85 protein-coding genes and 4 pseudogenes (2 of these 89 running past the window's edge) are annotated in these 115,343 nt (G+C 70.1%); 51 read left to right on the top strand and 38 right to left on the bottom strand.

Going from position 1 to position 115,343, the window contains the following annotated elements:
• Positions 1 to 1,184, top strand: partial view of a choline dehydrogenase gene (betA, locus tag ACFYR3_RS21380; protein ID WP_355840598.1) — the 3' portion only. The gene continues 484 nt to the left of window position 1, outside the view; 1,184 of the gene's 1,668 nt are visible here — the last part of the coding sequence; the start codon falls outside the window, past its left edge; its stop codon occupies positions 1,182 to 1,184.
• A 3-nt stretch (positions 1,185 to 1,187) separates the two neighbouring features.
• Positions 1,188 to 2,024, top strand: coding sequence for a 5,10-methylenetetrahydrofolate reductase (locus tag ACFYR3_RS21375; RefSeq protein WP_355840597.1), 837 nt, complete (start codon positions 1,188 to 1,190; stop codon positions 2,022 to 2,024).
• A gap of 190 nt (positions 2,025 to 2,214) precedes the next feature.
• On the opposite strand, the gene purU is transcribed toward ACFYR3_RS21375, so the two are convergent.
• Positions 2,215 to 3,087, bottom strand: coding sequence for a formyltetrahydrofolate deformylase (purU, locus tag ACFYR3_RS21370; RefSeq protein WP_355840596.1), 873 nt, complete (start codon positions 3,085 to 3,087; stop codon positions 2,215 to 2,217).
• A gap of 219 nt (positions 3,088 to 3,306) precedes the next feature.
• Between purU and ACFYR3_RS21365 the strand changes: the two genes are divergently transcribed.
• The 12 genes and pseudogenes from ACFYR3_RS21365 to ACFYR3_RS21310 all read left to right on the top strand — a co-directional run bounded on the left by ACFYR3_RS21365 (position 3,307) and on the right by ACFYR3_RS21310 (position 19,283).
• Complete coding sequence (locus ACFYR3_RS21365; protein ID WP_101407794.1) at positions 3,307 to 4,776, top strand: aldehyde dehydrogenase family protein; 1,470 nt, start codon at positions 3,307 to 3,309, stop codon at positions 4,774 to 4,776.
• A 20-nt stretch (positions 4,777 to 4,796) separates the two neighbouring features.
• Positions 4,797 to 5,885 (top strand): glycine betaine/L-proline ABC transporter ATP-binding protein, encoded by a 1,089-nt coding sequence (locus tag ACFYR3_RS21360; protein ID WP_355840595.1) that lies wholly within the window; start codon positions 4,797 to 4,799, stop codon positions 5,883 to 5,885.
• Positions 5,885 to 7,888: an ABC transporter permease gene (locus ACFYR3_RS21355; protein WP_389284357.1), complete on the top strand. Its 2,004-nt coding sequence runs from the start codon at positions 5,885 to 5,887 to the stop codon at positions 7,886 to 7,888. The genes ACFYR3_RS21360 and ACFYR3_RS21355 overlap by 1 nt, the downstream gene beginning before the upstream one ends.
• 13 nt (positions 7,889 to 7,901) lie before the next feature.
• Entirely contained in the window at positions 7,902 to 8,864 is a 963-nt protein-coding gene (locus ACFYR3_RS21350; RefSeq protein ID WP_389284355.1) for an ABC transporter substrate-binding protein, read from the top strand.
• A gap of 249 nt (positions 8,865 to 9,113) precedes the next feature.
• Positions 9,114 to 11,552 (top strand): FAD-dependent oxidoreductase, encoded by a 2,439-nt coding sequence (locus tag ACFYR3_RS21345; protein WP_389284353.1) that lies wholly within the window; start codon positions 9,114 to 9,116, stop codon positions 11,550 to 11,552.
• Between the two features lie 145 nt (positions 11,553 to 11,697).
• Positions 11,698 to 11,880 (top strand): annotated as a pseudogene (locus ACFYR3_RS21340) (bifunctional methylenetetrahydrofolate dehydrogenase/methenyltetrahydrofolate cyclohydrolase); the annotation flags it as partial.
• Entirely contained in the window at positions 11,877 to 13,199 is a 1,323-nt protein-coding gene (gene glyA / locus ACFYR3_RS21335) for a serine hydroxymethyltransferase (protein ID WP_389284351.1), read from the top strand. The pseudogene ACFYR3_RS21340 and the gene glyA, both read left to right, overlap by 4 nt.
• A complete protein-coding gene (locus ACFYR3_RS21330) occupies positions 13,196 to 14,428 on the top strand; it encodes a sarcosine oxidase subunit beta family protein (protein ID WP_099918837.1) in 1,233 nt (410 codons plus the stop codon). The genes glyA and ACFYR3_RS21330 overlap by 4 nt, the downstream gene beginning before the upstream one ends.
• Before the next feature lie 12 nt (positions 14,429 to 14,440).
• On the top strand, positions 14,441 to 17,689 hold the full coding sequence (locus tag ACFYR3_RS21325) for a sarcosine oxidase subunit delta family protein (RefSeq protein ID WP_389284349.1): 3,249 nt from the start codon (positions 14,441 to 14,443) through the stop codon (positions 17,687 to 17,689).
• Entirely contained in the window at positions 17,682 to 18,284 is a 603-nt protein-coding gene (locus ACFYR3_RS21320; protein ID WP_389284347.1) for a sarcosine oxidase subunit gamma, read from the top strand. The genes ACFYR3_RS21325 and ACFYR3_RS21320 overlap by 8 nt, the downstream gene beginning before the upstream one ends.
• A gap of 415 nt (positions 18,285 to 18,699) precedes the next feature.
• A pseudogene (locus tag ACFYR3_RS21315) lies at positions 18,700 to 18,861 on the top strand (pirin family protein); the annotation flags it as partial.
• Between the two features lie 248 nt (positions 18,862 to 19,109).
• Positions 19,110 to 19,283 carry a substrate-binding domain-containing protein gene (locus ACFYR3_RS21310; RefSeq protein ID WP_389284345.1) on the top strand — a complete coding sequence of 58 codons (174 nt, stop codon included), beginning with the start codon at positions 19,110 to 19,112 and terminating at the stop codon, positions 19,281 to 19,283.
• 164 nt (positions 19,284 to 19,447) lie between these two features.
• Here the strand turns inward: ACFYR3_RS21310 and ACFYR3_RS21305 are convergent, their stop codons facing one another.
• Entirely contained in the window at positions 19,448 to 21,580 is a 2,133-nt protein-coding gene (locus tag ACFYR3_RS21305) for a glycoside hydrolase family 6 protein (protein ID WP_355840588.1), read from the bottom strand.
• Positions 21,581 to 22,330: 750 nt separating this feature from the next.
• Between ACFYR3_RS21305 and ACFYR3_RS21300 the strand changes: the two genes are divergently transcribed.
• Complete coding sequence (locus ACFYR3_RS21300; protein WP_389284343.1) at positions 22,331 to 24,148, top strand: cellulase family glycosylhydrolase; 1,818 nt, start codon at positions 22,331 to 22,333, stop codon at positions 24,146 to 24,148.
• Positions 24,149 to 24,625: 477 nt separating this feature from the next.
• On the opposite strand, the gene ACFYR3_RS21295 is transcribed toward ACFYR3_RS21300, so the two are convergent.
• The gene (locus tag ACFYR3_RS21295; protein WP_389284341.1) at positions 24,626 to 26,284 is read right to left on the bottom strand and encodes a ricin-type beta-trefoil lectin domain protein; all 1,659 of its coding nucleotides are present in this window, start codon (positions 26,282 to 26,284) and stop codon (positions 24,626 to 24,628) included.
• A 550-nt stretch (positions 26,285 to 26,834) separates the two neighbouring features.
• Here ACFYR3_RS21295 and ACFYR3_RS21290 point away from each other — a divergent pair.
• Both ACFYR3_RS21290 and ACFYR3_RS21285 read left to right on the top strand, forming a co-directional pair.
• Positions 26,835 to 27,005: pseudogene (locus ACFYR3_RS21290) on the top strand (IS5/IS1182 family transposase); the annotation flags it as partial.
• Positions 26,978 to 27,337, top strand: a complete 360-nt coding sequence (locus ACFYR3_RS21285) for a hypothetical protein (RefSeq protein WP_355840657.1) — start codon at positions 26,978 to 26,980, stop codon at positions 27,335 to 27,337. The pseudogene ACFYR3_RS21290 and the gene ACFYR3_RS21285, both read left to right, overlap by 28 nt.
• A gap of 20 nt (positions 27,338 to 27,357) precedes the next feature.
• Here ACFYR3_RS21285 and ACFYR3_RS21280 read toward each other — a convergent pair whose 3' ends face one another.
• The 4 genes from ACFYR3_RS21280 to ACFYR3_RS21265 form a co-directional block, all read right to left on the bottom strand.
• Complete coding sequence (locus ACFYR3_RS21280; RefSeq protein ID WP_356780682.1) at positions 27,358 to 28,647, bottom strand: MFS transporter; 1,290 nt, start codon at positions 28,645 to 28,647, stop codon at positions 27,358 to 27,360.
• Positions 28,648 to 28,903: 256 nt separating this feature from the next.
• Positions 28,904 to 29,341, bottom strand: a complete 438-nt coding sequence (locus ACFYR3_RS21275; RefSeq protein ID WP_355840584.1) for a hotdog domain-containing protein — start codon at positions 29,339 to 29,341, stop codon at positions 28,904 to 28,906.
• Positions 29,342 to 29,428: 87 nt separating this feature from the next.
• Positions 29,429 to 30,460: a methyltransferase gene (locus tag ACFYR3_RS21270; protein ID WP_389284338.1), complete on the bottom strand. Its 1,032-nt coding sequence runs from the start codon at positions 30,458 to 30,460 to the stop codon at positions 29,429 to 29,431.
• 47 nt (positions 30,461 to 30,507) lie between these two features.
• Positions 30,508 to 31,539 (bottom strand): methyltransferase, encoded by a 1,032-nt coding sequence (locus ACFYR3_RS21265; protein ID WP_389284336.1) that lies wholly within the window; start codon positions 31,537 to 31,539, stop codon positions 30,508 to 30,510.
• A 259-nt stretch (positions 31,540 to 31,798) separates the two neighbouring features.
• On the opposite strand from ACFYR3_RS21265, the gene ACFYR3_RS21260 reads away from it, so the two are divergent.
• Both ACFYR3_RS21260 and ACFYR3_RS21255 read left to right on the top strand, forming a co-directional pair.
• Positions 31,799 to 32,755 carry a proline iminopeptidase-family hydrolase gene (locus ACFYR3_RS21260; RefSeq protein WP_389284334.1) on the top strand — a complete coding sequence of 319 codons (957 nt, stop codon included), beginning with the start codon at positions 31,799 to 31,801 and terminating at the stop codon, positions 32,753 to 32,755.
• 5 nt (positions 32,756 to 32,760) lie between these two features.
• Complete coding sequence (locus ACFYR3_RS21255) at positions 32,761 to 33,648, top strand: TIGR03619 family F420-dependent LLM class oxidoreductase (RefSeq protein WP_389284332.1); 888 nt, start codon at positions 32,761 to 32,763, stop codon at positions 33,646 to 33,648.
• A gap of 27 nt (positions 33,649 to 33,675) precedes the next feature.
• On the opposite strand, the gene ACFYR3_RS21250 is transcribed toward ACFYR3_RS21255, so the two are convergent.
• The 5 genes from ACFYR3_RS21250 to ACFYR3_RS21230 form a co-directional block, all read right to left on the bottom strand.
• The gene (locus tag ACFYR3_RS21250; protein ID WP_389284330.1) at positions 33,676 to 35,262 is read right to left on the bottom strand and encodes a GMC family oxidoreductase; all 1,587 of its coding nucleotides are present in this window, start codon (positions 35,260 to 35,262) and stop codon (positions 33,676 to 33,678) included.
• Between the two features lie 57 nt (positions 35,263 to 35,319).
• Complete coding sequence (locus tag ACFYR3_RS21245; protein ID WP_355840578.1) at positions 35,320 to 36,543, bottom strand: beta-ketoacyl-[acyl-carrier-protein] synthase family protein; 1,224 nt, start codon at positions 36,541 to 36,543, stop codon at positions 35,320 to 35,322.
• Positions 36,540 to 36,788 (bottom strand): acyl carrier protein, encoded by a 249-nt coding sequence (locus tag ACFYR3_RS21240; RefSeq protein ID WP_389284328.1) that lies wholly within the window; start codon positions 36,786 to 36,788, stop codon positions 36,540 to 36,542. Before ACFYR3_RS21240 ends, ACFYR3_RS21245 begins: the two co-directional genes overlap by 4 nt.
• 71 nt (positions 36,789 to 36,859) lie before the next feature.
• Entirely contained in the window at positions 36,860 to 37,861 is a 1,002-nt protein-coding gene (locus ACFYR3_RS21235; protein ID WP_356780694.1) for a beta-ketoacyl-ACP synthase III, read from the bottom strand.
• A 49-nt stretch (positions 37,862 to 37,910) separates the two neighbouring features.
• Positions 37,911 to 38,678, bottom strand: coding sequence for a BTAD domain-containing putative transcriptional regulator (locus ACFYR3_RS21230; protein WP_389284368.1), 768 nt, complete (start codon positions 38,676 to 38,678; stop codon positions 37,911 to 37,913).
• A 417-nt stretch (positions 38,679 to 39,095) separates the two neighbouring features.
• On the opposite strand from ACFYR3_RS21230, the gene ACFYR3_RS21225 reads away from it, so the two are divergent.
• The 9 genes from ACFYR3_RS21225 (at position 39,096) to ACFYR3_RS21185 (ending at position 57,769) form a co-directional block, all read left to right on the top strand.
• Positions 39,096 to 39,908: a DUF5829 family protein gene (locus tag ACFYR3_RS21225; RefSeq protein WP_355840575.1), complete on the top strand. Its 813-nt coding sequence runs from the start codon at positions 39,096 to 39,098 to the stop codon at positions 39,906 to 39,908.
• Between the two features lie 76 nt (positions 39,909 to 39,984).
• Positions 39,985 to 45,105, top strand: coding sequence for an amino acid adenylation domain-containing protein (locus tag ACFYR3_RS21220; RefSeq protein WP_389284325.1), 5,121 nt, complete (start codon positions 39,985 to 39,987; stop codon positions 45,103 to 45,105).
• On the top strand, positions 45,102 to 49,550 hold the full coding sequence (locus tag ACFYR3_RS21215) for a MupA/Atu3671 family FMN-dependent luciferase-like monooxygenase (protein WP_355840573.1): 4,449 nt from the start codon (positions 45,102 to 45,104) through the stop codon (positions 49,548 to 49,550). The genes ACFYR3_RS21220 and ACFYR3_RS21215 overlap by 4 nt, the downstream gene beginning before the upstream one ends.
• Positions 49,547 to 53,794, top strand: coding sequence for a thioester reductase domain-containing protein (locus tag ACFYR3_RS21210; RefSeq protein WP_355840572.1), 4,248 nt, complete (start codon positions 49,547 to 49,549; stop codon positions 53,792 to 53,794). The genes ACFYR3_RS21215 and ACFYR3_RS21210 overlap by 4 nt, the downstream gene beginning before the upstream one ends.
• Before the next feature lie 5 nt (positions 53,795 to 53,799).
• A complete protein-coding gene (locus ACFYR3_RS21205; protein ID WP_355840571.1) occupies positions 53,800 to 55,035 on the top strand; it encodes an amidohydrolase family protein in 1,236 nt (411 codons plus the stop codon).
• 17 nt (positions 55,036 to 55,052) lie between these two features.
• Positions 55,053 to 55,259, top strand: a complete 207-nt coding sequence (locus tag ACFYR3_RS21200) for an MbtH family NRPS accessory protein (protein ID WP_355840570.1) — start codon at positions 55,053 to 55,055, stop codon at positions 55,257 to 55,259.
• A gap of 35 nt (positions 55,260 to 55,294) precedes the next feature.
• Positions 55,295 to 55,909 (top strand): NAD(P)H-dependent oxidoreductase, encoded by a 615-nt coding sequence (locus tag ACFYR3_RS21195; protein WP_355840569.1) that lies wholly within the window; start codon positions 55,295 to 55,297, stop codon positions 55,907 to 55,909.
• Complete coding sequence (locus tag ACFYR3_RS21190; protein WP_355840568.1) at positions 55,906 to 57,510, top strand: acyl-CoA carboxylase subunit beta; 1,605 nt, start codon at positions 55,906 to 55,908, stop codon at positions 57,508 to 57,510. The genes ACFYR3_RS21195 and ACFYR3_RS21190 overlap by 4 nt, the downstream gene beginning before the upstream one ends.
• 31 nt (positions 57,511 to 57,541) lie before the next feature.
• Positions 57,542 to 57,769 carry a hypothetical protein gene (locus ACFYR3_RS21185; RefSeq protein ID WP_355840567.1) on the top strand — a complete coding sequence of 76 codons (228 nt, stop codon included), beginning with the start codon at positions 57,542 to 57,544 and terminating at the stop codon, positions 57,767 to 57,769.
• Here ACFYR3_RS21185 and ACFYR3_RS21180 read toward each other — a convergent pair.
• On the bottom strand, positions 57,758 to 60,139 hold the full coding sequence (locus ACFYR3_RS21180) for a LuxR C-terminal-related transcriptional regulator (RefSeq protein WP_355840655.1): 2,382 nt from the start codon (positions 60,137 to 60,139) through the stop codon (positions 57,758 to 57,760). The two genes, ACFYR3_RS21185 and ACFYR3_RS21180, sit on opposite strands and share 12 nt — an antisense overlap.
• A gap of 57 nt (positions 60,140 to 60,196) precedes the next feature.
• Positions 60,197 to 60,760, bottom strand: a pseudogene (locus ACFYR3_RS21175) (AAA family ATPase); the annotation flags it as partial.
• A gap of 503 nt (positions 60,761 to 61,263) precedes the next feature.
• Here ACFYR3_RS21175 and ACFYR3_RS21170 point away from each other — a divergent pair.
• The 3 genes from ACFYR3_RS21170 to ACFYR3_RS21160 all read left to right on the top strand — a co-directional run bounded on the left by ACFYR3_RS21170 (position 61,264) and on the right by ACFYR3_RS21160 (position 64,640).
• Positions 61,264 to 62,346 (top strand): ferritin-like domain-containing protein, encoded by a 1,083-nt coding sequence (locus ACFYR3_RS21170; RefSeq protein ID WP_355840566.1) that lies wholly within the window; start codon positions 61,264 to 61,266, stop codon positions 62,344 to 62,346.
• Positions 62,347 to 62,418: 72 nt separating this feature from the next.
• The gene (locus ACFYR3_RS21165; protein ID WP_355840565.1) at positions 62,419 to 63,891 is read left to right on the top strand and encodes an MFS transporter; all 1,473 of its coding nucleotides are present in this window, start codon (positions 62,419 to 62,421) and stop codon (positions 63,889 to 63,891) included.
• Complete coding sequence (locus tag ACFYR3_RS21160) at positions 63,888 to 64,640, top strand: SDR family NAD(P)-dependent oxidoreductase (RefSeq protein WP_356780714.1); 753 nt, start codon at positions 63,888 to 63,890, stop codon at positions 64,638 to 64,640. Before ACFYR3_RS21165 ends, ACFYR3_RS21160 begins: the two co-directional genes overlap by 4 nt.
• 193 nt (positions 64,641 to 64,833) lie before the next feature.
• Here ACFYR3_RS21160 and ACFYR3_RS21155 read toward each other — a convergent pair whose 3' ends face one another.
• From ACFYR3_RS21155 to rhaI, 7 genes are all read right to left on the bottom strand, one after another.
• Entirely contained in the window at positions 64,834 to 65,637 is an 804-nt protein-coding gene (locus ACFYR3_RS21155; RefSeq protein WP_355840564.1) for a hypothetical protein, read from the bottom strand.
• A 418-nt stretch (positions 65,638 to 66,055) separates the two neighbouring features.
• On the bottom strand, positions 66,056 to 66,736 hold the full coding sequence (locus tag ACFYR3_RS21150; protein ID WP_355840563.1) for an LUD domain-containing protein: 681 nt from the start codon (positions 66,734 to 66,736) through the stop codon (positions 66,056 to 66,058).
• Positions 66,733 to 68,211, bottom strand: a complete 1,479-nt coding sequence (locus tag ACFYR3_RS21145; RefSeq protein WP_355840562.1) for a LutB/LldF family L-lactate oxidation iron-sulfur protein — start codon at positions 68,209 to 68,211, stop codon at positions 66,733 to 66,735. The genes ACFYR3_RS21150 and ACFYR3_RS21145 overlap by 4 nt, the downstream gene beginning before the upstream one ends.
• Positions 68,208 to 69,071, bottom strand: a complete 864-nt coding sequence (locus tag ACFYR3_RS21140; RefSeq protein WP_355840561.1) for a (Fe-S)-binding protein — start codon at positions 69,069 to 69,071, stop codon at positions 68,208 to 68,210. The genes ACFYR3_RS21145 and ACFYR3_RS21140 overlap by 4 nt, the downstream gene beginning before the upstream one ends.
• Before the next feature lie 176 nt (positions 69,072 to 69,247).
• Complete coding sequence (locus ACFYR3_RS21135; RefSeq protein ID WP_389284318.1) at positions 69,248 to 70,735, bottom strand: rhamnulokinase family protein; 1,488 nt, start codon at positions 70,733 to 70,735, stop codon at positions 69,248 to 69,250.
• Positions 70,736 to 70,740: 5 nt separating this feature from the next.
• Positions 70,741 to 72,780, bottom strand: a complete 2,040-nt coding sequence (locus ACFYR3_RS21130; RefSeq protein WP_389284316.1) for a bifunctional aldolase/short-chain dehydrogenase — start codon at positions 72,778 to 72,780, stop codon at positions 70,741 to 70,743.
• A gap of 300 nt (positions 72,781 to 73,080) precedes the next feature.
• A complete protein-coding gene (gene rhaI, locus ACFYR3_RS21125; RefSeq protein WP_355840558.1) occupies positions 73,081 to 74,241 on the bottom strand; it encodes an L-rhamnose isomerase in 1,161 nt (386 codons plus the stop codon).
• Between the two features lie 412 nt (positions 74,242 to 74,653).
• Between rhaI and ACFYR3_RS21120 the strand changes: the two genes are divergently transcribed.
• From ACFYR3_RS21120 to sigJ, 11 genes are all read left to right on the top strand, one after another.
• Complete coding sequence (locus ACFYR3_RS21120; RefSeq protein ID WP_355840557.1) at positions 74,654 to 76,171, top strand: sugar ABC transporter ATP-binding protein; 1,518 nt, start codon at positions 74,654 to 74,656, stop codon at positions 76,169 to 76,171.
• Between the two features lie 55 nt (positions 76,172 to 76,226).
• On the top strand, positions 76,227 to 77,267 hold the full coding sequence (locus ACFYR3_RS21115) for an ABC transporter permease (protein ID WP_355840556.1): 1,041 nt from the start codon (positions 76,227 to 76,229) through the stop codon (positions 77,265 to 77,267).
• Complete coding sequence (locus tag ACFYR3_RS21110; protein ID WP_355840555.1) at positions 77,260 to 78,249, top strand: ABC transporter permease; 990 nt, start codon at positions 77,260 to 77,262, stop codon at positions 78,247 to 78,249. The genes ACFYR3_RS21115 and ACFYR3_RS21110 overlap by 8 nt, the downstream gene beginning before the upstream one ends.
• A gap of 40 nt (positions 78,250 to 78,289) precedes the next feature.
• The gene (gene rhaS, locus ACFYR3_RS21105; protein WP_389284313.1) at positions 78,290 to 79,375 is read left to right on the top strand and encodes a rhamnose ABC transporter substrate-binding protein; all 1,086 of its coding nucleotides are present in this window, start codon (positions 78,290 to 78,292) and stop codon (positions 79,373 to 79,375) included.
• A gap of 89 nt (positions 79,376 to 79,464) precedes the next feature.
• On the top strand, positions 79,465 to 79,785 hold the full coding sequence (locus ACFYR3_RS21100; protein WP_355840553.1) for an L-rhamnose mutarotase: 321 nt from the start codon (positions 79,465 to 79,467) through the stop codon (positions 79,783 to 79,785).
• Between the two features lie 97 nt (positions 79,786 to 79,882).
• Positions 79,883 to 81,307, top strand: a complete 1,425-nt coding sequence (locus ACFYR3_RS21095; RefSeq protein WP_389284311.1) for a BNR repeat-containing protein — start codon at positions 79,883 to 79,885, stop codon at positions 81,305 to 81,307.
• A gap of 76 nt (positions 81,308 to 81,383) precedes the next feature.
• Positions 81,384 to 82,409, top strand: coding sequence for a LacI family DNA-binding transcriptional regulator (locus ACFYR3_RS21090; RefSeq protein WP_355840551.1), 1,026 nt, complete (start codon positions 81,384 to 81,386; stop codon positions 82,407 to 82,409).
• A gap of 135 nt (positions 82,410 to 82,544) precedes the next feature.
• On the top strand, positions 82,545 to 83,846 hold the full coding sequence (locus ACFYR3_RS21085) for an alpha/beta fold hydrolase (RefSeq protein WP_389284309.1): 1,302 nt from the start codon (positions 82,545 to 82,547) through the stop codon (positions 83,844 to 83,846).
• A gap of 141 nt (positions 83,847 to 83,987) precedes the next feature.
• Positions 83,988 to 84,269 (top strand): hypothetical protein, encoded by a 282-nt coding sequence (locus ACFYR3_RS21080; RefSeq protein WP_355840549.1) that lies wholly within the window; start codon positions 83,988 to 83,990, stop codon positions 84,267 to 84,269.
• 80 nt (positions 84,270 to 84,349) lie between these two features.
• Positions 84,350 to 85,183, top strand: coding sequence for an enoyl-CoA hydratase/isomerase family protein (locus tag ACFYR3_RS21075; protein ID WP_356780744.1), 834 nt, complete (start codon positions 84,350 to 84,352; stop codon positions 85,181 to 85,183).
• Positions 85,184 to 85,233: 50 nt separating this feature from the next.
• Complete coding sequence (gene sigJ, locus ACFYR3_RS21070) at positions 85,234 to 86,139, top strand: RNA polymerase sigma factor SigJ (RefSeq protein WP_389284307.1); 906 nt, start codon at positions 85,234 to 85,236, stop codon at positions 86,137 to 86,139.
• A gap of 3 nt (positions 86,140 to 86,142) precedes the next feature.
• Here sigJ and ACFYR3_RS21065 read toward each other — a convergent pair whose 3' ends face one another.
• Entirely contained in the window at positions 86,143 to 87,063 is a 921-nt protein-coding gene (locus tag ACFYR3_RS21065; RefSeq protein ID WP_389284305.1) for an SDR family oxidoreductase, read from the bottom strand.
• Positions 87,064 to 87,190: 127 nt separating this feature from the next.
• Here ACFYR3_RS21065 and ACFYR3_RS21060 point away from each other — a divergent pair, with 127 nt between their 5' ends.
• A complete protein-coding gene (locus ACFYR3_RS21060) occupies positions 87,191 to 88,036 on the top strand; it encodes a pentapeptide repeat-containing protein (protein WP_355840545.1) in 846 nt (281 codons plus the stop codon).
• 80 nt (positions 88,037 to 88,116) lie between these two features.
• Here ACFYR3_RS21060 and ACFYR3_RS21055 read toward each other — a convergent pair whose 3' ends face one another.
• The gene (locus ACFYR3_RS21055) at positions 88,117 to 89,598 is read right to left on the bottom strand and encodes a cytochrome P450 (RefSeq protein ID WP_389284303.1); all 1,482 of its coding nucleotides are present in this window, start codon (positions 89,596 to 89,598) and stop codon (positions 88,117 to 88,119) included.
• A gap of 108 nt (positions 89,599 to 89,706) precedes the next feature.
• Here ACFYR3_RS21055 and ACFYR3_RS21050 point away from each other — a divergent pair, with 108 nt between their 5' ends.
• Positions 89,707 to 90,315 carry a TetR/AcrR family transcriptional regulator gene (locus tag ACFYR3_RS21050; protein WP_355840543.1) on the top strand — a complete coding sequence of 203 codons (609 nt, stop codon included), beginning with the start codon at positions 89,707 to 89,709 and terminating at the stop codon, positions 90,313 to 90,315.
• Between the two features lie 160 nt (positions 90,316 to 90,475).
• A complete protein-coding gene (locus tag ACFYR3_RS21045) occupies positions 90,476 to 91,201 on the top strand; it encodes a DUF2470 domain-containing protein (protein ID WP_389284301.1) in 726 nt (241 codons plus the stop codon).
• On the opposite strand, the gene ACFYR3_RS21040 is transcribed toward ACFYR3_RS21045, so the two are convergent.
• The 3 genes from ACFYR3_RS21040 to ACFYR3_RS21030 form a co-directional block, all read right to left on the bottom strand.
• Positions 91,169 to 92,416: a lactonase family protein gene (locus ACFYR3_RS21040; protein ID WP_389284299.1), complete on the bottom strand. Its 1,248-nt coding sequence runs from the start codon at positions 92,414 to 92,416 to the stop codon at positions 91,169 to 91,171. The genes ACFYR3_RS21045 and ACFYR3_RS21040 overlap by 33 nt on opposite strands.
• 111 nt (positions 92,417 to 92,527) lie before the next feature.
• Positions 92,528 to 93,586: a hypothetical protein gene (locus ACFYR3_RS21035; RefSeq protein WP_389284297.1), complete on the bottom strand. Its 1,059-nt coding sequence runs from the start codon at positions 93,584 to 93,586 to the stop codon at positions 92,528 to 92,530.
• Between the two features lie 106 nt (positions 93,587 to 93,692).
• Positions 93,693 to 94,967: an aromatic acid exporter family protein gene (locus tag ACFYR3_RS21030; RefSeq protein ID WP_389284296.1), complete on the bottom strand. Its 1,275-nt coding sequence runs from the start codon at positions 94,965 to 94,967 to the stop codon at positions 93,693 to 93,695.
• Positions 94,968 to 95,086: 119 nt separating this feature from the next.
• Here ACFYR3_RS21030 and ACFYR3_RS21025 point away from each other — a divergent pair, with 119 nt between their 5' ends.
• Positions 95,087 to 95,692, top strand: coding sequence for a TIGR03086 family metal-binding protein (locus ACFYR3_RS21025; protein ID WP_355840538.1), 606 nt, complete (start codon positions 95,087 to 95,089; stop codon positions 95,690 to 95,692).
• A 300-nt stretch (positions 95,693 to 95,992) separates the two neighbouring features.
• Here the strand turns inward: ACFYR3_RS21025 and ACFYR3_RS21020 are convergent, their stop codons facing one another.
• The 6 genes from ACFYR3_RS21020 to ACFYR3_RS20995 all read right to left on the bottom strand — a co-directional run bounded on the left by ACFYR3_RS21020 (position 95,993) and on the right by ACFYR3_RS20995 (position 103,228).
• Positions 95,993 to 96,496, bottom strand: a complete 504-nt coding sequence (locus ACFYR3_RS21020; RefSeq protein WP_389284293.1) for an FBP domain-containing protein — start codon at positions 96,494 to 96,496, stop codon at positions 95,993 to 95,995.
• Positions 96,497 to 96,898: 402 nt separating this feature from the next.
• Complete coding sequence (locus tag ACFYR3_RS21015) at positions 96,899 to 98,350, bottom strand: amidase (RefSeq protein WP_389284291.1); 1,452 nt, start codon at positions 98,348 to 98,350, stop codon at positions 96,899 to 96,901.
• A 259-nt stretch (positions 98,351 to 98,609) separates the two neighbouring features.
• Positions 98,610 to 99,968, bottom strand: coding sequence for a GH1 family beta-glucosidase (locus ACFYR3_RS21010; protein ID WP_355840535.1), 1,359 nt, complete (start codon positions 99,966 to 99,968; stop codon positions 98,610 to 98,612).
• A gap of 35 nt (positions 99,969 to 100,003) precedes the next feature.
• Complete coding sequence (locus ACFYR3_RS21005) at positions 100,004 to 100,843, bottom strand: carbohydrate ABC transporter permease (RefSeq protein ID WP_355840654.1); 840 nt, start codon at positions 100,841 to 100,843, stop codon at positions 100,004 to 100,006.
• Between the two features lie 55 nt (positions 100,844 to 100,898).
• A complete protein-coding gene (locus ACFYR3_RS21000; RefSeq protein ID WP_355840534.1) occupies positions 100,899 to 101,900 on the bottom strand; it encodes a sugar ABC transporter permease in 1,002 nt (333 codons plus the stop codon).
• A 14-nt stretch (positions 101,901 to 101,914) separates the two neighbouring features.
• On the bottom strand, positions 101,915 to 103,228 hold the full coding sequence (locus ACFYR3_RS20995; protein ID WP_355840533.1) for a sugar ABC transporter substrate-binding protein: 1,314 nt from the start codon (positions 103,226 to 103,228) through the stop codon (positions 101,915 to 101,917).
• Positions 103,229 to 103,396: 168 nt separating this feature from the next.
• Between ACFYR3_RS20995 and ACFYR3_RS20990 the strand changes: the two genes are divergently transcribed.
• On the top strand, positions 103,397 to 104,719 hold the full coding sequence (locus ACFYR3_RS20990) for an ROK family protein (RefSeq protein ID WP_389284288.1): 1,323 nt from the start codon (positions 103,397 to 103,399) through the stop codon (positions 104,717 to 104,719).
• A gap of 187 nt (positions 104,720 to 104,906) precedes the next feature.
• Entirely contained in the window at positions 104,907 to 105,740 is an 834-nt protein-coding gene (locus ACFYR3_RS20985; protein WP_389284286.1) for an alpha/beta fold hydrolase, read from the top strand.
• Between the two features lie 75 nt (positions 105,741 to 105,815).
• Here the strand turns inward: ACFYR3_RS20985 and ACFYR3_RS20980 are convergent, their stop codons facing one another.
• Positions 105,816 to 106,775, bottom strand: a complete 960-nt coding sequence (locus ACFYR3_RS20980) for an SDR family NAD(P)-dependent oxidoreductase (RefSeq protein WP_389284284.1) — start codon at positions 106,773 to 106,775, stop codon at positions 105,816 to 105,818.
• 403 nt (positions 106,776 to 107,178) lie between these two features.
• Positions 107,179 to 108,198, bottom strand: a complete 1,020-nt coding sequence (locus ACFYR3_RS20975) for a PHP domain-containing protein (RefSeq protein WP_389284282.1) — start codon at positions 108,196 to 108,198, stop codon at positions 107,179 to 107,181.
• A 258-nt stretch (positions 108,199 to 108,456) separates the two neighbouring features.
• Between ACFYR3_RS20975 and ACFYR3_RS20970 the strand changes: the two genes are divergently transcribed.
• Positions 108,457 to 108,693 carry a hypothetical protein gene (locus ACFYR3_RS20970; protein WP_328552028.1) on the top strand — a complete coding sequence of 79 codons (237 nt, stop codon included), beginning with the start codon at positions 108,457 to 108,459 and terminating at the stop codon, positions 108,691 to 108,693.
• A gap of 175 nt (positions 108,694 to 108,868) precedes the next feature.
• Here the strand turns inward: ACFYR3_RS20970 and cydB are convergent, their stop codons facing one another.
• Together cydB and ACFYR3_RS20960 are read right to left on the bottom strand one after the other, a co-directional pair.
• Positions 108,869 to 109,909, bottom strand: a complete 1,041-nt coding sequence (gene cydB, locus ACFYR3_RS20965; RefSeq protein ID WP_389284280.1) for a cytochrome d ubiquinol oxidase subunit II — start codon at positions 109,907 to 109,909, stop codon at positions 108,869 to 108,871.
• 26 nt (positions 109,910 to 109,935) lie between these two features.
• On the bottom strand, positions 109,936 to 111,423 hold the full coding sequence (locus ACFYR3_RS20960; RefSeq protein ID WP_389284278.1) for a cytochrome ubiquinol oxidase subunit I: 1,488 nt from the start codon (positions 111,421 to 111,423) through the stop codon (positions 109,936 to 109,938).
• Positions 111,424 to 111,914: 491 nt separating this feature from the next.
• On the opposite strand from ACFYR3_RS20960, the gene ACFYR3_RS20955 reads away from it, so the two are divergent.
• The gene (locus tag ACFYR3_RS20955; RefSeq protein ID WP_389284276.1) at positions 111,915 to 113,636 is read left to right on the top strand and encodes an acyl-CoA dehydrogenase; all 1,722 of its coding nucleotides are present in this window, start codon (positions 111,915 to 111,917) and stop codon (positions 113,634 to 113,636) included.
• Positions 113,637 to 113,769: 133 nt separating this feature from the next.
• Here ACFYR3_RS20955 and ACFYR3_RS20950 read toward each other — a convergent pair whose 3' ends face one another.
• The gene (locus ACFYR3_RS20950) at positions 113,770 to 114,468 is read right to left on the bottom strand and encodes a hypothetical protein (protein ID WP_355840525.1); all 699 of its coding nucleotides are present in this window, start codon (positions 114,466 to 114,468) and stop codon (positions 113,770 to 113,772) included.
• 205 nt (positions 114,469 to 114,673) lie between these two features.
• On the opposite strand from ACFYR3_RS20950, the gene ACFYR3_RS20945 reads away from it, so the two are divergent.
• Entirely contained in the window at positions 114,674 to 115,198 is a 525-nt protein-coding gene (locus ACFYR3_RS20945; protein WP_355840524.1) for a potassium channel family protein, read from the top strand.
• 36 nt (positions 115,199 to 115,234) lie between these two features.
• On the opposite strand, the gene ACFYR3_RS20940 is transcribed toward ACFYR3_RS20945, so the two are convergent.
• Positions 115,235 to 115,343, bottom strand: partial view of a DUF2252 domain-containing protein gene (locus ACFYR3_RS20940; RefSeq protein WP_389284274.1) — the 3' end only. The gene runs 1,322 nt beyond the window's last position; 109 of the gene's 1,431 nt are visible here — the last part of the coding sequence; its start codon lies off the right edge, out of view — the gene reads right to left on this strand; its stop codon occupies positions 115,235 to 115,237.

The raw sequence follows: 115,343 nt of genomic DNA, 5'->3' as shown, positions 1-115,343 counted from the left end.
TCACCGCCTTCCTCAAGGCCGTCCAGGAGGCGGGTCACCCCCGCACCGACGATGTCAACGGCTATCAGCAGGAGGGCTTCGCCCCCTTCGACCGCAACGTCCACAGGGGACGCCGTCTGTCGGCCTCGAAGGCGTACCTCAAGCCCGCGAAGAAGCGGCCCAACCTCACCGTCACCACCCGCGCCCTGGTCACCCGTGTCCTCTTCGAGGGCAAGCGTGCTGTCGGTGTCGAGTACCGGCGGCGCGGCAAGGTCCAGCAGGTGCGAGCCCGCGAGGTCATCCTCTGCGGCGGCGCGATCAACTCCCCTCAGCTGCTGCAGCTCTCCGGCGTCGGCAACGCCGAGGAACTGAGCGCGCTCGGCATCGACGTCGTCCACGACCTCCCGGGCGTCGGCGAGAACATGCAGGACCACCTGGAGGTGTACATCCAGTACGCCTGCAAGCAGCCCGTCTCCATGCAGCCGTACATGGCGAAGTGGCGCGCCCCCTTCATCGGCCTGCAGTGGCTCTTCCGCAAGGGCCCCGCCTCGACCAACCACTTCGAGGCCGGCGGCTTCGCCCGCAGCAACGAGGACGTGGACTACCCCAACCTGATGTTCCACTTCCTGCCGATCGCGGTCCGCTACGACGGCTCCTCGCCCGCCGGCGGGCACGGCTACCAGGTGCACGTCGGTCCCATGTATTCCGACGCCATCGGCTCGGTGAAGATCAAGAGCAAGGACCCGAACGAGCACCCGGCGCTGCGCTTCAACTACCTGTCCACGGAACAGGACCGCCGCGAGTGGGTCGAGTCGATCCGCGTCGCCCGCAAGCTCCTCAACCAGCCCGCGCTGGCCCCGTACAACGACGGGGAGATCTCACCGGGCCCGTCCGTGGAGAGCGATGAGGAGATCCTCGCCTGGGTCGCGAAGGAGGGTGAGACCGCCCTGCACCCCTCGTGCACCTGCAAGATGGGCACCGACGAGATGTCCGTCGTCGACCCCACCAGCATGCGCGTGCACGGTGTGGAGGGACTGCGCGTCGTCGACGCGTCGGTGATGCCCTATGTCACCAACGGCAACATCTACGCGCCGGTGATGATGATCGCGGAGAAGGCGGCCGACCTCATCCTGGACAAGGACCCGTCGGCCCCTTCCAAGGCCGCGTACTACCGGTACCGCGACGCCCAGAAGCAGGCCGGTTAGACCTTGGACGGCGAACACTTCCGGGCGCTGCTGCACAGCGTCCGCTACGAGGTGCTGCCCGCGAAGGCGACCGAGGGCAAGGTCCTCGCCCATGTCCCGCGCGACGTCGTCGTCACCGTGACGGCGTCGCCGGTCAAGGGCCTGGAACCGACGCTCGACCTCGCCACCCGGCTCACGGCGCACGGCTATGGCGTCGTCCCGCACGTGCCCGCGCGGCTGCTGCGGGACGACGCGCACCTGAAGGATGTCGTCGACCGGCTCCGGGAGGCGGGCGTCGACGACGTCTTCGTCCCGGCCGGCGACGCCGATCCGCCGGCCGGGGCCTACGACGGGGCACTACCGGTGCTGCGCAGACTGAGCGAGCTGGGCAGCCCCTTCGCTCATGTCGGCATCACCGGTTACCCCGAGAGCCACCCGCTCATCCACGACGACCTCACCATCCAGGCGATGTGGGACAAGCGCGCGTACGCCACGTACATCGTGAGCAACCTCTGCTTCGACCCGCGCGTGCTGGGTGACTGGGTCGGCCGGATACGCCGCCGCGACATCACCCTGCCCGTCCACGTGGGCGTCGCGGGGCCGGTGCAGCGGGCGAAGCTGCTGTCCATGGCGGCGAAGATCGGGGTGGGGGAGTCGACGCGCTTTCTGACCAGGCACGCCTCGTGGTTCCTGCGCTTCGCGACACCCGGCGGTTACTCGCCGGAGCGGCTGCTCGCCCGTTCCGCGGGCGCGCTCTCTTCCCCCTCGGCGGGGGTCGCCGGCCTGCACCTCTTCACCTTCAACCAGATCGCCGAGACCGAGCGGTGGCGCTGCGCTGTGCTTGACCGGTTGGGAGGCTAGGCCACTGGTGCCCGGGGCGCAGCGGGCCTCGCCGGGGGCTGCGCCCCCAGACCTCCCTGTCGCCTCAACGCCTCGTCCTCAAACGCCGGACGGGCTGTTTGTGTCGGCCTGCGCCCCAAGAGCCGGCGTCCGAGGCCGTATACAGCGATGGGCGGGCCGGATTCCGGCCCGCCCATCGCTCGTGCTCGGCTCAGCGGAAGACAATCGTGCGGTTGCCGTGCACCATGACGCGGCTTTCGCTGTGCCACTTCACCGCGTGTGCGAGCACCTGCGCCTCCACATCCCGCCCGACCGTGACCAGCTCGTCCGGATCGAGGGAGTGGTCCACCCGGACCACGTCCTGATCGATGATCTGTCCCTCGTCCAGGTCCGGTGTCACATAGTGCGCCGTCGCGCCGACAAGCTTCACCCCGCGCGCGTACGCCTGCTGGTAGGGGCGCGCGCCCTTGAAGCTGGGGAGGAAGGAGTGGTGGATGTTGATGGCGCGGCCCTCCAGCTGTTTGCACAGGTCGTCGGAGAGGACCTGCATGTAGCGGGCCAGCACCACCAGGTCGATGTCCAGCTCGCGCACGAGTTCCAGCAGGCGCGCCTCGGCGTCGGCCTTGGTGTCCTTGGTCACCGGGATGTGGTGGAAGGGGACGCCGTAGGTCTCCGCCAGTCCCTCGAAGTCCCGGTGATTGGAGACGATCGCGGGGATCTCGATGTTGAGAGCGCCGGTGCGCTGCCGGAAGAGCAGATCGTTGAGGCAGTGTCCGAACTTGGACACCATGATGAGCGTCCGGGTCGGTGTCGAGGCGTCCCAGAGGGTCCAGGAAATCCGGTAGGCCTCGGCGACCGGACCGAATCGGTAACGCAGATTTTTCAAATCGGCGTTTGGATCGGAAACGTCGAAGTGGACCCTCATGAAGAAACGGTCCTGGAGTCGATCATCGAACTGCTGGCTCTCCAGGATGTTGCCGGAGTTCCTGACGAGAAAGCCGCTCACGGCGTGGACCAGTCCGGCGCTGTCCGGACACGAGAGGGTGAGGACGTACTCACGGCCAGGATGCGGTCTAGGGGACATGTGCAACCTCCGTCGGTGCGTATTGCACAACATGGTGAGCGATACGCAACATGGTTGGCCTTGGCGCGGCTTGTGGTCAAGAGCGGCCGCGCAACTGCCCGCATGGCGAAATCGTCATCTGCCAACCCCTTGACGTATGTCCGCACATTCGCCAGGGTGTTCCACCACAAGCAATACGGTGCACGATGCGCAACGGAATTCGCTCGAAGGGCTCCACACGTGGCAGACCTGTATGTGGACGGAGAATGGCGCGACGCGGTGGCCGGAGGTCACCGGGAAATCCGCTGTCCCGCTGACGGCACGCTCGCGGCGACCGTGTCCGAGGGGACGCGTCCCGACACCGAGGCCGCGATCGCCGCGGCCCGCCGGGCCTTCGACGAAGGACCCTGGCCGCGCACCCCCGAGCGGGAGCGCGGTGCGCTGCTGCTGCGCACCGCCGACCTCATCGAGCGCGACGCCAAGGAATTCGCCCGCGCCGAATCGCTGGACACCGGCAAGCGGCTGGTGGAGAGCGAGTACGACATCGCCGACGTCGTCTCCTGCTTCCGCTACTACGGCGGGATCGGGGGCACCGATGCCGGCCGGGTGATCGACACCGGCCGCGACGACGCCGTCAGCCGCGTCGTCTACGAACCGGTCGGCGTGTGCGGGCTCATCACCCCTTGGAACTACCCGCTGCTCCAGGCGTCGTGGAAGGTCGCGCCCGCCCTGCTCGCGGGCAACACGATCGTCCTCAAGCCCAGCGAGCTCACCCCCTCCACCTCGATCCTGCTGATGCGGGCCCTTGAGGAGGCCGGGCTCCCGGCCGGCGCCGCCAATCTCGTCCTGGGCACGGGCCCCGAGGTGGGCGCACCGCTCTCCGAGGAACCGGCTGTCGACATGGTCTCCTTCACGGGAGGCCTGGAGACCGGCAAGCGCATCATGGCCACCGCCGCCTCGACCGTGAAAAAGGTGGCGCTGGAGCTCGGCGGCAAGAACCCCAACGTCATCTTCGCCGACGCCGATTTCGAGACGGCCGTGGACTTCGCCCTCACGGCCGTCTTCCTGCACTCGGGCCAGGTCTGCTCGGCAGGCGCCCGTCTGATCGTCGAGGACTCCCTCCACGACGCCTTCGTCGACGAGGTCGTCCGCCGCGCCCGGCAGATCCGCCTCGGCGGACCGTTCGACCCCGAGGCCGAGACCGGGGCCCTGATCTCCGCGCATCACCGGGAGAAGGTCGAGGCGTATGTCGCGGCGGGCCTCGCCGAAGGCGCCGTACTGCGCTGCGGCGGCGAACGCCCCGGCGACCCCGCACTGGCGAACGGCCACTACTATCCGCCCACCGTGCTCGACGAGTGCCGGCAGGACATGCGTGTCGTGCACGAGGAGTCCTTCGGCCCCGTGCTCACCGTGGAGCGCTTCCACGGCGAGGACGACGCCGTACGCATCGCCAACGACACCGAGTACGGACTCGCCGGCGCCGTCTGGACGCAGGACGCCGGAAAGGCCCAGCGGGTCGCCCGGCGGCTGCGCCACGGCACGGTGTGGATCAACGACTACCACCCCTACGTGCCGCAAGCGGAATGGGGTGGCTTCGGGCACTCGGGCGTGGGCCGGGAGCTGGGACCGACCGGCCTGGACGAGTACCGAGAGCCCAAGCACATCTGGCAGAACATCCAACCCCGGCCGCAGCACTGGTTCCGCGGCTGAACGCCGAAAAGAGGTCGATCGTGACCCCAGCACAGACCGAGGTGCCGCAGCGGCGCGGCACGCCACAGGACTCGGCCCCCGCCCCGGTCATATCCGTGCGCAAGCTGTGGAAGGTGTTCGGGCCGAAGGCAGACCAGGTACCGGACTCCGAGGAGCTGTGCGGGCTCACCCGCCGCGAGCTGATGGACCGCACCGGATGCACCGCCGCCGTGCGCGACGTGAACTTCGAGGTCTCGCCCGGCGAGGTCTTCGTCGTCATGGGTCTGTCCGGCTCCGGCAAGTCCACCCTGGTGCGATGTCTGACCCGGCTGATCGAACCCACCGCCGGGGAGATCGTCTTCGAGGGCGAGGACATCCGCGACGCGGACGACAAGCGTCTGCGTGAACTGCGGCGCCGCAAGTTCTCCATGGTCTTCCAGCACTTCGGGCTGCTGCCCCACCGCCGGGTCGTCGACAACGTGTCCTTCGGTCTGGAGATCCGCGGCATGAGCAAGGCCGAGCGCACCAAGCGGGCGCTGGAGGTCGTCGAACTGGTCGGCCTCTCCGGCTACGAGAACTCCTACCCCGACCAGCTCTCCGGCGGTATGCAGCAGCGCGTGGGTCTCGCCCGGGCGCTGGCCGGTGATCCGGACGTGCTGCTCTTCGACGAACCGTTCTCGGCGCTCGACCCGCTGATCCGCCGTGACATGCAGAACGAGGTCATCCGTCTGCACCACGAGGTCGGCAAGACGATGGTGTTCATCACCCACGACCTCTCCGAGGCGCTCAAGCTGGGCGACCGCATCCTCATCATGCGTGACGGCAAGATGGTCCAGTGCGGTACCGGCGACGAGTTGGTGGGCGCCCCGGCCGACGACTACGTACGCGAGTTCGTCAAGGACGTGCCGCGCGGCGACGTACTGACTCTGCGGTGGATCATGCGTCCGGTGGTGGACGGCGACGCCCTGGACGGTCCCGAGCTGGGGCCGGACGTCGTGGTGCGGGAAGCCACCCGGGCCGTACTGGCGGCGGACAAGCCGGTCAAGGTCGTGGAGAACGGCAAGCTGCTCGGCATCGTCGGTGACGAGGAGATCCTCGCGGTGGTCGCCGGGCAGGAAGGCGACATGTGATGACCGTCGCCATAGAGAAACCGGAGAAAACCGAGCAGGTGGCGGAGGCCGCTCCGGCGGTCGCGGGCGTGCGCAAGGTCAGCCGCTCGATGATGGTGGCCGCGATCCTGGTCGTCTGGCTGGTGCTCTTCGCCGTGCTGCGCGGAAAGCAGACCCTGACGCTGGCGGCGGCAGACCTCACCGGTCTGCACCACTGGTTCAACGACCTCAGCGATTCGGTCGGCGCCAACCGCAACTCCAACCCGCTCTTCCTCTATTTCTTCAACGAGATCCGCCTGGTCATCGACAACCTGGTGACCTTCGTCCAGGACCTGATCTCGCAGTCGAGCGGCGACCGCCCGGTGCCGCAGATCGGCTGGCTCGGTGTCGTCGGCATCACGGGCTTCGTCTCCTGGGCCGTGGGCAACTGGCGGGTCGCGCTCCTGGCCATGGCCGGCTTCACCTTCTTCGGGCTGCAGGGCCTGTGGCAGCAGAGCATGGACACCCTGGCGCTCACCCTCTCCGCGGTTCTCGTGGCGCTGGTGTTCGCGATTCCGCTGGGTGTGTGGGCGGGGCTGTCCGACCGGTTCAACCGGATCATCACGCCCTTCCTGGACTTCATGCAGACGATGCCGACCTTCGTCTACCTGGCCCCACTGACCCTGATCTTCCTCATCGGCCCGGCCTCCGCCGTGATCGCCACGGTGATCTACGCGGCCCCGCCGGCGATCCGTATCACCGCGCACGGCATCCGTTCCGTACCGGAGACCACCGTCGAGGCGGCCGACTCGCTGGGCTCGACCCGGTGGCAGTCGCTGCTGAAGGTGCTGCTGCCGATGTCCAAGCGGACCGTGGTGATGGGCGTGAACCAGACCATCATGGCCGCCCTGGCCATGGTGACCATCGCGGCCCTGATCGACGCACCCGGCCTCGGCAAGACCGTCGTCCAGGCCCTGCAGTCGCTCGACGTCGGTACGGCCTTCAATGCGGGCCTGGCCATCGTGATCATGGCCATCGTCCTCGACCGGGTCACGACCGCGTCGAGCACACGTGCGGAGCAGGCCCGGAACTCGGGCGGCCGCTTCCTCAAGTGGCGCCGGCCGCTGCTCGCGGCGGGCGGGGTGGTCGTGCTGGTGCTGGTGTACCTGTCGCACACATACCTGTGGGCGGCGCAGTTCCCCGGCCAGGGCAGCACCGGCAGCCATATCGCGAGCGCGGCGGACAGCGTGACGACGTGGGCGCAGGACAACCTGTCGGGCATCACGAACGGATTCCGCGACGCCATCACCAACGGACTGCTGAACCCCTTCCAGTCGCTGCTCACCGACTCCCCGTGGTGGCTCGTGGGCGCGGCGCTGATCGGGATCGGCGTGGTGCTCGGCGGCTGGTGGGCCGGGGTCACGACCGCTGTGTGCGTGGGCCTCCTTGTCGGCACGGGCGTGTGGTCGGACAGCATGACGACGCTGGCGTCGACGCTCGTGGCGACCGTGCTGGTGATGGTGTTCGGCATCGCCTTCGGAGTGTGGATGGGGCGCAGCATGCTGGTGGACCGGCTGCTGCGGCCCACCCTGGACGCGGCGCAGGTCATGCCGCCGTTCGTCTATCTGGTGCCGTTCCTCGCGCTGTTCGGCGCGACGCGCTTCACCGCGATCGTCGCCGCCGTCGTCTATGCCGCGCCGGTCGCCATCAAGATCACCGCCGACGGAGTGCGGGCCGTGCCCGAGACCACCGTCGAGGCGGCCACCGCTGCCGGGTGCAACACCTGGCAGATCATCACCAAAGTTCAACTGCCGATGGCACGCAGCGCCCTGACTCTCGCGACCAACCAGGGCCTGATCTATGTGCTGTCGATGGTTGTTGTGGGCGGCCTGGTGGGAGCCGGCGCCCTCGGCTACGACGTCGTGGCCGGATTCTCGCAGGGAGAGCTGTACGGCAAGGGGCTGGCGGCGGGGCTCGCCATCGTACTGCTCGGAGTCATGTTCGACCGGATCACTCAGGCAGCGGCGCGCCGTACCAGCGCTTAAGGAGCACGACACCATGGCAAGACACTGGCGAACCGGCGCGGCCGGCCTGGCCGTCCTCGGTCTCACTCTCACCGCGTGCGGCGGAGCGAAGGTCGGCGACAACGCCTCCTCCGACTCCAAGAGCTCGGGCAAGTGCGGCACCTTCAACCTCGCGGTCAACCCGTGGGTGGGCTACGAGGCGGACGCGGCGGTCGTCGCGTACGTCGCGCAGCACGACCTCGGCTGTACGGTCAACAAGAAGGACCTGAAGGAGCAGATCGCCTGGCAGGGCTTCGGCACGGGCGAGGTCGACGCGGTCCTGGAGAACTGGGGCCACGACGACCTGAAGAAGAAGTACATCTCCGGGCAGAAGACCGCCGTCGAGGCGGGCCAGACCGGCAACAAAGGCATCATCGGCTGGTACGTGCCGCCGTGGCTGGCCAAGGCGCACCCGGACATCACCGACTGGAAGAACCTCAACAAGTACGCGTCCAAGTTCAAGACCTCGGAGTCGGGCGGCAAGGGCCAGCTCCTGGACGGCGACCCGTCGTACGTCACCAACGACGCGGCGCTGGTGACGAACCTGAAGCTGGACTACAAGGTGGTGTACGCGGGCAGCGAGACCGCGCTCATCCAGGCCTTCCGGACCGCCGAGAAGAACAAGCAGTGGGTGATCGGCTACTTCTACGAGCCGCAGTGGTTCCTGTCCGAGGTGCCGCTGGTCAAGGTGAACCTGCCGAAGTACACGACGGGCTGCGACGCCGTCGCGGCCAAGGTCGCCTGTGACTATCCCGTGTACGACCTGGACAAGATCGTCAGCGCCAAGTTCTCCACGTCGGGCAGCCCCGCCTACAACCTGGTGAAGAACTTCAACTGGACGAACGACGACCAGAACACCGTGGCCAAGTACATAGCCCAGAACAAGATGTCCGACGACGCCGCGGCGAAGAAGTGGGTCGACGCCAACCGCGACAAGGTCGACGCCTGGATCAAGTAGGGCGCGACGCGGCTCCGTCTCCGGCACCCCTCCGGAGCTGGACCGTCGACGCACGAGCGACCCGGAAACCCCCCGGACGGGCCCGGCAGGCTGCGCTGGCAGCCTGCCGGGCCTCGTCGCGTTTCGGGCTGTTTTCCGACGTCACGGACCCCTTGACACCCACTCCTCGTGACAGGCACATTGAGTTGCGCAACCTGAAGCATGTTGCGCAGACAGCAACTTGATTGCTTTCAAGTCGGAGGTGCGGCGATGGCGGGACCCCGAGTGGTCATCATCGGAGCGGGCGTCGTGGGAGCGGCGCTGGCCGACGAGATTTCCGCGCGAGGCTGGACCGAAGTGACCGTGGTCGACCAGGGCCCGCTCCCTGCCACCGGGGGATCGTCGTCGCACGCCCCGGGCCTGGTCTTCCAGACGAACTCCTCCAAGACCATGACCGAGTTGGCCCGCTACACGGTCGAGAAGTTCTGTTCCCTCGACGTCGACGGCCGGCCCTGCTTCCTGCAGGTCGGCGGCCTCGAAGTGGCGACCACCCCCGAGCGCGTCGCGGAGCTGCACCGCCGCCACGGCTGGATCTCCGCCTGGGGCATCGAGGCCCGGCTGCTGAGCCCCGAAGAGTGCGTCGAGCAGCACCCGCTCGTGAACCCGGACAAGGTCCTCGGCGGCCTCCTGGTACCGACCGACGGCCTCGCGAAGGCCGTCCTCGCCGTCGAGGCGCAGATCCGCCGGGCCACCGAGCGCGGTGTGCGCTTCCTCGCCCGCCACGAAGTCCTCGACGTGCGGCAGAGCGAGGGCCGCGTCATCGGCGTCCTCACCGACCAGGGCGAGATCCCCGCCGACATCGTCGTGTGCTGCGCCGGCATCTGGGGCCCGAAGATCGCCCGTATGGTCGGCATGAACCTCCCGCTCACCCCCCTCGGCCACCAACTGGCCTGGACCGGGCCGGTACCGGCGCTGGCGGGCCAGACCGAGGAGGCGGTGCGCCCGATCCTGCGCCACCAGGACGCCGATCTCTACTACCGCGACCGCTTCGACACCCTGGGCATCGGCTACTACGGCCACCGTCCGATGCCGGTCTCCGTCGACGACATCCTGTCCGTGGACGAGGCCGACGAGATGCCGTCGGTCCTGAAGTTCACCGAGGACGACTTCGAGGACGCCTGGACCGAGACCCAGTCCCTGCTCCCCGCGACGCGGGAGGCCAAGGTCGAGGAGGGCATCAACGGCCTGTTCTCCTTCACCACCGACGGCCAGCCGCTCCTCGGTGAATCCCCGGACGTCAAGGGCTTCTGGGTCGCCGAGGCCGTCTGGGTCACCCACTCCGCCGGCGTCGGCCGGGCCATGGCCGAATGGCTGGTCGACGGCTACTGCTCGTCCTTCGACCTGCACGAGTGCGACGTCAACCGCTTCGAGCCGCACCAGCTCGCCCCGGAGTACGTCCTGGCCCGCGACTGCCAGAACTTCGTCGAGGTCTACGACATCCTGCACCCCCTCCAGCCGTCGGGGGACCCGCGCCCGATCCGCACGAGCCCCTTCTACGTCCGCCAGCAGGAACTGGGCGCCTTCTTCCTGGAGGCGAACGGCTGGGAGCGCCCCCAGTGGTACGAGGCCAACGCGGGCCTGGTCGAGGGCCGTTCCATCCCCACGCCCAACGACTGGGCCGCGCGCTACTGGTCGCCCATCGTCGGCGCCGAGGCACAGGCCACCCGTGAGACCGTCGCGATGTACGACATGACGGCCCTCAAGCGCCTGGAGGTCAGCGGCCCCGGTGCCGCCGACTTCCTGGAGCGCCTGTGCACCGGCAAGGTCGCCAAGTCGGTCGGCTCGGTGACGTACACCCTGCTCCTCGACCACGACGGCGGCATCCGCAGCGACATCACCGTCGCCCGCCTGGCCCGCGACCTCTTCCAGGTGGGCGCCAACGGCAACCTGGACCTCGACTGGTTCACCCGCCACCTCCCCGCCGACGGCACGGTCCAGGTCCGTGACATCACCCCGGGCACCTGCTGCATCGGCCTGTGGGGACCGCTCGCCCGCAGGGTCCTTGGGCCCCTCACCGACGCGGACTTCTCGAACGACGGCCTGAAGTACTTCCGCGCCAAGCGCGCCTACATCGGCTCGGTGCCCGTCACCGCCATGCGGTTGTCGTACGTCGGTGAGCTCGGCTGGGAGCTCTACACCACCGCCGACCAGGGTCAGAAACTCTGGGACACCCTGTGGCAGGCGGCCGAGCCGCTCGGCGGCGTCATCGCCGGCCGCGGCGCCTTCAACAGCCTGCGCCTGGAGAAGGGCTACCGCTCCTTCGGCACCGACATGACCTACGAACACGACCCCTACGAGGCCGGGGTCGGCTTCGCCGTCAAGCTCGACAAGGACGACTTCATCGGCAAGGCCGCGCTGGAGCGGCGCAAGGCCGACGTGCGGCGCAAGCTCACCTGCCTCACCATCGACGACCCGGGGGCCGTCGTCCTGGGCAAGGAGCCGGTGTACGACGGCGACCGCACCGTCGGCCATGTCACCAGCGCCGCCTACGGCTACACGATCGGCAAGGGCATCGCCTACGCGTGGCTCCCGGCGGAACTCGCCATCCCCGGCAACACCGTGCACATCGGCTACTTCGACCAGCGCGTCGAGGCGGTCGTCGCCGAGGAACCCCTGTTCGACCCGACCATGTCCCGCCTCCGTGGCTAGCACGACATCGTCGGCTTCGAGGGAAGGAGTACCGCCAGTGACCGCACAGCTGCTCGACGGCAAGGCGACCGCCGTCGCGATCCGCCGCGAACTCGCCGAACGCGTGACCAAGTCGACGGCCACCGACGGTCGCCCGCCCGGGCTCGGCACGGTCCTGGACGTCGGCATCACCCGCACCGACCACGGGCTGGTCGGCGATGTGCACCCGGACGCCGCCCAGGTCGCCGGATGGCTCGCGCCGATGCCCGGGGGCGTAGGACCCATGACGCGGGCGATGCTGCTCGCCAATGTCGTCGAGGCCGCCGAGAGGAACGCGAACGCCGTATGAACGCGCTGAACACCCCCCTGGCGGAACTGGACCCCGAGGTCCACGCCGCACTCCGCGCCGAGCTGCACCGCCAGCAGTCGACCCTCGAAATGATCGCCTCCGAGAACTTCGCGCCCTCCGCCGTGCTGGAGGCCCAGGGCTCGGTCCTCACCAACAAGTACGCCGAGGGCTATCCCGGCCGCCGCTACTACGGCGGCTGCGAACACGTCGACGTCACCGAGCGCCTCGCCATCGAGCGGATCAAGTCCCTCTTCGGTGCCGGGTTCGCCAACGTCCAGCCGCACTCGGGCGCACAGGCGAACACCGCCGTCTTCTTCGCCCTGCTGCAGCCCGGCGACACCATCCTCGGCCTCGATCTCGCGCACGGCGGGCACCTCACGCACGGCATGCGCATCAACTACAGCGGCAAGATGCTCAACGTCGTGCCGTACCACGTCGCCGAGGCGGACAACCTCGTCGACATGGACGAGGTGGAACGCCTCGCCAAGGAACACCGCCCCAAGATGATCATCGCGGGCTGGTCGGCGTACCCGCGGCAGCTGGACTTCGCGGCCTTCCGGCGGATCGCCGACGAGGTGGGCGCCCTCCTCATGGTCGACATGGCGCACTTCGCCGGTCTCGTCGCCGCCGGGCTGCACCCCAACCCCGTACCGCACGCCCACGTCACCACCACGACGACGCACAAGACGCTCGGCGGTCCCCGCGGCGGCGTCATCCTCACCAATGAGGCCGACCTCGCGAAGAAGATCAACTCGGCGGTGTTCCCCGGTATGCAGGGCGGCCCTCTGGAGCACGTCATCGCCGCGAAGGCGGTGTCCTTCAAGGTCGCCGCGTCACCCGAGTTCGCCGAGCGCCAGGCCCGTACGCTCGCCGGCTCCCGCATCCTCGCCGAACGCCTCACCCGGGCCGACGCGGCGGCCGCCGGGGTGAAGGTCCTCACCGGCGGCACGGACGTCCACCTCGTCCTGGTCGACCTGCGGGACTCCCAGCTCGACGGCAGGCAGGCCGAAGACCTGCTCCACGAGATCGGCATCACCGTCAACCGCAACGCCGTGCCCTTCGACCCGCGCCCGCCCATGGTCACCTCGGGACTGCGTATCGGCACCCCGGCGCTGGCCACCCGAGGCTTCACGGACGACGACTTCGAAGAGGTCTCCGATGTGATCGCCCTGGCCCTCCAGCCCGAGCCCGACATCGCCGCCCTGCGCGCCCGCAGCGAGGCGCTGGCCGCCAAGCACCCGCTCTACCCGCACCTTTCAGAAGCAGAAGCAGAAGCAGAAGCAGAAGCAGAAGCAGAAGCAGCCGGAGAAGTCCGATGAGCCCCCGCACCCCCGGCGCCGAGCTCCCCGAGCACCCCGACTGGCTGTGGCGCACGCCGGAGCCCAAGCGGTCGTACGACGTGGTGATCGTCGGCGGCGGCGGACACGGCCTCGCCACCGCCCACTATCTGGCGAAGAACCACGGCATCACCAACGTCGCCGTGCTGGAGAAGGGCTGGCTGGCGGGCGGCAACATGGCCCGCAACACCACGATCATCCGTTCCAACTACCTGTGGGACGAGAGCGCCGGGATCTACGAGCACGCGCTCAAGCTGTGGGAGGGACTGGAGGAGGAGCTCGACTACCCGATCCTCTTCTCCCAGCGCGGTGTGCTCAACCTCGCCCACAGCCTCCAGGACGTCCGCGACAGCGTGCGCCGCGTCGAGGCGAACCGGCTCAACGGCGTGGATGCCGAATGGCTCGACGAGCGGCAGGTCAAGGACGTCTGCCCGATCGTCAACATCTCGCCCGACGTGCGCTATCCGGTCATGGGCGGCACCTACCAGCCGCGCGCCGGCATCGCCAAACACGACCACGTCGCCTGGGGCCTGGCCCGCTCCGCCGATGCGGCCGGCATCGACATCATCCAGAATTGCGAGGTCACGGGCCTCGACATCGTCGGCGGCCGGGTCGTAGGAGTGCAGACGACGCTCGGCCCGATCGCGGCGGGGAAGGTGGCGCTCTGCTCGGCCGGCCACACCTCGGTGCTCGCCGCCATGGCCGGCATCGAACTGCCGCTGCAGAGCCACCCGTTGCAGGCGCTCGTCTCCGAGCTCCTCGAACCGGTGCACCCGACGGTCGTCATGTCCAACGCGGTCCATGTGTACGTCAGCCAGGCCCACAAGGGCGAGCTGGTGATGGGCGCGGGCATCGACTCGTACAACTCCTACACCCAGCGCGGCGCCTTCCACATCATCGAAGAGCAGATGTCCGCCGCGCTGGAACTCTTCCCGGTCTTCGCCCGCGCCCATGTGCTGCGCACCTGGGGCGGCATCGTCGACGTCAGCCCAGACGCCTCACCCATCGTCGGACTCACCCCGGTCGACAACCTCTACCTGAACTGCGGCTGGGGCACCGGCGGATTCAAGGCCACCCCTGGCGTCGGCTGGGTCTACGCCCACACCATCGCCCACGACACCCCTCACCACCTCAACGCCCCCTTCTCGCTCGACCGTTTCACCACCGGCGCGCTCGTCGACGAGCACGGCGCGGCCGCGGTGGCCCACTAGGGAGCCGAACCCATGCTGCTCATCCCATGCCCCTGGTGCGGGCCCCGTGACGAGGCCGAGTTCCACTACGGCGGCCAGGCGCACGTGCCCTATCCCGAGGACTCCGCCGCCCTGACCGACGAGGAGTGGGCGCGCTACCTCTTCTTCCGCGACAACCCCAAGGGCCCGTTCGCCGAACGCTGGAGCCACGCGGCCGGATGCCGCCGCTGGTTCAACGCGGTGCGCGACACGGCGACGAACGAGATTCTCTCCGTGTACCGCTCGGGCGAGCCGAGGCCGGACAATTCCACCCGGCCTGGGTCGTGGGCAGGCGTTCTGCAGGGCGGATCAGGTGGGCACAACCCACCCACGGACCCGCAGTCGTCGACGGACCCCGCGGGGTCCGGGGCGGCAGCCCCAGTCTCGGGAAGGGGCGGGCTCGGGGAAGAAACCACTCCCGTCGCCACCCAACCGTTCCGGCTGCCCACCGGCGGCCGAGTCCACCGCGGTGAGCGCCTGCGCTTCACCTTCGACGGTACGGAGTACGAGGGCTTCCGCGGCGACACCCTCGCCTCCGCCCTCCTCGCCAACGGCGTCATCGAGGCCGGCACGAGCATCAAGTTCGGCCGCCCGCGCGGCATCTTCTCGGCCGGTGTCGAGGAGCCCAACGCCGTCATCCAGATCGAGGCACCCTTCCCCGAGCCGATGCTGCCCGCGACGACCGTCGAACTGTACGACGGTCTGGTGGCGAGCAGCCTGCCCGGTCAGGGACGCCTCGCCACCGAACCGGACCCCGCCCGCTACGACGCCGTCCACGCGCACTGCGACCTGCTCGTGGTCGGCGCCGGACCGGCCGGACTCGCCGCCGCGGCAGCCGCCGCGCGCAGCGGAGCGCGCGTCATCCTCGCCGACGACCGGCCGGAGCTGGGCGGCAGTCTGCCGGGGTCGGGCGAACTCCTCGACTGGGCGGAAGAGATCGGCGCGCTCCTCGAAGCCGCGCCCGAGGTACGCGTGCTGCGTCGCACCACGGTCTTCGGCCACTACGACGACAACCACCTCCTCGCCGTCGAGCGCCGCACCAGTCACCTCGGCGCCGAGGCCCCGGAGCATGTCTCCCGCGAGCGTGTCTGGCGCATCCGCGCCCGTCGCGTCGTGCTCGCCACCGGCGCCCACGAGCGTTCGCTGGCCTTCGCGGACAACGACCGCCCCGGTGTGATGCTGGCCGCCTCGGCCCGCGCCTACGTCAACCGTCACGGCGTCCTTCCCGGCCGCCACGCCGTCGTCTTCACCACCAACGACAGCGCCTACGCCGCCGCGCTGGATCTCGCGGCGGCGGGCGTGGACGTCGCGGCGATCGTCGACACCCGGCCCGAGCCGGGGGAGTGGGCGCGCCGTGCCCGGGAGTCCGGGATCGAGGTGCTGAGCGGACACGCCGTGGTCGGCACCGAAGGCGACCCGCGGCTCACCGCCGTGACGGCCGCTCCGTACGGGGAGTCGGCAGGGACCCGGGAGTTCGCCGCCGACCTGCTGCTGGTCTCCGGCGGCTGGAACCCCGTAGCGCACCTGTTCAGCCAGGCGGGCGGAAAGCTGCGCTACGACGACACGCTCGGCTCCTTCGTCCCCGGCACCTGCCGCCAGGCCGTCGAGGTCGCGGGCAGCGCGAACGGCGTCCTCGACCTGGCCCGGGCCCTCGCTCAGGGAGCGGCCGCCGGTGCCCGCGCGATCGAGGCCGAGGGCTACGCCTCCGAGGCGCCCCGCCTCCCCGAGGTGGCCGCCGAACCGCACTCGCCCGCCATGCAGGTCTTCCTCGTCCCCGGCCCCGCCGGCGCACCCCGTTTCGTCGACCTCCAGCGCGATGTCACCGTCGACGACCTGACCCGCGCGACCGGCGCCGGCCTGCGCTCGGTCGAGCACACCAAGCGCTACACCACGGCCGGCACCGCCAACGACCAGGGCAAGACCTCCGGGGTCCTGGCCGGCGGCGTCGTCGCCGAACTGCTCGGCGTGAACGTCTCGGCCCTCGGTACGACGACGTTCCGCCCGCCCTACACGCCGGTCTCCTTCGCCACGCTCGCGGGCCGCGACCGCGGCGCACTGCACGACCCGATCCGTACGACCGCTCTGCATGACTGGCACGTCATGCACGGCGCCCTGTTCGAGAACGTCGGCCAGTGGAAGCGGCCCTGGTACTACCCGCAGGACGGCGAGGACATGGAGACCGCCGTGCTGCGCGAGTGCGCCGCCGCCCGCGACGGCGTCGCCTTCATGGACGCCTCCACCCTCGGCAAGATCGACGTACAGGGCCCGGACGCCGCCGTCTTCCTGGACCGGCTCTACACCAACATGATGAGCACCCTGAAGGTCGGCATGATCCGCTACGGCGTCATGTGCCACCTGGACGGCATGATCTTCGACGACGGCACCGTCATCCGCCTCGCCCAGGACCGCTTCCTGGTCACCACGACGACGGGCAACGCGGCCGCCGTACTGGACTGGATGGAGGAATGGCTGCAGACCGAATGGCCCGGGCTGCGCGTCCACTGCACCTCCGTCACGGAACAGTGGGCCACCGTCGCCCTGGTCGGCCCCCGTTCCCGCGAGGTGCTGGGGACGCTCGCGCCGACGCTGGCGGTGGACAACGAGAGCTTCCCGTTCATGGCGTGGCGGGACACGACCGTCGCGGGCGTCGAGGCCCGGGTGTGCCGGATCAGCTTCTCCGGCGAACTGGCCTATGAGATCAATGTGTCACCGTGGGAGGCGCTCGCCCTGTGGGAGGCGCTGTACGAGGCCGGTGCCCCGTTCGGCATCACCCCGTACGGCACCGAGACCATGCACGTCCTGCGCGCGGAGAAGGGCTACCCGATCATCGGCCAGGACACCGACGGCACCGTCACTCCGCACGACCTCGGCATGAGCTGGGCGGTGTCGAAGAAGAAGCCCGAATTCATCGGCAAGCGCTCCTACGCCCGCGCCGACGCTGTCCGACCCGACCGCAAGCACCTGGTCGGCCTGCTCCCGGAGGATCCGGGCGCCTTCCTCCCCGAAGGCACGCAGCTGGTTGCTGACAGCGTGCTGCCCGCCCCGCCCGTCCCGATGCTCGGCCACGTCACCTCCAGTTACCGCAGCGCGGCGCTCGGCCGGACCTTCGCCCTCGCCCTGGTCAAGGGCGGCCGGGACCGCATCGGCGAGCGGCTCTACGCCGTCGCGCGCGACCGGCTGGTTCCGGTGACCGTCGCAAGCCCCGTCCTCTACGACCCCGAGGGAGCCCGCCGTGATGGCTGACACCGCCCCTACCATCTCGCGCCGCAGTCCCCTGTCGCATGCCGCCGACCGCCTGGCCGCCGCGACGCGCACCTCCGGGGGCGCGGTCCGGCTGGCCGAACTCCCCTTCCTGGCCCAGGTCAACGTCCGGCTCGACGCCAAGGGAGCGGCAGCGGACGCCGTCGGGCTCGCGCTGGGCCTCCAGCTGCCCCTCGAACCCAACATCGTCGTACGTACCGGCGAGCTGACCGCTGTGTGGCTGGGCCCCGACGAATGGCTGGTGGTGGGTCCGACCGGCGGTCAGCGGGATCTGGAGAGCCGGATCAGGGCGGCGAGCGGCGACGAGCCCGTGGCTGTCACCGACGTCTCCGCCCAGCGCACCACCCTCCTCATCACGGGTCCACGCGCCCGTGACCTGCTGGCACATGGCTGCCCCCTGGATCTGCACCCGCGTATCTTCGGGGCCGGGTGCTGCGCCCAGACCACCCTGGCCCGCACACAGATCGTGCTGGTCGCCAGGGACGAACCCAAGGCCGGGTTCTGGGTACTGGTCCGTTCGTCCTTTGCCGACTACCTGACGGACTGGCTGCTGGACGCGGCGGCGGAATACGTCTGAACGAGCTCAACAGGGCGTGATATCCACAGGAGATGGGAGGCGTCCGCGACCGACAGGCCGATGTTGTCAGGATCCGTCGCTGTGCCCGCTGTTGCTGATCGGCTGGGCCGTCCCCCGGCACACCGGCGGCGCCGGGGGACAGGCTTGGCCACACCGAGGGTGACTGCATAAAGTGCAATCAGCCGAACCCGGTACCTGGGCCGGCGACGATGAGCTCCTTGAGTGTGCCCGGGCGGAAGATGCCCGGGCGCTTGCAGACCCATCGGGGGCCGACCTCTGCGGAGACGCTCCGCCCCCGCCCGCGCATCGGCGCCGCACGATCCCGCTCCCTGGTTCGCCCTCTTGCGTGCAGGAAGCGCGCCTGACACCGGCACGTGTCGGGTCGTACTGGGGAGGTTTGATATCCCCCGAGGGTTGGTGGAACTTCATCGGCCGCACCCAGGAGGACATCGAACGGGCCCGCCAGGACTGGGCCAAGAGCGCACGCTTCGGTGAGGTGAAGGGATACGACGGCGCTCCGCTGCCCGCACCGGAGTTGCCCCCGCCGCCGCTGAAGCCGCGCGGAAGAGTGCACTGACCTGGGGTTCCAGCTCTGGTGCACGCCTCTCGCGGGACACGGCCGTCCCCGCTCGGCACCCGGCGTTCCCGAGGGGCGATCGCTTCTCGGGAACGCATCGACGGAGAAAACGGGTGAGCGGCAGTCGGCGGGTTCTTCGCCTTCGCGGCGGCGGTGAGGCGTGACAAGCCGTGTGCCCGGATAGCCACCGTCGGCGATCGACGAGGCCGAGGGACCGGACGCCCGCGGCGCCGCGCGGTTCGCCGCCAGTGACCTCCAGGTGTTCGGCGTACGCGGCACTGCGCGAAACGGGGCTGCGCGTCTGGCACGACATGGGCGTCGTCGGCTTCGCCGACGTTCCGATCGCCCGGTGGAGCGATCCCACCCTCACCACGGTGCGCCAGCCCCTTCAGGCCAGGCCGCCCGAACGCTGCCACGTCTGATCGACGGGGAGGACGTCGACCTGCCGCGCGCCGAACTCGCCACGCGGCTGGCCGTCCGCGGCAGTACCGCCGCACCGCGCCAGGACGGATGAGCGGCGGCGTCCTGCACGGACGGCGTGAGGGCCGGAGCGTCACCGCCCCGGCCCCCTGTCCGTTCCGCCCGCCTACGGCTCGGTGCCCCAGACGAGGGTGCCCGACACATACACGGTCACCTTCGCCGCGTCCGCGTAGGAGGTGTTGGCGCCCCGGCTGTAGTCGTTCGACTCGTCGAAGTTCGACCAGTCCGACTTGGCCATGCGCAACTGGAGATCACCGCTGTCGGCGCCGGCGGCCAGCGAACCGGAAGCGAAGCCCACCTCCAGGTAGTGGTCTGCGCCCGCGCGGCTCGGGGAAACGGCGCTCACCGAGGTCTTCACAGTGGAGCAGCCGAGCTGCGCCCAGTCGCAGAAGGTCTGGTAGCCGGCGGAGGAGGACTCCCCGGTGAACCAGTAGCGGATGGTCACCTTGGACAGGTCGACGGCGCCGGAACCGCCATTGACGAGCTTGAGGCCGGGCCTGATCCCGTTGTCACCGCTGGAGGAGTCGTTGTTCTTGTACTGCGCCTTCAGGCCCGAGGTGCCTCCGCCTCCGCCCGATGCCTTGGTGGTGGCGGACACCGCCGTGGACGAGGCCGAGACGTTGCCGGCCGCGTCCTTGGCCTTGACGGTGTACGTGTAGGTGGTGGAGGCGGCGAGCCCGCTGTCGGTGTAGGACGTGGCGGTGGCGCTGCCGACCTTGGTGCCGTCGCGGTAGACGTCGTATCCGGTGACCGCGGTGTTGTCCGTGGACGCGCTCCAGCTCAGGGTGGCGCCGTTGCTCGTCGTGGAGCTGACCGCGAGACCGCCGGGAACGGTGGGGGCCTGCGTGTCACTGCCGCCGCCACCCGATCCGCTCAGGGTCGGGTTGGCGTTGGCGAGCAGTTGACGGAACTGGGCGGAGAACCAGTGCCCGGCGAGCGGGGAGTTGGGCAGTGCTCCGGTGAGGTTGTTCCCGTTACGCCCGTTCCCGGTGTACGTGGGGTCGCACATCCGGTCGAAGCCCTTGCCCTCGTCGTTGTCGACGGCCTGGCTGGCCCCGTCGGACTCGCCCGGCGGCTTGGCCCACACGTAGGCGTCGATTCCGGTGTCGGGTGCGGTCGCCGGGCGCTCGCCGAGACCTGCCCCGCTCTGGTTGCACCAGTTTCCGGCGTGGATGCGCCGGTCGATGCGACCGCCGTCCACGTAGGCGTCGACGCTGGTCGTCGGGCCGGGACCGGTCGGCCGGGCCGAACCGCCCCAGCCGTTGCGCGAGGTGTCGATGAGCATGCCGATACCGGCGTCGAAGCCCTGCGCGACGAGCGCGGTGCGCAGGCCCTGTGCGTACGAGCTCTCGTCGTCGTACTGGTTCCAGTCGATCCACTTCGACTGGCGCACCGTCTGGCCGTTCACCGTGTCCGTCACCTTCACGTACGGCTCTTTGGTGGCGGAGTAGTTCGCGGTGTTCACGATGAAGCCCGTCACATCGTTCACGGTGGCGCCGTTGGTGGTGGCGGCCTTCTTGAACTCCTGGGCCGACGGCGTGAGGTTGCTGTCCCAGCCGAGCCAGCCGTGGTGGCCGGCGTCGATGTAGTTGTAGGCGTTGGGCAGAGCGCCGAGCTTGTGGAGGGCGTATCCGACGCCCTTCTCGTAATTGCCGTTCGCCTTCATGGTGGCGCACTGGGTCGTGGAGCCGGCGGTGCCGCCCGCGTTGGTCACGAGGTTGGGCAGCGAGTCGGGCTCGATGAGGTTGACTATCCGCAGGCTCGCGTAGGCCGGGTCGGCGAGGATCGCCGCGATCGGGTCGATGTAACTGCTCTGGTAGGTGGCCAGGTCGTCGGGACCGAGTTCGCCGTTGGAGGCGAGGGCCGCGCAGTCCCGCCCCGGCAGGTCGTAGATGACCAACTGGACGAGGTTGGCGCCCTGCGCCTTGGCCGCGTCGAGGTGCGCCTTCAGACCACGGGCGTCGGCGGTGCCCTGGATAGCGGCCATCCGGTCCAGCCAGACGAAGGTGGGCTGGTCGGAGACGGCCGAACCGCCCGGCTCCGCCGCGGCCTTGGCCGACCAGTCGGGATTCACGTAGGCCTTCGCGCCGACGTAGGGATTGTCGAGTTTGGCGGCCGCGGTCGCGGTGGTCGGAAGGGCGGCGACGGACAGGGCTCCGAGGAGGGCACCGACGGCCAGAGCGGCGGTCCGCTTCGGTCCGCTTCGGCGCACGGTGGAGTCGGGTCTACGGGAAGGCATCGGCCATCTCCTGGGGAGAGCAGGCGGGTACGGTCGGCGTGCGGGATCGCCGGCGGCCACCCGGTGTGCCGCGGCTCGGGCACACCGGACGGAACTCCGCCGGGCGGGCGTTGCGTTCAGGCATGACGAAGGTGCGACCGCGTGCGTCGCGCAAGCTGGAGCCGGAGGGCCGCCGAACATGAGCGCGCCGCGGCGTCGTCCGGACGTGGGCCCGGCATCTTGCCGGTGCGCGTGGACGGTGCCCGGTCACTGATGTGACGGCGGGGACATGGGGCTGAGGTGGGAGCGCTCCCAAGGTGCGGCGTTCGACCTGTGGATGTCAACACCCGTGCGAAAGATGGGTTGCCGACACCTCATCACTCATTGCGCTCGTGGCGTGCGCACTCGCGGGCTGTGCGGGTACATGCCGGGTCGCGGCGGGCGCGAAGGCGTAGGAGGCGCGGAAAGCGTCCCACGGAGAATCCGGAAGGCGGGGGTACGCCCGCCTGGCCGCAGTGGCGCGGGTGTGGTCCGGACGGGACGTTCCCGCGGTCGACGGCTCCGCGGAGGGACACGATCACCGCGTGAGGTATTGACGCGAACACGCTTAGTGGCTTCCATGTGCGCAGTCCGGCTTCGACGAGCCGGCCGTCGGGAGCGGGACACTCCTGCCGGTCCGCGGGAGCCGTCATGCCGGACGCCCATCCGCCTGCCCGCCCGGAGATGCGCGCCCAAGAATGGGAGCGCTCCCACCCGGAGAGGACCCCCACCATGCGTCACCCACCCTCATTCCGCGTCAGGCGCACCCTGGTCGCGCTCCTCACCGCGACCCTCGCGGCTCTCGTCCCGTTCACGCCGGCGGTGCCCGCACAGGCGGCCGCCGCCCCCTCGTCCCCGTCGCCTGCGGCAGCCGCGTCCGGCGCCGGATACTGGCACACCGAGGGCCGCCGGATCCTCGACGCGCAGAACCAGCCGGTGCGCATGGCAGGCGTCAACTGGTTCGGGTTCGAGACGTCCAACTACGTTGCGCACGGCCTCTGGTCGCGCGACTACAAGTCGATGGTCGACCAGATGAAGACCCTGGGCTACAACACCATCCGCCTGCCCTACAGCGACGACATCTTCAAGGGCACCCAGCCCAACGGCATCACCTACGCCAACGGTCTGAACTCCGACCTGCAAGGTCTCAACTCGCTCCAGGTGATGGACAAGATCGTCGGCTACGCGGGCTCGATCGGCCTCAAGGTCGTACTCGACCGTCATCGGCCCGACTCCTCGGCCCAGTCGGCGCTCTGGTACACCTCCGCCGTCCCCGAGGCGACCTGGATCGCCGACCTCAAGGCCATGGCGGCGCGCTACCAGGGCAACACCGCCGTGATCGGGATCGACCTGCACAACGAGCCGCACGACCCCGCCTGCTGGGGATGCGGCGACACGAGCACCGACTGGCGGCTCGCGGCGGAACGGGCCGGCAACGCGGTCCTGTCCGTCAACCCCAGCCTGCTGATCTTCGTCGAGGGCGTCCAGACGGTGAACGGTCAGAGCACCTGGTGGGGCGGCAATCTGGCCGGGGTCGCCACCGCGCCGGTGCGGCTGAGTGTCGCCAACCGCCTTGTCTACTCGGCCCACGACTACGCCACCAGCGTCGCCCAGCAACCGTGGTTCAGCGACCCGTCGTTCCCGGCGAACATGCCGGCCGTCTGGGACAAGAACTGGGGCTACATCTTCAAACAGAACATCGCCCCCGTCTGGCTCGGCGAGTTCGGCACCACCCTGCAGTCGACCATCGACCAGAAGTGGCTCGCGGCGCTCGTCGACTACCTGCGCCCCACGAACACATACGGGGCCGACAGCTTCAACTGGACCTTCTGGTCGTGGAATCCGAACTCCGGCGACACGGGAGGCATCCTCAAGGACGACTGGCAGACCGTGGACACCGTGAAGGACGGCTACCTGGCGGCCATCAAGGCCCCGGGCTTCACCGGAGGCGGGGGAGGCGGAGATGCGACCGCACCCTCGGTACCGGCCGGACTGGCCGTGACCGGTACCACCGCGTCGAGTGTGTCCCTGTCGTGGAAGGCCTCCACCGACGACACCGGGGTGACCGGCTACGACGTCTACCGTGGCACCGCCAAGGCCGGTGAGGCCACCGGCACGTCCTTCACCGACACGGGCCTCACCGCAGGGACCCGCTACGACTACACCGTGCGGGCTCGCGACGCGGCCGGCAACACCTCCGCGGCGTCCGCGTCGGTCACCGCCACGACCGCCGGCACCGGGGGCGGCTCCAGCGGATGCAGCGCCACCTACAAGGTGAGCAGCGACTGGGGCAGTGGCTTCAACGCCGACATCACGGTCACCAACACGGGCTCCTCGACGACCAAGTCGTGGCAGGTCACCTGGGAGTGGCCGGGCGGCCAGACCATCTCCGCGATGTGGAACGCCTCCTACAGCCAGGTGGGCAGGACGGTGACCGCGAACAACGCCGACCACAACGGCGCCATCGCGGTCGGCGCCTCGACCGGCTTCGGGTTCGGTGCGACGCCGGGTGGCGCCGGTACGCCGGTCCTGAGCTGCCGGGCCGGCTAGCGGGACTGCCGGGCCTGCCTCGGCCGGACCGCAGCACGCCGCACGGTGCGGCGGACGCCCATGGTGAGCCTCTCCGTGCGGCGGCGCGCGGCCGAAGCGGGACACGACGTCCACCCCGCCTTCGGGACGGACAGCACCGTCCTGCATCCGCCGCACGGAGAGGGAACCGAGCCCTCCGTACCACCGAGTGATCCGTCGGAAAATGTGGTGGGGTCAACCCCCGACGGGCTGTCGACTCTTGTCCTGCGCCAGTGCTTGCTCACCCGCGATACATCGAAGAGCCTCACCGGCTGAGGTGCTGCCCTTCGATGTACCCGGCCTCGGTTCACGCGAGGTCTGGAGCCACTCGTGTGCGGGACACCGGCGATCCGCTCACGCCGGGGATTGCTGTGTGGCAGAACAAGCAAGCTGCGAAGCGGACCTGTCCGGGACGGGCAAAGAGGAGGCTTCGGCCGGGGGCCGTGAGCCTCCTCCCTCTCATGCCAGGGCGAACTTCTGGGCGCCGGAGCTGTTGCAGTCCCAGATCTGGAGGCGTGTGCCGTTCGCGGTGGCGCCCGACGGTGAGTCGATGCACCGGCCGGTGGCCGGGTTGGACATCGAGCCATCGGCGTTGGCGACCCAGTTCTGGTAGGCACCGCCGTTGCAGCCGGCCAACTGGAGCGGTGTGCCGGCCGCGTTGACACCGCCTGCGATGTCCAGGCATTTGCCCAGCGTGCGCAGGGTCTGGCCGCTCCACGTCCACTTCTGGTCGAGCGAGGTCGCCTGCTGGCAGTCCCACAACTGGACCGCGGTGCCGTCACCACCGGTGTCGTCACCCGCCACGTCCACGCACTTGCCGCCCGGTCCGTAGATCGGGGTACCGATGGCGAAGTTCTGGGCGCCGGAGCTGTTGCAGTCCCAGATCTGGAGGCGTGTGCCGTTCGCGGTGGCGCCCGACGGCGAGTCGATGCACCGGCCACTGGTCGGATTCCGTAGCGTGCCGTCGGTCTGCCGCACCCATGACTGGTAGCCGCCGCTGTTGCACGTGGCGAGCTGCAACTTCGTACCCGCGGCGCTGTTGCCGCCGGTGATGTCCAGGCATTTGCCGAGAGTCTGCAGGGTCTGGCCGCTCCAGGTCCAGTGCTGGTCCTTGGCCGACTGCTGGCAGTCCCACAGCTGCACTGCGGTGCCGTCGCCGCCGGTGTCGTCACCCGCCACATCGACACACTTGCCGCCGGGTCCGGTGATCGTCTGGCCGGTCGATGAACCGCCGCCGCCACCCCCGGAGCCAGGCCCCTTGTTGTAGACGGCCACCGAGTCGACGACCAGTTTGCCGCCGGAGACCGTCGACGCGTTCGGGCCCCCACCGAAGGCGTCCGGGAAGCCGCCGCCGATAGCCAGGTCGTAGATGATGAAGAAGGGATGGTCGACCGCGTCGGACCAGGTCGTCGCGTCCACCTGGTTGGCGTTGACGGTGAAGAAGTTGTTCCCGTCGAGGTAGAACCTGATCTGCTCCGGCGACACCGAGCGGTCGATCTCCGCCGCGTAGTCGTGGAAGCCGGTCTGGCAGCCGGCACAGGCGCGTTCGCCCGAGCCGATGCCGGTCGACTCGTTGCACGGCCCGCCCGGGTTCACGCCGCAGTGCAGGGTGCTGAAATCGGAGCTGCGGCCGTTGATGTCCTCCATGATGTCGATCTCGCCGGACTTCGGCCAGGTCACACCGTCGCGCAGCGGCGCGCCGAGCATCCAGAACGCCGGCCAGTAGCCCGCGCCGTTCGCGGTGGTGACGTTGGGCTGCTGGAGGACGGACTCGATACGTACGACTCCGCCGGCCGGGGCGCCGAAGGCCGCCGACTGGGTCTCCACGCGCCCGGAGGTCCATCCGCCCCGCGGGTCGGAACCGGAGTGCAGCGCCTGGAGCACCAGATGCCCCTGGCCGTCGTAAGAGACGTTCGAGGTGCTGTTGGTCATGGTCTCGATCTCACCGGTGCCGAAATTGCTGCCCGGCCCGGTGTCGTACTTCCACAGGCTCTGGTCGATGCCGGTGCCGGACGCGCCGTTGAAGTCGTCGCTCCAAGTGAGCGTGAAGCCCGACGGCGTCGGGGGCACTGCCGCTTCGGCGTTCAGCGTCCCGGTGACGGTGGCCGCCACCGTCATGACGGCGACGGGAATCAGAGTCAGCGCTCTCTTCCATCCGCGGCGCCGTGGTCTCGCAGAGGATAATTGCATCGGTCTGACCTCCGAAGAAAAGGCGTGATCGTGCTTGTCCGCCACGCCGCCCCGGTGATCTCCACCAACAGTGAGCAGCGCAAGCGCACTTGCGGATCCGGATGACGACGAACAGGGCGAGGACCGGCAGGCACCTGGGCTGCCTTGGACAGGCAGGCCCACAGCGGGCGGCCGGGCTTCCGTCCCTGGACCAGCGGACGCACTATCAACGCAGGTGACGGCTGGCGGGTGTTGAGCCGTGTGGAGTTCTGTGCGGGGCGACGCTATTGGACCGGACCAATGCAGTCAAGGCTGAGCAACGGACCTCGTTCTGGAGGGACGGATCTCCGTGGCTCTGTCATCAGAGGGCGGTTTCATGCGTTCTTGAGTGGTTCTGTGATCGCCTGATGGTGTGGGGCTCAACAGTTGGGCGCCGTGTCGGCAGGATTCGATGTCTCCGTCGACCTCGTGCCGGATGACCTGCGGAAACACGTGGCCCGCCCGACTGTTGCCTCCTCGTTCGCCCAGGAGGCATCGGCGTCCCGCACGGTTGCCTGCGGACGACCGGGCCGCACTGCGAGGCATCGTGTACGTGCTGTGCGAGAGCTTGAGCCGGCGAGACGTGCCCGCGGAACAGGTCGGTTGCAGCGGCGTGACGGCCTGGCGGCGACCGCTCCCGCCGCGTCCGCCACCGCTCCCACGCCGGCCGGTGACACCTCCGCCGGTGCGGTGATCCCGATCAACCGGGCGGGCAGGACGGCGGGTGTCACGTCGCACGACATCGCCTGGCCGGTTGCCACCCGCGACAGCAAGGAGACGTGGACGCTCGGCCCGCTCCAGACGTGGCGCACCCGCACCACGGCCCAGTCGGCGTCCGGTCCGGTCATCGCGCGGCAGGGTTCGCCGACCCGGGAAACCGGAGCAGTCGACCCCGAGTGGTCGGGACCGACTTTCCGCCGTCCCGCTAAGACGATCTCCCACCGATCACGGGAGTGGGCGTGACGAGGGAAGTCCGCTGCCGGTCAGGGCACGCTTCGGATGCGTTGTACCAGGACAGCGCCGAGGAGGGTGAGGACCGAGGCGAACGCGAAGAGCGCCCGGTAACCTCCGAGGTGCGTGACCAGTACGGCGGCGATGGCCGGTGCCAGCACGTGCGGAAGGGAGTTCGCGATGTTGATGACGCCCAGATCCCTTCCGCGGTCGCCCGCAGTGGGCAGCACTTGGGTGATCAGGGCCTGGTCCACCGAGACGTAGACGCCGTAACCGATGCCCATCAGGCTCGCGGCCATGAGTGCGGCCGGCCACGTCGGCCAGATCGCCAGCAGGCCCGAACCGAGCGCGATCACCACGCCGGACGCCGTGACCAGCGACTTGCGCCGACCGAGCCGGTCGGACACCACACCGCCGATGAACGCGGTGAGCACGATGCCGACGGAGTAGAGGGCGACGAGAGTCAGCAGCCCCTGTTCGGCCTTGTGCCCGGGAAACCGTTGTTCGTAGCGCACTTCGTCGCGCAGGAAGTAGAGCAGGTACAGCGTTCCCGTGGCGTTGCCGAGCTGGACGAGCAGTCGCGTCAGCCACGCGAGGGCGAAGTCCCGGTGGCGGCGAGGGCTGATCCAGAACCCGGCCAGGAACCGTGACCAGTTCACGGCGGGCACCGCGGAGCGCGGCAGCCGCGCGTCCTTGACCGAGGACACGAACGGCACGGCGAACAGGACCACGACGGCGGCGACCAAGGGGTAACCGCCGTGCGGTCCGCTCACGACGACGGTCGCCAGGACCGTACCGAGCACGACGGCCAGGGGCTGAGTGGCGCCCACCCACGCGCTCACGACGGCGCGCTGCGCGACGGGGACGTGGTCGGGCACCTCGGAGGCCAGGCCTGCCAGCATCGCGCTGAGTGAGAGCTGAACCAGACACCAGCCGAGTGCGACGCCTGTCACCGTGGTCTGTGGGGCCAGGATCAACAGACCCAGCGCGGCGCCCAGCGCGCCGCCGACCAGCCAGGGCCTTCGGCGGCCGAAACGGGAGGTGGTGCGGTCCGACAGGGCGCCCGCGAGCGGGGTGGCGACCAGCGCTGTCACGGCGCCGAGCCCGGTGACCAGGCCGAGTGCCGACGCCTTGTTGTGCGGGTCGATCGTCTCCAGTTGTTGGGCGAGCAACACCTGCACAGGGGTGTACAACGCGGTCCACATGCCCAGACTGACGAGCGCGATGCCGCCCACGAACCTTCGTCCGACCCGCGTGACCGGTTCTGCGAGCGTGTCCGGCACGGACGTCGTGGCGGTGGCGGACCCGGTTTCAGGGGTCATCGTGGCCCTTCGGTCTGGGTGGGGTGTGCCCGGTCTCAGGAGCCGGTACGGCCGATCACCACCCGGCCGGGCGTCCCGGGCCGGTGAACTCGGCCAGTGTGGTCCGGACGGCTGACCGGACTCTGACATGGCGTTGACACCGGCCCGCTGACACGTCGTGGACAGCATTGCGGCCCCGGGCAGGCAAGCCCGGGGCCGCGATGTGACATCTCCGCCGCTGTTCAGCCCCTCGCACCGAGGCGCCTGGCCGCCGATCTCAGAGCAGGGCCTTCGCGACGTCGTGGAACTCGGGGCTCCAGGACGTGGGGCGCAGCGTCTTGGGGTCGAGCCGGATGTGCACCCGCCGCCCTTCGGCATGCACCACGGCGCCGTCCGCGGACAGGACACGGAATCCGTACACCGCGCTGGTGTCGGAGAGTTTGTCTATCCAGAGGTGGACGCCGATCTCGCCCGTACCACGAATGGGTGCCCGATAGCTGATCGAGAACTCCGCCACAGCCAGGAATACGTCAGGGTGGGTGTACTTCCCGTCCGTGTACGCGAATCCCTTGCGTGCCCAGAATGTGGTCAGCGCACGTTCCACGAGGACCATGTAGCGGGAGTTGTGCACGAAGCCCATCGAATCGAGTTCGTCGAAGTGCGTGTAGCCGGGTTCGACGATGCCGCGCTCCGCAGTTGTCTCACCTTGAGTCATGCCTGCCTCCGAGGGGTGCTGAAACGAACCGACTCCGGACGGTAACAGTGGAGATCGTCCCCGTCGGGAGAATCAGCCACTGCCACGTCAGACCGGAGCGACCTCCACGATGGACAGGGCTCCCGGCGTGGAGATGACCCCGAGCGACTTGAGTTCCGCGGCGGCGAGCAGTTCCTCGAGTTCCTGCTCGGTGCGTTCCCGTCCTTCGAACACCGTCAGCATGACGATGTCGGAGAGAGTCACGGACGGCGGGACGTCCGTGTGCGGGCGCACCGGGTCGACGATCAGGAGGCGCGACCGCTCGGTCATGGCGCTGCGTACGGTGCGCAGAATGCGCAGGCTGTCGGTGTCGCTCTTGTCGTGGATGATGCGCTTGAGGACATAGAAGTCCGCGCCGGACGGCACGAGCTCGTAGAAGTCCCCCGCGGTGGTCTCCCAACGTCCCTCGATCGCGGGCTCGTCCAACTTGTGCCGCTGGAGGACGGATTCACGTTCGAAGAGGACACCGTGCAGGCCGGGGTTGTGGACGAGCACGGTACGCAGGAAACCGCCGAGACCGCCGGCCAGATCGACGACGGTTCCCGTCGGCGGGAAGTCGTAGGCCGCGACGATGCTGTTCTGCTCCGTCATGGACATGGTGTCCATGGCGTCGCTGAACAGCTGTTCGCGCTCCCCGTCGCCCTGGATGTAGTCGAAGAGGGGGGCGCCGAAGATGTCGTTGAAGGCGGTGTTGCCGTCGCGGACGGTGTCTTCGAGGCGTCCGGCCGACAGCCAGTACATCTCGTCCGTGAACAGCAGGGCTGTGGAGCGGACGGAGTAGGGGACGTCGGTGCGCAGGACGTGTGCGGCGGGGGTGAGGTGGAAGGTGGCGTGCTGGTCTTCCTCGAAGATGCCGCGGGTGGCGAGGAAGCGCATGATGCGGTGGAGGAACGGGGCGTGTGTGCCGGTGAGTTCGGCGAGTTCTTGGCTGGTTTTGGGTCCGTCGGCGAGGAGGCCGGCGATGTCGTGGCGCAGAGCCACGCGCAGTGCGGCGGGGTAGAGATAGCCGAGCGAGTCGCCGAGGACCTGCCTGACTGCCGCTGCGATCTCCGTGGCCTGGGTCGGTTGCGCATCGCTCAAGGTTCGGCTCCCGGTGTCCTGTTCACGAGCGGTTGGCTTCGTGCGGCTCAGGCCGTCACGGCTTCGATGATGGACACCGTGCCCGGCGTCGGTATGACCCGGACCAGTCGAAGACCGGCGGCGGTGAGGAGTTCCTTGAACTCCGGCTCGGTGCGCTCCTTGCCGTCGAAGATGGTCATCATCGCCACGTCGTACAGCTTGGCCGCGTGCGGCTCGTTGCCGGGCGGCACCACGGCGTCGATGACCAGGAGGCGTGCCTCGTCGGACATGGCCTTTCGGACGGCCTGGAGAATCCGCAGGCTGTCGTCGTCGCTCCAGTCGTGCAGAACGCGCTTGAGGACGTAGATGTCGCCGCCGGTGGGCGCGACGTCGAAGAAGTTCCCCTCGGTCGTCTCCCAACGGCCCTCGATCGCCTCGTCGTCGAGCTGATGCTGCTGGAGCACCGCGTCCTGCTCGTACAACACACCATGCAGGCCGGGGTTGTTGGCGAGCACCGTGCGGAGGAAGCCGCCCGGGCCGCCGCCGACGTCGACGATCTTCCCGGACTCGGGGAAGTCGTAGCTCTCCGCGATGCCGCCCTGCTCGATGGTCGACAGATCGGCGATGCCGGTGTGGAAGGTCCGGGCGCTCTCCTCGTTCTGGTCGAGATAGTCGAAGAGGGGGGCGCCGAAGATGTCGTTGAAGGCGGTGTTGCCGTCGCGGACGGTGTCTTCGAGGCGTCCGGTCGACTTCCAGTACATCTCGTCCGTCAGCAGCAGGGCTGTGGAGCGGACGGAGTAGGGGACGTCGGTGCGCAGGACGTGTGCGGCGGGGGTGAGGTGGAAGGTGGCGTGCTGGTCTTCCTCGAAGATGCCGCGGGTGGCGAGGAAGCGCATGATGCGGTGGAGGAACGGGGCGTGTGTGCCGGTGAGTTCGGCGAGTTCTTCGCTGGTTTTGGGTCCGTCGGCGAGGAGGCCGGCGATGTCGTGGCGCAGAGCCACGCGCAGTGCGGCGGGGTAGAGATAGCCGAGCGAGTCGCCGAGGACCTGCCTGACTGCCGCTGCGATCTCCGTGGCCTGGGGCGGTTGCGCATCGCTCAAGGGTCTGCCTCCTACTGCATCGAACTGTGGTCGCGTGACCTGGCGCGCGAGGGCTGCCTGCCCATCGGTCACGGATCAGCCTGGCGTCACCCACTGACCGGCGCCTGACGGGACGCTGACCCGGGTCGGGCTTGCGCCGGTTTCGGTCGCGCGGTCAGCGAGCTGTCAGGAGGCGGTCAGCCGCCGCGGCGACGATGCGCCCTGTGTGCCCTCTCGCCGATGGTGCGGGGCCGGAGTATCCGAGGACGTGGAGGCGGCTTTGACGGCACTGGACGGCGTGACCGCGACCGAGGGCGTGATGGAGTGGCGGGGGCACAGGACGTGGTACCGCGTGGTCGGCCCGCCCGGCCGCGGCTCCGGCCGGCCAGCGCTGGTGATCTGCCACGGCGGCCCCGGACTCACCCACGACTACCTCACCTCGGTCACCGAGCTGGTGAGCACCGGATGGACCTGTGTGCTGTACGACCAACTCGGCAGCGGGCGCTCGGAGCACCACGGGGAGGTCACCGCCGAGTTCTGGACGCCCGAGTTGTTCCTGGACGAACTCCGGCTGCTCGTGGATCACTTGGGCGTCGCTGACGACTTTCACGTGCTGGGACACTCCTGGGGCGGGATGCTGGCGCTCGAACTGGCCGTCCGGCGGCCGGCGGGGCTGAGGTCGATCGTCGTCGCCGACGGATTCGCGTCCTCGCTGACCTATCGCGAGGAGGTCGCCCGGCTGCTGAGTGAACTGCCCCTGGACGTACGGGAGCCGATCGAGCGCCACGAGGCGGCGGGAACCACCGGCTCGCCGGAGTATCAGGCGGCGGTACGGGACTTCTACGGACGTCATGTGTGCCGCGCCCGCCCCGTGCCGGACGAACTCCGGCGCACCCTGCGGCATTTGGGAGCGAACTCCACGGTGTACGAAGCCATGATGGGGCCCAGCGAATTCACCATGACCGGAACCCTGCGGAACTGGGACATCCGCGACCGGCTCGACCGGGTGCGGGTCCCGGTGCTGCTGGTGTCGGGGCGGTACGACGAAGTGACGCCCCGCGCCGTCGAGGAGATCCAGAGCGGTGTGCCCCGATCCGAGTGGGTCCTCTTCGAGGAGTCGAGCCACATGCCGCATCTCGAGGAACCCGCTCGTTTCCGCACCGTGGTCGAGACGTTCCTCGCACGACAGAGCGATCCGACGGTCGACAGCCGCGATCATCGGGCATGGCTAGCATGACCGTCATGGCAACCATTGCTCCGACCGTCGGCCTGTTCGGGATGAACATGAACGCCGCGGCGGATCCGACGGTCTCGGCCCGCATCGCCCGGCGGGCCGAACGGCTCGGCTACGAATCGCTGTGGGTGGCCGACCATGTCGTCCTGCCCCGTCCCCGGCCCGAGGAGTCCCCGCTGGAGCCGGACACCCCGCTGCTCGATCCCGTGGTGGCCCTGACGCACCTCGCGTCCCACACGGAGCGGATCCGGCTCGGCACCGGCTGCGTCATCCTTCCCCAGCGCAACCCGGTGGTGCTGGCCAAGCAGTTGGCCAGCCTGGACGTGGTCAGCGGAGGCCGCCTGATCTTCGGGGCCGGGGTGGGCTATCTGGAGCCCGAGATGAGCGCGGTGGGCGTCCCCATGGTCGGCCGGGGCGCACGGGCGGACGAATACCTCCAGGCCATCAGTGAGCTCTGGTACGCGGACAAGCCCGAATTCCACGGCTCGTACGCCGACTTCGGGGGCGTCGACGCCCGCCCGCGGCCCCTGCAACGCCGAGTGCCGCTGGTGATCGGCGGGCACAGCGCCGCGGCGCACCGGCGCGCGGTCGCCCACGGCGACGAATGGTTCGGCTATCTCGTCGGCCTGCGCTCCGCGGCGGAACAGGTGCGCACGCTCAAGGAGCTCTCCGAGCGCGCCGGACGACAGGACAGACCGCTCAAGATCTCCGTGGCCCCGGCCCGTCCCCTGGACGCCGCCACCGTGAGGGCCTACGCGGACGCGGGGGTCGACCGACTCGTCGCGGTACCGCCCATGGACCTGACGGTGCCGGAACTCGAAGAGTTCGTGGAGAGGAACGCGCCCGGTGAACTCGGGGCGGCCCCGGCCCGGGAGACCTCCGAAGATCTCGTGTGAGGGCTGTCCGGCGCCGGGACCGGTGATTCAGGAGAGACCTCGAGCGGCCCGGGTGGCCCAGGCCGTGCCGTGGTCGGACGCGATGAACCGGGACACCTGCTCACCGACCAGCAGCGCCGGGGCGTGGGTGTTGCCCGTGGTGATCGCCGGGAAGACGGACGCGTCGGCGACCCGCAGTCCGTCGATGCCGTACACCCGCAGCCGCGGATCGACGACCGCCTCGGCGTCCACGCCCATCTTGCAGGTGCCCGACGGATGGTGATACGTCGTCACCGTTCGCCTCAGATAGGCGCGCAGTTCCGGGTCACCGGCCGCCTCGCCCACGGCGGGGCCCGGGTACAGCTCGCGGGCCCCCCACTCCTCACGCAGGACCGAGGAGCGTCCGATGTCCCTGCACAACGCCGCGGCGGCCACCAGGGAGTCCAGGTCCGCTCCCGTACGCAGCGTGCCGGGGTCGATGAGCAGCTCGTCCTCCGGCCGTGCCCCGGTCAGCCGGATCGACCCGCGGGCAGTCGGCCGGACGATTCCGGCCTGCAGGGTGAAGCCGCTCGGTGGCCCTGCCATCCCCGGCTGGTACATGGGGACCGGGAAGTGCAGGGGCTGGAGGTCCGGCACCGGCAGTCCCGGCCGACTGCGCCAGAAGAGATGTGTCTGTGCGGGGCCGAGGCCGGGCGAGGGTCGGCCCACGGGGCGCTCCGTGCCGAAGATGACGGGCGCCAGGACGTGGTCGTGCAAGTTCTCTCCGACGCCCGGGAGATGGGCGACAGCGTCGATTCCCAGGGAACGCAGAGCGGCGGTGGGGCCGATGCCGGAAAGCATCAGGAGCCGGGGCGACTCGATCGCTCCCGCGCTGATCACCACCTCCGCACCGGCGGTGGCCTGTTCGACGACCCCCTCCCGCAGCCACTCCACGCCGGTGCACCGGCTGCCCTCGACGAGTACGCGGCGCACCCGGGCCCCGGTGACCACGGTCAGGCCGGGCAGATGGGCGACCGGGTCGAGATAGGCCGCGGCCGCGCTGCACCGGCGGCCGTCGGCGATGGTGAAATGAATCTTGGAAATCCCCTCGGGGCTGCCCGAGTTGTAGTCCGGCTGGCAGGGGATGCCGGTCTCCCGCGCCGCCTGGATCAGCGCGTCGTGGATCGGGTCGGCCTGGTACTTGGTGAGCACCGGCAAGGGGCCGCCCGAGCCGTGCAGTTCGTCCGCCCCCGTGTCGTAGTCCTCGATGGTCCGAAAGACGGGTAGCACGTCCCGCCAGGACCAGCCGTCGTTGCCGAGATAGGCCCAGTGGTCGTAGTCGAGCGCAGCGCCCCGGGCGTAGATCAGAGCGTTGAGCGCGCTGGATCCGCCCAGCACCCGACCGCGTGGCCAGTGCAGCCTGCGGCCGGCCGCGTGCTCCTGCGGAGTGGTGAGGTACGCCCAGTCGTGTTCGCCGAACCACAGTTCACCGAAGCGCAGCGGGTCGTCGATGGCGGGGTCGGTGGCCTGGCCGCCGGCTTCCAGAAGCAGGACGTTCGCGCCCTGGTCCACCAGGCGTCGCGCCACCACGCAACCGGCGGAACCGGCGCCCACGACGATGATGTCGAAGGGACCGTTGCTGAGCGATTCGGCCACAGGCCGACCTCCGTTGACGTGGCGTCGGGCAGGGGTGAGGGGATGTACGAGGGGTTGCTACGCCGAGGTGAGGACCAGCACCGCGTTCTGACCACCGAAGCCGAACGAGTTGCTCACGGCCACGTCGATGCGCTGGACACGTGGGCTCTTCGTGACGACGTCCAGCTCGATCTCCGGGTCCAGGTTCTCCAGGTTCGCCGTCGGCGGCACGGTCTGGTTCTCCAGGGTGAGTACGGTCAGCGCCGCCTCGATCGCGCCCGCCGCGCCGAGGGAATGACCGACCGCGCCCTTCGCGGACGTCACGGTCGCACGCGTGCCCAGCAGTTGGTGCAGGACCTTGGACTCGGCCGCGTCGTTCAGCGGCGTCGAGGTGCCGTGCGCGTTGACGTGGTCGACGTCGCCCGGCGACACGTCGGCCGAGGCCAGCGCGGTCTGAAGGGCCCGTCGGGCTCCGGCGCCCGACGGATCCGGGGCCGTCATGTGGTGGGCGTCGGCGGAGGCCCCGTACCCCGCGACCCTGGCGCGGACGCGCGCTCCGCGGGCCCGCGCGTCGGCCTCCCGCTCCAGGACGAGTACGCCGCTTCCCTCGCCGATGACGAAGCCGTCCCGATCCACGTCGAACGGGCGGGACGCGGTGGCCGGTTCGTCCAGCCGCCGGGACAGAGCGCCCATCCGCGCGAAGCCGGTGACGATCAGCGGACTCACCCCGGCTTCGCTGCCGCCCGCGATCACCACGTCGCACTGATCGTCGTGGAGCAGCTGGGTCGCGACTCCGATCGCGGTCGCGCCGGAGGCGCAGGCCGTGGCGGTGACGAAATTGGGCCCGCGGGCACCGAACTCCATCGCGAGATGACCCGCGACCATGTTCGGCACCAGCAGGGGGATCAGCAGCGCGGAGACCGAGTCCGGCCCTTCGGAGAGCAGGATCCGGTGCTGCTGCTCCCAGGTCGAGACGCCACCGAGTCCGCAGCCCACGACGACGCCGACGCGCGCGCCGTCCCACGTCCGGGGGTCGAGCCCGGAGTCGGCGACGGCCTCACGCGCGGCGACGAGGGCCAGCTGGACGAACCTGTCGTGCATGAGGTTGCTGCGCCGCCCGACGAGCTTGGTCGCGCTGAACTCCGGGACGGTGCAGGAGATGTCGACCGGAAGGCCCTGGAGGGTGGGATCGTGTCTGGCCGTCGGCCGGCCCTCGCACACGCCTTGCCAGCTCGCCTCGGCGCCGATGCCCGCGGCGGTGACCAGACCGAGCCCTGTGACGGCGACGGAGCGAGCGCTCATGACGTGGTCGCCGCCGCCTGCTCCTCGATCACCTCGGCCGCCCGCCCGATGGTGTCGCGGGGCGACGCGGCGTCGTCGCTGACCTTCACGCCCAGTTCCTTCTCCACCACCAGCAGCAGTTCCACGAGGAACAGCGAGTCCATCTCCAGGTCCTCGAAGGTCACGTCGGGCTTGATCTCCGAGCGCTCGACCTCGAAACGGTTGACCAGGATGTCGACGATCTTGTCGTACATGGCTGTCATCATGCATTCCCTTCGTCCGGTGGTGCTGTCCTGTGGTGGTGCGCACGGGCCGCAGGCGGCGCCGCGCCGAGTGGTCACGCCGGGCGGTCGCCCGGCCACGTCAGTACGGACGAGCCCCAGGTGAGGCCCCCGCCGAAGGCGGTGAGCAGGATCCGGTCACCCGGGCGCAGCAAGCCGGTGGTGTGCGCGTGGTGGAGGGCCAGCGGGATGGACGCGGCCGCGGTGTTGCCGACCTCGGCGATATGGCTGACGGCGCGCTGCCGCGGGATGTCGAGTTCGTCGGCGAGCCGGACGAGGATCCTCGCGTTGGCCTGGTGGGCGACCAGCCAGTCGACGTCGGTGGTGCGCCAGCCCGCCCGGTCGAGCGCCGTGGTCGAGGACTTGGCCATGCGTTGTACCGCGTGCCGGAAGACCTCCTTGCCGGCCATCGTGAAGTACCGGTCCGCGGCCTCGGCGGGCAGCCCGGACAGGCGCTGCTCCGAACCGTCGGCGCGTACCGTGATGAGATCGCGGCCCGCTCCGTCGCTGCCGAGGTCGAACGGTCCGATGGCGCCCGGTTCGCCGGGCTCTCCCGCGCGCAGGACGACCGCGCCCGCGCCGTCACCGAAGATCGCCGAAGTCGTCCGGTCCGTCGGGTCGAGAATGCTGGAGAACGTGTCCGCCCCGATGACCAGGGCGCGGGTGGACACGCCGGACGCGATCAGCCCGGCGGCGGTGGCGAGACCGTAGACGAATCCCGTGCACACGGCGGAGATGTCGAACGCGGCCACGCCCGACAGCCCGAGCCGTGTCGCCACCGTGGGAGCGGTCGCCGGACAGATCCGGTCGGGCGTGGACGTCGCCACGAGGACGGTGTCCACATGGGGGTCTCCCGAGTGCTCGAGAGCCCGCTCGCCGGCCCCGACCGCCAGGTCGGAGGTGGCCGTTCCGGGCGCGGCGAAGTACCGCCGGCCGATGCCGGTCCGGGAGCGTATCCACTCGTCGGAGACACCTGAGACGGCGGCGATCTCCTCGTTGGACACCGCGCGGGGCGGCAGGCAGCCGCCGATGCCGGCGAGTATCGCGGCAGGGGTCACCGGATGCCGCCCGTGGGTATGCCGGGCAGGCCCGGCACGCTCACCCCGTTCACGCGATCCGGCCCATGGACGAGGACCCGGTGATCCCGCTCAGCGTGAGGGCGGGGTCCTGGGCCAGGATCTCGGCGTAGCGCTGTTGCAGGAGCAGGCCCGGCTGTACACCCAGGTCGTCGTCCAACCGGCGACGGGTGCGGTGGTACAGGGTCAGTGCCTCGCCCTGTCGTCCCGAGCGGTACAGAGCGATCATCAGCTGGGCACAGAGGTGTTCGTGCAGGGGGTGCTGGGATACGAGGGAGCGCAGGTCGGCGGCGGCCTGGCGGACGTCGCCGATGGCCAGTCTGGCGCTGACGAGGTCTTCCCACATGGTCAGCCGACGCTCGTCGAACATCGCGGCCGCCGCCTTGCACCGCAGGCCGTCACCGGCGTCCAGCAGGGCCGGTCCACGCCACAACCGCAGCCCCGACTCCAGGAGTTCGATCGCCCGGTAGGGGTCGTGGCGCAAGGAGGTCGAGCCCCGCGCCGCGAGGCCGAGGAAACGGTTGCCGTCCACGGACTCGCGAGGGATGTCCAGTACATAGCCGTTGTACACGGTGCGCAGCACGGTTCCGGCCGCGCGGCCCCGAGAAGGGCTCTCAAGGATCTTCCGCAAGCGTGCGGCGTGCGCCTGGAGCGCGTTGTGCACATTGCCCAGAGGCTGGCCGGACCACAGCTCGTCGGCGAGTTCGACATGGGAGATCGGCTGACCGGGTTCCAGCGCCAGGGTCGCGAACATGGCACGTACCTTGTTCGAGCGGATTTCACGTTCATGACCGCCCACCGTGACGGAGACGGTGCCAAGAATTTCGATGTGCACGACACTCCTAAGTCAATTCGACTCGGTCCGGCGTCCTGTCGGCGGCATCGCCATGGCGTCCGATTGTCGGCTACCGCGATCTCGTGTAGATCAAATTGCTCGGACGCCAATCGTTGTCGTGCGACGGACGGAGTGTCAAGGGAGATATCGCCGGTACAGGGGGTACCCCAGGGGCTCTCCAAGGGTGCCCAGGGAATCCCCTGGTGCCTTACCAGGGGCGGCTGATGCAAGACTCCTGGCGCCGGAGTCCGCCGAGGACAACCGCGTTAATTGCATGCGTGTCGACTGTTCGTCAGACCATCAATTCGAACGGGATCGGAGCATACGGTGACCAGTGGATCCGCAGCGAATGGGGGACCGGTTCCTTGCCTCGACCACGTCATGGTGCTGCTCGACGGCGCAGCGCATCGTGACGTGTCGTCGAGTGGATTCCTGGCGCGGGACTTCGGAAGGATCAAGCGCAAGGAGGCGGAGAGCTCCGTCGCCGGGCAGTACTCCACTCTGGGAGTGGCCGGCGAGAACACCTTGATCGAGTTGTTCGGCAGCGACATGCCCGGCGCGTCGCCGCTCACGGGCGGCCTGGTGTTCTCGTTCGAGGAGCCGGGATCCGCCGAGCGTGCCCGTGCCCTGCTGGATGCCTCGGGCGAGGTCAAGTACCACCACGATCTGGTGCGCCGCTCGGTGGAGGGCACGGACGAGCAGCAGCCCTGGTACCACCTGATCAGCGTCGACCTGGGTGAGGGCAGCCCGCTGCTGCTCTTCCTCAACGAGGTGACGCCCGAGTACTTCCACTCCCTCGGTGCCCGCCCCGCGCCGGACGGGAAGCTGCCCCGGAAGAACTATCTGGACGCGGCGCTCGGCGCCGTGGCGGGCGGGAACAGGCTGATGAGGGACGTCACCGGGGTGACGCTCTCGGTCGCCGCGGAGCGCGGCCGACGCCTCGCCGACGCACTCGCGGTCTTCGGTTACGTAGACGCCGAAACCACTTCCGGAGTACGTGAACTACGCGGTCCGGGCCTCACCGTCCGACTGGAGACCGGCGAAGGTCTGGAACACGTAAAGGAAATCGAGATCGGCCTGGACCCCGAGGCGTACGACCCCTCGATGCCCGGGGAATTCCGATTCGGCGAGACCTCGCGCCTGGTCATCGAATCGGCGGAGACCGCGCGGTGGAGCTTCACCCGGCCACATTGAGTGATCTCGTGCGGGACGGGCCAGGAAGGTCAATTCGGTCATGGCAGGTCGAGTGCAATAGGGGAGCCCGAGAAAAATGCCTGAGACGACTCCACTGTTCAATGAGATATTCGACCGGAATGTCGCGGCGACACCGGAAGCGACAGCGGTCGAGTTCGGTGATCAGCGGCTGTCGTACCGTGAATTGGACGACAGATCGGCCCGGCTGGCCGCGGAGCTCATCCGCAGGGGTGCCGGCCGGGACACCGTGGTCGGGGTCGCGGCGAGTCCCTCGCTCCATCTGCCGTCGGCGGTGCTCGGCATCCTGCGCGCCGGTGCGGCCTGGCTCCCGCTCGACCCCGCCTACCCGGCCGACCGGCTCCGCTACATGATCGCCGACTCCGGGATCCGCCTGCTCGTCGCCGATGCCGACACCGCGCGCGATCCGGCGTACGACGGTCTGGAGACCATCAGCCCGGACGTGGGTCCCGCCGCGCCGAAGACGCCCGCCGCCGGGCAGCCGTGGCCGCGTCCGACACCGGACCAACTCGCCTACGTGATCTACACCTCGGGGTCCACCGGTCGTCCCAAAGGTGTCGCACTCACCCATCGGGGACTGGCCGGTCTGGCCCGCGCGCAGGTCGACACCTTCGGCGTCGGACCGGACGACCGGGTGCTGCAGTTCGCGCCGACCAGTTTCGACGCCTCGGTCTTCGAAATGGCGATGGCACTGTACGCGTCCGCCACCCTGGTGCTGGCGCCGCGCGAGGACATCGCGCCCGGCCCCGGCCTCGCGGACTTCCTGTGCGACCGCCGCATCACCCATCTCACCCTGCCGCCCTCGGTGCTGGCCACGCTGCCCGAGACCACGCTGGACGATCTGGCGGTGCTGGTGTGCGCCGGCGAGGCGCTGCCGGAACACCTCGTCGAACAGTGGCTGCCCGGACGCCGCATGTTCAACGCGTACGGGCCCACGGAGACCACCGTATGGGCCACGGTCGCCGAACTGACCCCCGGCGGCGGCAAGCCCTCCATCGGCACGGCCATCCGAGGAGCCCGCACCCTGGTCGTCGACGCGTCGCTGCGACCGGTGCCCCCGGGCACGGCCGGCGAGTTGCTCATCGGCGGGCCGGGCGTGGCGCGTGGATACCTCGGTCGGCCGGGCCTGACGGCGGAACGGTTCGTCCCCGACCCCGGCCCGGCCGAGCCCGGGGCCCGGCTGTACCGCACCGGTGACCGCGTGGTCGAGCGGGAGGACGGCTCGCTGGAGTTCCTCGGCCGCCTGGACCATCAGGTCAAGATCCGGGGCTTCCGCATCGAACCGGACGAGATCGCCCGGCGACTGGCCGAGCACGCACGGGTCACCGACGCCGTGGTGATCGCGCGTGACGACGGCGCGGGACCGCGGCTCGTCGCCTACGCGACGGGCGCCGACCTGGACGCCGCGGAGCTGCGGGCCCATCTCGCCGAGCGGCTCCCGGAACACATGCTGCCGGCCGTCGTCGTGCCCCTGGAGCGGATGCCCCTGACACCGAGCGGCAAGATCGACCGGGACCGGCTTCCCGCGCCTCCCAGCGGATCCCGCACACCCTCCGACCGTACGGAGCCCCGAACCCCCACCGAACGGGCGCTCGCCGCCATGCTGGCCGACCTGCTGTCCCTCGACTCGGTCGGCGCCGACGACGACTTCTTCGCCCTCGGAGGCCACTCACTGCTCGCGGGGCGACTGGCCGCCCGCGTGCGCTCGGAGCTCGGCCGCGAGCTTCCCCTGCGCCGCCTGTTCGAGGCACGCACCGTGGCGAGGATGGCCCTCCTGATCGACTCGGCCGCCACCGGGCCGACCGTGCCACCGATCCGGGCCGGCGCACGCGGGGACGGTGACACTCCGGTGCCGCTGTCCTTCCCCCAGGAACGCATCTGGTTCCTGGAGAAGCTCGCGCCGGGCAACCTCGCGTACAACGCGCAGGCCACGATCCGGCTGCGCGGCCCGCTCGACGTCGACGCGCTGCACGCCACGCTCGTCGAAATCGTGCGCCGCCACGAGGTGTTCCGTACCTCGTTCCGGGAGGTCGACGGCCGGCCCGTGCAATGCCCGCAGCCGACGGTGCCGGTCCCGCTGCCGCTGCACGACCTGACGGGGCTGCACGATGCCGAGGGGGCGGAACGCGCCGCCGACATCGTCCGGGAGACCGTGCAGGCACCCTTCGACCTCACCACACCGCCGCTGGTCCGCTGGGCGCTGATCCGGCACGGCGAGGCCGACCACACGCTCGTGCACGTCGAACACCATCTGGTGCACGACGGCTGGTCGTACGCGCTCTTCCTGCGTGAACTGCAGGAGATCTACCCGAGTCTGGCGCGGAACGAGCCGTCGCCGCTGCCCGAGCCGCCCATCGGCTACTCCGACTTCGCGCTGTGGCAGCGGGAGTGGCTGCGCGGTGACGCCCTGGAGGCGTATCTCGCGCACTGGACCAGGGAACTCGACGGCATACCGGCCGCGTTGGAGCTGCCCACGGACCGTCCACGACCCGTCGTGCAGAGCTTCGAGGGCTCCTCGGTGCGCGTCGACCTGCCCGGGGAACTGTGCCGCAAGCTGCGCTCCTACAGCCGCTCCCGTGGCACCACCCTCTATTCCACGATGCTCGCCGGGTTCTCGGCGGTGATGTCGCGCTACAGCCGTCAGCACGACGTGGTCGTCGGCAGCGGGGTCGCCAACCGGCGGCTGACCGAGATCGAACAGATGATGGGCATGGTCGTCAACACGGTGCCGCTGCGCGTCGATCTGTCCGGTCAGCCGGGTTTCGACGCGCTGGTCCAGCGGGTCCACCACACCGTCGGACGGGCCCACGAATGGCAGGACATGCCGCTGGACCGGCTCGTCGACGCGCTGGCGCTGCCCCGCGACCCCGCCCGCAACCCCTTGTTCCAGGTCATGTTCAGCTTCCACGACTCGCAGATCCCGGACCTCGACTTCATGGGCGTCCGCGGCTCCGTGCTGGAGCTGCACAACGACACCGCGAAGACCGACATCAACGTGGTGGTCATCCCCCGCGCCGAGCAGCGCGCCGGCCACGGAGTCGGGGACGACGACGCGGCCATCACCCTGATCTGGGAGTACGCCTCCGGCCTCTTCGACCCCGAGACCATGCGCCGGATGGTCCAGTACTACACGACCTTCCTCGACGCGGCACTCGACGCCCCCGAACTCTCCTACGAGCGGCTCCCCCTGCTCACCGACGACGAGTCCACCGGCGTTCTCCAGGGATCGCGGGGAGCGACGACACCGTTCCCCCACGACCGCACCGTCCCCGAACTCTTCGCCGAGCGGGCGGCCACCCGGCCGGACGCGACGGCGCTCGTCGACGGCGCGAAGTCCCACACCTACGCGGAGGTGGAGGAACGGGCCAACCGCCTCGCCCACCTGTTGCGGGCCCGGGGCGTCGGCAGGGACGTGCCCGTGGGCGTACTGCTCGAACGCGGCGACGAGATGGTGATCGCGCTGCTGGCGGTCCTCAAGGCCGGCGGGGGATACGTACCCCTGGACCCCGGCTATCCGGCGGAGCGGCTCACCGCGATGCTCGACGACGTCGCCGCGCCGCTCGTGGTGACACGCGCGGACCTGAAGGGGCGGGTGACCCCGGGGGCGGCCCGGACGCTGGTCCTGGACGAGGTGGCCGGGGAACTGGCCGCCGCCCCGGCGCACGCGCCGACCCCGCAGGCCGCACCCGACAGCCTGGCGTACGTCCTGTTCACCTCCGGCTCCACCGGCAGGCCCAAGGGCGTGATGGTCGAACACCGCTCGGTCCTCAGGCTGGTGTGCGGGACCGACTACGTCTCCTTCGGTCCGGACGAGCGATTCGCGCAGGTCGCCGACGCCTCCTTCGACGCGCTCACCTTCGAGTTGTGGGGCGCGCTGCTGCACGGCGGCGCGCTGTGCGTGATCGACGCGGACCAGCTGCTCACTCCCGGCGGCCTGGCGAGGGCGCTGAGCGAGCACCGCATCACCAGCATGTTCCTCACCTCGGCCCTGTTCACGGAGGTGATGACCCAGAACCCGGCGGCTTTCGGAGGGCTCACCCATCTGCTGGTCGGCGGCGATGTGCTGAATGCGAGCCGGATACGGCAACTGCTGGACGCTCCCGCGGCCGACCGCCCGCGCAGGCTGCTCAACGGCTACGGACCCACCGAGACCACGACGTTCGCGCTGTGCCACCTGATCGAGGAACTGCCGGACGACACGCCCTCGGTACCCATCGGCAGGCCCATCGCCAACACCACCGCCTATGTGCTCGACCCCTACCTGCGGCCCGTACCGGTCGGCGTGCCCGGCGAGCTGTACATCGGCGGACCGGGCGTGGCCCGCGGCTACGCGAACCGCCCCCGGCTGACCGCCGAGCGGTTCCTGCCCGATCCCTTCGCCGGTGACGGAACGCGGATGTACCGCACGGGTGATGTGACGCGCTACCGCCGGAACGGAACGGTGGAATTCCTCGGCAGGGCGGACAACCAGGTCAAGATCCGCGGCTACCGGATCGAGCCGGGAGAGGTCGAGACGGCGCTCGGCGCCCACCCCGGGGTCGGCCAGGCCGCCGTCGTCGTCGAGGAGGCCCCGTCCGGCCGGCGACTGGTCGCCCATGTGGCGCCCGCGCCGGGCCGGTCCGCGCCCTCCCCGGCAGAGCTGCGGGACTTCCTGGCCCGGACGTTGCCCCCGTATCTGCTGCCCGCGGCGTACGCCGAGGTGGCGTCGATGCCCCTCACCCCCAGCGGCAAGGTCGACCGGGCCGCGCTGCCGGCGCTCGACGACAGCCGACTGCCGCTCGACGGCCATGTACCCGCGCGCACCGCGACCGAACGGACACTGGCCGGGCTCCTCGCGGAGATGCTCGGCGTCCCCCGAGTCGGGGTGGCGGACGACTTCTTCATGCTCGGCGGGAACTCCCTGCTGGCGATGCGCCTGATGAGCCGGGTCAACGAACTGTTCGTCGTGGATGTGCCGTTGCGCGACTTCCTCGGCGCCCCGACCGTGGAGCGCCTCGCCTCCGCGGTGGACGCCGCGCTCACGTCCGCGGCCGGCGACCGCACTCCGCGCGCCGTCGGCACCGTCGACGGAGCCGATGCCGATGCCGACCAGGATCTGCTCGACCGGATCGACGAACTCTCCGACGACGAGGTGAACGCACTCTTGCGTGACATGGCTGAGAACGAGGTCGAACGATGACGGACGGCACTCTCCCCGGCGGCTCGGCCGACGACCGGCGGGCCCGGCTCGCCGAGCGGCTCAAGCGACGTATCTCGGAGCGCCATCACCCCCTCTCCTACCCCCAGCAGCGCCTGTGGTTCCTCGACCAGCTCGACCCGGGCAGCGCGGTCTACGTCGTCCCCCTCATCTACCGGATCAGCGGCCCGCTGGACGTCGCGGCCATGGAGCACGCGCTCGGCCGGATCGTCCGCCGACATCACGTGCTGCGCACGGTCTACCGGTCGGTGGACGGCATGCCGCGCCAGTTCGTCCGGCCGGCGGAGCCGGTGACCATCCCGGTCCGCGATCTGTCCGCCCGGCCCGACCCGGCGGTCGAGGCGGAGCGGGAGTGCCGGACGGAGGCAGGCCGGCCGTTCGATCTGGCCTCGGACCTGCCCGTACGGCCCCTGCTGCTGCGGCTCGCGCCAGACGAGCACTGGTTCTGCCTGAGCCTGCACCACATCGCCTGCGACGGCTGGTCGCTCGGCGTCCTCGGCCGCGAACTGTCCGAACTGTACGGGGCGTTCACGGCAGGTCGGCAGCCGGAGCTCGCACCCGTACAGGTGCAGTACACGGCCTTCGCCGAGGAGCAGATGGCCCGGCTCGCGGGGGAGCCGCTGGAAGAGATGCTGGGGTACTGGCGGGAGCGGCTCGCCGGCACCCCGGCCCTCGCGACGCTGCCCGCGGATCGTCCGAGGCCTCCCACACAGAGCCACCTGGGCGCCCATCTGGACTTCGCCATCGGTCCCGAAGTCACCCAGAAAGTAGGCGAGTTGGCCCGGGCCGACGGCGCCACGCCGTTCGCGGTGCTGCTGGCCGCGTTCGCCGCGGTGGTGCACTCCCGGACCGGCGGCGACGAGGTGATCGTCGGATCACCCGTGGCGGGACGGACCAGGACCGCCCTGCAGCCGCTCATCGGCTTCTTCACCAACACCGTGGTCCAGCGCGTCGACGTCTCCGGCGAGCCGACCTTCAGGCAGCTCGTGGCTCGCTCGCGGGACGAGAGCCGGGCCGCGGTCGCGCATCAGGAACTGCCCTTCGAGAAGCTGGTCGAGGAGCTCCAGCCCAGCCGCGACCCGGCCCACAACCCGCTCTTCCAGCTCATGTTCAGCTACCACGAGGGTGACGAGGACGGCCTGGTCCTGCCGGGGTGCGAGGTACGGCTGGTGCCGGGCGACACCGAGACCGCGAAGTTCGACCTCACCCTGAGCCTGACCCGGGTCGGCGACCGGCTCTCCGCCCGCCTCGAATACGGCACCGACCTCTTCGAGGAGGACACGGCCCGCTCGATCGGAGACCAGTTCGGCGCCGTCCTCGCCGCTGCCGCGGCCGACCCGGACACCCGGCTGCGGCACCTGCCCGTGCTGTCCCCCGACGAGACCAGCCACGTCCTCATGGACTGGAACCCGCCCGCAGAGCCCGTGCCCGACGTCCTGGTGCACGAACTGATCGCCCAGCAGGCCGCCCGCACGCCCGACGCCCCGGCGCTGCTGGGCGCCGACCAGCAGCCGTCCGAGGCGATCACCTACCGCGAACTGGACCGGCGCGCCGAGGCGCTGGCCGCCCGGCTGCGCGCGTACGGACTCGCCCCGGACGTGCCCGTCGGTGTCTATCTCGACCGTTCCCCCGACATGGTCGTCACCCTGCTGGCCGTCCTCAAGGCCGGCGGCGCCTACCTTCCGCTCGACCCCGACTATCCGGCGGACCGGATCGCGTTCATGGTCGAGGACTCGAGCACGCCGGTGATCGTGACGCGAGCGTCCCTGGCCCGTCGTGTCGCGGGGTTGCCCGCGTCAGCACTGCTGCTCGACACGCCCGAGGCGGACGAGGCACCCGCCCGGCCCGGCCGGGCCGCCACCGTCCTGCCGCGGCATCTCGCGTACGTGATCTACACCTCGGGGTCGACCGGCAGGCCCAAGGGCGTGATGCTCTCGCACCGCAACGTCCAGACGTTCTTCGGCGGCATGGACAAGGTGCTCGGCGGGGACCCACCCGGCACCTGGCTCGCCGTCACCAGCATGTCCTTCGACATCTCGGTGCTGGAGCTGCTGTGGACACTGGCTCACGGGTACCGGGTGGTCATCCGCGGCGACGAACCCCGCGCCGCCGGCGCCGACGCCGGGTCGGACAGCGCGGCCGTCACGTCCGCCGTGCGGGCCCGCCCGGTGGACCTGAGCCTGTTCTACTTCGGCGGCGACCGGGGAGGCGACCCGGGCGACGCGTACCGGCTGCTGCTCGAGGGCGCCCGGTTCGCCGACCGGAACGGGTTCTCGGCGGTGTGGACGCCGGAGCGGCACTTCCACGAGTTCGGCGGTCTGTACCCGAATCCGTCGGTCACCGCGTCCGCGATCGCGGCTGTCACCGAGCGCGTGGCCGTACGGGCGGGCAGCGTCGTCCTGCCGCTGCACGATCCGCTCCGGGTGGCCGAGGAGTGGTCCGTCGTGGACAACATCTCCCACGGGCGGGTCGGCGTCTCGATCGCCTCCGGCTGGCAGCCGGACGACTTCGTGCTGGCGCCCGACGCCTACGCCGACCGCAAGAAGGCCATGATGAGCGGTCTCGACGAGTTGCGTCGGCTGTGGCGGGGCGAGACCGTACGCCGCCGCAACGGGGCCGACACCGAGACGGACGTACGGGTCTTCCCGGCGCCCGTGCAGGACGAACTGCCGGTGTGGGTCACCAGCGCGCGCAGTCCGGAGACCTTCCAGCTCGCCGGAGAGAGCGGCGCGGGCCTGCTGACCCATCTCCTCGGGCACAGCGTCGAGCAGCTCGCGGAAAAGATCCAGCTCTACCGGGAGGCCTGGCGCACGGCCGGGCACCCGGGCGACGGCCAGGTGACGGTCATGCTCCACACCTTCGTCGGGACCGACACCGAAGAGGTGCGGGAGACGGTGCGCGAGCCGCTGGGCGCGTACATCAAGTCCTCCTTCGACCTGCTGACCGGGCTCGGCCAGGCGATGGGCCGGGAAATCGATCTGCGCACGCTGCCCGAGGACGAGCTCGACCACCTCGTCGCGCAGGCCTTCGACCGGTTCTTCGAGACGTCGGGCCTGCTCGGCACGCCGGAGCACTGCGCCGACGTGATCGACCGGCTCAAGTCGATCGGGGTCGACGAGGTCGCCTGCCTCATCGACTTCGGCGTCGAGCACGAGACGGTGCTGGCCTCCCTGGAACACCTCGCGACGACCCGCGAGCTGAGCGAGGCCCGGCGGCGCGCCGCGGAGGCCGACGAGCCCATCGCGGCGCAGCTCGTACGGCACCAGGTCAGCCATCTTCAGTGCACGCCTTCGGTCGCGGGGCTGCTGGCCGAGGACGAGGCGGCCGCCGCCCTCGCCGGGCTGGACCGGCTGCTGGTCGGCGGCGAGGCGCTGCCCGCCCCGCTCGCCGAGCGGCTGGCGACACTGCTTCCCGGCAGGGCCCACAACATGTACGGCCCCACCGAGGCGACGGTCTGGGCGACGACGGCGTCAGTCGGCGTTCCCGGGCCGGCGAAGCCGGTCACGATCGGGCGGCCACTGGCCAACGTACGGGCGTATGTCGTCGACGCCCATCTGCGGCCCACGGCCGCGAACGTACCCGGGGAACTGCTCCTCGGCGGCCCCGGTGTCGCGCGCGGCTATCTCGGGCGGCCCGCGCTCACCGCGGAACGCTTCGTCCCGGACCCCTTCTCCGCGGATCCCGGGGCCCGGCTCTACCGCACCGGCGACCTGGTGCGCCGGCGTGCCGACGGTGACCTGGAGTTCCTCGGCCGTCTGGACCATCAGGTCAAGGTCCTCGGCCACCGCATCGAACTTGGCGAGATCGAGAACACCCTGGGCGCGCATCCGGATGTGCGCGCCGTCGTCGTCACGGTGCGCGGGGACGGCGGGCACAGCCGCCTCGTCGCCTACTGCGTGCCTGTTCCGCACGGACCGGACGCACCGACGCCCGCCGCCGTGCGCGCGTTCGGCGCGAAGTCGCTGCCGGACTACATGGTTCCCGCGGACATCGTCTTCCTCGACGCCCTGCCGATGACGGCCAACGGCAAGGTGGACCGCACGAGGCTGCCCACCCTGGAGAACCGGCCGGCCGTCGTCTACCGGCCGCCGGGCAACGACAAGGAGCGCCGGGTGGCCGAAGCGCTGGCCGGGGTGCTGCTCGCGGACCGGATCGGCATGGACGACAACTTCTTCGAGGCGGGCGGAAACTCGCTGCTCGCCGTGCAGGCCAGGGCACGGTTGCAACCCGTGCTCGGCGATCGGCTCTCCCTCGTGGACATCTTCCGGTACCCCACGGTGCGGGCTCTGGTCGCGGCGTTCGACCCGACCGGTGCGGCGGCCGCGGCGGGCCGCGACGGACTGGACCAGGCGCGCAGGGCGGCGGGCAGGCGGGCCGACGCGCTCGTCCGGCAGGCGAGGCGACGAGCGGAACGGAGCGGGGCGTGACGGGCGGCGAGGAGTTCGAGGGCGTCGAACCGGTGGCCATCGTCGGCCTGGCCTGCCGGGTACCGGGGGCCAGGACGGTCGAGGACTTCTGGCGCAACATGCGCGACGGGGTCGAGTCGATCACGTGGTTCGGCCAGGAGGAACTGGCGGCCGCGGGCATCGACAAGGAGACGCTGGCCGATCCCGACTACGTCCCCGCGTCCGGTCATCTGGCGGGCGCGGACCACTTCGACGCCTCCTTCTTCGGATTCACCGCGGGCGAGGCCGAGACGATGGACCCCCAGCAGCGCGTCTTCTGCGAGACCGCCTGGGAGGCCATGGAGGACTTCGGCCACGACCCGGCACGCTTCGACGGCACCGTCGGCGTGTTCGGGGGCTCGTTCATGAACAAGTACATGGCCCAGAACCTGAACACCAACCCGCGCTTCCTGCGCTCGCCGATGGCTCCGGCGGCGCGGATGTTCAACGACAAGGACTTCCTCGCCACCCGGGTCGCCCATCTGCTCGACCTGACCGGTCCGGCCTACACGGTGCAGACGGCCTGCTCGACCTCGCTGGCCGCCACCCACCTGGCCTGCCAGTCGCTGCTCGGTTACGAGTGCGATGTCGCGCTGGCCGGCGGCGTGACGGTCAATGTGCCGCTGAAGGCCGGCTATCCGGTCGCGGACAGCGGACTCTTCAGCGGCGACGGCCGATGCCGCCCCTTCGACGCGCAAGCCTCGGGCACGGTGCCGGGCAACGGCGCCGTGGTGCTCGTGCTGCGCAGGCTGTCCGAGGCGCTGGCCGACCGTGACCATGTGTACGCCGTGATCCGGGGTTCCGCGGTCAACAACGACGGCTCGATGAAGGCGGGATTCGCCGCCCCCAGCGTCGACGGCCAGGCCCGGGTGATCGCCTCGGCGCTGGCCGTGGCCGACGTCGATCCGTCCACCATCGGCTATCTGGAGGCGCACGGCACCGCCACCCAAGTGGGCGACCCGATCGAGGTCACCGCGCTGACGCAGGCCTTCCAACTGTCCGACGACGCCGTGGGCCGATGCGCGCTGGGCTCGGTCAAGGCCAACATCGGGCACCTGGACGCGGCGGCCGGCGCCGCCGGACTCATGCGGGCCGCCCTCGCCGTCCATCACGCGCAGATCCCACCCACCGCGAACTTCACCCGCCTCAATCCCGAACTACGGCTGGAGCAAACACCGTTCTACGTGCCGGACGGCGCCCGCGACTGGCGGCCGGCGAGCGGACCGCGGCGGGCCGGGGTGAGCTCCTTCGGGGTGGGCGGCACCAACGCGCATGTCGTCATCGAACAGGCACCGGCCGCCGCTGCCGAGCGCTCGTCGGCCCAGCCGCGGGAATGGCAGCTGCTGCCCGTCTCCGGACGGGACCGCGCCACGGTGGACGCCGTGACCGAGCGGCTGGCCGCCCGCCTCGAGCGCACGGATCCGTCCCAGACCCTGGCGGACGTGGCGTTCACGCTCCAGGACGGCCGACGGAGCTTCGGCGTGCGCAGGTTCACGGTCTGTACGGACACCACCGACGCGGTGCGCGCGCTGCGGGGCGAGGAACCGGAACGGCTGATCACCAAAGCCGCGCCGGACGGAGGGCACGAGGCGGTCTTCGCCTTTCCCGGCGGCGGCATGCAGCACCCGAACATGGGCCTGGACATCTACCGCTCGGAGAACGTGTTCCGTACCGAGGTGGACCAGTGCGCCGAACTGCTGGCGCCGAGGCTCGGGTTCGACCTGCGCAGGCTTCTCTTCCCGGCCGCCTTCACCCCGCTGAGCGGCAAGGAACTCGCCGGTGGCGCCGCCACCATGGGGCGTGGCCAGGGGGCCGGCGTGGTGTCGGCGCTGTTCACCATCGAGTACGCGCTGGCGCGTCAGCTGATGGCCTGGGGCATCCGCCCCGCGGCGATGATCGGCCACAGCCTCGGCGAGTACGTCGCCGCCTGCCTCGCCGGGGTGTTCACCCTCCAGGGCGCGCTCGACATCACCCTCGCCCGCGGCGAGCTGTTCGAGCGGATGCCGCCGGGCCGGATGCTCGTCGTACGGCTGCCCGAGGAGGAGCTGCTGCCCCTGCTGTCCGACCGGGTGTCGGTCTCGGCGGTCAACGCACCCGATCTGACGGTGGTCTCGGGACCCGACGAGGACATCGCGGCGCTGCTCAGCGACCTCCGCGCGCGGGACCTCGACTGCCGCAAGGTGAGCGTGCCGGTGGCCAGCCACTCGTGGATGGTCGACCCCTACCTCGAGGACTTCACCCGCGAGGTGGAGCAACTCGCGCTGTCCAAGCCGGAGATACCCTTCGTCTCCGGCGTCACCGGCACCTGGATCACTCCGGTGGAGGCCACGTCAGCCGCGTTCTGGGCGCGGCACCTGCGTCGGCCGGTGCGGTTCGCCGACGGGCTCCGCAGCGTTCTCGACCGGTCCGGCCGCCTGCTGCTGGAGGTCGGACCGGGCAGGGCGCTGACGTCGCTGGCCACCGCCCAGCGGATGGCGCCCGCCCCGGTCGCGGTCTCCACGATGGGGCTGCCGCGCGACCCGACGCCCGATCTGGCCCACCTGGTCACCGCCGTCGGCCGGCTGTGGCAGCAGGGGGTTCCCGTCGACTGGAACGCCTTCCACGGCGAGGCCGCCCCGCGCCGGGTGAGCCTGCCCGCCTATCCGTTCAAGGCCGAGCGGCACTGGGTCGAGGCGGGGCGGCCCCGGCCGCACACCGAGCCCGAGCCGGAGCCGGACTTCGAGGACACGGCACCGCAGGCGGACGAGCACGACGCCGACGGGCGGGTCGCTCCGCGTACCGGGACGGAACGCCAAGTCGCCGACATCTGGTGCAGCTTGCTGGGTGTCGACGGGATCGGAGTCGACGACGACTTCTTCGATCTGGGTGCGCACTCGCTGATGGTGACGCAGGCGACCCGCCACCTGCGGCGCATGGGCGTCACCGGCCTCGCCGCCCGGGACGTGCTGGGGGCGCCGACGGTGGCGACGCTGGCCGCCGTGGTCGACCGGGCGCTGGGCCGCACGGACGCCCCGGCCGCGCCCACGGGCCCGGTCCTGGAGGACGAGGTGCTGCTGGACGAGGACATCAGGGCGGGCGATCTGCCCGCTCCGCACGACGGCCCGCCGGAGGTCGTGCTGCTCACCGGCGCCACCGGGTTCGTCGGCGCCTTCCTCTGCGCCGAACTGCTGGAACGCACCGAGGCCACGGTCCTTTGCCTGGTACGGGCCGCGGACGAGGCGGAGGGACTCGAGCGGCTCCGCTCCACGCTGGACTCGTACGGCTTGCCGGCACCCGGGAACCGGCTGCGCGCGGTGACCGGCGACCTGGCCAAGCCGCTGCTCGGCCTGACGCCGGACGGCTTCGACCGGCTGGCCGAGCAGGTCGACGCCATCTACCACTGCGGAGCATGGGTCAACTTCGTTCGCCCCTACCGTGCCCTGAAGTCGGCCAATGTGCTCGGCACCCAGGAGATTCTGCGACTGGCCTCCCGGTCGCGCCTCAAACCCGTGCATCACATCTCCACCCTGGCGGTCCTCGCCGGTGCGATGAACGGCGAGCGGGACATCCTTCGCGAGGACGACCCGCTGCCCGATCCGGTCGGCCACGACACCGCGTACAGCCAGAGCAAATGGGTGGCCGAAGGCCTGGTCGGGCTCGCCCGGGAGCGGGGGATCCCGGTGTCGGTCTACCGCGCGGGCGGGGTGCTGTGCGACAGCCGCAACGGCGCCGCCAACACCGAGGACTACGTCACCAAGGTGATCCAGGGGTGCGTCCAACTGGGGCTCGCACCGCTGCGCGCGTACGAACTGTCCGTCGGCACGGTCGACCACCTGGCGCGGCAGGTCGTCGGACTCTCCCGGCGGCCGGAATCCCGCAATCGGACCTTCCACACCATCGACCCGCGGCCGCTCCGGTGGAACCACATCTTCGAGAGGATCAGGGAGTTCGGGTATCCCGTGCGCAGCGTGCCCTTCGACGAGTGGCGTGCGGCGCTCGTGGAGCAGGTGGACCGGGAGGGCGAGGACAACGCCCTGGCACCGCTGATGGCCATGCTCGGCGAGGTGGCCGACCGGCGGACTCCCGCCATCGACTGCGGCAACGTCCTGCGGACGATGGACCCCGACCAGGCACCCGCACCGGCGCTGGACTCCCTCTTCTTCCAGCGGATGCTCGGGTTCTTCGTACGCAAGCGACTGCTGCCCGCGCCCGAACGCGGCGCGACCACCACCAGGACGGAGAAGTGACGGGAATGCCTCAACTGCTGACCGGTGCCACGGTCATCGACGGACTGGGCGGCGACCCGGTGCACCGTGGTTCGGTGCTGATCGACGGGGAACGGATCGCCGCCACGGACGTACGGGAACCGGCGCGCGATGCCGACCTGGTCGATCTCAGCGGACTGACCCTGCTGCCCGGCCTCATCGACGCGCATGTCCACCTCGGGCACTCCAGCGAGATGCGGGCCGTTCTCAACATGGAACTGTCCGTCGCCGAGCGGGCGGCGGACATCTTCCGCACCCTGCGCCAGACCGTGGAAGCGGGGTTCACCGCCGTCCGTGACTGTGGCGGGATCGATCACGGAGTGCTGCGCACGGTGGGCCGCGGGCTCGTGCCCGGGCCCAGGATCTGGGCGTCCGCTTCGCCCCTGGTGCAGTGCGGTGGACACGGGCACCTCGGTTCGCCGTTCCTGCCACCGGACGAGACCTTCCACTTCCGGGTGCGCGGGCTGACCGCCGCGGGCCGCATCTCCGACGGCTGCGACGAGGTGCGCAAGGCCGCTCGTGAGTGTTTCAGGCAGGGCGCGAGCTTCCTCAAGATGGCGGTCACCGGCGGGGTGGTGTCCATCGCCGACTCGCTGGACGACACCCAGTTCACGATCGAGGAGATCGCCACAGCGGTGAGTGAGGCGCGGGCCCGACACACCTACGTCACCGTCCACGCGCACAATGTCGCGGGCATCCACAACGCGGTCAAGGCGGGCGTGGAATGCGTCGAGCACGGGACCGGGATCGACGAGGAGACCGCCGCGATGATGGCGGCCGGCAACGTCAGCCTCGTGCCGACCCTGTCCATCGCCCAGGTCCTCACGGAGAACTTCGAACAGCACGGACTGCCGCCGCAGATCCGCGAACGCGTCGGCGACACGATGCAGGGCATGACCGACGGCCTGCTGGCCGCCCGGGAGGCGGGCGTCCCCGTCGGCTCCGGCTCCGATCTCATCGGACCGAACCAGAACCGGCGGGGCCTGGAGATCGCCCTCAAGGCCAAGATCATCGGTGCGCGGGAGGCGATCATGTCGGCCACCTCGGTGAACGCCTCCATCATGCGCGTCGCGGACCGGATCGGCTCGATCGAGCCGGGCAAGTACGCCGATCTCGTCGCGGTGGACTTCGATCCGCTCACCGAGCCGGAACTCTTCGACAACCCCGACCGCGTCGTCCTCGTGATGAAGGGCGGCAGCATCGTCAAGGACACCCGCAAGTAGCGGGGGAGAGGCAATCAATGGCGGATCACGGCAGCACCCCGCAAGCAGCCGACGGCTACGCGGTGGTGCTCAACGAGGAAGAGCAGTACTCGATCTGGGACGTGTCGCTGCCGATACCGGGCGGCTGGCACGCCGAGGGGTTCTCGGGCGGCAAGGAGGACTGCCTCGCCCACATCGAAGAGGTGTGGACGGATATGCGCCCGCGCAGCGTACGTGCCGGCTGAACGGTCGGCCGCGGCCGGGAAGGGAGACGATCGACTTGGCCACCTGGTCGAGTGAGTTGAAACCGTTGGTCGTCGGGATCGGCGGCACGGGACGACCCGGATCGACGACGGACAGGGCGCTGGCGACGGCCCTGCGGGGCGCCACCGAGGCCGGCGCCCGAACGCGTCTCTTCGACGCCAGCTCTCTCGGCGTGCTGCCGCTCTTCCAGCCGCACCGGACGGAGCGCAGCGAGCCCACCCTCGAACTGCTGGACGCCCTCGCCCGCGCGGACGGCGTGCTGCTGGCCAGCCCCAGCTATCACGGCGGCGTCTCGGGGCTGATCAAGAACGCGCTGGACTATCTGGAGGACCTCAGCGACGCACCCCGGCCCTATCTGGACGGACGGGCGGTCGGCTGCGTGGTCACCGCCGCCGGGTGGCAGTCCGCCGGGACCACCCTGTGCGCACTGCGGTCCATCGTGCACGCGCTCCGCGGCTGGCCGACCCCGTTGGGAGTCGCGCTGAACACGACCGAGCATCCGCTGACCTCAACCGACATCGAGACCGGCCGCCGATTCGAGGCACAGCTGCTGACGGTCGGCCGTCAGGTGACCGAATTCGCCATGGTGTTCGGTGGATCGAGCGAGACCGTGGCAGGGGCGACCAGATGACCTCACAGTCCGATCCCACACCTCAGGCGGCACCTGCCGCGGGGCACACCACGGCGGAGCGCATAGCGAGGTTCAGACAACGCCAGCAGCTGGCCCGCGAGCCGGGATCTGCGCGGGCGGCGCGACGACAGCACGTACTGGGCAAGCTCACCGCGCGCGAGCGCATCGAACTGCTCCTGGACGACGGCTCCTTCATGGAGACCGACCCGATGGCCCGCCATCGCTCGACCAACTTCGGCATCGACAGCCGACGCCCGATGGGCGACGGCGTGATCACCGGCCTGGGAACCGTCGACGGACGTCAGATATGCGTGTACGCCCAGGACGCGACCTCCTTCAACGGCAGCGTCGGCGAGGTGTTCGGGGAGAAGGTGGGCAAACTCCTCGACATCGCCATGCAGATCGGCTGCCCGGTGATCGGCATGTGCGACTCCAGCGGCGCGCGGCTCCAGGAAGGTGTGCTCGCGCTCTCCGCGTACGGCAAGGTGGCCAGAAGGGTGGTCACCGCGTCGGGAATGATCCCGCAGATCTCGGTCATCATGGGCGTGTGCGCCGGCGGCGCGGTCTACACACCGGCCGCGACGGACTTCATCGTCATGGTCAAGCGGACCTCGCACATGTTCGTGACCGGCCCCGACGTGATCCGCTCGGTGACCGGAGAGACGGTGGGCCTGGAGGAGCTCGGCGGGGCGAGCGTCCACGCGCGGCGGACCGGCAACGCGCACTACATGGCGGCCGACGAGGAGGACGCCCTCGCCTACGTCAAGGACCTGTTGTCGTATCTTCCGAGCAACAACCTGGACGAGCCGCTGAGTTACCCCACCCGTGTCGATCCGGCGGGCACCGCCGGGGACCTCGAACTGGACTCGGTGATCCCGGACGCCACCGAGCAGCCCTACGACATGCACCGGGTGATCGAACGGCTCGTGGACGACGGGGACCTGCTCGAAGTGCACCCTGAGTTCGCCCCGAACATTCTCTGCGGGTTCGCCAGGATGGAAGGGCACACCATCGGTGTGGTGGCCAACCAGCCCATGCACCTGGCCGGCTCACTGAACATCGACGCCGCGGAGAAGGCCGCCAGGTTCGTCCGGTTCTGCGACGCGTTCGGCATTCCGATCCTGACCCTGGTCGATGTTCCCGGCTTCCTGCCCGGCACGGTCCAGGAGTACGGGGGGATCATCCGCCGTGGCGCCAAACTCGGGTTCGCCTACATCGAGTCCACGGTGCCCAAGATCACCGTCATCACCCGCAGGGCGTACGGCGGAGGGTACGCGGTGATGGGCTCGAAGGAGCTGGGCGCGGACATCTGCTTCGCCTGGCCCACCGCGGAGATCGGCGTGATGGGCGCACGCGGCGGGGTCGACCTGCTGTTCCACCGCGATCTCGCCGAGGCCGATGACCCCGTGACGCTGGAGCGGTCCCTCAGCGAACAGTACGAGGAGACGCTGACCAGTCCGTATGTCGCGGCCGAACACGGCTGCGTCGACGACATCATCGCGCCGTCCGAGACACGTCTTTCCGTGATCCGCGCGCTGCGTGCCCTGCGGAAGAAGCGGGTCGCGCCGTTGCCGAAGAAGCACAGCAACATTCCACTGTGACGGTACCGACACGACAGGAGTCACTGATCACATGGCGCACGTACGTGAGGGGCTGAACGCACAGCTGCGGGCGCTCATCGGGATCTCCGCCGGGATTCCGCTCGGTCCCGGCATGGGGGTGCCCGGCGGGCAGGACAGCCCGGCCGCGAGTGCGGACGAGCTGCCCTGCCCGCGGTGCGGCCTGCCGGCCGAACATCTCGGGCAGGACGGACCGGCAAGCGGGTCCGTCCCTTCGAACCCCGTCATGTCACTGGTCTGAGGCGGCGTCGGGCAGGGTTTCCGGGTCGTCGCGGGCCACCGCCGCGGCGACCGCCGCCCTGTTCGACACACCGAGTTTGGCGAACACGTTGGACAGATGCATCTCCACTGTCTTCTCCGCGATGTGCAGCCTCTTGGCGATCAACCGGTTGGTCAGCCCGCTGCTCACGAGCGCGGCGATCTGCTGCTCCCGGCCGGTCAGGGCGATCACACAGCTCTCCGGATCGGTGCTCCTGGCGTGTGGAGCACGCGCCGCCAACCTGCGGCGCTCGACGCGCGCCTGTCGCGCCAGGACGGTGGCTCCCAGTTGCTCGCAGGCCAGCTGGGTTGCCTTCAACTCCTTTGCCGCGTCGTCGAATCGGCCCTCGTGCCACAGGGCGAGGCCCACGACCAGGCGAGCGCGCAGCGCGTCGATGACCCGGCCCGCCTCCTCCAGTCCCCCCGCGGCATGCTGCGCGGGAGTCAGGGCCGCTTCCGGTTTCTGACGCAGGAGCACCTGTGCCTGGGCCAGCGTCGCCAGGGCCATACGGCCGGGCTGGCCGAGGAGTTCCGCCGCGTGCACGGCCCGCTGCGCCCACTCCTCCGCCTGCCCCGGCCGGCCCGCGGTGAGTTCTGCCCGGACCAGCAACTCGTACCAGGCGACCCGAGAACCGGCGTCGGCGGTCGGGAGGTCCGGTCCGCCGGCGTCGGTGACCAGCGCCAGGCACCCCTCGTGGTCGCCGTTGAGCAACCTGGCCTCACCCAGGATCCGCAGGGCGAGCGCTTCCTTCCAGCCGCTGGCCGAGTGCCGGGGCTGCAGTGTGGCGGCGAAGGAGTTCTGCAGCGCGCTGTCGAGATGACCGAGAGCGATGTCCACGTATCCCCGCACCGCGTACGCGTTGACGAGTTCTTCCGGACTGTCCGTGCGCTCGGCGAGGTAGACCGCGTGCTCGACGGCGACGTGTGCCTCGCTGAGCTTGCCCCGGTCGCGCAGTACGAACGCCTTGCCGGCCAGCAGATGCGGCAGGAACAACCGGTATCCGCTGCGAATGGCGAAACCGACCCCTTTCTCGAAGTGCCGGAGTGCTTCGTCCCAGCGTTCCAGCAGCACCTCGCTCCAGCCGATCCACATCACCGCGTCCAGGCTCTGCGCGAGCTCGCTGTCCAGCATCCCGTCCAGGATCGTGGTCGCCTGTCGGAGCAGCTCGTAAGCGAGTTCCGTGCGCCCGTTGGCGGTGTTCGCCATCGCCATCAGGCCGAGGCACGATGCCTGCAAGGGGCGGTGCCCGTGCCGCTCGACCACGGTCAGCGCCTCCTGCGCCCACTGGTAACAGCCCAGTGGATCGCCGCTGTGCAGCTGTCCGGCGGCTATCTCGAACTTCAGTGACGCGCGGACCAGGGCGTCCTCGCTGCCGAGAGCGCCGAGCTCCAGGCGCAGCATGGCATCGGTCTCCTCGCGGCCCCCGAGCAGCCGTTGCACCATCGCGACGAAGGCCACGGCTTCGGCGTGCTGGGCGACCGGATCCCTGGGCAGGATGCTCAGTGCCTCATGCATCAGGTCGCGACACTCCCGCAGTTGGCCCGTCGCCCCTCGGGCCTCCGCGAGCAGGATCATCATCCTGGCCCGTTGGGCCTCGAAACGGGGCTGCTGCGGGAGGGCGCGCAGAGCGGTGGTGAGCCAGGCCGATGCCTTGCCGGGATCGGTGAAGGCCACGGCGCGAGCCGCTTCGTCGAGTATGTCGACGGCGGCGAGATCGCCGTGTCTGATCCACTGCTCCACATGCGGGGCGCGCTCGAAGGGCGAGGCGCCCCGTGTACACAGGGCTTCGTCGGCGCGGAGGTGCATGTCCACACGCCAACTCAGTTCGCTGTGGTTGTAGATGGCCCGGTGGACCACCGGGTGACGGAAGGCGAAATACTGGCCGCGCACCACCGGGTGGACCAGGTCCCGCCGGATCAACTCGCCGATGGTGCCCAGTACTTCGGTTTCGTTCCGGCCCAGCATCTGCGTGAGCAGCCCGGCTTCGAACTCGTGGCCGATGATTGCGGCGGCATCCGCGACTTCCCTCATCTCGGGCCGCAGGGAGGCCAGCTCCTCGGTGTACCGGGCGTAGTTGCCGAAGCGCGGCGTCTGGTGGAGCCGGGACAGATCGTCGCGTGTGGTGAAGACCGGCTGTTCGGAAATGAGCGCCTTCAGATATCCCGGGTTCCCCTCGCTCTCCCGGTACAGGTGCCGTCGGTTGAATGCCGTGGCCTCACCGGCCAGCATTTCTTCCGCTTCCTCTTCCGGAAGCGGTTCCAGGTGTATATGGTCGACGACCATCTGCTCGGACCGGCCGCGCAGGGCCGCCTGCAACCGCGGGGTCGCCTGTCGATTCCGATAGGCGAGCACGAACAGCACCGGAGCCTGTGGTGGTCTGCGCAGCAGGCTTGCCAGGAGTTCGACTGAAGCCGGATCGGTGACATGGCAATCGTCAAGGACGAGAACCAGCCTGGGCGCTGCCAGCTGTTCCAGAAAACCACGGACGGAGCGGAAGCCGGTCTGCGCCGTGGACTTCACGGCATCGGTCAAACCTTCTCGGTCGAAGCCCATGGTCAGCCGGAGGGTTGCGATCAACTCCTCGCGCTGCCAGGGCGGCAGCCTCTCCACCGCAGCGCGCACGAGATCGTGCTGGTCGTTGAACGCGTCCGAAAACAGACTGAATGGCGCTTCGTCATCGCGTCCATCCACTCTGCCGGTGAATACATGGGAGTTTCCGGAGCGAGCGATACCGGCGAACCTTCCCAATACCGCTGTCTTGCCAACGCCCGGATCTCCGGTTATTTTGACAAGCCGGGCGACCGGTTGCCGTGGCCCTGTTTGACAGAGGGCACTGCTCAGCGTATCCAAGACATCTTGGCGGCCGAAAAGCGTCTCTGTCTGTGTGGACGCGGGCGCAGAGTCTGCGATACCCCACGCCTCGGAATCGGGTGAAATAGTGGACTGACGTGGATTGCGGTCGGTACGTGCCATCGTCCCCCCGTCATGCCGAAAGGTGCACATCCATGTCGGCGTGGACCGCACCCCCGTGATTCGTACACTCCGCTTGGCACGTTAGCAGCACGGACGGGTGGTCGAACAGGCGTCTCCGTGGCGACGGATTGCCGATCACTCCTGAAACCTCTAGGTCGTACGCCGTCCTTGGTGTCCCTTTTACGGGGCCCGAGCTGTGGATGTTGACCGGAACTCATCGAATGAGTGACTGATTCGCGGAGGCTTGCGGTAGATCAACTATGGGTGTCTTGTTCGGGTCGTGGCGCGCCGGCGGTGGAGCGCCACGACCCGGAGGGCGGCCGCCCCCGGGCGCAGGGGATTTTGGCTGACCGGGACGCGGGGAGGCCGTTCGACCCTGCCCCCTGCCCAGGGTTATCCCCAGTGCCTAGGGAGCCCCGAAGCGGCCAGACTTGGCGCGTACTTCCTCTGTCCCGTGCACCTGCTGTGTCCGAGTGCGGGGCCGTCGCTGTTTGGAGGAACGCGTGAGCACGCGAATCTATGCACTCCCGGTCGACCAGACGCGGTGGCAGGTCCCCGGTGGTGGGACGACGGTATTCGACTGGGAATACGACGAAGGCCGCGACCGTCTGCTGAGCCTGTACGAGAAAGGCAAGCAGAAGCAGTGGGACGCGGCCGAGCGTCTCGACTGGTCGATCGACATCGACCTCGACAACCCGATGGGTGTGCCGGAACAGACAATCGCCATCTACGGGTCCCGGGTGTGGAGCAAGCTCAGCCAGAAGGAAAAGGGCGTCATACGCCATCACCTCGCCTCCTGGCAGTTCTCGCAGTTCCTGCACGGCGAGCAGGGCGCGCTGATCTGTTCCTCCAAAATCGTGCACACGGTGCCCGACCTCGACTCAAAGTTCTACGCGGCGACCCAGGTGATGGACGAGGCCAGGCACGTCGAGGTCTACTCGCGCTACCTCAGAGAGAAATTGGGGCTTGCCTACCCGATCAATTCCAGCCTCAAGTCCATCCTCGACGACGTCATATCCGACGCGCGTTGGGACATGACGTACCTGGGTATGCAGGTGCTCATCGAGGGTTTGGCGCTGGCCGCGTTCGGACTGATCCGGGACAATGCCACGGAGCCGTTGGCCCAGGCGCTCAACACCTATGTGATGCAGGACGAGGCCCGGCATGTCGCATTCGGTCGGCTCGCGCTGCGTGACTACTACCCCGAACTCACCCAGGCGGAACGGGACGAGCGCGAGGAGTTCTGCATCGAGGCGTGCTACCTGATGCAGGAGCGGTTCGTCGGGGAAGAAGTCTGGCGCAATCTCGACATCGACTCGGATGAATGCATTGAATTCATGCGCAACTCCGAGCATTTTCGCGCCTTCCGTAGCCATCTCTTCTCCCGGATCGTGCCGACGCTCAAGGACATCGGAATCTTCGGACCGAAGATGCGGCACGCGTTCTCCGAGATGGGAATCATCGGCTACGAGCATCACGACGTCGAGTCCTTGATGGAGCAGGACGAGAAGATCGCGGGCGATCTCGACCGCAGCCGAATCGAGCAGGTCGAGAAGGTGATCAAAAGGGGCGGCGACGAGGCCTGACGCCGCACCTCCCTCATACCCCCGGGCCGGATCCAGCCCTTCCACATCCAGCTTCCTCAGGAGCATTGAGCAGTGACGACTTCCGAACCGGCGCGCAAGAGTCCGGGCTCCCTCGCGGTGACGCTGACGGCGTCCGGGGGAACCTTTCTCGCGATGCTCGACTCAACGGTCACCAACTTGGCAGTGCCGGATCTCTCCAAGGACTTCGCCACCGCCTCGTTACCCGACCTCTCCTGGGTCATCAGCGCGTACGCGGTGTTCTTCGCGGCACTCCTGGTGCCGGCCGGGCGGCTGTCGGACGTACTGGGCCGCAGACGACTGTTCCTGCTCGGCATCGGGATCTTCACCGGGGCCTCGCTGTTGTGCGGTCTGGCGCCCAGTCTTCCGGTCCTGATCGCGACCCGCGCCCTGCAGGGGGCCGGCGCCGCCGCGATGATCCCGGCGTCGCTGGCCATCCTGCTCCTCGACGGGCCGACGGACCAACGGGTGAAGTCGATCGGTGTGTGGAGCGCGGCCTCCGCGTTCGCCGCGGCGGTCGGCCCCAGCGTCGGCGGGGTGCTGGTCGATCTGTTCGGCTGGCGCTCGGTGTTCTACGTCAACCTTCCCTTCGGCGTGCTGCTGATCTTCGCGGCCGTACGGCTGCTGCCCCGTGCGGTCGGCTCGGAGGAGAGGCGGATTCCGGACCCGCTGGGCACCCTCATGGTCGCTCTCGCGGTCGGTGTGATGACCCTGGGAGTCACGGAGGGCGGCACCTGGGGCTGGTGGGACGGCAGGACTCTGGCCTGTCTGGTGGGCGGGGCCGCCCTCGCGGTCGGCGCCGTGCTGCGCTCCAGGAAACATCCGGTGCCTGCCATCGAGACCTCTCTGCTGGGCAATCGCCCCTTCGCCGTCACGAACGTGGTGTCGCTTCTCTACGGCATGGCGCAATACCCGTGGCTGTTGGTCAGCGTGCTCTACCTGACCGGCTCCTGGCACTACTCCGAACTCAAGGCGGGCTTCGCCATGACACCGGGCGCGGTCGCGGCCTCCGTCGCCGCGCTGGCGATGAGCCGGCTCGCTCCGCGACTGGGAGGACCCCGAGTCGTCACGCTGTCCGGGCTGCTGATCTTCGAGGCGTGCGGCCTCTGGCTCGTCTTCGGGCTCACCGGCACCCCCTCGTTCCTGACCTTCTGGCTGCCGGCTGGATGCCTGGCCGGCATCGCCATGGGAGCGGTCACGATGGGGACCTCGGCCGCGGCGGCGCTGAGCGCCCCGCCCACCCGGTTCGCCGCGGCAAGCGGCATGAACACCACCGCGCGGCAATTCGGCGGCGCGCTCGGCATCGCCGCGCTGGCGGTGATCATGCAGCAGCGCACCGAGGACGGCGGCGGCGCGAGCCTCGACCCGTACACGGGCGTCTTCGTCTTCTCCACCGTCGCCGTTGGCGTGGCCCTGGTCATCAGTCTGTTCTGGCTGCGTCTCACCCCGCCGCCGCAGACGGCGGCCGGCGCCGCCGCCAAGGGCGGGACGGCGTCGGCTGCCTCCGAGGAACGGAGCCGTGGATGACGGAGCCCGGGCAGTACGAACCACGGCGCACCGCCCTGGTGACCGGTGCCAACAGAGGGCTCGGCAAGGAGATCAGCCGACAGCTCGCGGCGCTGGGGACGAGCGTGCTGCTCACCGCCCGGGACGAGGAGTCGGGCAGGGCCGCCGCAGCCGAACTCGAGGCCGAGGGTGGTGCCGTCCGGTTCGCACGGCTGGATGTGACCGAGGAGAAATCGATCCGTTCGGTCGCCGAGCTCGTCGACGCGTCCTTCGGCGGTCTCGACATCCTCGTCAACAACGCGGGAGTGAGCGGATTGGTCCGGGGGGAACGCCCGCCTCTGGATCGGATACGCGTCGACACGTTGAGGAGCACCCTCGAGACGAACTTCGTGGGAGCGTTCGCGCTCACCCAGGCCTTGCTGCCCGCACTGCGCACGGCGGGGGGCCGGGTGGTGAACGTGACCAGCGCGCTGGCCACCTTCGCACGGGCCGCGGGTGGCGGTCCGGTGGGACGGGCGGACCTCATTCCCTACTGCGCGTCCAAGGTGGCCCTGAACATGACCTCGGTGCTCCTCGCCGACCAGTTGAGGGATTCGGGCGTCACCGTCTGCGCGGTCTCTCCCGGATACGTCGCGACCGACATGAACAACTTCGCGGGTACGAGAACGGTTCGTGAGGGTGCGCGGACCGTGGTGCGCTTCGCCACCGCGGCCCCCGATCAACTGCCCGACCGTGCCTTCATCACGGAGGAGGGCGTCGCGCACTGGTGAGCGGCGACCCCGATGGCCTTCTCCTGATCCGCGAACCCCGAGCACCCGGTGACGCGGCGGAGCCCGGTCGCATCTCGCGATGGTTCTGCGCGAGGTGCGACCGGGCTCGGGTGGCGGTGGGGGAGCGGGACGGCACCGCGCCCCTCGGTTCGCCTCGAACCGAGGGGCGCGGCACGAGCCCCGTGTGTCTGATTCAGACGGCCGTCCCGGCCGAGTCGTTCTGGATGTCGCGCCGGGACAGGGCCAGGTAGGCGACGAAGCCGACGATGGCGACCGTCCAGGAAGCGGTGACCGGGCCGAGGCCGAGTGCGAGACCGCCGCGCGCGTGGCTGAGAGCCATCCAGTCGGCGACCGACGCGCCGAGCGGGCGCGTGATGACGTATGCGGTCCAGAAGGCGGCGACCGCGTTCAGGGAACCCCAACGGTGGGCGACGGCCGGGACCGCGATGGCGACGGCGTACAGGACGGCCGAGCCCAGGTAGCCGAGGCCGATGGTGGCGGAGAGGTCTCCGGCCGCGGTGCCGAGCGCGAAGGTCGCGAGCACGGTGGCCCAGTAGAAGACCTCGCGGCGGCGGGTGCGGATGCTGTGGATGGAGAGCGTGCGCTCACTGGCGTACCAGACGGCGAACACGGCGCCGAGCACGATCATGAAGAGCGGCGTGGAGATCGCGTACGGCACACCGAGACCGACATGGAGCACATCCGCGGCCATCGTGCCGAACACGCTGACCATGACGATCGCGGTCCAGTAGATCCAGGCCACATAACGGCGTACGGCGAACTGGAGCGCCAGCGAGGCCACGAGCGCCAGCCCGCCGAGCCCGACGGCGGGGATGGGCCCGAGCCAATGGGCCAGGAAGTCGGAGGCAGTCTCGCCCATTCCGGTGGTCAGCACCTTGATCACCCAGAAGTACAACGTGACTTCCGGGACCTTGCTCGCCAGGACGGCGACAGGCGGGGCGCTTCGAGAGTGACGGGTGAGGTGCTCGGTGCTCATGACCCGCACAATGACACGCCCCACCGGCCCTGCCACAGAGGTCTTTGCCATCGCTTGGGAGCTTCTGGAGCAGGACTTGCCGGGGGCCGCGACGAGCCTGAACACAACCTGAACGGCCCGGCTGAATGCCTGGTCGGCGCCATGATCCCGGTGATACGAAGGGAGGTCGCGCGCGGCTCGCCCGTGCCGGGTCGGCGGGCGCGACCCGGGTCGGCCCGCAGGTCCTGAGAGTGTTCCCCGAACGCGCCGAGAGTGTCCCCGGACGTGCCGAGAGTGTCCCCCGGAACCGATCCTGGCAACCCTTGGGCGCCGCATCGTGTGCGTGCCGGGCCGCCGGCACGGCCGGCCGACGCGACTTCACGTGGATCTGCGGCGCGTATCCGAGCACCGTCGCCGGATCCCACGCCAACCGCGCCCGTCACTCTCCGCTCACCAGCACCACCTCCAGGGTGCGCGGACCATGCACCCCCTCGACGCGGTCCAGCTCGATGTCGCTGGTGGCCGAGGGGCCGGAGATCCAGGTCAGCGGACGCGCCGGATCGAGGCGTTCCATGACCTGCGGTACGGAGGCCACCACCTGGCCGGGCACCCGGACGACACAGATGTGGTGGTCCGGGATCAGGGTGATCCGGCGACGGCCCTGGTCCGGGCTGCCGTCGAGGACGATCGTGCCGGTCTCGGCGACGGCGACCGCGCACGCGGTGACCACACTGTCGACCGCGTCCAGTTCGTGCGGAGTTCCCGCCGCCAGGTCCGCGACGCGCGTCACCTCGCTCTTCGCCAGCCAGGCCTTGTCCAGACCCGCCGGTACGACGACCGACCTCGCGCCCCGGTCCGCGAGCAGCCCGGCGATCGTCGCCGCCAGGTCGCCGACCGCGCAGCGGTGCACCACGGCCCGGTAGTCCGCCAGGTTCTCCGCGAGCAGATCCACCGTCTCCGCGACACTGCGCGCACCGTGCTCGCGCAGATAGCTCCGGTCGACGGCCTGCTCGTACTGAGGGTCCCTCCCCGGCCGTTCAGGCACTGGGGGAGTGTCGTCCTGCGGCACGTCCGTGAGGGCCCTCCTCACCCGGCCGAGGATCAGATCCCTGCTGCTCACTTCGTCGTGTCCTTTCCGCCCCGCGTACGCTGCCACCACTCGCGGAACGACTTCGCCGGAACCGTGGGCAGTTCACGGGTCGCACTCCACGCCCGGCCGGGACCCGGCAGGGTCCGCGGGTGGAACCGGCGGGTCCGGGACGCGAGCCGCTGCCCGGCGCCCAGCGCGCCGGGGTGACTGAACGCCCATCGCGCGGCGCGCATCGCCGCCCGCTCGGCGGCGTGCCCCTTGGCCGGCTTCAGCACGACCGTGTTGCCGTCCCGCGTCGCCCGGCCGCCCTGCGCGATCCGTTCCCGCAGATGGACGAGGACCTCCGGGATGTCGATGGCGACCGGGCAGACCTCGTAACAGGCGCCGCACAACGAGGAGGCGAAGGGCAGCGAGGCGTCGATCTCGCTGGCCGTGCCCCGCAGTTGCGGGCTGAGGATCGCGCCGATCGGGCCCGGGTAGACCGAGCCGTAGGCGTGGCCGCCCGCCCGCTCGTACACCGGGCAGACGTTGAGACACGCCGAGCAGCGGATGCAGCGCAGCGCCTGGCGGCCGACCTCGTCGGCCAGCGTGTCGGTGCGGCCGTTGTCGAGCAGGACCAGATGGAAGTTCTGGGGGCCGTCCCCGTCCGTGGTGCCCGTCCAGGTCGAGGTGTACGGGTTCATTCGCTCGGCGGTCGAGGAGCGGGGGAGCGTCTGGAGGAACACTTCCAGGTCCCGCCAGCTCGGCACGATCTTCTCGATGCCGACCACCGAGATCAGGGTCTCGGGGAGCGTCAGGCACATCCGGCCGTTGCCCTCGGACTCGACGACCACGAGGGTGCCGGTCTCGGCGACCATGAAATTGGCGCCCGAGATGCCGACCTTGGCGCGCAGGAACTTCTCGCGCAGATGCAGGCGCGCCGCCTCGGCCAGCTCGGCGGGCGTGTCGGTGAGTCCCTCGGGCGCCGGGCGGCCCCACGCGCCCATCTCGCGGACGAAGATGTCACGGATCTCGCCGCGGTTGCGGTGGATCGCCGGGACGAGGATGTGTGACGGCCGGTCCTTGCCCAACTGCACGATGAGTTCGGCGAGATCGGTCTCGTACGCGTGGATGCCCGCGGCCTCCAGGGCCTCGTTGAGCCCGATCTCCTGGGTGGCCATCGACTTGACCTTGACGACCTCGCTCTCGCCGGTCATCTTGACCAGGGCCGTGACGATCCGGTTGGCCTCCTCGGCATCGGCGGCCCAGTGCACGACGCCACCGGCCGCGGTCACCGACTCCTCCAACCGCACGAGATAGCGGTCGAGATGACGGAGCGTGTGGTCCTTGATCCGCTTGCCCGCCTCGCGCAGCTCCGCCCAGTCGGAGACCTCGGCGACGGCCTTGGCCCGCTTGGCGCGGATGGTGTGGGTGGCGTGCCGCAGATTGCCGCGCAGGGTGGGGTTGTTCACGGCCTCCTGCGCGGCCTTCGGGAAGGCCGGCATACCGACGAACGTTCCGCTCATGCGTTCGGCTCCTTGTCCGTGCCCGCTCCCGATCCCGCTTCCGTGCCCGTTGAAAAGTCCGCTTCCGTGCCGGCTTCCGTACTCGCTTCCGTACTCGCTTTCGTACCCGCCTCCGTACCCGCCTCCGTGCTCGCCAGGATCTCCGCGATGTGCACCGGCCGCATGTTCGTCCTGAGGCGGCCCATCGTGCCGCCGATGTGCATCAGACAGGAGTTGTCCGCGGCGCACAGCACCTCGGCGCCCGTCGACTCGGCGTTGCGCACCTTGTCGGCGCCCATCGCCGCCGAGACATCGGGGTTCTTGACGGCGAAGGTGCCGCCGAAGCCGCAGCACTCGTCGGCGCCGGGCAGCTCGCGCAGCTCAAGTCCCGCGACCGCCTGGAGCAGTCGGCGCGGCCGGTCGCCCAGTCCCAGACTGCGCAGGCCGTGACAGGTGGGGTGATAGGTCACCGTGTGCGGGTAGTACGCCCCGACGTCCGTCACACCGAGGACGTCGACGAGGAACTCGGTGAGCTCGTACGTCTTCGGCACGACCGGCGCCAGTGTCCGGGCCAGGGTGTCGCCGCGCCCCTCCGCGCGGGCCCGTTCGCCCATCCGCGGATACAGCTCGCGCACCATCGCGCCGCACGATCCGGACGGCGTCACGATCGCCTCGTACTCCCCGAAGACATCGGAGAAATGCCGGGCGAGCGGCTCGGCCTCATGGCGGTACCCGGTGTTGTAGTGCGCCTGGCCGCAACAGGTCTGCCCCATCGGGAAATCGACGTCGACACCCAGCCTGGTCAGCAGTTTCACCACGGCACGGCCGGTGTCCGGATACAGCGTGTCGTTGACACAGGTCAGGAACAGGGCGACACGCATCGCGGCTCCTTGGTCTCGGTCATCGGATGGGTGCAGGGTACGGGGCGGGCACGCGACGAGGGAGGCAGCGCGCGCCCGCCGTCTCGGCGCGATTTCGCGCTGCGCCGCGCAGTGGCCACGTCACGGTGTGCGCTCCACTGTGTGCGTTTCATGTTGTGCGCCCCACGGTGCGGGTTTCACGATGTACCCAGCCTCGCCTCGGCCGCGCGCCACGCCGCCGGGTCGCCCCGCGGCTCGTAGCGGCGGAGCGGCTGGGTGCGCGCCACCAGCGCGCGCATCTCGGCGCGGTCGCCCACCAGCCCGTGCGCCCGCGCCTGGACGAGGACATTGCCGAGCGCGGCCGCCTCCGCCGGGCCCGCCACGACCGACAGACCGCAGGCGTCGGCGGTGAGCCGGCACAGCAGCTCGTTGCGGGTGCCGCCGCCGACGATGTGCACGACGTCGACCGGATGGCCGGCCAGGGACTGCGCCTGCTCGATCGCCCGGCGGTGCGCGAGCGCGAGGGAGTCGAGGATGCAACGGGTGATCTCGGCGCGGGACTCGGGCACCGGCTGTCCCGAGGCCCGGCAGGCCTCCGCGATCCGCGACGGCATCCGGCCCGGCGCGAGGAACGCCGCGTCGCCCGCGTCCACGACGGAACGCAGCGGCGCCACCCCGGCGGCGGCGGTGAGGAGCTCCCCCAGATCGGGGTGGCCCCATTCGCGTACGCATTCCTGGAGCAGCCACAGGCCCATGATGTTGCGCAGATAGCGGACCGTGCCGTCCAGGCCCAGCTCGTTGGTGAAGTTGGCGGCCCGGCTCGCCTCGGTGAGGACGGGAGCGTCCAGTTCCAGGCCCGCAAGCGACCAGGTGCCGGTGCAGATGTACGCGAACCGCTCCCCGGTCGCGGGGACGGCGGCCACCGCCGAGGCGGTGTCGTGCGAACCGACCGTCGTCACCGGCACCGGGCCGGTCGTCCCGGTCTCCTCCAGCACCCGCGGCAACAGTGTCCCGGCCGGGTCGCCGGGACGGCGCAGCGGTGCGAACAGCCCGAGATCGATGCCCAGTCGCTCCGCGACACCGTACGACCAGTCGCGGGTCCGCGGGTCGATCAACTGGGTGGTGGAGGCGTTGGTGAGCTCGGTGCCCGCCTCGCCCGTGAGCCAGTACGCCAGCAGATCCGGGATGAGCAACAGGCGCTTCGCTGAGGCGAGTTGGGCGGAGGAGCGAGCGGCCGCCAGCTGGTAGAGGGTGTTGAAGGGTGCGTACTGCAGCCCCGTCGCCGCGTACAGTTCGGCGGCGGGCACGCTCGCCCACACCTTCTCCGCGACGCCCTCGGTGCGGGCGTCGCGGTAGTGCACCGGGTTGCCGAGCAGCGCTCCGTCCGCGTCCAACAGGGCGTAGTCCACCGCCCAGCTGTCGATGCCGACGGAGTCGACCTGCCCGGCCGCGCGCAGTCCGTCGAGGACCCCCGCGTACAGCGCGAGGATGTCCCAGCGCAGCCCCTCGGGGACCCGGACCGGCCGGTTCGGGAAGCGGTGCGTCTCGGTCAGGCCGAGCGTGTCGCGCCCGACGCGGCCGACCATGACACGCCCGCTGGACGCGCCGAGGTCGACCGCCGCGTAGGTGTGCGAGCGGGTGGGCCGGGCGTGGGTGTGCGGGGCAACGGTGTGCGGGGCGCTCATGGACGTCATCGCAGGAACGCGGCGGCGACGCCGGCGTCGACCGGGACGTGCAGCCCCGTGGTGTGCGTCAGGTCCCCGCCCGTCAGGGCGAACACGGCGTTCGCGACATGCTCCGGGAGCACCTCCCGCTTGAGGATGGTCCGCTGCGCGTAGAACTCGCCGAGCTTCTCCTCCTCGATGCCGTACGTCGCCGCCCGCTGCGCGCCCCAGCCGCCCGCGAAGATGCCCGAGCCGCGTACGACTCCGTCCGGGTTGACGCCGTTGACCCGGATGCCGTGCGCGCCCAACTCGGCGGCCAGCAACCGTACTTGGTGTGCCTGGTCGGCCTTGGTCGCGGAGTAGGCGATGTTGTTGGGGCCTGCGAAGACGGCGTTCTTGGACGCGATGTAGACGACGTCGCCGCCCAGGCGCTGCGCGATCATCACCCGGGCCGCCTCGCGCGAGACGAGGAATGAGCCGCGGGCCATGATGTCGTGCTGGAGGTCCCAGTCCTTGGCGGTGGTCTCCAGCAGCGGCTTGGAGATGGAGATGCCCGCGTTGTTGACCACCAGGTCGACCCCGCCGAAGGCCAGCACCGCCGCCTTGAAGGCCTCGATGATCTGCTCCTCGGAGGTGACGTCCACGCCCACGGCGACGGCCTTGTCGGGACCGCCCAGTTCGGCGGCGACCCGCTCGGCGCCCTCGGCGTTCAGGTCCGCGACGACGACACACGCGCCCTCCGCCACCAGCCGTTCGGCGATGGCCCTGCCGATCCCGCTGCCCGCGCCCGTCACCAGGGCGACCCGGGTGGCGAGGGGCTTGGGCTTCGGCATCCGCTGGAGCTTGGCCTCCTCGAGGGCCCAGTACTCGATGCGGAACTTCTCCGACTCCTCGATCGGCGCGTACGTCGAGACGCCCTCGGCGCCCCGCATCACGTTGATCGCGTTGACGTAGAACTCGCCCGCCACCCGTGCCGTCTGCTTGTCCTTGCCGAAGGAGAACATGCCGACTCCGGGGACCAGCACGATCGCCGGGTCCGCGCCGCGCATCGCGGGGGAGTCGGGCAGCGCGTGCCGCTCGTAGTAGGCCGCGTACTCCACGCGGTACTCGGCGTGCAGCTCCTCCAGCCGGGCGAGCGCTTCGTCGAGGGAGGCGGCCGGCGGCAGGTCGAGGACGAGCGGCCTGACCTTGGTGCGCAGGAAGTGGTCCGGGCACGAGGTGCCGAGCGCCGCGAGCCTTCGGTGTTCGGCGCGGGCGAGGAAGTCGAGCACTTCGTCGGAGTCGGTGAAGTGGCCGACCTGAGGGCGGTCCTGGGAGGCGATGGCCCGGATGTGCGGCGCGAGCGCGGCGGCCCGCTCGCGGCGGTCCTCCGGGGCGAGTGCCTCGTACCCCTCGACGACGGGCCCGAAGGGCTCCGCCTTCCCGCGGTCGGCGAGGAAGGCCTCGGCGGTGCGGATGATGTGCAGCGAGTTGCGCTCGCACTCCTCGGCGGTGGCGCCCCACGCGGTGATGCCGTGACCGCCCAGGACACAGCCGATCGCCCCCGGGTTGGCCTCCTTGACCGCCGCGATGTCCAGGCCGAGCTGGAATCCGGGCCGGCGCCACGGCACCCACACCACACTGTCGCCGAAGCACTCGGCGGTCAGCTTCTCCCCGTCGGCCGCGCAGGCGAGTGCTATCCCCGAGTCGGGGTGCAGATGGTCGACGTGCGGCGCGTCGACCAGCCCGTGCATCGCCGTGTCGATGGACGGCGCGGCGCCGCCCTTGCCGTGCAGGCAGTAGTCGAACGCGGCGACCATCTCGTCCTCGCGCTCGACGCCCGGGTACACCTCGGTCATCGCCCGGAGCCGGTCGAGACGCAGCACCGCGAGTCCGGCCTCGGTGAGGGTGCCGAGGTCGCCGCCGGACCCCTTCACCCACATCAGCTCCACGTCACCGCCGGTCACGGGGTCGGTGTCGGTGCCCTTCGCGGAGGTGTTGCCGCCCGCGTAGTTGGTGTTGCGGGGATCGGCGCCGAGCCGGCGCGACCGGGCCAGCAGAGCGGCGGCTTCGGGATGGGGTGCCATGGTCATGGTCCTTAGGGAGAGTGAGTACGTGCACTGGGGAACGAACCCGACGAGAAACGCCCCGTCAGGGGCGCGGGGAACGGCGCGACCGGCCCACGACGGCCCGCAGCCCGGTGGCCACCTCGCGGGGCAGACGCGGTACGGGGTTGGACCCCGGCCCGCCTCGTGGGGCAGACACGACACGGAGGGCTGGGCTTCTGCCCGGCAGGGCCCGCGCCTCGTGGCGGAGCAGCGGCACCAGGGCCGGAGCCGGCTCCGCTCACGCCCCTTGGGGAAGAGAAGGCGCGCCGGGTACAGGGCCTAGGCCCCCCACCCGGCCTGGGTGCCCCCGACCCGCTCTGCGGCGATCCGCTCCGCCCACCCGGACCGGTGGTACGCGGCGACCGGGTCGGGGTCGAGCCCCAGCTCGGCACGGACCTCGGCGAGCAGCGGACGTACGTCCGTGTTGTACGCGTCCATCACCACGGCGTTCGCGGCGAGGACATCCCCGCTCCGCTGGGCCTCGGCGAGCGCGGAGCGGTCGACGAGGAGGGCCTTGGCCGTGGCCTCCTGCACGTTCATCACCGAGCGGATGATCGCCGGGATCTTCGCCTCGATGTTGTGGCACTGGTCGAGCATGAAGGCGACGTCCGGGGTGAAGCCGCCGCCGCGGATCACCTCGTACATGATCCGGAACAGCTGGAACGGGTCGGCCGCGCCCACCATCAGGTCGTCGTCGGCGTAGAAGCGGGAGTTGAAGTCGAACGCGCCGAGCTTGTTCTCGCGCAGCAGCGTGGCGACGATGAACTCGATGTTGGTGCCGGGGGCGTGGTGCCCGGTGTCGACCACGACCTGCGCCTTGGGTCCGAGCTTGAGGCAGTGCGCGTAGGCCGTGCCCCAGTCGGGGACGTCCGTCGCGTAGAAGGCGGGCTCGAAGAACTTGTACTCCAGCAGCATCCGCTGGTGGTCGCCGAGCCGCGCGTAGACCTGCGCCAGGGCCTCGGACAGCCGGTCCTGGCGCTCGCGCAGGTCGTCCTGGCCGGGATAGTTCGTCCCGTCGGCGAACCACAGCTTCAGGTCCTTCGAACCCGTCGCGTCCATGATGTCGACGCATTCGAGCAGATGGCCGACGGCCTTGCGGCGCACCGCCGCGTCCGGGTGGCAGACGGAGCCGAGCCGGTAGTCGTCGTCCTGGAAGGTGTTGGAGTTGATCGCGCCCAGTTTCAGGCCGCGCTCCTCGGCGTGCTTCGCCAGCGCCGCGTAGTCGTCGACCTTGTCCCAGGGGATGTGCAGCGCGACGGTCGGGGCCGCGCCGGTGAACTCGTGCACCTTGGCCGCGTCGTCCAGCTTCTCCTGCGGGGTCCGGGGCACGCCCGGTTGCGCGAACACCTTGAATCGGGTTCCCGAGTTCCCGTACGCCCACGACGGCGTCTCGACGGCCTGGGTCTTGAGCGCGGCCTTCACCGCGGCGAACTCGGTCACTTCGGGACTCCTACGACTTCGAATGGGAACGGCTTCTTGAACTACTTCGACGGCTTCCTGAACCGCTTGGCGACGGCCGCGCCGGGCACCTCCCGCGGCAAGCGCCGACGGGCTTCCCGAGGGGCTTCCCGTAGGACTCCCCGTAGGGCTTCCCACGGTCCTGCTCGCAGGGCTTCCTGAACACAGCGTCTGAAACGATTCAGGAGGTGAAGCTATGAGCCCTCCGAAGGGCTGTCAACCCCTCCGGCGTGGACCGCTCGCCGTGACCCTGTTGTGACACATGGCCGTCGAAGAATTTCGACACGAACCCATTGACGCGACCTGGGTGACCTGTCTAACGTCCCGGCAATCCAATTGAAACCTTTCACGACGCTGTGGGGGCCGTCCCGCCGGCGTCGTCGAGGAGCCCCTCATGACCCACCCGTCCGACACGGGACCGACCCCGGTGCTGGCGCTGAAGGACCTTTCGAAGTCCTTCGGTGCCGTACGCGCCCTGCGGGACGTGTCCCTGGAACTGTTCCCCGGCGAGGTGCACGCGCTCGCCGGAGAGAACGGCGCGGGCAAGTCGACCCTCATCAAGACGCTCGCCGGCGTGCACCGACCGGACGCCGGCCAGGTGTTGCTGGACGGCGAACCCACCGTCTTCCACGGCCCCGCCGACGCCCGCGACGCGGGCATCGCGGTGATCTACCAGGAGCCCACGCTCTTCCCCGACCTCTCGATCGCCGAGAACATCTTCATGGGCCGCCAGCCCCGGCGGGCGCTCGGCCGCATCGACCACAAGGCGACCCACGCGGCGACCGCCGCCCTGATGAAGCGCCTCGGTGTCGAACTCGACCCCGAGCGCCCGGCGCGCGGTCTGTCCATCGCCGACCAGCAGATCGTCGAGATCGCCAAGGCGCTCTCCTTCGACGCCCGCGTCCTGATCATGGACGAGCCGACCGCGGCCCTCACCGGCAGCGAGGTGGCCCGCCTGTTCGGCGTGGTCCGCACCCTGCGCGAGCAGGGCTCGGCGGTGCTGTTCATCTCGCACCGGCTGGAGGAGATCTTCCAGATCTGCGGGCGCGTCACGACGTTGCGCGACGGGGCGCTGATATCCAGCGAGCCGCTGGAGGGCATGACGGAGGACGACCTGGTACGCCGGATGGTCGGCCGCGACCTCGACGAGCTCTACCCCAAGCAGGACGTCGAGGCGGGCGAAGTCGCCCTGAGCGTGCGCCGACTGACCCGGGAGGGCGTCTTCACCGATGTCTCTTTCGACGTCCGGCGCGGCGAGATCGTCGGACTCGCCGGGCTCGTCGGCGCCGGCCGCACGGAGGTCGCGCGGTCCGTGTTCGGCGTCGACCGCTGGGACGCCGGAGAGGTGGAGGTCGACGGCCACGCACTGACGAACGGCGCCCCCTCCACCGCCATGGCCGCCGGGCTCGCCCTCGTCCCCGAGGACCGGCGCGCCCAGGGCCTGGTGATGGAGATGTCCATCGAGCGCAACATCGGCCTGACCGGGCTGCGTACGACGGTCAGGGCGGGCCTGATGGACCGCGGGGCCGAGCGCAGCCGCTCCCTCGACTGGGCGGTCAAGCTCCAGGTGAAGTACGCCCGGATCGCCGACACCGTCTCCACGCTCTCCGGCGGCAACCAGCAGAAGGTCGTGCTCGCCAAGTGGCTGGCCACCGGCCCCAAGGTGCTGATCGTCGACGAGCCCACCCGGGGCATCGACGTCGGCACCAAAGCCGAAGTGCACCGGCTGCTCAGCGAGTTGGCCGCCGACGGGGTGGCCGTCCTGATGATCTCCTCCGATCTGCCCGAGATCCTCGGCATGGCCGACCGCGTCCTCGTCATGCACGAGGGCCGGCTCACCGCCGAGATCCCACGTTCCGAAGCCACCGAGGAATCCGTGATGGCCGCCGCCACCGGGAGGGCCGCCGCATGACAGCCATCGAGAGGGCTGCCCGAATGACCCCGATCATCCCCCGGAGGGCCGCCGCATGACGGTGACCGCGCCCACCCCCGCCCCCGCCACCGAGGTGCCCAGGTCCAGCGGCACCCGGCTGGTGGACCGTGTCTTCAAGATGCGCGAACTCGCCATCCTGGCGGTCTTCCTGGTGATGATCGCCATCACCCAGATGGGCAACAGCGAGTTCCTGTCCGAGCAGGGCATCAAGGACCTGCTGCTGAACGCGACCATCCTCGTGCTGGTCGCCACCGGCCAGTCCCTCGTCGTCATCACCCGCAACGTCGACCTGTCCGTCGGCTCGACGCTCGGCGTCAGCGCCTTCGCGGCGGGCACCTATCTGCAGGGCGGCGGCAATCCCGTCGTCGCGGTCGTCCTCGCGGTGCTGCTCGGCATCGGCTGCGGACTGGTCAACGGCACGCTCGTCAGCCTCGGCCAGGTACCCGCGCTCGTCGTCACCCTGGGCACCCTCTACATCGTCCGCGGCATCGACTCCATCTGGGTCGGCTCCCGTCAGATCACGGCGGCCGATCTGCCCGGCGGATTCGTCGACTTCGGCTCCGGCGGCATCTCGGCGGTCCCGTATCTCGCGCTGATCGCCCTGGCCGTCCTGGTGGTCGCCGCGTACTACCTCAAGCACTTCGGCAGCGGCCGCGAGCTGTACGCGCTCGGCTCCAACCCGGAGGCCGCGCGGCTGGCCGGCATCCCGGTCCGCAACCGCATCCTGACCGCCTACATCGTCTGCGGCGGTCTCGCCGGTCTCGCCGGAGCCCTCTACCTCGCCCGGTTCGGCAACGTCGACTCAGGCACCGGCACCGGTTACGAACTCACCGTCGTCAGCGCTGTCGTGGTCGGCGGCGTCGTCTTCACCGGCGGCTCCGGCAGCGTCTACGGGGCCGCGCTCGGCGCCCTGCTGCTCACCTCCATCAACAGCGTCCTGCCCGCCCTCGGAGTCAGCTCCGTCTGGGTGCTCGCCATCAACGGCATCCTGCTCATCCTCGCCATCGCGGTCGACCGGATCGTCGCGCTGCGCGTGGCCGCCGCCCTGAAGAAGAGGAACGCCCGCCATGGCTGACTCCGCTCTCGCGCGCGCCGTCCGCTGGGACACGGTCGTCGGCGCCCTCCTCATCGTCCTGCTGCTCTTCTCCTTCTCCTTCGTGGACGGCTTCGGCAACGCCCTCAACCTGTCGTTCCTGATCGGCAACACCCTGCCGATCGCGCTGATCGCCCTGCCCATGACCCTGCTGGTGGTGGCCGGCGAGATCGACCTCTCCGTCGCCTCCACGGCCGGGCTCTCCGGCTCGGTGATGGGCGCCCTGTGGAACCAGGGCATGTCGATCGAGACGATCATCCCGCTCTGCCTGGTGCTCGGCGTGGTGTGCGGGCTCGTCAACGGCCTGCTGGTGACCCGGCTCGGGCTGCCGTCCCTCGCCGTCACCATCGGCACGCTCGCCGCCTACCGGGGCATCGCGCAGATCGTGCTCGGCTCCGACGCGGTCACCGACTTCCCCACCCAGTACCAGGACTTCGCGGCCGGACGCTTCGGGGACACGTTCGTCCCGCAGGCCCTCCCGCTCTTCCTGGTGCTGCTCGCCGTCGCCGTGGTCGTCCTGCACGCCACCCCCTTCGGGCGCTCCGCCTTCGCGATCGGCGCCAACGAGGAAGCTGCCCGGTTCGCCGGCATCCGGGTCAAGCGGCAGAAGCTGCTCCTGTTCGTCGCGACCGGCTTCATGGCCTCCCTGACCGGTGTGTTCTGGGCCCTGCACTACGCCAGCGCCCGCTACGACAACGCCACCGGGCTCGAACTCTCCGTCGTGGCCGCCGTCCTGCTCGGCGGCATCGACTTCGACGGTGGCAAGGGCACGCTCGGCGGCGCGATAGCGGGAGTGTTCCTGCTCGGCTCGCTGCAGAACGTGATGAGCCTCCTCAATGTCTCCGCGCAGTCGCAGATCGTCGTCACCGGCGTTCTGCTGGTCGTCTCCGTGCTCGGCCCCCGGGTCGCGCGGCAGATCTCCGTAGCGAGGGCGGGCCGCAGAGCCGCCTCGACTCCGATCTAGTAACCCCGCTCCGCTCACCCTCGTAAAGGAACCCTCAGCCATGCGCAAGTCTTCGATCCGCCGCACCTGCGCGGCGCTCGCCGCAGTCACCTCCCTCGCCCTGGCCGTCACCGCCTGTGGCGGCACCACCAAGAACGACGTCAAGGACACGGGCGGCTCCAACGCCGCCGCCGGCGCCAAGGCCGACCCGAACGCGGCCACCAAGAAGGGGCTCACCGTCGGCTTCCTGCCCAAGGCGGTCAACAACCCCTACTTCACCTCCTCCGACAAGGGCGGCGAGAAGGCGCTGACGGAACTGGGCTCGAAGTACAAGGAGGTCGGTACCAACAGCGCCACCGACACCAGCGGCCAGGTGAGTTACGTCAACACGCTCACCCAGCAGCAGGTCGACGCGATAGCGGTCTCCGCGCAGGACCCGGGCGCCCTGTGCACCGCGCTCAAGCAGGCCATGACGAACAAGATCAAGGTCGTCACCTACGACTCCGACACCAAGGCCGACTGCCGCAACGCCTTCGTCTCGCAGGCGAGCGCCGAGGACCTGGGCCGCACCGAGGTGCAGCTGCTCGCCAAGCAGATCAACTACAAGGGCGAGATCGCGATCCTGTCCGCGGGGCAGACCGCGACGAACCAGAACACCTGGATCGACTTCATGAAGGAGGAGCTGAAGGACCCCAAGTACAAGGACGTCAAGCTGGTCAAGGTCGCCTACGGCAACGACGAGGCCCAGCAGTCCTTCCAGCAGACGCAGGGCCTGCTCCAGGAGCACCCGAAGCTCGCCGGGATCATCTCCCCGACCACCGTCGGCATCAAGGCGGCCGCGCAGTACCTGTCCGGCTCCAAGTACAAGGGCAAGGTCAAGCTGACCGGCCTCGGCACCCCCAACGACATGCGCAAGTACGTCAAGAACGGCACCGTCGAGGGCTTCGAGCTGTGGGACCCGGCGAAGCTCGGCGAGCTGGCCGCCCGTACGGCCGTGGCGCTGTCCTCGGGGCAGATCACCGGCAAGGAGGGCGAGACCTTCAAGGCCGGCGACATGGGCTCCTTCACCATCGGCAAGGACGGCGTGATCAGCCTCGGCAAGCCGACCGTCTTCGACGCCAAGAACATCGACCAGTTCAACTTCTGACGGTCCGACGGTCCGACCTGCTGACGTCCTCACATTCTGGCGTCCTGACGGTCTCGCCGGACCGACTCCCGGGCCCCGGAGGGTCATTGATGCAACGTGTGTGCTTTCTGCTGAAGGTCCGTGCGGACCGCCTCGACGAGTACCGCGAGCGGCACGCCGCCGTGTGGCCCGAGATGCTCGACGCGCTCTCGGCCACCGGCTGGCATAATTACTCGCTCTTCCTGCGCGAGGACGGCCTGCTGGTCGGTTACCTGGAGACCGAGGACTTCGAGGCCGCGCGGGCCGCCATGGAAGCCACCGACGTCAATGCCCGCTGGCAGACGGAGATGGCGCCGTTCTTCACCTCGCTGGACGGCGCCAGACCCGACGAGGCCATGAGACCTCTCACCGAAGTGTTCCACCTCGCCTGAACGGCCGAAGTGTTCCACCTCGCCTGAACAGCCCGCCCGACTTGGCTGAACAGCCCGTCCGACCCACCCGCCCGCAGCCCGATCGAGGAGCCCGTACATGAGACGACGCACCGTGCTGACGACGGCCCTGCTGGGCGCCGTGGCGGGCCCAGCCATGACCGCCGGGACGGCGCGAGCGGCCGACCCCGGCCCCTCCGTCACCCTGACCGGCACCACCCAACTCGACTCCCAAGCCATCTACTTCGTCTCCTACGACGGCCTGGTCAACAACAACTCGTTCCAGAAGAACGGCCTGTTGACCTACCGTGGCTACCAGTACGCGGCCTGGTACACCGCCGACCGCAGCGCGGTCGTGGCCCGCCGGGCGCTCGGCGGCACCACCTGGTCCAAGATCACGCTCGGCCACAAGCTCAAGAGCGACGACTCCCACAACGTCATCTCCATGGGCGTCTCCCGGACCGACGGCCGGCTGCACCTGAACATGGACTCGCACAGCGACGGCTTCTTCTACGTCAAGTCGGTGGCCGGGCTGCTCGACAACGCCGCGTCGACGGCCTGGACCTCCGCTGTCCTCGGGGCCGTCCAGACCTCCCTGGACGGACTCGCGCTCACCACGCAGTTCACCTATCCGCAGTTCGTCGCGACCCCGGACGGCGGCCTCCAGCTGAGCTACCGCGTCGGCGTCTCCGGGAACGGGCGCAACGCCCTCGCCGAGTACGCCGGTTCGTCCTGGACCGCGCTCGGCGAGTGGTCCGCCTCCACGGGGACCTACACCAGCGCGCACGGGTCGAGCACGGCCCGGAACATGTATCTGCACGGGATCGACTACGACGTGAACGGCCGGTTGCACTCCTTCTTCACCTGGCGCGAGCAGAACGCCGCCGTGATGTGCAACGCCGGCGGCATCACCAATCACGACACCGGTTACGTCTACTCCGCCGACCGGGGCCGTAGTTGGCGCAACGACGCGGGCACCGTCGTCGGTACCACCGGAACCTCGGGCACGGTCGCCGTCACCGACGCCGGGCTCGTCGTCGACTCCCTCGACCCCGACCACTCCCTGATGAACCAGGAGAGCCAGACCACCGACTCGGCGGGCCTGCCGCACGCGATCATCAGCTATGTGCCCGGACGCTTCGGCCAGTGCACCACCGACTACGTCACCGACCGCACGGCCAACGGCCGGGCCTTCCACCTGCGGAAGAACTCCTCGGGCGGCTGGACCAAGACCGAGATCCCGGTCGCCCTGAACTCCAGCCAGCGCACCAAGCTGGTCCTCGACCGGTACGACAACGCCTACGCGATCATGCCGTTCGGGCGGATCGCCGGCGCCTCGAAGTCCTCCGGACACACCGACTGGAAGCTCCTGTTCGACGGCAGCGGTCTGAACGCCTTCGGCGAGGTCGTGATCGACGAGACGCGCGTCCCGCAGGACGGAACGCTGTCCGTGATGTATCAGGAGAAGTCCAGCGGGACCACGCCCTCGGCGCTGCACGTCGTCGATTTCCGGCTGCCCTCATGACCACTGAATTCGACCCGCTCGCGGGTAATGTGAGGGCCTGCCTGCCGCTTCTCGTTCTCCTGGAGGTTCCCGCCTGATGGCCCAGTCGGTGGGTATCAAGGACGTCGCCCGTGCCGCCGGAGTCTCCGTCGGAACGGTCTCGAACGTGATCAACCGCCCCGACTCGGTGGCCTCCGAGACGAGGGCACGCGTCCTGTCCGCCATCGACCGGCTCGGCTATGTACGCAGCGAGTCGGCCCGCCAACTGCGGGCCGGGCGCAGCCGGATCATGGGGCTTCTCGTCCTCGACATGGGCAACCCGTTCTTCGTGGACGTGGCGCGCGGCGCCGAGCGCGCGGCACGGGACACCGGACTCGGGGTGATGGTCTGCAACAGCGCGCAGTCCCCGAGCGAGGAGGCCGACTATCTGTCGCTCTTCGCCGAGCAGCGGGTGCGCGGGGTGCTGCTGACGCCCACCGACGCGAGCGGGCGCAACATCGAGGCGTTCCGCCGCAACGGCATCCCCTTCGTGCTGGTCGACCGGGTCGCCGAGGGCACCACCGAGTGCTCGGTCTCGGTCGACGACGTGGCGGGCGGCGCGCTCGCCGTCCGGCATCTCGTGGACGCGGGACACCGCTCGATCGCGTACGTCAGCGGTCCGCCCGGCCTCAGCCAGGTCAGGGACCGCCGAACGGGCGCGCTGAACGCTTTGGCCGAGGCGGGCCTCGGCCCGGCGAATCTGCGCGAGCTGCCGACCGAGCGCCTCGACGTGGCCGCCGGGCGCGACGCCGGTGCCCGGCTCCTGGGCCTCGCCGAGCGGCCCACCGCCGTCTTCTGCGCCAACGACCTGCTCGCCCTCGGCGTCCTGCAGGCCATGTACGCGGCCGGCGTCGGCGTGCCCGACGACCTCGCGATCGTCGGCTACGACGACATCGAGTTCGCGGCCGCCGCGGCCGTACCGCTCACCTCCGTGCGCCAGCCCGCCGTGACCATGGGCGCCCTCGCGGCGGAGCTGCTCCTTGAGGAGATCGACGCCGAGACCGCGCCGACGCCCCACGAACACCGGCGGGTCGTGCTCCAGCCGGAGCTGGTCGTGCGCCACTCCAGCCTGGCGGCGCGCTGACCAGCGGTTCAGTTCCCGGCCACGGCCTGCTGAGTCACTGTTCAGTTCATTTTCTTGATCCCCGGGCCGCGGAGCCCGGGGATGATGTGCTCAACTGGGACGCAGCCTGGAATCCGTAACGTCTCGGGAGCCCTGTTGACCGTCAGCTACCGCCAGCCCGGTGTCGTCCTCACCGACCACCGCTTCACCGTGCCCCTCGACCACGACCACCCGGCGGGCGAGACCATCGAACTGTTCGCCCGCGAGGTCGTCGCGAGCGACAAGGCGCACCAGACCCTGCCCTGGATGGTGTACCTCCAGGGTGGCCCCGGCTTCGGGGCGAATCGTTTCGTCGGCCGTCAGGCCTGGCTCGACCGGGCGCTGAAGGACTTCCGCGTCCTGCTGCTGGACCAGCGCGGCACCGGACTCTCGACGCCCGCCAACCGGCAGACGCTCCCGCTGCGCGGCGGCCCCCGCGAGCAGGCCGACTACCTCGCGCTCTTCCGCGCCGACTCGATCGTCCGGGACTGCGAGGCCATCCGGCCCGGACTCACCGGCGGAGCGCCCTGGACGGTCCTCGGCCAGAGCTTCGGCGGCTTCTGCACCGTGCGCTATCTGTCCAGCGCTCCCGAGGGACTGAGCGCCGCCGTCGTCACCGGCGGCCTGCCCTCCCTCGACGGCCACGCGGACGACGTCTACCGCGCCGCCTACCCGCGCATCGAGCGCAAGGTCGCCGCGCACTACGCGCGCTACCCGCAGGACGTCGAGCGCGCCCGCCGGATCGCGGAGTACCTGCTCCAGCACGAACCGGTCCTGAGCGGCGGCTACCGCCTGACCGTCGAGGCCTTCCAGTCGCTGGGCATCCTGCTGGGCGGCAGCGAGGGCAGCCACCGGCTGCACTACCTGCTGGAGGACGCCTTCGTCCGCACCCCGCAGGGCCCGGCGCTCTCCGACGCCTTCCAGGAGGAGGTCCAGGGGCTGCTCTCGTATGCGGGGCACCCGCTGTACGCGCTGGTCCACGAGGCCTGCTACGCCCAGGGCGACCGCCCCACGGCCTGGTCCGCCGAGCGCGTGCGCGCCGAGTTCCCGCAGTTCGACGCGGCCAAGACCCTCGCGGACGACGGACCGCTGCTGTTCACCGGCGAGTCCGTGCACCCCTGGTTGTTCGAGACCGACCCGGCGCTGCGCCCGCTGCGGGAGACCGCCGAGGAACTGGCCGCCCGCACCGACTGGGCGCCGCTGTACGACCCGGCCCGCCTCGCCGCGAACGAGGTACCGGTCGCGGCGGCGGTCTACCACGACGACATGTACGTCGACGCGGAGCACTCCCTGTGCACCGCGCGTGCCGTCCGGGGCCTGCGCACCTGGGTGACCGACGAGTTCGAGCACGACGGGGTACGGGCCGGGGGTCCGCGTGTCCTGGACCGGCTGCTGGCGCTCACCCGCGACGAGGTCTGACAGGTCCGCACCCCGCGCCGTCCGGCCCCGTCAACGGGTTCCGCCGGACGGCGCAGCCGTGTCCGGCACCGGTCGCCGACGACCGGACGCGGACATAGCGTCGCAGACGACATGAAGTCGTCTGCGGATCGAGGGACCGGCATGAGTGTTCTGGTGCAGAACCAGAGTGCGGCGTGGAACCAGAAGCTCTACGACACCATTTTCGAGCGGGTGATCCCGGACCGCGCGAAACCGCCCGCCGGGCTCGTCGCCCACTACAGCGCGCCCCTCGCGTCGGGCGGCTTCCAGGTCGTCGACGTATGGGAGTCGGAGGACGCCTACCGGCGGTTCGAGGCGGAGGTCATCGCGCCCGCCGCGCAGGACCTCGGCCTGCCTCCGTTCGACACGACGGTGGTCGAGATCCACAACTCCCTCGTCGTGTAACGGCTTTCCCCGAACCCTTCATCCGGTAAGCGGCGCCTCCTAGGATTCTGACGGTCTGTCAGAATCCTGAGGGGGTACGGATGATCGACACCACGCGTACGGACATCCCGGCCGGCGAGGAGCGGCTGCGCCTCGACGTCGAGGGCGGGATCGGCGTCCTCACCCTGTGCCGCCCGGCGAAGCTCAACGCGTGGAGCTGGGAGTCCACCCGTCAGCTCGGCCTGTTCGCCGACCGGATCCGCTTCGACGCGTCGATCCGGGTGGTGCTGCTGCGGGCCGAGGGACGCGCCTTCTGCGCGGGGATCGATGTGAGCGCCCCGGGCGGCGCGATCACCGGCCGCTCGGGTGCCGAGCGTGCCCGCGCGTACTACGAGGGCATCCGCTGGGCGCACGAGCGCTTCGCGGCCTTCGCCCGGCTGCCGCAGCCGGTCGTCGCGGCCGTCCAGGGCTACTGTCTCGGCTTCGGGTTCGAACTGGCGCTGATGGCGGACATCAGGATCGCCTCCCGCGGCGCCGTGTTCGCCCTGCCCGAGGCCCAGTTGGGGCTGTCCGTCGACGCCGGCGGGGACCTGCGGATCGCGCGCGAGGCGGGCGCGGGGTGGGCGAAGTTCCTCGCGCTGACCGGGAGACGGCTCGACGCGACGACTGCCGAACGTCTGCATCTCGTCCAACTCATTTCGGACGAAGGTGAATTGGACAAGACGGCCCGGGCCGTCGCCGCGGAGATCGCGGCGAACGGACCGCTCGCCGTGCAGGGCGTCAAGCACGACATCGACGCGTACGCCGACGCCGGTCTCGCCGCGGCCCTGGACCGGACCGCCCTGTCGGCCGCGCTCACCCTGACCTCCGACGACGCGGCGGAGGGATACGCGGCCAAGGGCGCCCGCCGCGCGCCGCGTTTCGAGGGAAAGTGACCGACGTGTTTTGATCGGTCACTCTTCCGTAGGACGAGGCAGGGGGACCGATGAACGACAGTGAACTCCTCGCGGACCGGTTCGAGGAGCACCGGGGCCGGCTGAGGGCGGTGGCCTACCGGATGCTGGGATCGCTCAGCGAGGCGGACGACGCCGTCCAGGAGACCTGGCTGAAGCTCGGCCGCACCGACCCGGACGAGATCAGGAACCTGGGCGCTTGGCTCACCACCGTGGCCGGCCGGGTGTGCCTGGACATGCTGCGCTCGCGTACAGCGCGCCGCGAGGACCCCTTGGAGCCCTCGGACAGCTTCGTCCCCGACCCCGTCGTCAGCCCCCTGGACCGGATCGATCCCGAACAGGAGGTGCTGCTGGCCGACTCGGTCGGGCTCGCCCTTCTCGTGGTCCTGGAGACGCTGGATCCCGCCGAGCGGCTCGCCTTCGTGCTGCACGACATGTTCGCGGTGCCGTTCGACGACATCGCGCCGATCGTGGGCCGTTCCTCGGCAGCCACCCGTCAGCTCGCCAGCCGTGCGCGGCGCCGCGTCAAGGAAGGCGCCCCCGAGCCCGAGCGGGACGTCATCCGGCAGCGGGAGGTCCTCGACGCCTTCCTCGCGGCGTCGCGCGGCGGGGACTTCGAGGCCCTCGTCGCCGTCCTGGACCCCGATGTGGTGCTGCGCGCCGACGCGGGTCCGACGGCCGGCGGGGTGGCCGTGTCCAGGCTGGTCCGCGGTGCCGAGGCGGTGGCCCGGCAGGCGCTCGCCTTCGCGCGGTTCGGGGCGGCCTCCCGGCTCGTCCAGGTCAACGGGGAGGCGGGTGTCGTCGCGCTCGTGGACGGCCGGCCGCACTCGGTCATGGGCGTCACCGTCGTCGACGGCAGGATCGTCGCGATGCACATTCTCGCCGACCCCGACCGGCTCGCCCGGCTCGACCTCGCGGGGGCGAGGGCGGGGGAGTGAGGGTCAGCCGGTGAAGGGACCACGCCCCAACTGGTCCCGCACCGGCGTGACCGGCGGGCTGACGAGCTCCCTGCGCTGCCAGTTCGCGCCGTCCACGACGAGGGTGTGACCGGTGATGAAACGGGCGTAGGGAGACGCCAAAAAGGTGGCGGCCCAGCCGAGTTCGCGGGGCGCGCCGACGCGCAGGGCCGGCTGCCGCCGGTCGTTCGCGGCGCGCCCCCTGCTGTCCGCGCTGTCCGCGGTGGCCGTATCGGCCGCGGCCCGTGCCAGGTTGCCGCGGATGTCGTCCGTCATGTCCTCGTGCGGCATCAGCCCCGGCACCAGACCGTTGACCTGGATGCCGTACGGGCCCCACTCCACGGCCAGGGTCCGCACGAGGCTCTCCACGCCCGCCTTGGCCGCCGCGCTGTGCGCGAAACCTGGGCCGCCCGTCCAGGCGTAGGACGCGCCGACGTCGATGACCGACCCCGGTGTGCCCGCGGCCAGATGTCGCCTCCCGAACTCACGGGTCATCAGAAACGTCCCTGTGAGGGTGATGTCGACGACCGCTTGCCAGGCGTTCGGCGACATGTCCTCGGTGGGGACCGGGAAGTTGGCGGCCGCGTTGTTGACCAGCACGTCGGGAAGCGCGCACCCGTCGAACACCTCGGAGATGCGCTTCGGGTCCCGGATGTCGCACACGGCGGACGTCACCCGGGTACCCAGCCTCGCCAACTCCGCCCGGGCGGGAGCGAGATGCCGCTCACGCCGGCTGACGATCAGCAGATCGGCCCCCAGCCGGGCGAACTCCGCCGCGATCGCCCTGCCGAGTCCGGTGCCGCCACCGGTGACCAGCACCAGTGAGCCGTCGTACGTACCGGCCGGCAGGGCGCTCGCGCCCAGCGGGGGAGGAGAGGGGAGGCCGGGGAACGCTGTGGAGTCCATGGCGCACTCGATACCCGGTGCGCCGTCAAACATCCAGACAAGGACCGCGAGGATCACCTCGGGAAGGGTCGGGCCGTCAAGTCGGCGCAGTTCAGGGGCGCGTCCCGGGCTCAGTAGGCTGGGGGACATGCAAGAAGACGGCAGCACGCACCCGGACCCACGCCTCGAACTGCGAGCCGACTGCGGTCAGTGCTTCGGACTGTGCTGTGTCGCCCTGCCCTTCGCCCGCTCGGCCGACTTTGCGATCGACAAGGGCGCGGGCGAGCCCTGCCCGAATCTGGAGAGCGACTTCCGCTGCGGTGTCCACACCCGGCTGCGGCGGACCGGCTTCACGGGCTGCACGGTCTACGACTGTTTCGGAGCCGGGCAGCAGGTTTCCCAGGTGACCTTCGGCGGGGTGGACTGGCGCTCGGGGTCCAAGGAGCGCGCCCGGCAGATGTTCGACGTGTTCCCCGTCGTACGCCACCTCCATGAACTGCTCTGGTACTTGAACGAGGCACTGACGCTCCCCGCCGCGCGTCCCGTGCACGCCGACGTCCGGCGCCTGCTCGCCACGACGGAGCGCCTCACCCGGCAAACCCCCGAGGAACTGGGCGCGTTGGACGTGGGCGCGCACCGGCAGGAGGTCAACGAAGTGCTCCTGCGGACCAGTGAGCTCGTACGGGCCGGGGTCGGCGGGGGCAGGAAGAAGGACCGGCGCGGCGCCGATCTGATGGGCGCCGGTCTCAGGGGTGCCGACCTGCGCGGCGCGAGTCTGCGCGGTGCGCTCCTCATCGCCGCCGATCTCACCGGGGCCGATCTGCGCGGCGCCGACCTGATCGGTGCCGACCTCCGGGACACCGACCTCACCGACGCCGATCTGACCGGAGCCGTCTTCCTCACCCAGCCACAGTTGAACGCGGCCCGCGGCAGCGCCGGCACTCGGATTCCGGCATCGGTCGACCGCCCCGGCCACTGGACCGCTCGGGGCTGAGGGCGGGGACTCACCCAGACCGGCAGGGGGTCGAGCGGTACCGCACGGCCGGGGACGCGCCTCGGACCCGGGGCGGGGCCTCACTCGGCGGCGCGGGCCAAGGCCGCCTCCCGTTCCGGCACCACAGGCGTACGCCGTTCGAGGTGCAGGCGCAGGCCTTCCGGCATCAGGGTCAGCCGCTCGGCCACCCGCAGCCGGTAGCCGGGCTCGGGCCGCAGGTCGTAGCGGCGCAGCAGGAGTCCGAGGACCAGCGTCGCCTCGTGCAGCGCGAACTGGCGGCCGATGCAGGCGCGTGCCCCGGTGCCGAAGGGCTTGAAGGTGTGCGCGGGCCGGGCCCGTACCGCCTTGGCGTCGAAGCGGTCCGGGTCGAACTCCTCGGCGTCGGCGCCCCACACCTCCGGGTCCCGGTGCAGCATCGCGGTGAGGACCAGCGCCCAGGCCCCCTGCCGCATCGGGTGGACACCGCCGAGCAGGGTGTCGTGCCGGGCCTCGCGCGCGAACGCCGGTGCCGTCGGCCACAGGCGCAGCGACTCGTCGAGGACCCGGCGGACGTAGCGGAGTTTGGCGACCTGCTCGTAGCCCGGCCGGTCCGTGCCGCCCCAGACGCGGTCGACCTCCGCACGCGCACGGTCGGCGACCTCCGGGTGCCGGGCGAGGTAGTGCAGGGCGAAGGAGAGGGCGCCCGAGGTGGTCTCGTGGCCCGCGATCAGGAAGGTGATGACCTGGCGGCGAATGTTCTCGGGGGTCAGCCGCTCCCCGGTCTCCGGGTGCGCGGTCTCCAGCATGCGGTCGAGCAGGTCCCCCTCGCCGCCGGCGGCCCGGCGGGAGGCGACCACCGCGTCGACCGTGCGATTGAGGTACGCCATGTCCGCCGCGTTGCGCCGGGAGGCGCCCCGCAGCAGGAGCGGAGCCAGCGGGACCGGGACGACGTTGAGGCGTTGCGCGTAGGTCAGCGTGCCCACCATCGCGTTCACGAAGGGGTGCGGCCGGGAGCGCTCGAAGGAGGCGAAGTCATGGCCGAAGCCGGTCCTCGCGATCGTCTCCAGCGTCAGCTTCGTCATGTCGCCCGGCACGTCCACCGCGCGCCCCGCCGCCTGCTCCCCGTCCCAGCGGTCCGTCAGCCGCTCGGTCACGGCCAGCATCATCGGGTGGTAGCCCTCCATGGCCTCGCGGCTGAAACCGGGGGCGAGGACGTCGTGCGCCAACTGCCAGTTGGGCTCGTGGTTGTAGGCGGTGAACAGTCCGTCCCCGGCGACCGGACGGAGATTGGCGACCCCCAGGCCCACGTGCTTCGCGAACCGCGACTCGTCGGCCAGTTCGGCGGCGAGATCCGAGCCCCAGACGAAGACGATCTCGTTGCGGAAGGCCCTGCGCCGGAAGATCGGCCCGAGCTGCCGTCCGAACTTCATGGAGTCCTGCAAGGGGGAGCGGACGTCGGCGCCGAGCACATCGCCGACGAGCGGCACGCGGCGCGGCGGATGCGGAATGCGGTGCAGTTCCGGCCAGCCCAGCTCCGCGCTGCGGAACCCCTTGGGCCGGGCGGCCTCCTTCGTCTCCGCCATGACGCCATCTCCCTTGTGCCTCGGGCAGGTTGACTCTGTTGTACGCGAGTTCAATAGCGGCATTCAGTGTGGTCCCCTTGTTGAACCGACGTCAAGTAAAGTGCGGGCATGACGGGGAAGCAGGGGGAGCGCGCACGCCGCCGGCTCAGCACCGAGGAGCGCCGGGAGCAGCTCCTGTCGGTCGGCGCCCGCCTGTTCTCGGAGAGCCCGTACGACGACGTGTGGATCGAGCAGGTCGCCGAGATCGCCGGAGTCTCGCGCGGTCTGCTGTACCACTACTTCCCGACGAAGCGGGACTTCTTCGCGGCGGTGGTCGAGCGGGAGAGCGGCCGGATGCTGCGGATGACCGCGGCCGTGCCCGGTGTTCCGGTGCGCGAGCAGCTCGGTGCGGGCCTGGACACCTTCCTCGGGTACGTGGAGGAGCACGCCCACGGGTTCCGTGCCTTCCATCGCGCCGACGCGGCCGGTGACCAGGCCGTGCGCAGGGTCTATCAGGAGGCGCTGGCCGCGCAGGAGCTGCAGATCCTTCAGGCGCTGGCGGCGGATCCCGAGCTCGGCCGGGCGTCCGAGGACCGTCTTGAACTCCGTATCGCCGTCCGCGGGTGGCTGGCCTTCACCACGGCCGTGTGTCTGGAGTGGCTCAGGGGTGCGGACCTGACCCGCGATCAGGTACGGGACCTGTGTGCGCGGGCCCTGCTCGGCGCGATCACGCCCTGAAATCCGCCCTGTCGGGTGGCCGTGATTGCCCGTTCGGCGGGCGCGATTCCCCGTTCGACGGCCGTGAATCCACGAGTCGGGTTCCCCGCCCGGCGAGGCGTGGTTGGCGTACGCCGGGATCTCCGATAGGTTAGGCAAGCCTTACCTAAGGAGGAAGCTGATGGGTGACCGTCACACCTGGACGGCCGCGCCCGCCGCGGCGGAGCACGCCCGCTCGGTGCTCGCCGTGGCCTGGTCCTGCGCCGTGAGCGCGGAGGGCGGCCGGGAGGAGTTCGTCGGCGCGCACTCCGTCGCCGCCGACGGCCGGGTGCTCCTGTGCGTGCCGGAGGACAGCGCGCTGCTCGCGGCCGCCATCTGCTCGCCGCGCGGAGAGCCCTCCGCCGTCCTGGAGTTCGCCGATGTCGCGCCGGTTCCCGTGCGGAGCCGGATCCGGGCCCGGCTCTGGCTCGCCGGCTGGTTCGTCCCCGAGGACGGGCATCTGTCGTTCCGTCCGACCCGCGCTGTGCTGCGCCGGCCCGACGGGACCGTGGTGGTCGACCTGGACGGACTGGCCGACGCCGAGCCCGACCCGCTCGCGCTCGCCGAGGCCCAGTTGCTCATCCATCTCGCCGACGCCCACCCGGACGCCGTCGAGCGGCTCACCCGCCTCGTCGAACCGGACAGTCTGCACGGCGCGGTGCGCGTCCAGCCGCTCGCCGTCGACCGGCACGGACTCACCCTGCGCATCGAGCGGGTGCGCGGCAACGGCGACGTACGCCTGCCGTTCCACGCACCAGCCGACGACGTCTCCCAACTGACGGAGCGTATGCACGTGTTGCTCAGCCAGGCGAGCGTCGCCGCCTGTCCCCGTTCCCTACAGCGGCAGCGCACAGACCGCGACGGGTGAGGCGAACGGATCGCCCACGCGCCCGAGTTCACCGCTCTCGTCGTCGACCTGGAAGACGGTGACCGTGCTCGACCGCTGGTTCGCCGCGAACAGCAGCCGTCCGTCAGGGGAGAACGCGATGTGGCGCGGGAAGTCGCCGCCGACCGGCACCGTGTCCAGCAGCCGCAGTCGGGCGCCGTCCGCCTCGATCGCGTACCGCGTCAGGCTGTTGTGGCCCCGGTTGGCGAGAAAGGCGTACGAGCCGTTCGACGTCACCAGGAGCTCCGCCGGGTAACTCGTGCCGCTTCCCGTGCCCGTTGACTGCGGCTCGCCCACGGTGAGGCGACCGGTCGCCGGATCGTAGCCGCAGACCGTCACCGTGTTGTCGACCTCGTTGGCGAGATAGGCGTACCGGCCGCCGGGGTGGAACGTGAGATGACGCGGGCCCGCGCCCGGCTTCGTGCCCGCCCTGGACACCTCGGTCAGCGTGCCCCTGTTCTCGTCGAGGCGGTAGGTGTACACCGTGTCGGTGCCCAGGTCGACGGCGAGCAGATGGCCGCCGTCCGGGCTGGTGATGAACTGGTGTGCGTGCGGGCCCTGTTGGCCCGGACCGGGCGCCGGGCTCGAGTGCGTGACCAGATCTGTGCGCTCGCCGGGCGCGCCGGACGCGTCGATGGGATGCACCGCGACACTTCCCGAGGCGTAGTTCGCGCTCAGCAGCCAGCGCCCGCCCGGATGCACGGACACATGGCAGGGGCCCGCGCCGCCGGTGGAGCGACTGCCGAGCACCTCGGTCCCCGGGAGGCGTACGGCCGTCACCGCGCCCGCGTTCTGCTCGTCGACGGCGTACAGTGTGCGGCCGTCCGGATGCACCGCCAGGAAGGACGGGTTGTCCACGCCCGTCACGACACCGCCGCCGCCTACCGCGCCGGTCTCCGCGTCGTACGTGGCGAGACCGATTCCCTTCCCGGCGCCGTCGCCCGACGTGTACGTGCCCAGGAACAGCGGGCGGGGGCCGGAGCGGGGCGCCGGCGACGCGGGCGCCGACGGAGTCGCCGAGGCGGAGGGGCCGGCCGGCGGCGCCTTCGGAAGCGGCGTCGTCACGGCGGGGTCGGCCGGCGGAGCGGCCGGCGCAGGGACCGTCGTGATCGCGGCGGCCCCCGCCAGCGCGCCCACGAAGCGGCGTCTGGTCCAGCCGCCGCCCGCGCCGCGCGACGGTCCTGCGCCACTGCTCATGCCTGCACCTCGGGGTGTCGGTTGCCTCGGCCGTGACAGCCACCTTGGCGTGCGGCACCCCGGAAGTGCAAGAACGGCAATATGCGTTGCGCAGCATGCAATGCCGAGGGGCTACCAGTCGCCGTCCTCGACCGGCTTGCCCGGCGCGTCACCGAGCGGCTTCACCTGATGGGGTGAGGGCTGCTGCCAGGGCTCGTGGTCGTCGCCCAGCCAGTCGCCGACCGGCTGCACCGACCCCAGCTCGTCCGTGGGGGCCAGATCGGCGGCGTCCTGGTCGTAGTAGTCGAACCAGGGGAGCCCCGCGCGGGTGTACGCCGCACGGTCCACCGGGGACGGCGGCGGTGCCTCGCCGGTGATACGGCGCCACTCCGGAGGCGTCACGAGATGCACGAACACGCGCCCGGCCGGCTCCTTGGCCCAGGCCTTCAGCGGCCGGTCGTCCCGGTAGACCTCCTGGCGCATCGAACCGCCGACGCCGAGACCCATCGCGGGGGCGCTGCGCGGGCGGCCCGGAGCGGCTCCGGCGGCGGTGGGCGCGGCGCCGGGTGATGGCGGCGCCGCCATCATCGGCATGGCCGCGCCGTACGCGCCCGGCGGGGGCATCCGCAGGCGCTCCTGCGCCTTGCGGAGCTCCGCCTCGCGCCACGCCGCGAGCTCCTTGGGAGCGAGCGGGAACGACTGGAGCTGGACGCCGCCCCAGACCTCCTCGCCGGTGACCTGGCCCTCGACCGTCGCCCCCAGACCCAGCGGTACGGCCACGAACTGGCGGACCGTGCCCTTGCCGGAATTGATGCCGTCGAGCCAGGGTTGTCGGGGCAGTACGACGTAGTTCTGCGGGTCGCGGGTGAGCCGGGAACTCCACGGCTTGCCGGAGACGGCACACACCTTGCCCACGCCGACCTGCAACGCGGCCGGCTCCGTCGTCCCGGCGAAACTCAGCCACATGGCCTCGCGCAGATACACCGGCAGCATCACACCGCCACGGGCCCGCCACTCGGCGGGCACCCGGTCCCCGTAGTCCTCGACGCGCCGGACGGGGAACTCACCGAGCCCCGGCGGCAACGCGTGCGTGCCCGTCTCCGGGAGGCGCAGGGTCCGGATGAACCGCACCTGCACCCCGCCCGGCAGCCGCAGTGCGTTCCCGTCGATCCGTACGGTGTCCTCGGTCATCCGCCCGCCCCCTCATCGTCCTGCTGTCGGCTCATCGTCCTGCTGTCGGCGACGCCGTGCGGCTCACCGCTCCACCACGTCGTGCCGCTTCCTCGCACGGAACTCGTCACTGAGAACGAGAACGACCGGAAGCCGTGGAACGGTTCCGGTTCCGGTTCCGGCGCAGTGGGCGCGGCAGGCGCAGTCGGCGTTGTAGCCGTGTCAGGCGCGGCCGGCGCTCCCGTTCCGCGGCCGCGCAGCGGTCCAGCTCCTCCAGGAGACGGCGGGTCCGGTGCTCGGTGTCCAGCTCGTCGATGATGCGGGTGACCTCGGTCAGGACGGAGCCGTGCAGCTGCCACTGGCTCGCGTCGCGCTGGATCTCTTCGAGGAACAGCTGCGCCAATTTGTCCCGGGTGGAGGCCGCCGTGCTGAGCTCCGCGCTGAGCCGCTCCTCGGCGGACTCGGCGCTCTGGGTGACATCGGTGGTCACCAGCACCGCGAAGCTGACGATCGCGTCGGCGACCTCGGACAGCAGTTCCTCCAGTACGGCCCCCGCCTGCGGTTCGAACAGCGGTTGGGGCTCCCGCTCCTTGGCGAGGTCGGTGAGGCTGCGCGCGAGGACCCGCAGGACCACCGTGCAGATCTCCAGGGTGTCCAGGCCGGTGCGCAGCACGACCCGGTGCAGCAGCCCCTCGCGCACTCGCGGATTGAGTTTCAGGCTGTCCTCGGCCTGCCGCAGGGCCGCGTCCACCCCGGAGATGTCGTGGTCGAGCCGGCGGGCCTCGTGCAGCCGCTCGGCCGCCACATGGAAGGGGGTGCGCCCGGCGGCCTCCTCGCCGATCCGCAGCATCAACTGCCGCACCCGGCGTGCCAGATCCTCGATGGACTCACCGGCCACGCCCACCCAGACGGGTGGTGCGAGGACGAGGTTGCAGGCGAGGCCCACGACCGCTCCGATCAGTGTCTCCAGTACGCGCGCCCACGCGGTGTCGCCCACTCTGGTGACGCCGAGGACCAGCATGGCGCTGATCGCCACCTCGGGCACGAACTCGCTGACCCGGACCAGATGGCCCACCGCGAGCGAGGCGAGGATGATCAGGCCCAGACTCCACCAGGTCAGGCCCACGAGGCTGCTGAAGCCGATGGCGATGACGACGCCGGCCACCACGGAGTTCACCCGGCGGACGGCGGTGGTGATCGTCGAGTACAGGGTGACCTGCACGACCAGCAGCGCGGTCAGCGGTGCGGTCAGCGGCGCGGGCTCGGGACTGAGATGAATGGCCACCACGTACGCGATCGTCGCGGCGGCCGTCGACCGCAGTGTCTGGACGACCACCGGCTCCCGGCGCCGCTCCACGATCTTCGCGACGGATGCCGTCCACTCACCACGTGCCTCTTGCATCCTTGTGGCCTTCCCGTTTAACAGGAGTACCGAACGTCCTGATCGCGGACCGTATCTGTCCGCAAGGGGTCCTAGGTTGAAGGCATCAGCTGGGTCGGACGGCATCAGGAGGCACCGGAATGAGCGGAACGGGCAACGTCGAGGGCATCGAACTGCTGACGCGGGCGCACGACCGGCTGCGCGGTGTGGCCGCGGGTGTACCGGAGGGCATCTGGGGAGCGCCGACGCCGTGCAGCGAGTGGACGGTGCGCCAGGTGCTCAACCACGCGCGACTCGACCAGCAGGCGTACGGCGCGGCGATCACCGGCACCGGGTGGCCCGACGCGGACCCCTTCCACCCCGTCGACGGTCTGGAGGCCGATGCGACGGCGGCGCTCGACAAGGTCCTCGCCGACGTTGCCGGCGTCTACGCGGGGTTGCCGGCCGACGCCGAGGAGGTGGCGACGCCGCTCGGGCCGCTGCCGTTCCGGGTGGCGGCCGCCGCGGCCGCCATGGACGCGGCCGTGCACGCCTGGGACATCGCCGTGGCGACCGGCCAGGCATCCCCCCTCGACGACGATCTGGCCGAAGGTATTCGGCTCGCGGCGGACCGGCTGGCCGATCACCTCCGCGCATCCTTCGGGGTGTTCGCCGCCGCGCGCGAGGTACCGGACGGCGCCGGCCGGGCCGAGGCGCTGCTCGCCTTCCTGGGCCGCGACCCGCACTGGGCCCCTGCCGGTCCCTGACGAGCCCGGGGGGCGCCGTGCCTGCGAGTGGCCATGCCCGCCGGTCGCGATGCCTGCGAGTGGCCATGCCTGTGGGTCGCCGTGCCCGCCGGTCCCCATTCGCGCGGGTCGTCATGCGCGCGGCGATGGCCCGCTGGGAACGGCGCGAAGCCCGGCGGCCCCGCCCCGGACACCGGCACCGGAGCCGCCTCCGACCCGGGCGTCGACACTGCCTCGGACAGCGGCCGTCCCGGACACCGGCGCAGGAGCTACGGACACCGGCGCAGGAGCTACGGACACCGGCGCCGGAGCCTTCGCCGTTCAGTCCCGCAGCTTCGCCAGGAAGGCGGACAGGTTGCCGACCGTTCGGGCGATCTGCTGCTCCGTCGTGAGGGTCTCCTCGAAGCGGCTTCCCGACCGGAGGTCCCTCTTCCCGCGGACGTAGAGGGAGCAGGCGAGGTCGGCGCAGATGTAGATGCCGACCGAATTGCCCTCGCGGCCCGCCGCTCCCGCCTTGCGGGCGGTCATCAGCGAGACCCCGTCACCCGGGTGTGTGGTCAGGCACAGCGAACACATGCTGCGGTGCAGAAGTCCGCGCCGGGAGGACGGGAGACGAAGGGTGATCCCTACGAACCCCCCTTCGCCCCCTTCCCGTTCGGCGACGAGATAGCTGCGGTCGGGCGCACCGGGATCCCGCCAGCCCAGGAAGTCCAGGTCGTCCCAGGGGTGTTGGCCGAGATCACGAGGCATGGCGAGCCGCTTGGCCTCGCCCCGGGAGCAGTTGAGAAACGAGCTGCGGATGTCCTGCTCGGTGAGTGATCTCATGGGAGTCCTCCTGGGTGCCGGGTACCGACGATCCAAAACCTAGGGGCACTAGGTTTTGGCCGAAGATACCTAGTTCCATGAGGGGGAACCAATGGATTTCGGGGACAGTACGACGACGCGGAACGGGACCGCGCCGCAGGAACGGGCCTGCGCCATGTCGCGGCCCGTTCCTCCGGCCCCGCACTGGATCCCGGGCTGCGGCCGACCCTGAACCTCCATCCGGACCGGCTCGTGCGCGGGATACCGATCCTGGAGGCGCCGGCCCAGGACGGTGACGATCAACTGCCTGGTCGCGGAGGGCGACGAGCGGTTGACGATCACTGGCCGGGCAGCGACCGCGCGCCCGCGGAGGATCCGGTCATGGTCCGCAGCTCGTCCTCGACGGACACCCCGTAGTGCGCCCTACCGCGGTGCCTGGAAGCCGCCGATCTTCTGCTCGAGCAGTTCGGCCAGCCGCAGCGGCGTGCGGTCCTCGAACATCGGACCGATGAGCTGCACTCCCACCGGCAGACCCTCCGGGGACCGGCCCGCTGGTACGGCGGTGGCCGGCAGGCCGGGCATGGTGGCCACACCGGCCCAGACGAGTTGGTCGAAGTACGGGTACCCGATGCCGTCGATGTCGAGCCGGCGTTCCCTCGGATCGGGGTTGCGGTCGTGCGGGAACGCGGGAGTGGGCGTGATCGGACACACCACGGCATCGAACTCGGCGAAGAGCTGCCGCCAGCCGTGGCGGTGGAGCTCGCGACGGTTGTTCGCCTCGATCCAGTCGCGGTGGCTGAACACCATGCTGCGCAGCCGCGTCGCGTCGAGGCTCTGGTCGTCCGCGCTCAGTCCGGCGGCGCGGGTCCGCAACTCCTCGTACGCTTCGACGGGAAAACGCGCAACGGAGCTCGAAAACAGCAACTGCGTGTAGAGCGTCGCGGCTTCGGTCGGATCGGGCAGCAGCGGAGTGTGCCGTTCGACGCGGGCGCCGGCGTCGACAAGGGCGTCGGCCACCCGGTTCACGCCCGCCCGCACAGCGGACCCGGTCGGAATGAGTGGATGCTCGTCGAGGACCAGGACGCGGAAGTCGCGGAGCCGTTCGTGGCGCGCGGGCGGCAGCGTCAGGTGGTACGCCACACCGAGCGTCAGCGGGTCCGGTCCGGCCATGACATCGAGCAGGAGAGTGAGGTCGCGAGCGGTGCGCGCCATCGGACCGACGACGGCGAGGTCGTGCTCGACCGGCAATCGTGGTGCCGGCGGCGCGACCATGCCGCGGCTCGCCGCCAGCCCGAGTGTCGGCTTGTGCGCGTAGATGCCGCAGAAATGCGCGGGGGTGCGCAACGAACCGGCGAGGTCGGAGCCGATGGACAGCGCGCCGAATCCGGACGCCAGGGCCGCCGCCGAGCCGCCGGAGGATCCGCCCGACGTACGACGGTGGTCCCATGGGTTGTTGGTGGTGCCGTAGATCTCGTTGAAGGTCTGTATGTCCTGGAGCCCCACGGGCACATTGGTCTTGCCGAGCACCACCGCGCCCGCGGCCTTGAGCCGCGACACCTGCACCGCGTCCTCGGCCGGCATGTAGTTCCGGTGCGGCAGCATGCCCCAGGTCGTGGGCAGCCCCGCGATGTCGTACGACTCCTTGACCGTCACCGGAATGCCGAGCAGCGGCCGGTCCTCCCCGCGGGCGCGCGCCCGGTCGGCACCGCGCGCGGCGGCCCGTGCACGGTCGAAGTCCGGCATGCAGATCGCGTTGATCGCCTTGTCGTTCCGCTCGATACGGGCGATCGCCTCGTCGGTCAGTTCCGCCGAGGTCACTTCACCGGCACGTAAGGCAGCCGCGAGTTCTTCGGCCGTCTGAAAGTTCTGTTCCATGAATTCGACCGTACCGACCCCCGGAACAGGTCATGAAATGTCTCTTCGCACAACGCGATTGATGTCTCAAAACTCATCATGTTCGGGTGCGCGAGGCGGTGGTCCCGCAACTGACGGCCGCCCTCGACGAGATCGGCGGGAGCGTGACCGCTCCCGCCGACAAGAACGCCGAGTGACGCCCACCGAGCCATGGGCCGGCCCGCGGCGCGGGGCCGCGGGCCGTGCCCAAGCCGCGGCCCCGCGCCGCGGGGGCGTCCGGTCAGGCCGCTTTGCTCGCGCTCCCGCGATGCTCGCGCACGATCTCCGCGTACCGGTGGCCGCTGCCCTTGATCGTCCGCTTCTGTGTCTTGTAGTCGACGTGCACCAGACCGAACCGCTTGTCGTAGCCGTAGGCCCACTCGAAGTTGTCCAGCAGCGACCAGGCGAAGTAGCCGGCCAGCGGAGCGCCCTTGCGGGCCGCCGAGGCGCAGGCCGCCAGGTGCTGTTCGAGATACGCGAGGCGCTCCGGGTCGTCGACGGTGCCGTCGGGGCGTACGACGTCGGGATAGGCGGAGCCGTTCTCCGTGACGTACAGCTTGCGGGCGCCGTATTCGTTCGTCAGCCGGAGCAGCAGACGCTCGATACCGGCGGCCTCGACCTCCCAGTCCATCCCGGTGCGCGGCACGCCGGGCCGGCTGACCGTACGCACGTGCGGGGCCGGACCGGTCGGGTCGTCGACCACGCTGGACGGGAAGTAGTAGTTGAGCCCCAGCCAGTCCAGCGGCGCGGCCATCGTCTCCAGGTCACCGGCGACCTCGGGGAGTTCGACCCCGTAGACCTCGACCATGTCGGCGGGGAAGCCGCGGCCGTGCACCGGGTCGAGCCACCAGCGGTTGGTGTGCCCGTCCAGCCGCTTTGCCGCGGCGACGTCCTCGGGCCGGTCGGTGTTCGGCTCGATGCTGGACAGGTTGTTGACGATGCCGATCCGAGCACCCGGCGCTGCGGCGCGGATCGCCTGCGTGGCCAGGCCGTGGCCGAGCAGGAGATGGTAGGAGGCGCGGACCGCGGCCGTGAGGTCGGTCAGGCCCGGGGCCATCCGCCCCTCCAGGTGGCCGATCCAGGCCGAGCACAGCGGCTCGTTGAGGGTGGTCCAGTGCTGCACGCGGTCACCGAGCCGCTCCGCGACGACCGACGCGTAGGCGGCGAGATGGTGCGCCGTGTCACGGGCCGGCCAGCCGCCCCGGTCCTGGAGCACCTGCGGCAGGTCCCAGTGGTAGAGGGTGACCGAGGGCGTGATGCCCGCCTCCAGCAGACCGTCGATCAACGCGTCGTAGAAGTCGAGCCCCTTGGCGTTGACCGGGCCGTCGCCGCCCGGCATCACCCGGGGCCAGGCGATGGACAACCGGTAGGCGTTGCTGCCGAGTTGGCGCATGATCCCGATGTCCTCGCGCCAGCGGTGGTAGTGATCGCAGGCGGCGTCCCCGTCGTCGCCGTTGTCGATCTTGCCGGGGGTGTGCGAGAAGGTGTCCCAGATGGAGGGGGAGCGACCGTCCTCGGCGACGGCTCCCTCGATCTGGTAGGCCGACGTGGCCGTGCCCCACAGGAAGTCCTCGGGGAGGGCGGCAAGGTCGATGGTCACTGAAGTCCCTTCGTCATCAATGGGGTTGGCGTTGCTCACTTGACGGCTCCCGCCGTGAGACCGGCGACGAGATAGCGCTGGAGCAGCAGGAAGCCGGCCACCACAGGGACGCTGACGACCAGCGAGGCGGCCATGATCTGGTTCCAGTACACGTTGTTCAGCGTGGAGTAGCCCTGCAGCCCGACGGCGAGTGTCCGGGTGGTGTCGTTGGTCATCACCGACGCGAACAGCACCTCGCCCCAGGCGGTCATGAAGGCGTAGACGGCGACCGCGACGATGCCGGGGATCGCGGCCGGAACGACGACACGGAAGAGCGCGCCGAGCGGCCCGCAGCCGTCCACCAGGGCCGCCTCGTCGAGATCGCGCGGCACCGAGTCGAAGTACCCGATCAGCATCCAGATCGAGAACGGCAGCGAGAAGGTGAGATACGTGAGTATCAGACCTCCGCGCGAGCCGAACAGCGCGATCCCGGTGGCGTTGCCGATGTTGACGTAGAGCAGGAAAAGCGGCAGCAGGAAGAGGATGCCCGGAAACATCTGGGTCGACAGCACGGTGACCGTGAAGACGCGCTTGCCGCGGAAGTTGTAGCGGCTGACGGCGTAGGCGGCGAAGACCGCGATCACGACCGAGCAGACCGTGGCCGCACCCGCCACGATCAGCGAGTTCACGAAGTAGCGCGCCAGTGGCACCGTCGACCAGATGTCGATGTACGGCCGCAGCGTCAGGCCGCTCGGCACCCAGCGGAACTTCCCCGAGACGTCCGCGAGCGGCTTCAGCGAGCTGGAGACCATGACGTAGACGGGCACCAGGACGAAGCCGGTGAGCAGCGTGAGGAAGATCCGCCGGGACCACAGGAAGGACCGCGGCGGAGCCATCGGCGAGCGGGGGGTGGCCGACCGGGCGGTGGCCGGACGGATGGTGGTGGAGGTGCTAGACATCGGCCGTCTTCCTTCCCCGGGAGGTCAGCAGCAGGTAGACGCCGGTCACGACGAGCAGGAAGAGCAGCAGCAGCACGGACATCGCCGAGCCGGTGCCGAAGTTCCAGGTGACGAAGGACGCCTGGTAGATGTGGACCGAGATGAGGTCCGCGGCATCCGGGGCGGTCCTGCCGAACAGGACGAACGGCGTGTTGAAGTCGTTGAACGTCCACAGGAACAGCACCAGCACCAGCACCTGGTTGACCGGCCGCAGCGACGGCAGGGTGATGCGGCGCAACTGCTGCCACAGACCGGCGCCGTCGAGGGCGGCGGCCTCGTAGAGCTCGCCCGGGATGTTCTGCAGGCCCGCCATGACGATCAGGAAGGCGAACGGCCAGCCCTTCCACACGGACACCACGAGCAGCGCGTAGAAGCTGTTGTCGCCGATCAGCCAGAAGGACGGCTTGTCGGTGAGGTGCAACTGGTCGTGCAGGACGTGGTTCACCAGGCCGTTGTCGTGCTGGAACATGAACACCCAGGTGATCACGGCCGCGTACACCGGCAGCGCGTACGGCACCAGGAACAGGGCCCGCAGCACACCGCGCCCCACGAAGTTGTCCTGCATGTAGATCGCGGCCGCCGTGCCGATCAGCCAGCACAGGCCGACCGAGAGCAGCGTGAAGCCGATGGTGACGAAGAAGGAGTGCAGCAGCGCCTTGCCGACGGGCTCGTCGAAGTGCACCGACACCGAGTAGTTGTCGAAGCCGGCCCAGGGCGCCGTGCCCCAGTCGCGGATGTAGAACTGCGTGAGCTCCTTGAAGCTCATCACGATGCCGATCACCATCGGCACCAGGTGGACCAGGAGTTCGAGGACCAGCGCGGGCAGGAGCAGCAGGTAGGGCAGTCCGATGCGCTTGATCCGCCCGGTGCGGCGCGGGCCGCGCGCCGCACCGGGGGAGCTCTTGCGCACCGTCCGCTCGCCGGATTCGGCGGAGGCGGCGGTCGTGGTGGTCATGGCGGTGTCCGCACTCACTTCTTCGGCATCTGCTGCTGGGCCTTCTCGAGCGCCGCCTTCACCGACGCCGTGGTCACCGTGCGTCCGCCGGCGGCGTCGGCGAACAGACCCTTGATGGCCGTACCGACCGCGGTCTCGAACTGCGACTCGTCGGCGACCTGCGGCAGCGAGGCGGCACTCTTGGCCAGGGTCGCCTTGATGACCGTGTTCGAGGGGGAGTCGAATGCGGTGTCCGTCTGGGCGCTCTTGATCGGCGGGATCGTGGTGTACGCCTCGTTGAGGATCTTCTGCTCGGCGTCACTGGTCAGGAACTTCACGAACTTCGTGGCGCCGTCGAGGTTCTTGCTGTTCTTGAACACCGCGACGTTGATGCCCGCGACCATCGAGTTGACGTTCGCGCCCGTCCCCGGGGTGCCGGACTGCACGGGCACCGGTGCGATGCCGTACGCGTCCTCGCTCATGCCCTGCGACTTGAGGTTGGCGGCCGCGGACTGCCACAGCAGCATCGCGTTCGTGCCCTTGGCGAAGTCGCTCACGGACTGGTTCTGCGCGTACTCGGCGTTGCCCGGGGCGATGATCTTGTCCTTCGCCATCAGGTCGACGTACTGCTTGACCGCGGAGACGACCCCGTCGCTGGTGAAGTCGGCCTTGCCGTCGGCGGTGAAGAAGTCGGCGCCGTGCTGCTTGGCGAAGACGAAGGCGTGGTGGATGTTCTCCGCGGGGTTCGACCCCTCCGCGCCGAGGCCCCACTTGCCGCCCTTCGAGAGCTTCTTGCCGTCGGCGATCAGCTCGTCCCAGGTCGCCGGCGGGTTGGCGATGCCGGCGTCGGCGAACATCTTCTTGTTGTAGTAGAGCGCGTACGACATCGAGTACAGCGGCACCGCGGCGGGGTCCTTGCCCTCGGCGCCCGTGGAGCCGAGCACGGAGTCGACGAAGCGGTCCTTGCCGCCGATCTTGGCGAAGTTCTTCGCGTCCCACGGCAGCAGCGCGCCGGTGGCCTGCAGGGAGGCGCTCCAGCTGTTGCCTATGTTGAGGACGTCGGGGCCCTGACCGGAGGTGGTGGCGGTGAGGATCCGGTTCAGCAGGTCGGTCCAGGGAACGACCTCCAGCTTCACCTTGATGCCGGTGTCCTTCTCGAACTTCGCCAGCTCGGGCGCGAGGACCTTCTTGTCGATCTCGATGCTGGCGCCCTGGTTGGACGCCCAGTACGTCAGCGTCTTCGGCGAGGCGTTGGACCCGTCGCTCGACGAGCCGCCGCCACAGGCGGTCGCGGCGGTCAGCAGAGAGATGGTGACCGCACCTGCGGCCGCGGCTCGGATTCTGCGCATGGCTGCGTATGTCCCTTTCCCGGAGGGAGCCAGGAGGGGCGTCCGTGTTCACTTCCCGAACGATCCTCATGGCTTAATTTAGGACGTGAGTTAAGACCCGGAAGAAAGTCGCGTCAAGGGATCGCGCAGGGGTATCTTGCAGGTCGGGCAGGCCGGAAGGGACATCACATGGCGGGGCGGAACGGACGGACAGTGCGTGACCTGCGACGGGGCAATCGCACCGCCGTACTACAACGGTTGTATTTCGACGGGCCGATGAGCCGCTACGAGCTCGGCCCCGCGACCGGGCTGAGTTCCGGATCCATCAGCAACGTGGTCGCCGAACTCGTCGCCGACGGCCTCGTGGAGGAGGCCGGCAGCGTCGACTCCGACGGCGGCCGCCCCCGCACCCTGCTGCGTGTGGTGCCCGGCAGCGGCCACATGATCGGCGTCGACGTCGGCGAAACCCGCGTCCGCATCGAGCTGTTCGACCTGACCCTCACCGAACTCGCCCGCACCGAAAGGCCGTTGGAGCGCCAGGGGTACGAGGCCGACCGGCCGCTCCGGCGCCAGGAGTACGACGTCGACGTCATCGTCGGTCACATCCGCGACGGCATCGCCGAGGTCCTCGCCGAGGCGGACATCGCCCCCGGGCAGCTCCTCGGCGTCGGCATCGGGGTGCCCGGAATCGTCGCCCGCACCCCCGAGCGCGGCGCGGTCGTGCACGGCCAGACCGTCGGCTGGGACGCCGTCCCGCTGGAGTCCCTGCTCCGCTCCGCCTGCGAACTCCCCGACAACGTCCCGTACTTCGCGGACAACGGCGCCCGCACCCTCGGCCAGGCCGAGATGTGGTTCGGCGCGGGACGCGGCGCCCGCAACGCGGTGGTCGTCCTCTTCGGCTCCGGCGTCGGCGCCTGTCTCGTCACCGAGGAGGTGGAGAACGGCCGGTCCGTCGAATGGGGGCATCTGACCGTACGGGTCAGGGGCCGCCGCTGCCGCTGCGGCGCCCTCGGCTGCCTGGAGGCCTACGCGGGCGCGGAGGCACTCCTGGACCGCTGGCGCGAGGAGGGCGGGCGTCCCCCGGAGGGCACCGACGAGGAGACCGCGCTCACGGCGATGCTCGCGGCCGCCTACCCGCCCGAGGGCACCGAGCCCGACCTCATCGCGCTCGCCGTCCTGGAGGAGACCGCCGAGTACCTGGGCGCGGGCCTCTCCGACCTGATCAACCTCTTCCAGCCCGAGCGCATCCTCATCGGCGGCTGGGCAGGCCTGCAGCTCGGCTCCCGCTTCCTGCCCGCCGTCCGCCGGTACGCCTCCTCGTACGCCCTGCGCTATCCCGCCGAGCGGGTCAGCATCGACCTCGGCCGTCTCGGCCCCGACGCCGTCACGGTCGGCGCCGCGATCCTGCCGCTGGCCGACTTCTTCGCGCGCGGCGGGCGGCGCGCGGAACCCGCACCGACGGGCCCGTCACCCGCCTGGCGCACGGCACTGGAGGACCGGGCGCCGCACTGACCCTCGCCGGCGCCGGACGCCGCGTCGGACCGAGCCCCGGGCGCCGCGTGGGACGCCGTCCCACGCGTTCGCATGACGTGCGGGGTCGTCCGATGACGTCCGAGGTAATCGACGCCTTCACGGCCTCCCGGAACCATGAAGGGCACAGCGACCCGCCCGTCGCACCACCGGATTCCGGGAGGACCCCATGCCGTACTTCGCGAGCCCCGTCGACGGCACCCGACTGCACCTCGTCGACTACGGCCCCGCCACCGGCCAGGTGGTCTTGTTCGTCAACAGCTCCTACTTCGGCACGGAGATGTGGGAGTACCAGATGCTGCCGCTCGCCGACGCCGGCTACCGGTGCGTCGGGTTCGACCGGCGGGGGCACGGCCGGTCCGACGACATCTGGGGAGGCTTCGACCTCGACAGCCTCGCCGACGACGTGGACGGTCTGCTCCGGCATCTCGATCTGCGGGAGGTCACCCTGGTCGGGCACTCCATCGGGACAGCCGAGATCGTCCGCTGCCTGACCCGGCACGGGACCGAGCGGGTGGCGAGGGTGGTGCTCGTCGCCGGTATGGCACCGGGCCCCGTGCGGTCCGCGGACCATCCCGAGGGCGTCGACCCGGTACTCGTCGAGGCGGGCAACAGGGCGTTCCGTCACGACCGGGCCGCGTTCTTCGAGGACGGCGCCCGCGCGTTCTTCGCCCTCGACCTCCCCGGCAACGACCTGTCCGAGGCGTACGTACGATCCATGATCGACCGCTGCCACGGTGCGAGCGCACGCGCCGGAGCGGCCCTCGGCGACCTCGTCGTCACGCTGAACGTCGCGCCCGAACTGGCCAAGATCGACCTGCCCGCACTGGTCGTGCACGGCACGCACGACGCGTCCGCGCCACTGCACCTGACCGGCCGCCGGGCCGCGGAACTGCTGCCCGACAGCACGTTCAAGGTCTACGAGAACGCGGGCCACGGCCTGTTCGCCACGCACCGCGAACAACTTGCCGCGGATCTACGGGAGTTCATGTCACACTCCTGATGCAGCTCACGTTCCTCACGTTCCTCATGCAGCTCATGCAGCTCATGCAGCGGATGCCGCTGACGGCCGCGCGGCTCACCCGAAGGCGTTCACCCCGGTCAGTTCCGCCGACAGGTCCCACAGTCGGGCGGCCTGCTCGGGGTCGGTCGCGTAGGCGCGTACGCCGGTCCGGGCGCCGTCCGCCGGAGCGGGCTCGGCGATGTCGCAGTCCTCGCAGTACACCCCGCCCATGCCGGCCAGCTGCGGCGAGGTCGCGGCCCACACCTGGGTGGCCGCCCCCTGCTGGGGCGTCTTGAAGCCCTCGGGGTTCAGCGGCGTGCCGCTCTCGTCGATCCAGCCGCGCTCGACCATCTCCTGCTTGGGCAGGTACCGCTGGAGCGGGGTCAGGATGCCGCCGGGATGCAGCGAGAAGGCCCGCACGCCGGACTCCTGGCCGCGTCGGTCGAGCTCTACGGCGAACAGCACGTTCGCCGTCTTCGCCTGCCCGTAGGCCTCCCACTTGTCGTAGCCGGTCCGCCAGTGCACGTCGTCCCAGCGGATGCCGGAGTAGTGGTGGCCGGCGGAGGACACGGACACGACCCGCGCGCCGCCCGGCTCGATCGCCGGCCACAGCCGGTTGACCAGCGCGAAGTGACCGAGGTGATTCGTCGCGAACTGGGCCTCCCAGCCGGGGCCGACCCGGGTCTCCGGGCAGGCCATGATGCCGGCGCTGTCGATGACGATGTCGATGGCTCGGCCCGAGGCGAGGAACCGCTCGGCGAAGGCGCGCACGCTCTCCAGGTCGCCGAGGTCGAGCTCGTCGGTCTCGGCGCCGTCGATGTCCGCCAGCGCCTCGCGCGCGGCCTCCGGGCGCCGTGCGGGGACCACGACCCGGGCGCCCGCTTCGGCCAGCGCCCGGGTCGTCTCCAGGCCGAGGCCCGAGTAGCCACCTGTGACGATCGCGAGTTTGCCGGAGAGGTCGATTCCGTGGAGGACGTCGCCGGCGGTGCTCCGGGCGCCGAATCCCGAACCGATCTTGTGCTGTGCAGTGCTCATGCCTCGCACGCTACGAATTGGAGCGGACTCGAAGTCAAGCGGACACGGCCGACGCGGCTAAAGGCCGGCCGCGGAACCGGTCCGGTTGGCTTCCATCCGGTCCGGTCCGGCTCGGCTCCGGTCGGATCCGGTCGGTCGGGTCCGGCTCGGCTCGGCCGGTCCGATTCGGTCCGGGCAAGTGAAAGACCCCGACCGGACGGGGGAATCTCGGTCGGGGTCGTCTGTGGTGGGCACCGATGGCGGTCGCCTCGCGGCGAAACGCTCCACAGGGCTTCAGCCGGACGATCGTCCCTGTGGGCAAAGGTGAGGCCCGGGGACACTGTCCCATCCGCACCCACGGTTTGTTCAACGGGTAACTACCGGTGGGTGTTCCCCGAAAAGGGGTCGTCGGCGGTGACGTGCGTCACGGCGTCTCCCGGGTCCGGGCCCAGGTGAGCAGTTCCTCCAGGGACCACGTGGTGATGACGCGCTCCGCGGGCACCCCGCACTCCTCGGCCCGGGCGCAGCCGTAGATCTGCCAGTCCAGCTGACCGGGGGCGTGCGCGTCGGTGTCCAGGGAGAACAGGACCCCCGCGTCGACCGCCTCGCGCAGCAGCCGGCGCGGCGGGTCGAGGCGCTCCGGGCGGCTGTTGATCTCGACGGCCGTGCCGGTCTCCGCACAGGCCGCGAAGACCGCGTCCGCGTCGAACTCGGACTCGGGCCGGCCGCGCTCCCCGATCAGCCGCCCGGTGCAGTGCCCGAGCACGTCAGAGAGCGGATTGCGTACGGCGGCGACCATCCGGCGGGTCATCGGCCGAGCCTCCATGCGCAGCTTGGAGTGCACGGACACGACCACCACGTCCAGCTGTTCCAGCAACTCCGGCTCCTGGTCGAGCGATCCGTCGTCGAGGATGTCGCACTCGATACCGGTCAGCAGCCGGAAGGGGGCCCAGCGTTCGTTCAGGTCGGCGACGACCGCCAGTTGCTCGCGCAGCCGCTCCGGCGACAGGCCGCTCGCGACGGTCAGCCGCGGCGAGTGGTCGGTGAGCACCGCCCACTCGTGGCCGAGCCGGGCCGCCGTACGCCCCATCTCCTCGATCGGGCTGCCACCGTCCGACCAGTCGGAGTGCAGATGGCAGTCCCCGCGCAGCAGCTCCCGCAGGCCCTCACCGCCCTCGGCGAGCGGCCCCGCTGACTCCCGTTCCACCTTCTCCAGGTAGCCCGGCACCTCACCGGCCAGCGCCTCCCGCACCACCTGCGCGGTTTTCGGGCCGATGCCCTTGAGCGACTCCAGTGCCCCGGTCGCGGCGCGCTCGCGTACCTCGTCGGCGGGCAACCCGGCGAGCAGGGTCCGCGCGGTACGGAAGGCCCGGACGCGATAGGTGGGGGCCAGGCTCCGCTCCAGCAGGAACGCGATCCGGTCCAGGGCCTCGACGGGGTCCATCGGCACTCCTCCCTGCGGTCGCGTCGGCCGCCGCACGCTCCCCCCCCAGCGTTGCCCAGCAGTCGACGGACCGCACGGCGGATGTCCGGCGCGGCGACGGTTCCGGGTCCCCCGGGTGGGCGGGGCGGGCACTTCACCCAGCTGGACGAACGCCCGGATTTTCGCCGCTCCGCCGTGTTCCGGGCGGCGCGGGCGGGAGGCTCCCGGCGCTCCGCCGCTGACCAGCGGGAACGGCGGGAACCGCTTTACGCTCTAGCTATGACCGAAAGCGCGAGCCCTCACATCTCCAACCCACGGATCATGGTGCTCGGGGTGCAGCCGGGCACGCCGCCGTTCCGGATCATGGAGATCGACGGCGAGATGGTCGGCGAGGCGAAGGCGATCACGGACGTCCTGGAGTACGCGGCGGCGTACGGCATCACGGTCCACGACCTCGACGACCCCGACGTGGTCCGCTGGGTGGGCGGCGACAAACTCACCTGGCATCCGCGCTGACGTCGCCGCTCCGGCCCCGCGATCCGCCCTGGTCCCAAGGCCTGCCCCTGTCGCAAGGCCCGCCCCGGTCCGAGGGCCCGCGCAGGGCCCGGAGGGGTGGGCTCGCTGCCGGGCCGGCTGCGCGAGGAGCCCGGCAGGGGTTGCTCGGGCAGCCGCACCCCGACCGAAGCCGGTGTCAGTGGTCCGGCCGGGCCGTGGAGGCCGCGGCAGGCTGTCCGGGCGCGGGGAACTGGCGGGCGGAGATCCTCTGCCGGAAGACGTGGTAGGTCCAGCCCTGGTAGCAGAGGACGACGGGGAGCAGGACGAGGACGACCACGGTCATGACCTTGAGCGCGTAGTCGCCGGACGCGGTGTTGTGGACGGTCAGGTCGAAGGCGCTGCTCGTGCTGGAGACCATGACCCTGGGGTAGAGCTCGGTGAACAGCGATGTCACGGTTGCGGCGATCGCGAGCGTGGTGGCACCGAACGCCCAGCCGTCGTGGCCGCTGACGATCAGCCAGGCCGCGGCGGCGACGGCCACGACGGCGGCGAGTTCGGCGAGGTTGAGGAGGACGCCGCCGCTCGCGAGTGAGCGTGTCCAGAAGACGAAGGCGAGGACCACCAGGCCGGCGGGCAGGACGGCGAGCCGGGCCAGTCGGCGGGCCTTCTCGCGGACGTCCCCGCTGGTTTTCAGGGAGAGGAAGGTCGCGCCGTGCAGGAGGCAGAGCACGGTGAGAGTGATCCCGGTGAAGACGCCGTAGCCGGTGAACAGGTCGGCGAAGGAGCCCGTGTACTCCTGATCGTGGCCGATGGGTACGCCGTGCAGCAGGTCACCCAGCGCGATGCCGAGCACCAGGGGCACGGTCACGCTCCCCGCGGTCAGCAGGACGGTCCAGTTCCGTCGCCATCGCGCGCTGTCGATGCGGCCCCGGTACTCGATGGCGACGCCGCGGACGATGAGTCCGGCCAGCAGGAGCACAAGTGCCAGGTAGAAGCCGGAGAACATGGTGGCGTACCAGCCCGGGAAGGCGGCGAACATCGCGGCGCCGGCGGTGACCAGCCAGACCTCGTTGCCGTCCCATACGGGTCCGATGGTGTGCAGCACGGCCCGGCGGCTCGATTCGTCGCGGGAGAGCAGCCCGTGGAGCATGCCGACCCCGAGGTCGAAGCCCTCCAGCACGAAGAAGCCCGTCCACAGCACGGTGACGAGGATGAACCAGAGGGTGGTGAATGCCATCGCGGGCCTTCCGGCGGCTCGGGACCTCAGTAGGTCATCTCGGGTGCGGGCTGGTCGTCCTGGTGCAGGGGACCGGTGCCCTTGCGCGTGTGGCGAGTCATCAGCACGGCGGCGATCACGGCCATCGCGGCGTAGAGGAGGAAGAAGGCAATGATGCTGATGGCGACTTCGGTGGTACTGACGGAGGAGGAGACACCGTTCCTCGTCAGCTGGAGGCCCTGCACGATCCAGGGCTGGCGTCCGTTCTCGGTGAGCAGCCAGCCGGAGGTGTTGATGAGGAACGGCAGCACCACGGCCCACACCGCCGTGTTCAGGAACCAGCGCGCGTGCGTGAGCCGTTCGCGTCGCAGCAGCCACAGGCCCCACAGTCCGAGGAGGAGGGCGAGCGAGGCGAGGTAGGCCATGACGCGCATCGCCCAGTACTGGATGAAGACGTTGGGTACGTAGTCGCCCGGACCGTACGCCTGCTGGTACTGGCTGTTGACCTGATTGAGGCCGAGGACCTTGCCGTTCCAGTGGTTGGTGGCCAGCAGGGAGAGCAGGTGCGGGATCTCCAGGATCTGCGTCGGCGTCTGGTCGTTGTTGCCGCCGCCGATCTGGAAGAGGGAGAAGGAGCAGGGCTGGCAGGTCTCCCATTGCGCCTCGGCTGCCGCGATCTTCATCGGCTGGTACTTGCCCTCGGTCACGCCGAGTTCACTGCCGACGAGCATGGCGAACAGCAGGGCCGGCACCAGGACGAACAGCGACAGCCGGGCCGACAGCCGGAACCCCGAGGCCGCCTCCTTCGTAGTGTCCGGGGCGCCCTCGCCCTGGGCCTCGCCCTGGGCCTGGACCTGGACCTTGGCCTGGTCGGCCTTGTCCTCGGCGCCGCCCTTGCCGTCGCGGAGGACCTTGCGCAGTTGCCAGGCGGAAACGGAGAGCATGACCATCGAGCCGGTCACCAGCGCGGCCAGCAGTACGTGCAGGTAGCCCCGGAGGAACACGGGGTTGGTGAACAGGGCCCAGACGTCGTCGAGCTGCGGGCGGCCGGTGGAGGGGTCGATCTTGTAGCCGACCGGGTGCTGCATCCAGGAGTTCGCGGCCATGATGAACAGCGCCGACAGCGCGCTGCCGGCCGCCACCGCCCAGATCGTCGCAAGGTGGACGCGCTTGGACAGCTTGTCCCAGCCGAAGATCCACAGGCCGAGGAACGTCGACTCCAGGAAGAACGCGGCGAGGCCCTCCATCGCCAGGGGCGCCCCGAAGACGTCACCGACAGTGCGGGAGTAGCCCGACCAGTCCATCCCGAACTGGAACTCCTGCACCAGGCCGGTCACCACGCCCACGGCGACGTTGATCACCAGCAGGGTCCCGAGGAACCGTGTCAGCCGCAGGTACGCGACCTGACCGCCTCGGTACCAGGCGGTCTGGAGCAGGGCCGTCAGCAGGGCCAGCCCGATGGTCACCGGGACGAACAGGAAGTGGTAGATCGACGTCATCGCGAACTGCAACCGCGCCAGGTCCAGCTGACTCATCCGTCCACACCCATCGCATCGCGCCGCACCACAGGCTGATCCAGCCACCCAGACCCGTTCCCGGGCGGCCGACCAGCCGCACCCCCGGACGACCCCGGCCATCCGTTCGGCGTAGGCGCCAGGAATCGCAGTTCAATGTCGTGCTCACGATCAGGGCATCATGGTGTGGGTGAACCTGGCCAACAGCTCCGAGGTCTTCGCCACGAGTGGCGACCCTGCACCCTGCGGGTCGTATCGAGCGACCACGGCCCCACACCGCTCCAGCCGGTTGATCCCGGTGGGTGCCGAGATTTCCCCGATACCGATCCCGATCCTGAGGCACTGGACGTGGGCCGGCCGCCGCGGCACATGGCGGTGCGGGGGCGGCAACGCGTACGAGCTGACGCGGCTCGCGTGCCTCGGCCATGTCATCCCTGCGCCGGACCACCGGCTGATACCGCAACCCTGAGACCGCAACCTCTTATTCGAGTTATTCGAGAAGGAAACTTGCCATGTCGAACACCCTGCTCTTCAACCCGCGCACCTACGACCCGACGCACTTCGACCCGGAGACCCGCCGCCTGCTGAGAGCCACCATCGACTGGTTCGAGACCCGCGGCAAGAAGGCACTGCTGCGCGACTACATGGACCGCACCTGGTACGCGGACTTCCTGGAGTTCGCTGCCAAGGAGGGCCTGTTCGCCACCTTCCTCACCCCGTCCGCCGATGCCGCCGACGACGGGAACAAGCGCTGGGACACCGCCCGGAACGCCGCCCTCAACGAGATTTTCGGCTTCTACGGTCTCAACTACTGGTACACCTGGCAGGTCACCATCCTCGGCCTCGGCCCGGTGTGGCAGAGCGCGAACCCCGAGACGCGCGCCCGTGCGGCGCAACTGCTCTCCGAGGGGCACGTGATGGCCTTCGCCCTGTCCGAGAAGAGCCACGGCGCCGACATCTACCAGACGGACCTGATCCTCACCCCGGACGGCGAGGGCGGCTTCCGCGCCAACGGTTCCAAGTACTACATCGGCAACGGCAACGTCGCCGGACTGGTCTCCGTCTTCGGCCGCCGCTCCGACATCGAGGGCCCCGACGGCTACGTCTTCTTCGCGGCCGACAGCCGGCACCCGGACTACCACCTGACGCAGAACGTGGTGAACTCGCAGATGTTCGTCAGCGAGTTCCGCCTGGAGAACTACCCGGTGCGCGCCGAGGACGTGATGCACACCGGCCAGGCCGCCTTCGACGCCGCCCTCAACACCGTCAACATCGGCAAGTTCAACCTGTGCACGGTGGGCGTCGGCATCTGCGAGCACGCCATGTACGAGGCGGTCACCCACGCCCACAATCGCATCCTCTACGGCAACCCGGTCACCGACTTCCCGCACGTGCGCCGCGAGTTCACCGACGCCTACGTCCGGCTGGCCGCCATGAAGCTCTTCAGCGACCGGGCCGCCGACTACTTCCGTTCCGCCGGTCCCGACGACCGCCGCTACCTGCTCTTCAACCCGATGACCAAGATGAAGGTCACCACCGAGAGCGAAAAGGTCATCGACCTGCTGTGGGACGTCATCGCGGCCAAGGGCTTCGAGAAGGACACCTACTTCGACAAGGCGTGCCGGGACATTCGCGGCCTGCCCAAGCTGGAGGGCACGGTCCACGTCAACCTCGCCCTCATCCAGAAGTTCATGGGCAACTACCTGTTCCAGCCCGCCGATTACGCGCCCGTGCCCACCCGCCTCGACGCGGCGGACGACACGTTCCTGTTCGGCCAGGGCCCGGCGCGCGGCCTGGGTGCCATCCGTTTCCAGGACTGGCGCATCGCCTACGACCGGTTCGCCGCGCTGCCCAACGTCGCCCGCTTCCGGGAGCAGGCCGACGGGCTGTGCGAGCTGCTCTCCCAGCACGCCCCCGACAAGGCCCAGTTGCGGGACCTCGACTTCTCGCTCGCTCTCGGCCACCTCTTCGCCCTGGTGGTCTACGGCCAGCTGGTGCTGGAGCAGGCCGAGCTGACCGGCCTGGACGAGGACCTGCTGGACGAGATCTTCGCCGTCCTGGTCCGCGACTTCTCCGGCTACGCCACCGATCTGCACGGCAAGGCCGCCGCCACCGAGGCCCAGGCCGCCTGGGCGCTGGCCCACATCCGCCGCCCGGTCGCCGACCCGGAGCGGCTGGCCCGTGTCTGGTCGCAGGTCGAGGCGCTGTCCGGCGCATACGAGATGCAGCCCTGACGCAGCGGCCTGCGGTCGCGCGAAGGACCCGCGGCCGCAGGCCCCGGCGACGCGGGGTGATCGTCCCCGGCCGGTTAATGACCGCAGGACGGCGCCCGGAAACCTCCATACCGCCCCGGGGCCGTGCCGATTGTCACGGCGGCTCCGGGGCCGTTGTTCCGGTCAGGGCGGAGGGGGCGAGTACCCACAGCAGGGCTCGGCCGGTCAGGGGTGTTGTGGCGATCAGGGTCAGGTAGATCTCGACGAGTGATCCGTCGCCGGTGAGGACGTCGAGGTCGCTGGTCAGGCGGCCCAGCAGGTAGATGACGGCGTCGACGATCAGCCATGAGGCCAGGTTGGCTCCGATCCACCAGGCCCAGCGTCCGGTGACGTTGCGGAGCACCATGGACTGCGACAGGCCGAGCAGGGGGCCGAGGGCCAGGCTCTGGCTGGCGGCCAGCAGGTAGGTCGTCGACACGTCGCCGTCGGTGTCCTGGGCGCTGATCACGGCGGGCATGATCACGAGCAGCCAGGCCAGCAGGGCGGGGCCGATGTTGGCGGTGATCCATACCTTGCGGGGGAGGGGTACCCGCTGCCGGACGACCAGCCATTGCAGGGCTCCCAGAACGCCCCCGAACAGGATGGCCCCCAGGGTCGCGATGAGGAGCGCCACCAGGACGTGGCCGCTGGCGAGATCGAGGTGGAGGGCGTCGCTGCCGAGCAGCGCCAGGACGAATCCGGCGGTCAGGACGGTGACGAAGGCGATCGTGTTGTAGCCGATCCACTCCCAGTAGAGGCGGGTGTTCCATCCACTGGCCGAGGCCTCCGCCGGGCCGGTACCGGAAGCGGGCATCGTTCGTTCCTCCGGTGTCTGTGATTCCCTCCGCAGCGGATGCTTCAGTCTGTTCCGGGGCGCGCAACGTGTCCACACGGGCCATATCGGTGAGTCCGTGGTGCGCCGTCCGTACAGCCCTGGGGTTGCTCGGGGATATTGGCTGTTTGTAAGGAGGCAGGGCAGCGGGGTTGTCACGGCAGCGGGCGTGTCCGAGAGGGGGACGGTGGACAGGAAGTCGCGCAGTGGACGCCGGGCGGTCGTGCTCACGACGGTGCGGTGCGTCCTTGTCGCGGCCGTCTTGGTCGCCGCCTATTACCTGTTGCCGCTGGACTCGGCCTTCACGGCGAAGTCCGTCATCGCTCTCGCCGTAGGGCTGCTGGCGGTGGCGCTCCTCATGGGGTGGCAGGTGCGCGGGATCGTGAGTTCCGAGCGCCCCAGGCTGCGTGCCATGGCGGCTCTGGCAACGGCACTTCCGTTGTTTCTGCTGCTCTTCGCCACGACCGACTACTTGCTGGACCGCAGCGCCCCGGGCAGCTTCAGCGAAACGATGTCGAGGACCGACGCCCTGTACTTCACGATGACCGTGTTCAGCACCGTCGGCTTCGGTGACATCAGCCCGCGCAGCCAGACGGCCCGGCTGCTGGTCACGGGACAGATCACGGCCAACCTGCTGCTGCTCGGTGTGGCCGCCCGCGTCCTGGTGAACGCAGTCGAAGAGGGCCGGCGGGCACAGGGCGAGACACAGTAACGGGTCGGACTGTCGCGCAGGGAGTCCGAGGGCCGGTCAGTCGGTCGGGACGTCCTCGGCGGGCAGTCGTCCCGCCTTCACCGCGTCGACGAGTGCCTGGTGGTCGCGCTCGTTCTGGTCGGCGTACGCCTCCGCGAAGGTCACG

Origin of the sequence: Streptomyces sp. NPDC005784, from assembly GCF_042871525.1 — a bacterium.
Lineage (GTDB): Bacteria > Actinomycetota > Actinomycetes > Streptomycetales > Streptomycetaceae > Streptomyces.
Note: the sequence above shows the minus strand (reverse complement) of the source record. Positions and strands in the feature narration are given on the sequence as shown.

What these genes read in the sequence shown, in the direction of transcription:
- purU (WP_355840596.1), bottom strand. Translation starts at nt 3,087, where the DNA reads ATGTCCCCTAGACCGCATCCTGGCCGTGAGTACGTCCTCACCCTCTCG.
- ACFYR3_RS21355 (WP_389284357.1), top strand. Translation starts at nt 5,885, where the DNA reads ATGACCGTCGCCATAGAGAAACCGGAGAAAACCGAGCAGGTGGCGGAG.
- ACFYR3_RS21350 (WP_389284355.1), top strand. Translation starts at nt 7,902, where the DNA reads ATGGCAAGACACTGGCGAACCGGCGCGGCCGGCCTGGCCGTCCTCGGT.
- ACFYR3_RS21345 (WP_389284353.1), top strand. Translation starts at nt 9,114, where the DNA reads ATGGCGGGACCCCGAGTGGTCATCATCGGAGCGGGCGTCGTGGGAGCG.
- glyA (WP_389284351.1), top strand. Translation starts at nt 11,877, where the DNA reads ATGAACGCGCTGAACACCCCCCTGGCGGAACTGGACCCCGAGGTCCAC.
- ACFYR3_RS21330 (WP_099918837.1), top strand. Translation starts at nt 13,196, where the DNA reads ATGAGCCCCCGCACCCCCGGCGCCGAGCTCCCCGAGCACCCCGACTGG.
- ACFYR3_RS21325 (WP_389284349.1), top strand. Translation starts at nt 14,441, where the DNA reads ATGCTGCTCATCCCATGCCCCTGGTGCGGGCCCCGTGACGAGGCCGAG.
- ACFYR3_RS21320 (WP_389284347.1), top strand. Translation starts at nt 17,682, where the DNA reads ATGGCTGACACCGCCCCTACCATCTCGCGCCGCAGTCCCCTGTCGCAT.
- ACFYR3_RS21305 (WP_355840588.1), bottom strand. Translation starts at nt 21,580, where the DNA reads ATGCCTTCCCGTAGACCCGACTCCACCGTGCGCCGAAGCGGACCGAAG.
- ACFYR3_RS21300 (WP_389284343.1), top strand. Translation starts at nt 22,331, where the DNA reads ATGCGTCACCCACCCTCATTCCGCGTCAGGCGCACCCTGGTCGCGCTC.
- ACFYR3_RS21295 (WP_389284341.1), bottom strand. Translation starts at nt 26,284, where the DNA reads ATGACGGTGGCGGCCACCGTCACCGGGACGCTGAACGCCGAAGCGGCA.
- ACFYR3_RS21280 (WP_356780682.1), bottom strand. Translation starts at nt 28,647, where the DNA reads ATGACCCCTGAAACCGGGTCCGCCACCGCCACGACGTCCGTGCCGGAC.
- ACFYR3_RS21275 (WP_355840584.1), bottom strand. Translation starts at nt 29,341, where the DNA reads ATGACTCAAGGTGAGACAACTGCGGAGCGCGGCATCGTCGAACCCGGC.
- ACFYR3_RS21255 (WP_389284332.1), top strand. Translation starts at nt 32,761, where the DNA reads ATGGCAACCATTGCTCCGACCGTCGGCCTGTTCGGGATGAACATGAAC.
- ACFYR3_RS21245 (WP_355840578.1), bottom strand. Translation starts at nt 36,543, where the DNA reads ATGAGCGCTCGCTCCGTCGCCGTCACAGGGCTCGGTCTGGTCACCGCC.
- ACFYR3_RS21240 (WP_389284328.1), bottom strand. Translation starts at nt 36,788, where the DNA reads ATGATGACAGCCATGTACGACAAGATCGTCGACATCCTGGTCAACCGT.
- ACFYR3_RS21225 (WP_355840575.1), top strand. Translation starts at nt 39,096, where the DNA reads ATGGTGCTGCTCGACGGCGCAGCGCATCGTGACGTGTCGTCGAGTGGA.
- ACFYR3_RS21220 (WP_389284325.1), top strand. Translation starts at nt 39,985, where the DNA reads ATGCCTGAGACGACTCCACTGTTCAATGAGATATTCGACCGGAATGTC.
- ACFYR3_RS21215 (WP_355840573.1), top strand. Translation starts at nt 45,102, where the DNA reads ATGACGGACGGCACTCTCCCCGGCGGCTCGGCCGACGACCGGCGGGCC.
- ACFYR3_RS21205 (WP_355840571.1), top strand. Translation starts at nt 53,800, where the DNA reads ATGCCTCAACTGCTGACCGGTGCCACGGTCATCGACGGACTGGGCGGC.
- ACFYR3_RS21200 (WP_355840570.1), top strand. Translation starts at nt 55,053, where the DNA reads ATGGCGGATCACGGCAGCACCCCGCAAGCAGCCGACGGCTACGCGGTG.
- ACFYR3_RS21190 (WP_355840568.1), top strand. Translation starts at nt 55,906, where the DNA reads ATGACCTCACAGTCCGATCCCACACCTCAGGCGGCACCTGCCGCGGGG.
- ACFYR3_RS21185 (WP_355840567.1), top strand. Translation starts at nt 57,542, where the DNA reads ATGGCGCACGTACGTGAGGGGCTGAACGCACAGCTGCGGGCGCTCATC.
- ACFYR3_RS21160 (WP_356780714.1), top strand. Translation starts at nt 63,888, where the DNA reads ATGACGGAGCCCGGGCAGTACGAACCACGGCGCACCGCCCTGGTGACC.
- ACFYR3_RS21155 (WP_355840564.1), bottom strand. Translation starts at nt 65,637, where the DNA reads ATGAGCACCGAGCACCTCACCCGTCACTCTCGAAGCGCCCCGCCTGTC.
- ACFYR3_RS21145 (WP_355840562.1), bottom strand. Translation starts at nt 68,211, where the DNA reads ATGAGCGGAACGTTCGTCGGTATGCCGGCCTTCCCGAAGGCCGCGCAG.
- ACFYR3_RS21140 (WP_355840561.1), bottom strand. Translation starts at nt 69,071, where the DNA reads ATGCGTGTCGCCCTGTTCCTGACCTGTGTCAACGACACGCTGTATCCG.
- ACFYR3_RS21135 (WP_389284318.1), bottom strand. Translation starts at nt 70,735, where the DNA reads ATGAGCGCCCCGCACACCGTTGCCCCGCACACCCACGCCCGGCCCACC.
- ACFYR3_RS21130 (WP_389284316.1), bottom strand. Translation starts at nt 72,780, where the DNA reads ATGGCACCCCATCCCGAAGCCGCCGCTCTGCTGGCCCGGTCGCGCCGG.
- ACFYR3_RS21120 (WP_355840557.1), top strand. Translation starts at nt 74,654, where the DNA reads ATGACCCACCCGTCCGACACGGGACCGACCCCGGTGCTGGCGCTGAAG.
- ACFYR3_RS21115 (WP_355840556.1), top strand. Translation starts at nt 76,227, where the DNA reads ATGACGGTGACCGCGCCCACCCCCGCCCCCGCCACCGAGGTGCCCAGG.
- ACFYR3_RS21110 (WP_355840555.1), top strand. Translation starts at nt 77,260, where the DNA reads ATGGCTGACTCCGCTCTCGCGCGCGCCGTCCGCTGGGACACGGTCGTC.
- rhaS (WP_389284313.1), top strand. Translation starts at nt 78,290, where the DNA reads ATGCGCAAGTCTTCGATCCGCCGCACCTGCGCGGCGCTCGCCGCAGTC.
- ACFYR3_RS21100 (WP_355840553.1), top strand. Translation starts at nt 79,465, where the DNA reads ATGCAACGTGTGTGCTTTCTGCTGAAGGTCCGTGCGGACCGCCTCGAC.
- ACFYR3_RS21095 (WP_389284311.1), top strand. Translation starts at nt 79,883, where the DNA reads ATGAGACGACGCACCGTGCTGACGACGGCCCTGCTGGGCGCCGTGGCG.
- ACFYR3_RS21090 (WP_355840551.1), top strand. Translation starts at nt 81,384, where the DNA reads ATGGCCCAGTCGGTGGGTATCAAGGACGTCGCCCGTGCCGCCGGAGTC.
- ACFYR3_RS21080 (WP_355840549.1), top strand. Translation starts at nt 83,988, where the DNA reads ATGAGTGTTCTGGTGCAGAACCAGAGTGCGGCGTGGAACCAGAAGCTC.
- ACFYR3_RS21075 (WP_356780744.1), top strand. Translation starts at nt 84,350, where the DNA reads ATGATCGACACCACGCGTACGGACATCCCGGCCGGCGAGGAGCGGCTG.
- sigJ (WP_389284307.1), top strand. Translation starts at nt 85,234, where the DNA reads ATGAACGACAGTGAACTCCTCGCGGACCGGTTCGAGGAGCACCGGGGC.
- ACFYR3_RS21065 (WP_389284305.1), bottom strand. Translation starts at nt 87,063, where the DNA reads ATGGACTCCACAGCGTTCCCCGGCCTCCCCTCTCCTCCCCCGCTGGGC.
- ACFYR3_RS21060 (WP_355840545.1), top strand. Translation starts at nt 87,191, where the DNA reads ATGCAAGAAGACGGCAGCACGCACCCGGACCCACGCCTCGAACTGCGA.
- ACFYR3_RS21055 (WP_389284303.1), bottom strand. Translation starts at nt 89,598, where the DNA reads ATGGCGGAGACGAAGGAGGCCGCCCGGCCCAAGGGGTTCCGCAGCGCG.
- ACFYR3_RS21050 (WP_355840543.1), top strand. Translation starts at nt 89,707, where the DNA reads ATGACGGGGAAGCAGGGGGAGCGCGCACGCCGCCGGCTCAGCACCGAG.
- ACFYR3_RS21045 (WP_389284301.1), top strand. Translation starts at nt 90,476, where the DNA reads ATGGGTGACCGTCACACCTGGACGGCCGCGCCCGCCGCGGCGGAGCAC.
- ACFYR3_RS21040 (WP_389284299.1), bottom strand. Translation starts at nt 92,416, where the DNA reads ATGAGCAGTGGCGCAGGACCGTCGCGCGGCGCGGGCGGCGGCTGGACC.
- ACFYR3_RS21035 (WP_389284297.1), bottom strand. Translation starts at nt 93,586, where the DNA reads ATGACCGAGGACACCGTACGGATCGACGGGAACGCACTGCGGCTGCCG.
- ACFYR3_RS21030 (WP_389284296.1), bottom strand. Translation starts at nt 94,967, where the DNA reads ATGCAAGAGGCACGTGGTGAGTGGACGGCATCCGTCGCGAAGATCGTG.
- ACFYR3_RS21025 (WP_355840538.1), top strand. Translation starts at nt 95,087, where the DNA reads ATGAGCGGAACGGGCAACGTCGAGGGCATCGAACTGCTGACGCGGGCG.
- ACFYR3_RS21020 (WP_389284293.1), bottom strand. Translation starts at nt 96,496, where the DNA reads ATGAGATCACTCACCGAGCAGGACATCCGCAGCTCGTTTCTCAACTGC.
- ACFYR3_RS21015 (WP_389284291.1), bottom strand. Translation starts at nt 98,350, where the DNA reads ATGGAACAGAACTTTCAGACGGCCGAAGAACTCGCGGCTGCCTTACGT.
- ACFYR3_RS21005 (WP_355840654.1), bottom strand. Translation starts at nt 100,843, where the DNA reads ATGGCTCCGCCGCGGTCCTTCCTGTGGTCCCGGCGGATCTTCCTCACG.
- ACFYR3_RS21000 (WP_355840534.1), bottom strand. Translation starts at nt 101,900, where the DNA reads ATGACCACCACGACCGCCGCCTCCGCCGAATCCGGCGAGCGGACGGTG.
- ACFYR3_RS20995 (WP_355840533.1), bottom strand. Translation starts at nt 103,228, where the DNA reads ATGCGCAGAATCCGAGCCGCGGCCGCAGGTGCGGTCACCATCTCTCTG.
- ACFYR3_RS20990 (WP_389284288.1), top strand. Translation starts at nt 103,397, where the DNA reads ATGGCGGGGCGGAACGGACGGACAGTGCGTGACCTGCGACGGGGCAAT.
- ACFYR3_RS20985 (WP_389284286.1), top strand. Translation starts at nt 104,907, where the DNA reads ATGCCGTACTTCGCGAGCCCCGTCGACGGCACCCGACTGCACCTCGTC.
- ACFYR3_RS20980 (WP_389284284.1), bottom strand. Translation starts at nt 106,775, where the DNA reads ATGAGCACTGCACAGCACAAGATCGGTTCGGGATTCGGCGCCCGGAGC.
- ACFYR3_RS20975 (WP_389284282.1), bottom strand. Translation starts at nt 108,198, where the DNA reads ATGGACCCCGTCGAGGCCCTGGACCGGATCGCGTTCCTGCTGGAGCGG.
- ACFYR3_RS20970 (WP_328552028.1), top strand. Translation starts at nt 108,457, where the DNA reads ATGACCGAAAGCGCGAGCCCTCACATCTCCAACCCACGGATCATGGTG.
- cydB (WP_389284280.1), bottom strand. Translation starts at nt 109,909, where the DNA reads ATGGCATTCACCACCCTCTGGTTCATCCTCGTCACCGTGCTGTGGACG.
- ACFYR3_RS20960 (WP_389284278.1), bottom strand. Translation starts at nt 111,423, where the DNA reads ATGAGTCAGCTGGACCTGGCGCGGTTGCAGTTCGCGATGACGTCGATC.
- ACFYR3_RS20955 (WP_389284276.1), top strand. Translation starts at nt 111,915, where the DNA reads ATGTCGAACACCCTGCTCTTCAACCCGCGCACCTACGACCCGACGCAC.
- ACFYR3_RS20950 (WP_355840525.1), bottom strand. Translation starts at nt 114,468, where the DNA reads ATGCCCGCTTCCGGTACCGGCCCGGCGGAGGCCTCGGCCAGTGGATGG.